Below are 115,343 nucleotides of genomic sequence, written 5' to 3'. Positions count from 1 at the left end.
CAGTGCCGGCTTCTACGGCCCGCGCGATGCGGTCAAGGTGGTCAGCGAGGAGTACGGTATCGACCTGGAAGCGGAGATCGTGGTGATCACCGACGACGTGCCGATGGCGGCCACCCCGGAACAGGCGGCGGGCCACATCCAGCTGGTCGGCCTGGTCAACGATGTGTCGCTGCGCAACCTGATTCCGGGCGAGCTGGCCAAGGGCTTCGGCTTCCTGCAGTCCAAGCCGCGCTCGGCGCTGTCGCCGGTGTTCGTCACCCCCGACGAACTGGGCGCTGCGTGGCAGGACAGCAAGGTGCACCTGCCGCTGCTGACCCACATCAACGGCCAGTGGTTCGGTGCGCCGGAAGCAGGCGTGGACATGCAGTTCAATTTCGCCCAGTTGGTCGCGCATGCGGCCAAGACCCGTCCGTTGGGCGCCGGCACCATCGTCGGCTCGGGCACCATCGCCAATGAAGACACCAGCAAGGGTGCCTCGTGCTTCGCCGAGCAGCGCGTGGTCGAAACCCTGCGCGACGGCAAGCCGAGCACGCCGTTCATGTCCTTCGGCGACGTGGTCCGCATCGAGATGCTCGATGCCGCCGGTAACAGCATTTTCGGTGCGATCGAGCAGCGCATCGAACAGGCCGCCAGGCCCTGAGCATGGAGGCGGCCATGGAGGTTCCGGTCGACGACGGCATCGTGCTGTACACCTACTGGCGATCCAGCGCCGCCTACCGCGTGCGCATCGGCCTGGAGCTGAAGGGCCTGGCCTGGGAGGCCCGGCCGGTGCATCTGGTGCGCGACGGCGGCGAACAACACCTCGACGCCTATCGCAGGCTCAATCCGCAGCAGCTGGTGCCGACGCTGCTGCACGAAGGGCATGCGCTGACCCAGTCGCTGGCGATCGTCGAGTACCTGGACGAGCGCTTCCCGCAGGTGCCGCTGCTGCCGGCCGATGCCGCCGGCCGTGCGCGGGTGCGGGCACTGGCCCAGCTGGTGGCCTGCGACATCCACCCGATCAACAACCTGCGGGTGATGCAGTACCTGGAGCGCGACCTGCAGCTGCCGGCCGACGCCCGTATGCAGTGGACCCTGCACTGGATGGCCGAGGGCTTCGCGGCAATGGAGGCGATGCTGGCCAACAGCCGCGACACCGGCACCTTCTGCCACGGTGACCGCCCCGGGCTGGCCGACCTCTGCCTGCTGCCGCAGCTGTACAACGCCCATCGTTTCGGCCTGGACCTTGCGCCGTACCCGACCCTTCGCCGCATCGAGGCCGCCTGCCAGGCGCTGGACGCCTTCGACCGCGCGCGCCCGGAAAACCAGCCCGACGCAGCCTGAAAGTAGAGGGGACGGAGGGGATCAAGTCGCAAGTGCATTCACGACTTAATCCCCTCCGTCCCCTTTTTGCAGCAGTTGCGCGAGATCATCGCGGAACAGTGCATAGGCCCGTTCGCGGCGCGCGCCATCGCCTTGCCGCAGCACCCACGCCGGGTGCACGGTGGCGTAGCCGCGGGTGCCTTCCTCCAGCGTGTGCCACCGTCCACGGTCGCGCGACAGATTGAAATCACGGCCAAATACCGAGGCTGCCGCGGTTGCGCCCAGGCAGACGATGAGCTGCGGCCGCACGCGCGCAATCTCGCCCATCAGCCACGGCCGGCAGGCCTGGATGTGGCGGCTTTCCGGCCGCTTGTGCAGCCGCACCTTGCCACGCCGCTCATGGTGGAAGTGCTTCACCGCGTTGGTCAGGTACAGCGTGGCGCGATCGATTCCCAGCTCGGCCAATGCGCGGTCCAGCAACTGGCCGGCAGGGCCGGCGAACGGCTGGCCGCGCAGATCCTCGGTATCGCCAGGCTGCTCGCCGATCACCATCACCCGCGCATCGGCCGGCCCCTGGCCGAACACCGTCTGTGTGGCGGTCTCCCACAGCGGGCACTGGCGGCAGGCGCTGGCCTGCTGTCGCAGCGTCTGCAGGCTGGCGGTATCTGGGCGCGCTGCCGCAGCGTCCCCACGCATGGGAATCCTGCGCTGGGGTGCCTGCGCGGGCCGGTCATGCATTTCCTGCACGCGATCGCCCGCATCGCGCACCAGGCGCGGCAGCAGCTGCGCCTCGGGCAGGTGGCGCCAGTATCTGGCCGGCATCTCCTGCATCATCATCCGGGTGTTGAGCCGGGCCGGATTGAAGATGCTGGCGTAATAGGTCTGCCACAGGGCCTCGCGCGCATCCTCGGCCGGGGCGTCCTCGCGGCGTGCGCCGGGGCCGAAGGTCAGCGCCTGTCCATCCCACGCCACGCTGCGCGAAGGAGTGAGGATGGCCCAGCGCATGCCGGTGAAGCGGCGTGCGAAGAACGGCGCGACCCGGTCGACGATGTGGTGCTGTGGCTCGAACCAGGCGATGAACGCATCAGGTTGGCCAGGCACCTCGCGGAAGCGCACGAATGCCTTCATCTTGTGCGTGTCACGGCGGACGGCCTGGGCCAATGTCATCGCACGCAGCACATCGGCATCGGCGGGATTGGTCAGCACCGCGCGTTCGCCATGGGTGATCCGCCACAGCAGCCGGTACAGCAGTGACAGGCGCTGCGGTTCGCCATGGCACAGGCAGGTGTCGGCCAGTTCCAGGAATTCGCGCGGGACGCCGGGAACGCTTGCCTGTGCCGCCACCGGTGCCTGCTGCACCGGCGGCGCATCCAGCAGCGAAGCCTCGCCGCCTTCGAGCCAGTCCAATTGCTCGGGCCGCACGCCCCGCAGCAGCGCATCACGCGCGCCGTCGCGCCAGGCCTGCAGCGACCACGGCGGATCCACCCGCTGCGACCAGCGCGGCGCGTCAGGCTGCCGGCGGTGCATCGAACAGTGATCCCTGGCGCGGCGGCGGGGCCAGTTGTGCTCGCAGCGCGGCCGGGTCATCCAATGCCTTGCGCGGGTGATGGTCGGCCAACAGCACGAACGGTAGCAGTTTGCTCATCGGCGCCTTCAGGCGGGCGATGTCCGCCACGCGCAGGCGCCCGTGCCGGCGCGCCATCAGCACGCGCTCTGCATTGCGCACGCCCAGGCCGGGCACCCGCAGCAGCAATTCCTTCGGTGCACGGTTCAGATCGACCGGGAAGCGTTCGGGATGGCGGATCGCCCAGGCCATCTTCGGATCGATGTCCAGATCGAGCATTCCGCCCTGGGTGGTGTCGGTGATCTCGTCCACGCCGTAGCCATAGAAGCGCAACAGCCAGTCGGCCTGGTACAGCCGGTGCTCGCGTTGCAGGGGTGGGGGCTGCAGCGGCAGCTGCCGGCTGGCATCGGGAATCGGGCTGAACGCGGAGTAGTAGACCCGGCGCATCCGGTAACTGCCGTACAGGCTGTCGGCGCTGGCCAGGATCTGCTGGTCGTTGGCCCCGTCCGCGCCGACGATCATCTGCGTGCTCTGCCCGGCCGGGGCGAAACGGGGAGGGCGCGGGCGTGCGCTGCGGCTGGCCGTCGGCGCCACCGCTGCGGGGGCCTTGCGCGCCTCCTTGGCTTCCTCGATGCGCCAACGCAGTTCGCCCATCGCGCCGCGTATCGAGTGCACCGTCTTCTCCGGCGCCAAGGCACTCAGCCCGGCTTCGGTGGGCAGTTCGACGTTGATCGACAGGCGGTCGGCGTAACGCCCGGCGCTGGCCAGCAGTTCCGGCGAGGCCTCGGGAATGGTCTTGAGGTGGATGTAGCCGGCGTAGCGGTGTTCTTCGCGCAGTTGCCGGGCCACCTCCACCATCTGCTCCATGGTGTAGTCCGCATTGCGGATGATGCCGCTGGAGAGGAACAGGCCCTCGATGTAGTTGCGCTTGTAGAAGTCCAGGGTGAGCGTGACCACCTCGTCCACGCTGAAGCGCGCGCGTGGCACATTGCTGGACACGCGATTGACGCAATAGGCGCAGTCGTAGACGCAGAAGTTGGTCAGCAGGATCTTCAGCAGCGATACGCAGCGGCCATCGGGCGTATAGCTGTGGCAGATGCCCATGCCCTCGGTGCTGCCGATACCGCCGCTGGCGCGCGAATCGCGCTTGCCCGAGCCGCTGGAGGCGCAGGAGGCGTCGTATTTGGCGGCATCGGCCAGAATGGCCAGCTTGCGGATGGTTTCCATTGAGGAAACCTACGGATGAGGGGTCTCATTGGATGAGACGGCCCCTGAATTTTTCAGGAAAAGGGGACGGAGGGGATCAAGTCGTATATGCACTTACGACTTGATCCCCTCCGTCCCCTTTTTCGTGCGGTCAGAAGCCGTGGGTGATGCTGGGTGCGCCGGCCGAGAAATCCGCGTACGGGTCATGCTCGCCGCTGCTGCCTTCGGACAGGCGGAACTTCAGCGCCAGGCCATCGCGCGAGTCGGCCGCGCGCAGCGCTTCCTCCTGTTCGATGGTGCCGGCCTTGGCCAGCCGGAACAGGCACTGGTCGAAACTCTCCATGCCCTCTTCCAGCGATGCTTCCATCGCCGCCTTGATCTCGTGCACCTGGCCGCGACGCAGCAGGTCGCGGATCATCGGCGTGTTGAGCAGTACTTCGGTTGCCGGCAGGCGACGGCCTTCCTTGTTCTTCACCAGGCGCTGGCTGATCACCGCACGCAGGTTCAGCGCCAGGTTCATCAGCACGTTCTTGTGCGCGCTTTCCGGGAAGAAGTTCAGGATGCGCTCGATGGTCTGGTCGGCGTTGTTGGAGTGCAGGGTGGCCAGGCACAGGTGGCCGGTTTCGGCGAAGGCGATCGCCGCCTCCATCGTCTCCGCATCCAGGATTTCACCGATCAGGATCACGTCCGGCGCTTCACGCATCGCGTTCTTCAGCGCGTTGTGGAAGGCATGGGTATCCAGCCCGACCTCGCGCTGGTTGACGATCGACATCTTGTGCTTGTGCAGGTACTCGATCGGATCCTCGATGGTGAGGATGTGACCGGTGGTGGTGCTGTTGCGGTGGTCGATCATCGACGCCAGCGAGGTGGACTTGCCGGAACCGGTGGACCCCACCACCAGCACCAGCCCGCGCGGGGTCATGATGACGTCCTTCAGCACCTGCGGCAGGTTCAGCTCCTCGATGCTCGGAATCCGGCTGCGGATGGCGCGGATGACCATGCCGACCTCGCCCCGCTGCTTGAACACGTTGACGCGGAAGCGACCGGCATCGGGCAGGGCGATGGCCATGTTGAGTTCCAGCTCGCGCTCGAACTGCGGCACCTGGCCTTCGTCCATCAGCGAGTAGGCGATCTTCTTGACCATGCCCGGCGGCAGGCCGGTGTTGCCCAGCGGATAGAGCTTCCCCTCGATCTTGATGTAGACCGGTGCCCCGGTGGTCAGAAACATGTCCGAAGCGTTCTTTTCGGTCATCAGCTTCAGGAAGTAGCCGATATCCATTGCGAATTTTCCCCAACGAAACGGCCGACGCCCGTTGCCAGCACGGTGTCGGCTTGACGACAATGGCCGTGAACCGACAACCGGTACGGCCTCCCCAATGAAACGACTTAGCTTCGCACGAATGCGCCACAGCCTGTATGTGATGGCGTTTGCATTCGCACTGTCTGCCCCCGCTTGGGCGCAGGATGGCGCGATGGAACTGGCCCAGGCCCGGCAGGCGGTCGACAAGGCCACCCAGGCCGATGCCGACCAGTACGCCCCGGACCTGATCGGGCTGGCCCGGCAGGGGCTGGAGCAGGCCCAGCGCGCCGCCGGCGACCGCCGCGAGCGCAAGAATGCCCCGGCCATGGCCCTGCGTGCCGCCGCCGATGCCGACCTGGCCCGCGTGCGCAGCGAGGAAGCCACCGTGACCGCCCAGCTGCAGCTGCGCCGCAACGAGGTCAACCAGCTGCAACGCCAGCTGTCGACCGGGGAGGATCGCCGGTGAAGCCGATGACTGCCGCAACCCTGGCCGCGCTGCTGGCGCTGCCGACCCTGGCCGTGGCCGCCGACAACCCGATGGTGGCGCAGCTGAGCCAGCGCCTGATGGCCATCCAGGCCAACCCGGATACCGCTGAGCTGGGCGCCTTCGAGCGCATGCAGGCCCAGCAGGCCATCGCCACCCTGGACAAGGCCAAGCGCCGCGACCAGGAGCTGGCCACCTACCTGGCCGAGCGCCGGGTGGAGATCGCCGAGACGGCCGTGCGTACCGCGCTGGCCGCCCGCGAGGTCGACCGCCTGGAGCGGACCCGCAGCGACCTGCTGATCGAGGCCAGCCGCCGCGACGCCGCCCGCGCCCGCCAGGAGGCCGAGCAGCTGCGCATGCAGGCACAGATGCAGGCCGAGGAGGCTGAACGCCTGCGCCAGGCCGCCGAGGCCGAGACCCTGGCCCGCCAGGACGCCGAGAACGCCCTGACCAGCGTCGCCGGCAAGCAGCAGCAGCGCCTCAGCGCCGCCCAGCAGAACGCCGCCAAGCTCGCCCGCGAGGAAGCCGAGCTGGTGTCCGGTCAGAAGCTGCCGGGCTCGAAGTTCGATGGCCGCGGCGAGGTCTTCACCTTCCGTGGCGATGCGTTTGCCGCCGGCGCCTCCAGCCTGTCCGGCGGCGCCCGCAACCAGGCCAAGGCGTTGGCCGAATACCTGAACATCGGCAAGAAGGGCCGCCTGCGCATCGAGGCTTACGACAGTGCCAACGGCGTAGGCCAGAAGCGTGCCGAGGCCCTGCGCGATGCCCTGGTTGCGGCGGGTGTCGCGAGCAACCGGATCCAGCTTGCCGGCAAGAAGGCGGCCTCCACCCAGGCACGTTCAGCCGAAGTCATCATCGCCCCGTAATTGCTTGATATTGTTTGTTTTTCGTTGTGATGAGCATTCAGCCTGAACCCCGCCCCGGCGGGGTTCGGTCTTTTTGACGCAGGGGTCTTGTACCCCGCCTTTAGCAGGCGTAGGGTCAATCGTCCGGGACGCAATGCCGCGGACCGGACGATGGGAGGGCCGGGCCGATGCAAGCAGGGCGCGAACCGCAGCAGATCGACGTGCGCAGGCCAGTGCTGCAGGTCGTTGCAGGCGTCCAGGTGGCCATCGACCGGCGCTCCTCCATGAACAACGCCCCGTGCCTTGCGGCCGGGGCGTTCGTGTATCTGTCGAAGGAGGTCCATCATGTTTGAAGATCAGCCCCAGAGCGAGATCGACGCACGTCGCGCGCGTGATCCGGAGTTCAGGGCGCTCCATGACCAGCACCGCAAGTTGAACAAGAAGTGCATGGACGCGGAGTTGGGTGTACTCCCGATCGATGATGTCACCCTGGGTCGCATGAAGCGCGAGAAGCTGCTGGCCAAGCAACGACTTCTGCGAATGTACGAAACACCGCTCCCAACGACGTCCCCCACGCTTTGACGCACCCCGTCACGCCTGGAACGGCGTGACCCGGCCATCGATGGCCCCGCCGGGCGCTCCTGCCCCGGCATCGCGGCACCGCCGATGAGGCGGCCGCGCCAAGGCACCACAGGCGGTGGTGCCTTGGCCTGCAGGCACAACTCACCGATGCGGGCGGTACCGGTCTCCTCGTCGATCCGGGGCCGTCCGCATCTCTTTCTGCGGGCTTGCGGCCCGTCTCCGCGCCGACCTGACATTCATCGCCATCCGACGGATAATCATCGGTCCGGCCCCCTGCGGCGCGAACCGAAAGTCCTCCGAATGCCCATTCATTCTTCCGTCCTCGAACTCATCGGCCAGACCCCGATCGTCAAGGCCCAGCGCCTGGACACCGGCGTCTGCGAGCTCTACCTGAAGCTCGAAAGCGCCAACCCGGGTGGATCGATCAAGGATCGCATCGGCCTGTCGATGATCGAGGCGGCGGAGCAGCGCGGCGACCTGAAGCCGGGTGCGACCCTGGTCGAGGGTACCGCCGGCAACACCGGGCTGGGCCTGGCCCTGGTCGCGCAGCAGAAGGGTTACAAGCTGATCCTGGTCGTTCCCGACAAGATGAGCCGCGAGAAGATCTTCAACCTGAAGGCGATGGGCGCCGAAGTCCGCCTGACCCGCTCGGACGTGGCCAAGGGCCATCCGGAGTACTACCAGGACCTGGCCAAGACCATCGCCGAGCAGACCCCGGGCGCCTACTTCATCAACCAGTTCGGCAACCCGGACAACCCGGCCGCGCATGAATTCGGTACCGGCCCGGAGATCCTGGAGCAGATGGGCGGCGACCTCGACGCCATCGTGTTCGGCTGCGGCAGCTCCGGCACCATGACCGGCCTGTCGCGTGCCTTCGCCAAGCTGTCGCCGAAGACCGAGCTGGTGCTGGCCGATCCGGTCGGCTCGATCCTGGCCGAATACATCAATGACGGCGTGCTCAACGACAAGTCGGGCAGCTGGCTGGTGGAGGGCATCGGCGAGGACTTCCTGCCGTCGATCTCCGACTTCAGCCGCGTCAAGAAGGCTTACGCCATCAGCGATGCCGAGAGCTTCCACACCGCGCGCGAGCTGCTGGGCAAGGAAGGCATCCTCGGCGGTTCGTCCACCGGCACCCTGCTGGCCGCGGCACTGAAGTACTGCAAGGAGCAGACCACGCCGAAGAAGGTGCTGGTGCTGGTCTGCGATACCGGCAACAAGTACCTGTCGAAGATGTACAACGACTACTGGATGCTGGACAACGGCTTCCTGGAGCGCCCGCAGCACGGTGACCTGCGCGACCTGATCCTGCGCCCGTACGGCCAGCGCGACACCGTGGTGATCGGCCCGAACGACCTGCTGACCACCGCCTACCAGCGCATGAAGCTGTACGACGTGTCGCAGCTGCCGGTGATGGACGGTGACCAGCTGGTCGGCATCGTCGACGAAAGCGACGTGCTGCTGCACGTCTATGGTGACGAAGCGCGTTTCCGCGACACCGTCGCCACGGCGATGGTCAGCAAGCTGGACCGGCTGGACGTGAAGTCGCCGATCGAGGCGCTGCTGCCGGTGTTCGACCGCGGCCAGGTGGCGATCGTGATGGACGGCAACGCCTTCCTGGGCCTGATCACCCGTATCGACCTGCTGAACTATCTGCGCCGTCGCGTGCAGTAAGCCGTTGATCGCCGACGTTCGCTGCTGAATCCCGGTTTATCCGCGTCAAAGGTCGTTAAGGCCGCGCTGGTAGACTTCCGCACCTTCGATGGCGCCGCGTGTCGGCGCCCCTCAGGAAAGAACATGTCCAACGCTACTTCCCAGGATCGCGCCCTGGCCCTGGCCACGCTGGCCATCCACGGCGGCCAATCGCCCGACCCCAGCACCGGCGCGGTGATGCCACCGATCTACGCCACCTCGACCTATGCGCAGTCCAGCCCGGGCGAGCACCAGGGCTTCGAGTACTCGCGTACCCACAACCCGACCCGCTTCGCCTACGAGCGCTGCGTAGCGTCGCTGGAAGGTGGCACCCGCGGCTTCGCCTTCGCCTCGGGCATGGCGGCCAGCTCGACCGTGATTGAACTGCTGGACGCCGGCAGCCACGTGGTGGCGATGGACGATATCTATGGCGGCAGCTTCCGCCTGTTCGAGCGTGTGCGTCGCCGCACCGCCGGGCTGGATTTCAGCTTCGTCGACCTGACCGATCTGGCGGCCTTTGAAGCGTCCATCACGCCGAAGACGAAGATGGTGTGGATCGAGACCCCGACCAACCCGATGCTGAAGATCGTGGATATCGCCGCGGTCGCCGCCATCGCCAAGCGCCATGGGCTGATCGTGGTGGTCGACAACACCTTCGCCTCGCCGATGCTGCAGCGTCCGCTGGAGATGGGGGCGGACCTGGTGCTGCATTCGGCCACCAAGTACCTCAACGGCCACTCGGACATGGTCGGTGGCATGGTGGTGGTCGGCGACAACGCCGAACTGGCCGAGCAGATGGCCTTCCTGCAGAACTCGGTGGGTGGCGTGCAGGGTCCGTTCGACAGCTTCCTGGCCCTGCGTGGCCTGAAGACCCTGCCGCTGCGTATGAAGGCGCATTGCGCCAACGCGCTGGCCCTGGCCCAGTGGCTGGAAAAGCACCCGGCGGTGGAGAAGGTGATCTACCCGGGCCTGCCGTCGCACCCGCAGCATGAGCTGGCGGGCAGGCAGATGGCCGGCTACGGCGGCATCGTTTCGATCGTGCTCAAGGGCGGTTTCGAGGCGGCCAAGCGCTTCTGCGAGAAGACCGAGCTGTTCACCCTGGCCGAGTCGCTGGGCGGCGTGGAAAGCCTGGTGAACCATCCGGCGGTGATGACGCATGCCTCGATTCCGGTCGCGCGGCGGGAACAGCTGGGTATCAGCGATGCGCTGGTAAGGCTGAGCGTGGGCGTGGAGGAGCTGGGGGATCTGCAGGTGGATCTGGAGAGGGCGTTGGTGTGAACGAACTTCTTCTGGAAACTGCTACACCCCGTTGTTCCGTTCAAGTCGGCCGCGCGAACCCAATACGAATTCATGACTGACATGCATACCCAATCAGCAGGGCCCGGCGCTCTTCTGGCCTCGTTGGCAAAACACGGTTCGTTGATCTATCAATTGGCCAAGCGTGAAGTCATCGCCCGATATCGTGGTTCTTTGGCTGGAGTTGCGTGGTCGTTCTTCAATCCGCTATTGATGCTCGCGGTCTATACGCTGGTGTTTTCCTCGATATTCAAGGTCCGCTGGGCAGGTGGTGCGGCGCAATCCACGGGTGAGTTTGCCCTGATCCTGTTCGTTGGCTTGATGATTCACGGGTTCTTCGCCGATTGCATCAATCGCGCGCCGTCCCTGATCCTGTCCAATGTCAGCTACGTGAAAAAGGTTGTCTTCCCGCTGGAAATCCTTCCATGGGTTTCCGTTGCCTCGGCGCTTTTCCACCTTGCAATCAGCGTTGTCGTGCTGTTGGTTGTGCAGTTCGCCATGGTCCAGTATCTGCCCTGGACTGCTCTCCTGCTGCCGTTGCTGCTGCTGCCCCTCCTGCTGATGACGGTGGCATTCACCTATCTCTTCGCCGCCATCGGTGTCTATCTTCGGGACATCGGCCAGCTGACGGTGATGATCACTACGGTGCTCTTCTTCCTGTCTCCCATCGTCTACCCCACCTCGAGCCTGCCGGAGCAGTTCCGCGCCTGGATCCGGTTCAGTCCCATCACCTACCCGGTAGAGCAGGCGCGCAAGCTGCTGATTTTCGGTGAAATTCCGGAGCTCTCAGGGTGGTTCATCACGATGGCGGCTGCGTTGGTACTTTTGAGCGTAGCTTTCTATGTCTACCAGAAAACCCGACGAGGATTTGCAGATGTCCTCTGACGCCAATGCAACGGGCAATGTGCAGGTGCCGCAAGAGCGGCCTGTGGCCATCCACGTGGAGTCGCTCTCCAAGCTTTACCAGATCTATGAGCATCCGCGCGATCGACTGAAACAGTTCATCCTTCCGCGTGTCTCGGGACTTATGGGTCGGGCACGACGTGACTATTTCCGCGAATACTGGGCATTGCGGGACGTCAGCTTTGACGTGCGTCGGGGGGAAGCTGTCGGCATCGTCGGCCGCAACGGCGCGGGAAAATCAACGCTTCTGCAGCTCATCTGCGGGACGCTGACGCCGACGACCGGAAGTGCCCATATCCACGGACGCGTAGCAGCACTGCTTGAGCTGGGTGCTGGCTTCAATCCTGAGTTCACCGGCCGCGAAAACGTCTACATGAGTGCCACCCTGCTGGGCCTCACGCGCCAGGAGATCGACGAACGCTACGAGGACATTCTTGCGTTCGCCGATATCGGTGATTTCGTCAACCAGCCGGTGAAGGTGTACTCAAGCGGCATGTATGTGAGGCTTGCCTTTGCGGTAATTGCCCATGTCGATGCCGACATCATGATCGTAGACGAGGCGCTGGCTGTTGGCGACAGCGTGTTCGTGCAGAAATGCATGCGCTTCCTGCGCTCGTTCCGCGAGCGTGGAACCTTGTTGTTTGTGAGCCACGATACCGGATCGGTCCTGAACTTCTGTGACCGCGCCATCTGGCTGGATAAGGGTCACGTGCGCATGCATGCATCGGCGCAGGATGTTGTGACTGAGTACATCGAGTATTGCGCGCAGGAAGTCTATGGCGAAGCAGTAAAGCTGAAGAGCATCAAGGGCGAGCGACCCAAGGAGCAGGTGGTTCCCGAGCGCAGGGAGGCAAGCCAGGTTGAGGAAGAAACCAAGCTCACATTGTTCTCCAACATCCACAATTCCGATGGTTGGACGTCCGAGGCGGCCCGCATCGAATCGGTCGAGCTGCTGGACCGTGGTCTGAGCCCGCTGAACGTATTCCGTGGCGGCGAACAGGTGACGCTGCGGATACGGGCGTCGGCGGTACGTGCACTCGAAAGCACCATTATCGGTTTCTTCGTCAAGGATCGCCTGGGGCAGTCCCTTTTCGGTGAGCACACCTATACATACGTCCCTCAGCCTTGCTCCATGGCCGCAGGAGAAACGCTGGAAGCCGAGTTCGATTTCACCATTCCGCTTCTGCCTGACGGGGACTACTCGATGACGGTCTCGATCGCGGAAGGCAATCCCTGGGACAATGTCCAGCATCATTGGCTGCACGATGCCGTGCTGATAAAGGTCGCATCGACCAAGCTGCGTTATGGCCTGGTTGGCGTCCCGTTCGAGCGTGTGGCCGTCAAGTCGCTGGGCACCAGCGGGGAGTCCGCATGACCGGTTCCCTTATTCCTGAAACGGTGGTTCACGATCCGCGCATCCAGATCGGTCGGTTCACCTATGGCAGCCCGAACTTCCGCATATGGGCCGAGCATGAATCGATCAGCATTGGTGCGTTCTGTTCCATTGCCGACGAGGTTGCGATCTTTGGCGGCGGTGAGCACAACGCGCAGTGGGTCACGACGTTTCCCTTGCGGATCGCGCTTGGCCACCCGGATGCGCATGCCGACGGTCATCCGGCCACGCGCGGCCCGACCCGCATCGGCAACGACGTCTGGATAGGACATGGCGCCACGATCATGTCAGGAGTGACTGTAGGCAATGGCGCCATCATCGGCGCGAGGGCTGTTGTGGCGAAGGACGTGCCGCCTTTCGCTGTAGTGGTGGGCAATCCGGCCCGAGTGGTGCGTTACCGCTTCGACGATGCCCAGATCCAGGCTCTGCAGCGGATCGAGTGGTGGAACTGGCCGCTTGAAAAGATTTCCGAGATGGTCCCATTGCTCTGCGGTGGGTCCGTAGAGCAGTTCATTGCCAGCGCGCAGAGCAAAGAAGAACAGGAGAACGGACGATGATCGAACTGAACAACTCTGCCTTCATCAGGCCGTTGAAGCTGCCGCCGAGCGCCTGGCACGGGCATATTCCCTTCGCTGGCTGGATAGTCGAGGCACTGCGTCCGGCGATGTTCGTTGAGCTGGGTACCCACTATGGCGCGTCCTATCTCAGCTTCTGCCAGACGATCCAGGAGCTGGGCCTTGGCACGCGCGCGTATGCCGTGGACACGTGGGAGGGCGATGAGCACGCTGCGTTCTATGGAAACTCGGTCCATGCAGGGCTGAGTGAATACCATGATGGAAAGTACAACGATTTCTCCAAGCTGCTGCGCTGCACGTTTGATCAGGCACTGGAAAAGTTCGACGACGGCAGTGTCGATCTGCTGCATATTGATGGCCTGCATACCTACGAGGCGGTACGTCACGACTTTGAAAGCTGGATGCCGAAGCTGTCCGACCGTGCCGTGGTCCTGTTCCATGACACGCAGGAGCGGCAGGGCGATTTCGGGGTCTGGCGCCTGTGGGCTGAGCTCTCTTCCCAGTACCCGTCCTTTGAGTTCAGCCACTCTCATGGGCTGGGTGTCCTGGTGGTCGGTGAGAACGCTCCAGAAGGGGTAAAGAGGCTCGGAACGCTTGATGGCGATCAGCGCAACCTCGTTGCCCATCTGTTCGCAGCGCTGGGCCACGCCGTGGCGCTGGCCTACGCGAGGGACTGGTGGCAGAACGAGGTGCATGTGCTTGGCGGCAAGGTGGCCAACCTTGAGGGCGACCTTGCCTATGTGCGCGCGGAGCACGAGCGCAGCATCGTCACGGTGAACGAGAAAAGCCAACAGTTGCATCACGCCAATGAGCAGCTGGTGGCACTGCAGAGCGCCGCCGAGGACTCCCATGGGCGGCATGAACTGGCAACTGCCATCGCCGCACTGGAGGCGGAACTGGAGAGTGCCGAATCAGAGCGGGAGGTGCTGCGGCTGAAGGTAGATGAGATCTCGCATGAACTCGGCAAGGAGCGTGAGCGGACCATCGCCGCTCAGGTCGAGTGTCGCGCAGCGGTGACGGCATTGGCTGCGCTTGAAGCGGAGCAGGTTTCAGCTCGGGCCACCATGGAAGCGGAGATCGCTCACGAGCGTGAATTGCGCGCTGCGATCATCGCCAGCCTTGAGGCGGAGCGCGCTGCCCACCAGCGTTCGATCGCAGTGCACGAAAGCGAGTCGGCCCAGCGCTTGCGGGAGCGCGAGCAGGGGCTGCTGGAAGTGGGCGTTCGCCGTCAGCGGCTGATCGGCGACATCAAAGACCGCGACGATCTTATTGCTGCGCTGACACGGGATCTGTACCAGGCGCAGCAGCGGTCTGAGACGATTGGCGCCAAAGCAGGGCGCGCCTTTGAGCGGATCTACCAGCGTTGGAATGCTCAGGGAGGCTTGCGCGCGCGCGCGCTGAACTGGGGTATCCGCAAGGCTGAGGCGCGTCATGCCCGTGCATTGGGCCGTCAGCAGCGCTCTGCCGAAGGAATTGCATTGACCCGGCCGCAGGCAGGTTTCAATCCTGCACTGCGTGCGGATTGTCAGGATCTGGCCGACTACATCGCTGTGACCGAGTTGTCTCCGCAGGCATTGGCCGAGCAGGCCTCTGCCGCGCAGGCGTTCAGCTACCGCCCGCGGGTGTCGCTGATCATTCCGATCTACAAGGTTCCGCGCCAAGTACTGGAGGAGACACTGCAGAGTGTCGAACTGCAGACCTACGGTGAGTGGGAAACCTGCCTGGCATGGGCCGATGTGGACGACCTGGAAGGATGGGAATGGTTGAAGCAGCGCTGTGTCTCCGACCCGCGGCACAAGGCGATACTCTTGGCCGCCAACGGCGGTATTTCAGAGAACTCCAATGCCGCTCTCGAACACGCAGAGGGCGAGTTCGTGGCGTTGCTCGATCACGACGATACGATTACGCCCTGGGCGCTGTTCGACATGGTAGCGGCGATGCAGGAAGGGGGCGCCGAAGTCGATTTCCTGTACTCGGACAAGGACTCCATCAACGCTGACGGGACGTGCCGGATGAACGCACTGTTCAAGCCGCAGTGGAGTCCGGAGATGCTGCATTCGGTCAACTATCTGACCCATCTGAACCTCATGCGGACCTCGGTGGTCCGCCAGGCAGGTGCATGGAACAAGGAAACCGATGGCGCCCAGGATTGGGACATTTTCTTCCGCGTGACTTCTGCGGCACGCAGGATCCTGCATGTCCCGTCCATTCACTACCATTGGCGCATCCTGCCGACGTCGACCGCATCCGGGCTGCAGACCAAGCCGTACGCGATCATGGGCCAGTTGCGCGCGCAGAAGAACTATTTTGCAAGCCGCGGGCTGCCTGCGCAGGTGAAGCGAACCGATCAGGGGTTGTTCCACATCTCCTGGCCGCCGCTTGCATCGGCTTCCGAGGTGGTTGTCATCCAGACCGGCACCACGCAACAGCTCGTGCATACGCTGAACCTTCTTCTGGTCTCCGACCTTTCCAGCATCAAGCACATTCATGCTGTTCACGTGGGTGAGGCGAGTGCCGAACTGCAGGCATTTGCGAATCTGCCCGACAGCCGGTTCGTGCTCCGCCGGCAGGATGCGTTTAGCTGGTTGGCCGTGGCCGATTGGCTGGATGCTGCATCGGCGGGCGTCGTGATGATTGATGGCCGGGCTGTAGGCTTGTCGGAAGGATTGCTGAATGAACTGCTGGGATGGGTCCACCACCATCCGGATATCGCCTGGACCTCCGCGTTGGCGGTCCGCGAGGACGGTCGAGTGGAAGAGGCTGGGCGGGTTGTCGCCGCTGACGGCAGCAGTGCGCCACTGTTTCACGGCGCACATCCGCACGAGTATGGCTGGTTTGGCGGTGCGCAGTGGTACCGAAACATGCGGGCTGCTTCACCGTTCGCGATTGCGTTTAAGATGACGAAGTTCCAAACTGCGTCACGTTTTCCTTGCGGAGACGTGGAAATGCAGCAGGCATTCACGCGTATCTGCACTGGGAGCATCGAATCGGGCGGCGGAAGAGGCTTGATCGATCCCTTTGCTGTGGTCTACATGCCTTCTGGCGCGCAGGCTGCCTGGTCTAACGACGGCGAAAAGTATCGAGCTGACCCGTACTTCAATCCGGCGTTCCGGCAAGTCAGTCCCCTGAGGCTCAACAAATGAAAAAAAGGATTCTTTCGGCCGTTCGCGCACTCCGTGGTGATCGTGTCGTCCCCGCCAATGCTTCCATCTGGGCGGGCTACACCAGCGATGCATTGGCCCTGGCCCAGATCATCGATCTCGATGTGGCAAGTCTGTCGCAACAGCAGCAGCACCCCGAGCGGGTTGCTGCCGACCCTGCCCAACGGGTCTGTGCCTGGTATCTGCCTTACTTCGACAATCCATTCTATGGCGGGGTGATGACTATTCTCCGCCTGGCCGAGAGTCTGCACCGCAGCTCGGGGATGAAGCAGCGATTCCTGATCTGCGGCCAGGCCGATCCTGTGGCCATGCAGGAAAGCCTGGGCAAGGCATTCCCGGGGCTGGCGAATTCGGAAGTGATCGTGCTCGACAGTGGCGAGAAGATCGCCCAGATACCGCCTTCGGACTATTCTGTGGCGACCCTGTGGACCACCGCCTATGTGCTGGTGGGTGTGGAGAACACCGGGTTGAAGTTCTACATGATGCAGGACTTCGAACCGGCCTTCTATCCGGCGGGCAGCACTTACGCACAGGCTGAATTCACCTACAGCTTCGGTTTCCTGGGCATCTGCAACACGCAGACCCTCAAGGAAATCTACGAGCAGCAGTACGGTGGTTCTGCGGTGCTGCTGCAGCCAAGCGTGGATACGACGGTGTTCCATCCGGGCGCGGGTGAGCGCGACGACCACGCATCAGTGAAGCGCCTGTTCTACTACGCGCGCCCGGGCACGCCCCGCAACGCGTTCGAACTTGCTGCTGCTGCGCTGCGCAAGGTGAAGGCGCGAATGGGCGATCGCGTGCAGATCATCTGTGCGGGTACGGGCTGGGATCCGGCTGAATTCGATCTGGTTGGGGTGGTGGAAAGCGTGGGCCTTCTGCCCTATCGTGAGACCGGTAACCTCTACCGCAGTTGCCATGCGGGCTTCGTCATGATGATGACGAAGCATCCCTCGTATCTGCCGTTCGAGTTGATGGCCTGCGGTACTACCGTGGTTACCAACCACAACGAGGCCAACACGTGGCTGTTGCGCGATGGCAGCAATTGCCTGCTTTCACCGCCCACCGCAAACTGCCTGGCGCAGACGCTGGTCTACGCTCTGGAGAACCATGCGAACCTCGAGGGAATGCGCAGGACTGCCGCGGAAGAAATGAAGGCGCGCTCGGGCTGGGATGAAAGCCTTGCCCGCGTTGCCAGCTTCATGAACGCGCCGGTCTTCGCGCCGCCTGCTGCATCGATCGGTAGTCAGTTCCACGCGTTGGCAAATCGCTGAGTTGATCGATTCAAGTGCTTTCGAAAAACACTATCCAAAGGGGAACAGGTTCGATGAATCAGATTAGGAATGGAGTTGTTGTTCTGGCTATCGCGCTGGGTCTTGCCGCATGCGGCAAGTCTCCGGCTGAGCGTGCGGCCGCCGAAGGCCAGCCGGCCCCAGCTGCGGAAAATCCGGCTGCGGAGCCTGCGCCGGCAGCTGCCAACCCGGTTGCTGAAAAGTACGAGGGCAAGATCGTGCGCCGCCCTGCCAGTGACGGTGGCAAAGAAGATGGTTGGTTCTTCGTTGAGCAGGGCAAGCGTCGGTGGATCAGCAATGGCGCCTGGCTGGCCGAGCACGGCCGTAGTCCGGCCGAAGTAATCGAGATCCCCGCGGCCGAGCTTGCCCAGATTCCAGAGGATCCGAATCCGCTGGGTCAGTAACGGGTCTGCTGCTGTTCTGGGGGCCGGGAGCACGATCTGCTCCCGGCCCCAGCATGCGGTCGTTTGAAAAATCACCGAGGCGGTCGGCCTCGGTTTTTACTATTCGTTTCAGTTCAACAGCGCGGCAGATATGAAGAGTCCATTGACAAAAAACAAGAACGCACTCCGGCTGATCGGGATGACGTTGCTCTTCATTGCGGCTTTCACGCTGTTCTGCCTGCGGAATCTGGACCCCATCACCTATCCATCATTGTATGCCGAGGATGGCACCTGGTTCGGGGATCTGTTGACCCGCGGTTTCTATGACACTGCGTTCGATACCAGAGTCTTTCCGATCGTTGGTTTCATCATATTTCTGCAGATTGCAAGCTGGGTAATCGACGTATTCCTGGGGGGCAATCTCTACTATCTGCCTCTTGTGTTGTTCGTGTTGTCTAACATGTTCAGTGCGGGCATGGTGCTGGTGGCTGTGCGCGTATTCCGCGGCCACCTTCCGTTCTGGGGAGTTGCCGCCATCGTACTTTCAATCGCGCTTCTGCCTGTAGGTGGAGACGCGAATGAGATCTATGGGCGGATCCTCAACCTGGGATTCATGTTCCCCTATCTGCAGACACTGCTGCTGCTGCCATTGTTCCTGCCCGGCAGTCGCCGTCGTGTAGGTATCGCCATAGGCCTCGTATTCTCCTTGATATCGGGACTCACATTCCCGGTGGGGATCGGTGTGGCAGGCGTAGCCTGCGGGTTGCTGTTGCTGAGATTCATGCATGAACGCCGTCGTGGCGATCTGGTCGCGGCCATGCTGGTGGGGCTTACCGCGCTGCTGCCGTTGCTGATGTTGACCAGTCAGACCTTCAGCGATACAGGCGCTGCCTCCATGCCGGTCAAGGTTGAGGCGTGGGTAGAGTTCGCAATGGCCCGATCGCTCCTGTATCCGATTGTTTTCTGGTTCTATTCTTCGCTGACAGATGCCTCCGTATTGCTCATCGTGGTGGCAGTGGTGGTCGCGGTAGCTGCGCAGTTGTGGCGGACGCGCAGGTCTGCAGAGCTGCCAGCAGTTTCAGCGGGTTATCCCTTGTACCTGTTCTGGGGGGCGACGCTGGTCAACCTGGCCGCCATGCTGGTCATGCGATCCGGCTTGTCGGCGATCTTTGATGGTTACAGCAGTACGTTCCCGGACCGCTACTTCACTGGACTGAATCTGCTGTTCTTCACCAGCCTGGTGCTGACGGCCTGTCGCAGCAGGTGGGGGCAGGCGGTCGCAGCTGCATTGGCAGTTCCGTTGCTGGCGACCTCCGCCGGACGGTTCGAATTGAACAGCCCATCCATGCATTGGCACTCCGTTCCAACGTGGACCAAGAGCATCTGCGAAACCGCGATGCGCGATGGTCCCCGCGCCTTCATTCCATTTGCGCCTGAGGGCTTTTCAACCGAAGTGCCGAAGGAAGAACTGACTGCTGCGCTGCTTGCGCGCTGCGCGGCGACGGAAACCAGGGCCTATGCCGACCTTCCGTTGATTTCGGCGGTTGTGTCGGATGATCTTGACAGGCCTCCTTCGGCGGCGGCCATCCGTTACGAAGGCCAGGTGGTGCGCCGTCCGGCGCAGAGTGGCGGCAAGGACGATGGATGGTTCTATGTGTCCGAAGGCAAGCGGCGTTGGATACTGGATGGCAAGTGGCTGGAAACGCAGGGGCTGACAACGGATGATGTTGTGCAGATCAGTGCTGCCGAGCTGGCGACCATTGCGGAGAATCCCAGCCCGATCACCGCCGACACTGGACCCATTGCGACCAACGGTGGAGCCACCCGCACTGCTGATCTCTACGATGGGCAGATCGTGCGCCGGGCCCCGCTGGACGGAAGCCGTCAGGATGGATGGTTCTATGTCAAGAACGGCAAGCGTCGCTGGATCGCGGACGGAGCGTGGTTGAAGGAGGCCGGACTGGAAGCCAAGGACGTCCAGGCGATTCCTGCGGAGACGTTGAGCGCGATTCCGGAGGATCCTGAACCGCTTGGTGTGGATAAGCCCCTGGAGAGCAACTGATGAAACTGCCTTGGCCGGCGTGGCAGGAAGCCCGGCGCGCGCTCGGCTTTGTGCTGTTCTCCGGCTTCGGCTGGTGTTTGGACATGTGCCTGTTCTTTGGACTTGTCCATGCACTGGCCTTGCCGCCTGGGCTGGCCAATCTCGTCAGCGCGACGACGGCGGCGATGGCGGTGTTCGTGGTGTCGAGGGTGCTGCTGTTCGATGGAGCGCGCCGCGGTGTGAAGCCGATTCTGGGTTACTTCTTCTACACTGAGGTGAATATTCTGCTGTCGGCGGCGGCGATTGAGGCGATCGCACTCCATCTCTCCTCCGCGTACACGCTGCAGTCAACGACGGCGGCAATTGCCGCCAAGATACTGGTGACGCCTCTCTCGTTGGCGTGCAATTTTTTTGTTACCCGCTGGATCTCAGGGAAAAAGGCAGATGAGCAATAGGACATTGGTGTTTGTGCCGGCTTACAACTGCGAGCGGCAAGTCCTACGCGTACTGGCACAGCTGGAAGATGGCTGGGTGCGCTCTTGCGTGTCACAGGTGATCGTCGTTGACAATGGCAGTACCGACGCAACACGGCACGTTGTCGCAGAGCATGCGCGTAAGCGCGGCGATGCCTATATTTCCCTGGTGACCAACGATGCCAACTACGGTCTTGGCGGTTCGCACAAGGTTGCTTTCCAGTATGCACTTGAGCACGGCTTCGACTGGGTGGTCGTATTGCATGGGGACGATCAAGGCACCATCGCAGACTTCCGGAGTGTGCTTGAGCGCCCCGATGCACTCGACGTTGACGCGGTCCTCGGAAGCCGTTTCATGGCCGGGTCGCATTCGCCGGGCTATTCACGGTTCCGGATTTTTGGCAACTTCGTCTTCAACGCGATCTATTCCCTGTGCCTGCGCCGACGTATCCACGATCTGGGAGCCGGCCTCAACATGTATCGGGTGAATCGCCTGCGGATCAATGAGGTCTTGCGCTACCCGGATAACCTCACATTCAACTGCGTGATGCTCTGCGCGCAGGTCATTCGCGGGGATCGGATAAGGTTCATGCCTATTTCTTGGCGCGAAGACGACCAGGTCTCCAATGTCAAACTGGTTCGTCAATCTTTCCAGACGCTGGGCATCGCATTGAGAGCGATGATTGCCCGCTCGTCCTTCCCGTCTGCCGAGCATCGGCAGCGGGTGATCTCCCGTTACTCATGGAAGGTGGTGGCCAATGACTGATGCGTGCATGATCATGCCGATGGCCGGCCGTGGTTCACGGTTCGCCCAGCAGGGTGAGCCCTTGCCCAAGCCAATGATCCAGTTGGGCGGCAAGCCGTTCTTCTACTGGGCGACCCGCAGCGTGCTACGCGAGCTTCCGCATGCGCGTTTGGTGTTCGTGGTGCTGCAGGAGCATATCGATGGCTTCGGCATCGACGCGCAGGTCAAGAGATACTTTCCTGACGCACAGGTGCTGGCCATCCCTGAGGTTACCTCCGGGGCCTTGGAAACTGTGCTGAAGGTCGGGGCCCTGGCGGGTGAGGGGCCGGTGCTGGTCAACGACTGCGACCACGCGTTCTCCTACTCGCGCCTGAAGCAGGCGATCACTGCGCTGGAGCGGGGGGCTGATGGCTTCCTTTCCCATTTTCGTTCGACAACTCCGCACTTCTCCTTCGCAGCTTACGATGCGGAGGGGCGACTGCAGCGTACTGCGGAGAAGGTCGCAATCAGTGACCGTGCCATCGCCGGCCTGTATGGTTTCCGCAGCATGCACCTGATCGAAACGGCGGCACGCTCGTATGAGCGCACCTGTCCCTATCCGGAGCTGTTCGTCAGCGGTCTGTACAATGACATCGTGGCATCCGGAGGCGAAGTGCGCGGCTTCGATCTGGACTCTCATATTCCGTTTGGTACGCCGGAAGAGTATCGCGAGGCGCTTCTCCGGAGCGAAGAGCTGCAGCGGCTGGAAGGGCCGCTGGAATGAAACCGGGCTTTTTTGTCGCAGCTGTGTTGCTGTTGCTTTTCTCGCATATTGTCCGAACCATTCGCTGGCGGGTCATCCTTTCCCGGTCCGGGGTGGAAGTGTCCAATACGCGCCCGCTCGCGGCACTCAGCGTTGGCTACCTCATCAATGCATTGCTGCCCCTGCGGCTGGGCGAGCTTGTCAGAACTGGACTGCTGTCCTATACCGTGCGAACGCGGTTTTCCACGGTCCTGGCGACAGTCTTCGTTGAGCGCCTGATCGATCTGGCCATACTCGTTCTGCTTCTCGTGGTGCTGCCCGGCTGGCCGGCTGCCCCGCAGCTGGTGCTGGGTTCGCTGGTCACATTGTTCGCGCTGGGCGCGTTTTTCGTGTTGCTGTTGTGTTCCGCTGCATCACGTCGCGCCCTGTTGATGTTGGCGTCGCTGTTCAACGACAGCCTGAAGAGCGCGATCCTGCATTTCTGCTATCTGGTGACACAGTTGCTGCTGCAGCCGTCACTGCTTGCGCGTGGGCGCTTCTGGGCGTTGACCGTCGCGATGTGGGGAGCGGCGCTTGCGTCGCTGGCGTTGTTCTCCATGGGTGCAGATCAAGACGTTGCCACCACCTTCCTTGCGGTCTACGGAGATACCACTCAAGGCCAGCCGGCATCCCTTGCTGTGTTGAAGAGCCCGTGGTTGCTGGCTTACCTGATTCTGCCGGTGCCGATCATCCTGGTGTACGCCTACCTGTCGGGATTCAATGCGTTGGCAGGTCTGCGTGGTGGCCTGCGCGCGATCAGCAGGCTTGAGGCCTACGGCGGAGGTCAGTTGAGGTCGAGATCGCAGACGTTCAATTCGCTTGGCCAATACAATGCGTTTCTGGATAGGCACTATCGTGGACGCGGCGGCTTGCTTTCCGAGTTCGAGCAGCGCGGAATCGATGACGTTCTCGTGCACCGGATCTTCCACGGTGGATCTGGTGCCGTCACTGCGCTGGTGGAAGTTGCCGGGACGCTGCGTGTCCGCAAGTTCGCGACGGGTGCGCTTGGAGCCAAGCTGCGCATCCAGCGTGAATGGTTGCAGAATTATCGCGGCGATCTTCCGCTGGTGGACATTATCGAAACCCGTGCCGATGGCGAAGACTATTTCTATGACATGGCGTTCATAGGAGGAAGCCGCGACCTGTATGAGGGTATTCACTCCGAGCCGGTCAACATGTCCATGGCCTTGCTGGACGACGTCATCGAGCGGATGTCCAGCTTCCATGCCATCAGCGCCTGCGAACCTGCGTCGGATGCGGTAGTGGCCGATTACATTGCCACCAAGGTGGTGGCGAACTATCGCACCATTCGCGCGGAGTTCCAGGACATACTCGATATGGGCTGGATTGAGCTCAACGGCGAGCCTTTCGACCTGGCCCAGCTGGAAATGATGGAGGACCCCGAAGCGTTCATCGGTCGACTGACGGACCGTCGGCAGTCCAGCATTCATGGCGACCTTACTATCGAGAACATCATGCTCGAGGGCACCGTACTGGAGCCTGGGCGCTGGTTCCTGATCGATCCCAATCCAGTCAATGGCTTCCAGTCTCCGTTGATCGACTTTGCCAAGCTGATGCAGTCCCTGCATCTGGGCTACGAGGCGTTGCACAAAGCACCCCGCGCCAGCCTCGTTGGCAACAGGCTGACAGTTGGGTTGCATCGTTCTTTCCAGTACGAGAGTGTCTATCGCCATGTGGTGGACGGGCTTACCCAGCGCCTCGGAGCCGATGGAATGCAGCAGGTATACCTGCATGAGCTGGTCAACTATCTGCGCTTGATTCCTTATCAGTTGCGCGCGAACCGTGAGGCCGGCCTCGCTTTCTTCGGGGGCCTTTGCCTGTTGGTGCGCGAGTTCCAGATCGCCTATCCGGCGCGCCCGTCATGATCAGGGCCGTCCTCGTCGATCTCGATGGGACCTTGGTCGACACGCATGCCGTCAATCTGGCGGCCTACCGCCTCGCGCTCGACGAAGAGGGGCTGCCCTACGATCACGCCACACTGGAGCGGACCGTGGGTCGCCTGGCGTGGCGGCTCATGCTGCAGTCGGTGCTTCCAGGACATCCTTGCGTGCATGAACGCGTGGCTGAACGCAAACGCCGTCTGTATGCAGGCATGGCGTCGCAGGTTCGTGTCAATGAAGCGCTGGTCGAAACGCTGCGGCTGCTACGACCGCGCGTGAGTATCGCACTGGTGACCGCGGCATCGCCGGGTTCAGTCGGTCCGCTGCTGCAGGCGAAGGGTCTTGACGACCTGTTCTCGGTGGTGGTGACCAGCGCTGACGTTGAGAAGCAGAAGCCGGATCCAGAGCCTTTCCAGCGCGCTGCGCAATTGCTCGGAGTAAGCGCCGACGAGTGCGTGGTGTTCGAGGACTCTGACGTGGGCCTTGCAGCCGCACGTGCGTTTGGCGCCCAGGTGTGGAAGGTCGAATGGGCCACTCGCCCCTGATTGGGAGCGAGTGGCCAAGCGGTTCGCCTACAGTGCCTTTTCCAGCTCCGGCAGGATCGCAAACAGATCCCCCACCAGGCCGATATCCGCAATCTCGAAGATCGGTGCATCGCCGTCCTTGTTGATCGCCACGATCGTGCCGGCATCCTTGATGCCGGTCAGGTGCTGGATGGCACCGCTGATGCCGACAGCCACGTACAGTTCCGGCGCAATGATCTTGCCGGTCTGGCCGACCTGCAGGTCGCTGGGCACATAGCCGGCATCGACGGCGGCGCGCGAGGCACCGACGGCGGCACCAAGCTTGTCCGCCAGCTGGAAGATGACCTTGAAGTTTTCTTCCGAACCGACGCCACGGCCACCGGAGACCACGCGCTTGGCGCTCTGCAGGTCCGGGCGGTCGCTGGCACCGGCGGCCAGGCCGATGAAGCGGGTGTGGGTCGGCAGCGCAGCATCGACGCTGGCCGCTTCAATGGCGGCACTGCCGCCCTGGGCGGCTTCCGGCCACGACGCGGCACGCACGGTGGCGACCACGATCTGGTCGGCCGGGGCTTCCACGGTGATGATCGCGTTGCCGGCGTAGATCGGGCGCTTGAAGGTGTGGCTGCCTTCGACGGTCATCAGGTCGGAGACCTGGTTGACGCCGAGCAGGGCGGCCACGCACGGTATCAGGTCCTTGCCGAAGGTGGTCGACGGGCCGAACACATGGGTATAGCCCTTGGCCAGCTGCGCGATCTGCGGGGCCAGTACCTGGGCGATGGCCTGGGCGTTGGCGGCGTTGGCCACGGTCAGGACCTTGGCAACGCCGGCGATCTTCGCGGCTTCAGCGGCGACGGCGGCCGGATCGGCGGCCAGCACCACCACATCGATGCTGGCACCGCTGATGGCAGCGGCGGCGCTGACGGTCTTGGCGGTGGCGGCGTTGAGCTTGCCGTCGTGGTGTTCGGCGATGACGAGAATCTTGCTCATTACAGCAGCCCCTTCTGCTTGAGTGCGGCAACCAGTTCGGCCGCGTCCTTGACCATCACACCCTTGCTGCGCTTGGACGGCGCGGCGTACTGGGTGGTCTTGAAGGTGTCGGCGGCTTCAACGCCCAGATCGGCCAGCTGCAGGGTCTCCAGCGGCTTGGCCTTGGCCTTCATGATGTCCGGCAGCTTGATGAAGCGCGGTTCGTTCAGGCGCAGGTCGGTGGTGACCACCGCCGGGAGGTCCACTTCCAGCGTTTCCAGGCCGGCGTCGACCTCGCGGGTCACCGTGGCCTTGCCGTCGGCGACCTCGAGCTTGCTGGCGAAGGTCGCCTGCGGGCGGCCCCAGAGCGTGGCCAGCATCTGGCCGGTCTGGTTGGCGTCATCGTCGATGGCCTGCTTGCCGAGGATCACCAGGTCCGGCTGTTCTTTCTCGATCAGCTTGAGCAGGGTGCGTGCGGCGGTGAGTGGCTGGATGGCCTGGTCGGTGACCACATGGACCGCGCGGTTGGCGCCCATGGCCAGGCCGTTGCGCAGGTGCGCCTGGGCATCGGCCGGAGCGATGGTGGCGACCACCACTTCGCTGGCGATGCCCTTGTCGCGCAGGCGCAGGGCTTCTTCCAGCGCGATTTCATCGAAGGGGTTGGGCGACAGCTTGACGCCGTCGGTGACCACGCCGGAACCGTCCGGCTTGACCTGAATGCGGACGTTGTAGTCCACCACGCGCTTGTACGCGACGAGGATTTTCATCTGGTACGGGGTCCTTGTAGCGCCGGCCGCTGGCCGGCTCACATTTGCTGGAGATCATCCGGTCCTGCGACAGCAACCGGTTCGGGGGTGGGACCCTGATTCTAGCTGGCTTGGGGGGACCATGCGAATGCGTATGGAAAATATTGCAATGCAGCACGAAAAGCCGTGATAGCGCGTCCCGCTGACACGTTCACGTCATGCAAGCAGTCGTGAAGGTCCCCTCGATGTATTCTGTGCCGCTATATCGGGCACCGTGGGTGCCTGTGGACGTCAACATTGAACAGGAGATCACGTAGTGCCCACATGGCTTGTCACCGGCGGCGCCGGATTCATTGGCGGTAACTTCGTTCTCGAGGCCGTCGCCCGCGGTATCAAGGTCATCAACCTCGATGTGCTCACCTACGCCGGCAACCTGAAGACGCTGTCCAGCCTGGACGGCAACCCGCACCACGTGTTTGTGCAGGGTGACATCGGTGACAGCGCGCTGGTATCCCGCCTGCTGGCCGAGCACCAACCGGATGCGGTGCTGAATTTCGCCGCTGAAAGCCACGTCGACCGTTCCATCGACGGCCCTGGCGCCTTCATCCAGACCAACGTGGTGGGCACCCTGGGCCTGCTGGAAGCCGTGCGCGACTACTGGAAGGCGCTGCCGGCCGGGCAGGGCGCGGCGTTCCGCTTCCTGCACGTGTCCACCGACGAGGTGTACGGCACCCTGGGTGAGACCGGCAAGTTCAGCGAAACCACCCCGTATGCCCCCAATTCGCCGTACTCGGCGTCCAAGGCGGCCTCGGACCACCTGGTGCGTGCGTTCCATCACACCTACGGGCTGCCGGTGCTGACCACCAACTGCTCGAACAATTACGGCCCGTACCACTTCCCCGAGAAGCTCATTCCGCTGGTGATCGCCAAGGCGCTGGCCGGCGAGCCGCTGCCGGTGTACGGCGATGGCAAGCAGGTGCGTGACTGGCTGTTCGTGTCAGACCACTGCGAGGCGATCCGCACCGTGCTGGCCAAGGGCCAGGTCGGCGAGACCTACAACGTGGGTGGCAATTCGGAAAAGCAGAACATCGAAGTGGTACAGGCAATCTGCGCGCTGCTGGACCAGCGTCGCCCGCGTGAGGATGGGCAGCCGCGCAGCAGCCAGATCACCTATGTGACCGATCGCCCCGGCCACGACCGCCGTTACGCGATCGACGCCTCCAAGCTGAAGAACGACCTGGGTTGGGAACCGGCCTATACCTTCGAGCAGGGCATCACCTTCACCGTCGATTGGTACCTGGACAACCAGGCATGGGTCAACGGCGTGCTGGATGGCAGCTACCGTCTGCAGCGCATCGGCACCACAGTCTGAACAAGGGACACGACATGACCCAACGCAAGGGCATCATCCTCGCCGGTGGTTCCGGCACCCGCTTGTATCCGATCACCAAGGGCGTCAGCAAGCAGCTGCTGCCGGTGTATGACAAGCCGATGATCTACTACCCGCTCAGCGTGCTGATGCTGGCGGGGATCCGTGAAGTGCTGATCATCAACACTCCACATGAACAGGCTCTGTTCCAGCAGCTGCTGGGAGACGGTTCGCAGTGGGGCATGGACATCCAGTACGCCGTGCAGCCCAGCCCCGATGGGCTGGCCCAGGCGTATCTGATCGGCAAGGACTTCGTCGCCGGCAAGCCGAGCTGCCTGGTGCTGGGCGACAACATCTTCCACGGTCATGGCCTTCGCGAAGTGCTCAAGCGGGCCGATGAACGCAAGGAGGGCGCCACCGTGTTCGGATACTGGGTGAACGACCCGGAGCGCTATGGCGTGGCCGAGTTCGACAAGAGTGGCAAGGTAGTCGACCTGGTGGAGAAGCCGGAGATCCCGCGTTCGAACTATGCGGTGACCGGCCTGTACTTCTATGACGGTGACGCCAGCGCGCATGCTGCCGAGCTGAAGCCCTCGCCGCGTGGTGAGCTGGAGATAACCGATCTGAACCGTCGGTACCTGGCCGAGAACACCCTGCATCTGGAGCCGCTGGGCCGTGGCTACGCCTGGCTGGATACGGGTACGCATCAGTCATTGCTGGAAGCGTCCAATTTCATCGAGACCATCCAGACCCGGCAGGGCCTGCAGGTGTCCTGCCCGGAGGAAATCGCCTTCGGCAACGGTTGGATCAATGCTGAGCAGCTGGAGGCGCTGGCCGCCCCGCTGATCAAGAATGGCTATGGCCAATACCTGCACAAACTCGCCCTGCGTGGAGTCGTTCCGTGAAAGTGATTGAAACCAAGTTGCCGGGCTGCGTGGTGATCGAACCGGCCGTGTTCGGCGACGCCCGTGGTTACTTCTTCGAAACCTGGAACGCCGAACGCTTCGCCGCGCTGGGCCTGCCGGACCGTTTCGTGCAGAGCAACGTGTCCACGTCCGCGCAAGGCGTACTGCGTGGCCTGCATTACCAGTGGCCGCGCCCGCAGGGCAAGCTGGTCAGCGTGCTGGAAGGCGAGGTCTACGACGTGGCCGTGGATATCCGTCGTGGCTCGCCGACCTTCGGCCAGTGGGAAGCAGTGGTGCTGAGCGCGGAGAACAAGAAGCAGTTCTGGATTCCGGAAGGCTTCGCGCACGGCTTTGCGGTGCTGTCCGAGCGGGCGGTGTTCAGCTACCTGTGTACCGAGGTCTACCTGAAGGACTTCGACGCCGGCGTGCGCTGGAACGATGCCGATATCGCCGTGGACTGGCCGATCAGTGCGCCGACGCTGTCGGCCAAGGATGAGAACGCGCCGTTCCTGAAGGACATCGCCGAAGACCGCCTGCCGGTCTACGTGCCATGACCGTGCTGGTGTTCGGTGGCAACGGCCAGGTCGGCCAGGAGCTGCTGCGCGTGCTGGCGCCGCTGGGCAAGGTGGTTGCGACCACGCGCAGCGGCAATTTGCCGGATGGCAGCGCCTGCGAAACCGCCGATTTCGGCCAGCCTGACAGCCTGCCGACCCTGCTGAATCGTCTGCAGCCTTCGATCGTGGTCAACGCCGCGGCCTACACTGCGGTCGACCGTGCCGAACAGGAGGTCGATGCGGCCTTTGCGGCCAATGCGCAGGCTCCGGGGGTGATCGCACGATGGTGTGCGGCGCATGGCGTGCCGTTCGTGCATTACTCCACCGACTATGTGTTCGATGGCCAGGGTGCCGCGCCGTACCGCGAAGATGAGCCGACTGCGCCGCTGGGTGTATATGGCACCAGCAAGCGAGATGGTGAGGATGCCGTACGTGCGGCCGGTGGTCGCCACCTGATCTTCCGCACGGCCTGGGTCTATGCCTCGCACGGCGCGAATTTCCTGCGCACCATGCTGCGCGTGGGTGCCGAGCGTGATGCGTTGCGGGTGGTGGCCGACCAGATCGGCACGCCGACCCCGGCCGCGCTGATCGCCGATGTTACCGTGCAGGCGCTGCAGCATTCGGATCAGCTGTCTGGTACCTGGCACCTTACCGCCAATGGCCAGACCAGCTGGCATGGGTTCGCCGAGGCGATCTTCGCCGAAGCGTTGGCCACTGGCGTGCTGGCCAAGGTGCCGACCGTCGAGGCGATTCCCAGTTCCGAGTATCCGACCCCGGCCAAGCGCCCAGCCTGGTCGGTGCTGGACAACCGCAAGCTGCAGCAGGATTTCGGCATCGTGCTGCCGACCTGGCAGGACGGCCTGAAGCGGGTGATGGCGGAGATCGCCTGACCCGGTAGGCGACGTGCCGACCAACGGTCGGCACCCACCAGCGGGCGCTGCGTCAGTTGCGCCCGTACGTATCCTCGAACCGCACGATGTCATCCTCGCCCAGGTAGCTGCCCGACTGCACTTCGATCAGTTCCAGCGGCAGCTTGCCCGGATTGCGCAGGCGATGGGTCACGCCCAGCGGGATGTAGGTGCTCTGGTTCTCGCTGAGCAGGATCACCTCGTTGCCGCGGGTTACTTCCGCGGTGCCGCTGACCACGATCCAGTGCTCGGCGCGGTGGTGATGCATCTGCAGGCTGAGCGTGCCGCCGGGCTTGACCGTGATCCGCTTGACCTGGAAACGCTCGCCGTTGTCGATCGAGTCGTAGGCACCCCAGGGGCGGTACACCTTGCGGTGCCACGTCGCCTCGCTGCGGCCTTGAGCCTTCAGCTTCGCCACCACGGTCTTGACCTCCTGCATGCGGTCGGCCTTGCCGACCAGCACCGCATCGTCGGTCTCGACCACGATCACATCATCCAGCCCGACCAGTGCGACCAGGCGCTGCGCATAGGCGTAGGTGTTGCGGCAATCGATGGCGATCACATCACCCTGGTGGGCATTGCCGTCGCCGTCCTGCTGCGAGACATCGCGCAGTGCGGTCCACGAGCCGACATCGTTCCAGCCAGCATCCAGCGGGATCACCACCGCGTCGGCGGTCTTTTCCATCACCGCGTAGTCGATCGAGTCCGAGGGCACGGCGGTGAAGGCGTCCTTGTCCAGGCGGGTGAAGTCCGCATCGCGGCGAGCCTGCTGCCAGGCCCCGCGGCTGCCGGCCAGCATCGTCGGCTGGAAGCGTTCCAGTTCCTGCAGGTAGCGCGAGGCCTTGAACAGGAACATGCCGCTGTTCCAGTAGTACTGGCCACTGCTGACGTAGCCGGTGGCGGTCTCCAGGTCGGGCTTCTCGACGAAACGCTCGACTGCGCGCACGCCCTGTCCATCAGCGGCTTTGATATAGCCATAACCGGTTTCCGGGCCGGTTGGTACGATGCCGAAGGTCACCAGCTTGCCGGCGTCGGCGGCGCTGGCTGCGGCCTGCACTGCACTGCGGAAGGCCGCTTCGTCGGTGATCACATGGTCGGAGGGCAGCACCAGCAGCAGCGCGTCGGCACCGTCACGGGTGGCCTCCAGCGCGGCCACGGCAATCGCCGGTGCAGTGTTGCGGCCCACTGGTTCCAGGATGATCGCGGCAGGCTCGGCCCCGACCTGCTGCAGCTGCTCGGCAGCGACGAAACGGTGCTCTTCGTTGGCGATCACCAGCGGCCCGCGCGCGGCGATCGGCGCGACACGCTTCCAGGTGGCCTGCAGCATCGTCAGTTCACCCGCCAAGGGCAGGAACTGCTTCGGGTACGCCTCGCGCGAAAGCGGCCACAGGCGGGTACCGGATCCACCGGACAGGATGACGGGCTGGATGCTGCTCATGCGGGCCTCGGTTACTGCTGGATCAGACGGGAAACTTCGTCGGTGCGCGCCTGCATCAACGCAGCGTCACCGCGTGCTTCGACGTTCAGGCGCAGCAGCGGTTCGGTGTTGGAGCTGCGCAGGTTGAAGCGCCAGTTGCCGAAGTCGGCACTGATGCCGTCGGTGTGGTCCAGTGTGGGCGATTGCGCGGCGAAGTGCTCCATCACCCGCGCAACGGCGGCCTTGGCATCGGCGACCTTGAAGTTGATCTCGCCACTGCACGGGTAGGCGGCCATGCGATCTTCAACCCAGTCGGCCAGCGAACGGCCGCTCTCGGAAACCAGCTGGGCGATCAGCAGCCACGGAATCATGCCGGAGTCGGCGTAGGCGAACTCGCGGAAATAGTGGTGCGCGCTCATCTCGCCGCCGTACACCGCGTCTTCGGCACGCATCTTTTCCTTGATGAAGGCATGGCCGCTCTTGCACTGCACCGCGACACCGCCGGCCTGCTCGACCATGTCCACCGTGTTCCAGACCAGGCGCGGGTCATGCACGATCTTGCCGCCGGGATGGCGCGCCAGGATTGCCTTGGCCAGCAGGCCAACCAGGTAATAGCCCTCGATGAAGCGGCCGCTGTGGTCGAAGAAGAAGCAACGGTCGAAGTCACCGTCCCAGGCGATGCCGAAGTCGGCACCGTGTTCGCGCACCGCATTGGCGGTGGCGGCGCGGTTTTCCGGCAGCAGCGGGTTGGGGATGCCGTTGGGGAAGCTGCCGTCCGGCTCGTGGCAGATGCGGATGAACTCGAACGGCAGGTGCGGTGCCAGCAGGTCGACGATGGCGCCTGCGCCGCCGTTGCCGGCATTGACCACCAGCTTCAGCGGCTTCAGCTTGCCGGCATCGACATAGCTCAGCAGGTGTTGGATGTAGGCGCTCTTGTCATTCTGGGCGACCTGGCCGGCACGCGGCGGCTGGGCCTCGGAGGTATCGGCGGCGACCGCGTCGGAAATCGCGAACAGGCCGGTATCGGAGCTGATCGGCCGTGCGTTTTCCTTGACCAGCTTCATGCCGTTGTAATCCATCGGGTTGTGGCTGGCGGTGACCATCACGCCGCCGGCTGCGCCCAGGTGGTCGGTCTGGAAATAGACTTCCTCGGTGCCGCACAGGCCGATGTCGATCACCTCGCGGCCGGTGCCGCGCAGGCCAGCCGCCAGCGCGTCCTGCAGCGCCGGGCTGGTCAGTCGCACGTCGTGGCCGAGGACCACCGGGCCCGGCGCGAGCTGCGCGGCCAGGGCGACGCCGATGCGACGGGCCAGGTCCTCGTTCAGTTCTTCCGGCACACGGCCGCGGATATCGTAGGCCTTGAAAGCGGGCAGGGGCATCGAAGCAGTCCATCCGGATAGAGAAACCTGATTATAGCGGGAGGGTCTGCAAACGGCCGGTGAGCCAGGGGCGCCCGGCCAGTAGCGTTGACTTGGGAGGGGCAGGCCGATTCCCCGTCGATGGGCCATGGCCAGCAGGCAGTTCGCATACAATTGCGCGCTGACGACCGAGGACATGGCCCGCGTGGCCATCGCCGATTGGCCTGCTGTTCCAGAAGGATCGAGGTTTGCTTTGAAATTCACTCACGATCAGAAACGCGTGCTGGTGACCGGTGGCGCGGGCTTCCTTGGGTCGCATCTGTGCGATCGGCTCATCGCGGGCGGCCATGACGTCCTCTGCGTGGACAACTTCTACACCGGCAGCAAGGCGAACGTGGATGGGCTGCTGGGCCACCCGCGGTTCGAGCTCATGCGCCATGACGTGACGTTCCCGCTCTATGTGGAAGTGGACCGGATCTTCAACCTGGCCTGCCCGGCGTCACCGATCCACTACCAGCAGGACCCGGTGCAGACCACCAAGACCAGCGTGCATGGGGCGATCAACATGCTCGGCCTGGCCAAGCGCCTGCGCGCGCGCATCCTGCAGGCCAGCACCAGCGAGGTGTACGGCGATCCGGAAATCCGCCGCAGGTGGAAGGCTACTGGGGCCGGGTCAACCCGATCGGCATCCGCAGCTGCTATGACGAGGGCAAGCGTTGCGCCGAAACGCTGTTCTTCGACTACTGGCGCCAGCACCAGCTGGAGATCAAGGTCATGCGCATCTTCAATACGTATGGCCCGCGCATGCATCCCAATGACGGCCGGGTGGTCAGCAACTTCATCGTGCAGGCGCTGAAGGGCGAGCCAATCACCATCTATGGTGATGGCAGTCAGACGCGCAGCTTCTGCTATGTCGATGACCTGATAGAAGGCATGCTGGGGCTGATGGACTCGCCAGCTGATCTCACCGGTCCGATCAATATCGGAAATCCGTCCGAGTACACCATGCTGGAACTGGCCGAGACCGTGCTCCGTCTCGTCGGCGGCACGTCGAAGATCGAGTACCGCCCGCTGCCGTCGGATGATCCACGCCAGCGCCAGCCGGATATCAGCCTGGCCAAAGCGGATCTGGGCTGGGAGCCCAAGGTCGGCCTGGAGGACGGCCTGAAGGAGACCATCGCCTATTTCCGCCATCGCTTGCAGGCCTGAGGTGGCGACGATGCGCAAGATCGTGGTGATGCCGGTCTACGAGGACCTGGAAGCCTCTTCGAAGCTGTTCGTCGAGCTCGCCCGCACCCAGGGCCTGGACACCTATGTGGTGGCCGTGGACGACGGCTCGGTGCGGCAGCCATTGCCGATCAGCGCCCTGGAGGCCTCCGGGCTGGAGGGCGTGGTGATTCGCCTGCGTCGCAATGTCGGGCATCAGCGTGCGATCGCCATCGGCCTGGGCTATGTGGCCGAACACTTCGATGGCAATGACATTGTCGTGGTGATGGATTCCGATGGCGAGGATACGCCGGAGAGCATCATCGAGCTGGTGGCGGGCCTGGATTCGGCCGATGTCGATGTGGTCGTGGCCAGTCGTCGCAGCCGGGTCGAATCGCTGAAGTTCAAGTCGTTCTACATCGTCTACAAGCTGCTGTTCTCGCTGCTCAGCGGACGCCAGATCAGCTTCGGCAACTTCATGGCGGCGAAGATGCCGGCGGTGCGCCGCCTGGCATCGATGCAGGAGCTGTGGATCCACGTTGCCGCCTGCGTGCTGGGCTCGAAGTTGCGCGTGCAGACCTGTGCGCTGGATCGTGGTCCGCGCTATGCCGGCCGCAGCAAGATGAACTTCGTTGGCCTGGCCCTGCACGGATTCCGTGCACTGATGGTGTTTGCCGAGGACGTGCTGGTACGCGTGGGCATCGCCTGCACCATGGTGGCGGCACTGTCGATCATCGGCGGCATCGTCGCCACCGGGCTGAAGATGCTGGGCTTTGCCTCGCAGGGCTGGTTCTCGCTGGCGTTCGGCATCCTGGTGCTGGTGTTCCTGCAGACCGCGGCATTGACGCTGATCATCCTGATGTTGTCGGGGATGATGCGCGGCGGTGGCGTCATGAGCGTGGGCAGCTATCGCGAGTTCGTCGACGAGGTCCTGCATGCCGGCCGCCGCAGCGGCTAAGGATGCGCTGGGCGGACAGGCTGTCCGCTACGTGATCAATGGCCTGGTCGCCACCGCAGTGCACTATGGAGTGCTGCACTTCAACATCGAGGTGCTGCACATCCCGCTGGCAGCAGTGGCCAATGCGATTGCAGCGGTCTTCGGCATCACCGTGTCGTTCCTCGGCAGTCGCTACTTCGTTTTCCATGGCAGGCAGGGCAGCCTGGCACGGCAGGGCTCGCTGTTCCTGCTGATCTACACGGTGATCGCCGTGCTGCATGCGCTGGTGATGTACGTCTGGGCCGATCGATGGGGTCTGGACTACCGCATCGGATTCGTAATGGCCACGGGGATGCAGATGGCTTTCAGCTTCGTTGCCAACAAATTCCTGGTGTTCAAATGAACAAGTATCTGCGTGCCGCGCTGGCAACCCTGGCGTTCATTGCCACCCTGCTGCTGGTCTACTACGTCCATATGCGCCAGTTCCGCGTTAACGTGGTGCTGTATGCCAGCATCCTCGACGCAGTGATCGCAGTGGTGGTGGTGTTCGCGGGCCTGTACGCGTTGAAGTGGTTCAGGGATTTCAGCCGCCTCGAAATGATCCAGCTGGCCGCCATCTGGCTGCTGGGAGGCTACGTGTTCGCGATTTCGGTCCCGACCGTCATCGATCGTTCGCTGTCCTTCTACATCCTGGAGAAGCTGCAGCAGCGTGGTGGCGGCATCCGCGAGGATGCCTTCCGGCAGGTCTTCATCGAAGAGTACGTCCCCGAGCATCACCTGGTGGAAGTGCGCCTGACCGAGCAGCTGCAGTCTGGAACCGTGCAGATCCATGATGGTTGTGTGCGGTTGACCGCGCGCGGCGAGCGTCTCGCATCGTTCGGCCGCTTCTACCGGCAGAACCTGCTGCCGACCCACCGCCTGCTGATGGGGCAGTACACCGATGCACTCACCGATCCCTTCCGCGACAGCCGGATGCCCTCCGACTACCGTTGCCGATAGCCCGGGCGCTGCTGGCGTATTGATTCTTCCGTTGGTTTCCTGAAACGTTTCATGGATGACATGACCTCCACCTCTCCCCCCCTGCGCACTCCGTGCCGGGACCTGGCGATTGCCGGGATCCTGGTGCTGCTGTTGGCTGCTTCCCTCGTATCGGTCGCCAAGCGATCGGACTATCAGACGTCGTTGCTGCGCCAGGCCTTCGCTGAGGACGCGGGATTCGAGGCATCCGTGCCACGCGAGGTGGTGGATGCACGTGATCTGGTGCGCGCGCAGCCGATCGCTCCCTCGCTGCTTTCACTCGGGCAGGGGCTGAAGGACGACCCATTGATCCAGCAACGCATGTGGGAGGCGCTGTATCCGGTCCGGTTCAGCGATACCGATACCCCGCAGCGCCTGCTGAGGGCCGGTGATCCGCTGGTTGACCAGTGCCACGTCCAGGGGAGGAGCGGAGATGTCGTTCTTGCCGACTGCCGCTGAACCAGGGCGCCGTGCGGCGCTGGCCATGCTGGTCTCTATTCTTCTCTGCTACGGCCTGGCCGCCGTGGGCCTGATGGGCTGGCCGGTACAGGTGGCATTCGGCGCGGTCGTGCTCAGCGCGCTGCTCGCCCTGCCGGCCGTGCGTGAACTGCGTACCGCTCCTCTGGTCCTGGCCGTGCTGGTGCTGGTGTTGATCGCACTGGGAAGCCCCAGCGATGGCTGGGACCCGCGTTCGATCTGGCTCTTCCATGCCAAGCGGATCTACCTGGAGGGCACGTTGTACGCCCAGCTGGATGATTACGCGCCGTGGAGCCACAACGACTATCCCGCGCTGGTTCCGTTGTTGATGGCCTGTGCAGCAGGCCTGGCCGGGCACTGGAACGAACTGCTGCCCAAGGCGGTGGCACCGCTGCTGCTGCTGCCGGCACTGCTGCTGATCGCCCCGAGTTTCCGCTGGCGCTGGTGCGGCGTGCTGTTCGCAGTGCTGCTGCTGCGCCTGGCACGGGACATGCTGATGAACGGCTACATGGACCCGCTGGTGGCGGTCTACGCCGTCGCTGCCGTGGCGACAGCGATGCGTCACCGCGCGCGCGCGGGGCATGGTGGCAGCTGCGAGCTGGTCGCATTCACCTTGCTGGTGGCCGTACTGTCGATGTTGAAGAACGAGGGCGCCGTGCTTGCGGCCTTGTTGACGGCCGTGGTGCTGGGCGAAGGCGTGCTGCGTGAGCGTCGCCTGGGCTGGCGCATCCTCCTGGCTGCGGTTGTGGCCCTGCTGCCACTGCTGGCATGGAAGCTGGCTGTCGGGCAGGCAGGGGTGGGCAATGACCTCGCGGGAAGCGACATGAAGACGCAGCTGTTGGCGCGGCTTGGCAGCGAGGGCGGTACCCTGCCGATCGTCGGGCGCCTGCTGCTGGATATATGGGTGCTGGTGCCGTTGCTGGTGCTGGCGGTGCTCTGGCGCCCGGTGCTGCGGGTTCCGGCGGCATCGGCTGCCGTGCTGACGGCGCTGGCGTACACAGCGGTGCTGTTCCTGGTCTACCTGGGAACACCGCATGACCTGGACTGGCACCTGCGCACCAGTGCCGACCGTGTGCGCATGCCGGTAACACTGCTGCTGGGGTTTGCGGTGCTGCTGGCGCTGGAACATCGCGCCACCGCGAAGACGCCGCGCGCTCGTTGAGCCGGAACGCGCCGTGGCGTCATGCTGCGGCGCATCCCAGCGGTAGGCAGGTGTAGCGCTAGAATGCGCTCATTCTTCCCGTGTGGGGCTGTAGAAATGGAACACGTGACTTCCACCGGCAGGCGCGGCAAGCGCTTTGCCACGGCGGCGCAGGCGCTGGAGGGCGTGGTCGCCGATGGCCAGACCCTGGCTGTCGGAGGCTTCGGCCTGTGCGGCATTCCCGAGGCGCTGATCGCCGCGCTGCGTGACAGCGGGGCCAAGGGCCTGACCGTGATCTCCAACAATGCGGGAGTCGATGGCTTCGGCCTCGGCCAGCTGCTGGAAACGCGGCAGATCAGGAAGATGATTTCGTCCTACGTGGGTGAGAACAAGGAGTTCGAGCGGCAGTTCCTGGCCGGCGAACTGGAGCTCGAATTCAATCCGCAGGGCACCCTTGCCGAGCGCCTGCGCGCCGGTGGCGCCGGCATCCCGGCGTTCTTCACCGCCACCGGCTACGGCACGGTGGTGGCCGAAGGCAAGGAAACCCGCGAGTTCGACGGCAAGCACTACGTGATGGAAACCGCGCTGCGCGCCGACGTGGCGCTGGTCAAGGCGTGGAAGGCCGACGAGGCTGGCAACCTGGTGTTCCGCAAGACCGCGCGCAACTTCAACCCTGCCTGTGCGATGGCCGGCAAGGTCTGCATCGTGGAAGTGGAGGAGGTGGTACCGGTCGGCGCCATTGATCCGGACCAGGTGCATCTGCCGGGCATCTACGTGCACCGCATCGTGCACAACGCGCATCCTGAAAAACGCATCGAACAGCGCACCATCCGCGCGGAGGGCAACTGACATGGCGTGGACCCGTGACGAGATGGCGGCGCGCGCTGCCAAGGAGCTGACCGACGGTGCCTATGTGAACCTGGGTATCGGCCTGCCGACCCTGGTTGCCAACCACATCCCCGAGGGCGTGGACGTGTGGCTGCAGTCGGAAAACGGCCTGCTGGGCATCGGCCCGTTCCCGACCGACGCCGAAGTCGATGCGGACCTGATCAATGCCGGCAAGCAGACCGTCACCGCGCGTGCCGGTGCCAGCTATTTCGGCAGCCATGACAGCTTCGCGATGATCCGTGGCGGCCACGTCAACCTGGCCATCCTCGGCGCCATGCAGGTTACCGACAAGGGCGACCTGGCCAACTGGATGGTGCCCGGCAAGATGGTCAAGGGCATGGGCGGCGCGATGGACCTGGTGGCCGGCGTGCAGCGCGTGGTGGTGCTGATGGAGCACACCGCGAAGAACGGTGAGCACAAGATCCTGGCCGAATGCACGCTGCCGCTGACCGGCGTCGGCGTGGTCGACCGCATCATCACCGACCTGGCCGTATTCGACGTCACCGATGCCGGTCTGGTGCTGGTGGAAGCGGCGCCGGGTGTCGGCGACGAGGAGCTGAAGGAGAAGACCGGCGTGGCGTTTGCGCGCAGCTGAGGCCGCAGCCTCAGCGTCCTCGGGCGTAGGCATATTCCGAGGAGGAAGCACGCGGGGGAGCGCCTTCCACCTCGGAGGTGTCGGCCACAGTGAACCCGGCAGCGGACACCACGGCTCCGGTCGCACGTTCGATGGCATGCGCCAGCGTGCCATCGATCTGCCCGGCTTCGGTGTCGAACATGCTCGGCAGCAGATGGGCATCGAGCAACGGGCGCAGCGCCGGCAGGCGCACCCAGAACATGCTGCCGGACGCGAACTGCCCGTCACCAGGCGCGCTGTCCAGGCCCAGCAATGCCCAGAGCCGCTCCATGCGCAGTGCATTGCCGCCGATGTAGTCTGCCACCTTCAGCAGGTGGCCTGCCGGAGCCATCAGGCCGATGCGGGGATCGGCCTGCAGATGGGCGAGGTTCGCGGCAGCCCGGGCAGTGCCCAGCAGCGCGTCGACCATCTCGCGCCGCCACTGGTCGCCGTTGTCGCGATGGCTGGAGCGTTTGGTATGCAGCTTCAGCACCAGTGATTCATTCTGCTGCAGCAACCGGTCGGCTGCGTGCAGGAACGGCAGGACGTCACGGCCGTGGTTGTCGTAGACCCAGATTTCAGCGGTCAGGCCCTGCGCATCGACGATCGACTGCACCTGTGCCTGACGCTCCCCTGTGGTGGTGATGACCAGGCGTGCCTGTAGCCCGCTGTCCTTCACCGCCTGCAACAGCTCCGGCAGCGCATCCAGGAACCACGCGTGGATGACGATGCAGGGACGCGACGGAGCGGCCTGCGCGGGGACCAGCGCGCGCCGGGTGGCCTGCAGCCAGGCATGGCCGAGACGGGCATCCGGTTCAAGAACAGCGCTTTCCGCCCATTCGTTCCAGGCGTTGATGAACACCAAGCGCTGGGCCTGCGGTACATCGCGCAGCCGCTCGTGCACCGTGTCGTGCAACCAGTCGCTGTAGCCACGCGGCGACGCGTGAAGCAGCACGCGGCCGCGTCCCGGGCGGCGCGCTTCGTTGTCCCAGCCAGGGTTGACGCCTGGATACAACGGATAGTCCGCCAGCGGTGCACGGCGCATCTGCGCCGCCAGCTCACGCCAGTCGCGCACGTCGCCTTCGTAATCTGGATTGAGCAGGAACTGCGTGGTGTTCAGCTGGCGCGGAGCGGCAATGTTCGGTGGGAATTCCACTGCGGCATCGAAGCCGATATCGCGGGGATCCGGGCGTTCGAAACTCTGCACGTAGGCCAGATGGATCTCGCCGATGCCGTTGTCACGGCACCAGCCACGCCAGCGCGCCGCCGTAGCCTTGGGATCGGGCAGCAACTGCGGCCGGTACAGCAAAAGCACCGGTCGTCCCTCGACCTTCAACGCACGCCGGTCGCGCAGGTAATCGGCAACGTGGGCGATGAACGCCAGGTCATCCTCGGCACTGTGCTGTTGGCCGATCAGTACGTCCTGGTTGCGCCCATCCCAGCGCCGGGTCCAGTTCTCGTTGGCCCAGCACAGGCAGAACGGCAGTTCAATCGTGCTGTCGGCCAGCCATTGGCGCAGGGGCTGCTCCATCAGCGTGTGGCCACTGAACCAGTAGAAATAGAAGCAGAACGCGCCGATGCCATGGTCGGTTGCCAACCGTGCCTGCGCGCGCAGCGTCTCGCCAACACGAAGGTCGTAGAAGCCCAGATCACCGGGCAGGCGCGGCTGCACATGCCCCTCGAACTGCGGCAGGGCACGGCTGACGTTGCGCCATTCGGTGAAGCCCTTGCCCCACCAGGCATCGTTCTCTTCGAACGGATGGAACTGCGGCAGGTAGAAGGCCACCAATGTGGCCGGCAGAGCTGCCGGCAGGGACGCCTCTTCCGCGGCGGCGTAGCCGATCGCACGTTCATCGGCGCGCTGCAGTGGACGGATGCCGTCGGCAGCGGCGCCGATGCGACCACGTGGCGGAGGCGGACTCCAGCTGCCAATGCGGTCCAGGCCCCGGTTGCGCAGCCGATCACGCAACGACGCCGGCATCGGCAGGGCACGGAACAGTGCGCGCAGGACCGAGAAGGTGAGCTGCCGGACTCCGGACGCTGCACCGCTCATCGATGAAGCCCGGCAAGGAAAAGAGTGCGCATTGTTCGGGGCCAGCAACGGGACTGCCCTCATTTTCCGGCAATCGCCGCTGCAACGGCAAATCCACCAGGTGCTACTGTGCCGCCATGCTGTTTCCCCACGACCTCCCCGATGCCGACGTCCAGCACCGCCAGGCCTGGCTGTCTCCTGCCGAAGCCGATGCCTTGCAGCGTGATCTGCAGGCCGGCGTGCCGTGGGAGGTCCATCGCATCCGCATGTTCGGCCACTGGGTGGATTCGCCGCGGTTGAGCTGCTGGATAGGTGATCCGCAGGCGCGTTATCGCTACTCGGGGGCGGAATTCGTGCCGCACCCGTGGCCGCCGTCTCTGCAGGGCATGCGCGAGCGCCTGCAGGACGATGGCCTCGGCCGCTTCAACAGCGTACTGCTGAACCGCTATCGCAGCGGCGGCGATTACATGGGCTGGCACAGCGACGACGAACCCGAACTGGGCCCGGCGCCGGTGATCGCCTCGCTGAGCCTGGGCGCGGCACGGCGTTTCCTGCTGCGCCGGCGTGATGATCCAGCGCGCAAGGCGGAATACCTGCTCGGCCATGGAGACCTTCTGGTGATGGCGGGGCAGACCCAGCGTCATTACCAGCACGCGTTGCCGAAGATGGCGCGGCTGCAGGGCGAGCGGATCAACCTGACGTTCCGCTGGATCGCGCCACGTTGATACGGCGCCGCCGGGCATGGCCCGGCGCTACCCGTTTCGCGCGGCGGTAGCGCCGGGCCATGCCCGGCGAGCAAAGCTGGGATGCATCAGCGCTTGGCCGCCACGGTGTCGTTCTGCCCGCTGACCAGCGTCCACCCCACCATGTCCTGCGCCAGCTGCTGCAGGCCGCGCTCGAACGCGGCGGTCACGGCCGGCACATCGGTGCTGCCGACCGGCTGTGCCTGGCGGAAGGTGCGGTCGGCCACCACGCGCTGGTCGGCGACGTGGATCAGCTTGGCGTTGACCTCGATCACCACCGTCGGCGTGGCCTGGCCCTGGTAGTCCGATTCGAAGCGGCGTACGTCGGTGGACAGCTTGTAGTCGGCGCGGATGCCGGCGGTGCTGCGGGCCACGCCGTGGATGCGTCCGGAATCCTCAAAGCCGCGCAGCAGGGTGTCCTCGATCATGTCGGTGGCCGGCTGGGCCCAGCTGGCGCCCTTGTAGATCTCCAGCTGCGATGGGGTCGGCCGCACGTTGATGCGCGGGCTGTCGACCATGCGTGCGGCGCTGGGCTTGGCCAGTACCAGCTGCCAGCTGGCCTGCGGCCACGCCGGATCGGCCTTCACCTGCACGGCGGGCGAGTACAGCGTCACCGCAGTTTTCTCGCTGCTGCCAAGGATGGAGCAGCCGCCCAGCAGGGTGACCAGCGAAGCGGCCAGCAGCAGGCGCGGAAGGGGCATCGGGCTCATTTGGGTTCGAACTCCTTCGGTGCGTCGCGGCCCAGCAGGTAGCGCGCGGGGTTGTTCTCGAGGCGGTCGCTGACCCGGCGCAGGTCGCGGATCAGGCCGCGCAGTTCGGTCAGCGTCGGGCCCAGCTGGCCGAGGCCATCATTGGCGAAGCTGTTGATCGCGGCGCGGTTCTCGCCAAGGATCGAATCGGCGTTGCCGGCGGCCGAGTCGAGCTTGGCCAGGGTGCCGTCCAGCTTGTCGATGATGCCCGGCAGCTGCTGCACCAGGTTCCTGTCCAGGCGCTCGATGGTGCCGTTGGTGGTCTTCAGCGTGGTGTCCAGGCTGCGGGCGGCGTCGCGCGCGCTGAGCAGCAGCGCCTGCGTGCCCTGGTCACGGTCGGCCAGGCCGCCGCTGATCGTCTCCAGGTTGGCCAGCGTCGCGTTGATCGAGGCCACGTTGCGGTCGCTGAGGATCTGGTCCATGCGCTCGACGATGCGGTTGGCGACGTCGGTGATGTTCTGCAGGGCCGACGGCGTGGTCGGGATGATCGGCGCCGGATCCTTGTTGACCGTGGTCAGCGCCGGCGACTGCGGCGTGCCGCCGCTGAGCTGGATGATCGATGGGCCGGTCAGGCTGGTGATCGCCAGCTTGGCGCGGGTATCGGTCTTGACCGGGGTGGTCGAGTTCAGGCGGATGCGTGCGACCACCTGGCGCGGGTCGTCCGGCACCAGGTTCAGTTCGATGATCGAACCGACCGCGATGCCGTTGTACTGCACCGGGCTGCCCACCGACAGGCCGGTCACCGCCTCGCGGAACACCACGCGGTATTCCTGCCAGGTGCGGTCGGAGGAGTACTTGGCCGCCCACAGGCCGAAGGCCAGCAGGGCCAGGCCGGTGATCAGGGTGAACGCGCCGATCAGCACGTAGTTGGCTTTGGTTTCCATGGCTCAGGCACTCTCGATCTGTTCGCCGCGCGCGGCACGCGCACGCGGTCCGTGGAAGTATTCCTGGATCCACGGATGATCCAGTTTCTCGATGTCCGGCAGTGGCGCGTTGGCCACCACTTTGCGGTCGGCGATCACCGCCACCCGGTCGCAGATGGCGTACAGCGTGTCCAGGTCGTGGGTGATCAGGAACACGGTCAGCCCCAGCGCCTCCTGCAGGGTCTTGATCAGGCGGTCGAACGCGGCCGCACCGATCGGGTCGAGGCCTGCGGTCGGTTCATCCAGGAACAGCAGCGGCGGGTCCAGCGCCAGCGCGCGGGCCAGGCCGGCGCGCTTGCGCATGCCACCGGACAACTGCGATGGCAGCTTGTTGATCGCATCGGCGGGAAGGCCGGCCAGCTTCACCTTCAGCAGCGCCAGCTCGTAGTGCCAGCGCTCGGGCAATTCGCGGTGGTGTTCCTTCAAGGGCACCTGCACGTTCTCGCCCACGGTCAGCGATGAGAACAGGGCGCCGTCCTGGAACAGCACGCCGGTATTGCGTTCGATGTGCAGGCGGCTCTCGGCGTCGTCGGCACGCGCATCGCGGCCCAGCACTTCGATCTGGCCGGCGTCGGGCGTGCGCAGGCCCAGGATCGAGCGCATCAGCACCGACTTGCCGGTGCCCGAGCCACCCACCACGCCCAGGATCTCGCCACGGCGCACGTCCAGGTCCAGGTCTTCATGCACGGTCTGGCTGCCGAAGCGGTTGACCAGCCCACGCACGCGGATGGCCAGGGCGTGGCCGTCGCCGTCCTGCATGGGTATTTCTTCGGGAGTCGGATGCGTGCTCATGTCACCAGTCCATGTGCATGAACCACAACGCCGCGAAGGCGTCGATGATGATCACCAGCGAGATCGTCTGCACCACGCTGGAGGTGGTGCGTTCACCGACCGACTGCGCCGTGCCTTCCACCTTCAGCCCTTCCAGGCAGCCGATCAGGCCGATCACCAGCGCAAACACCGGCGCCTTCGACAGGCCGACCAGCATGTGCCGCACTTCCATCGTCTCGTGCATGCGCGCGATGTACATCTGCGGCGGGATGTCGAGGTCGAACGCGCCGACAGTGATGCCGCCGGCCAGGCCCGCGATCATCGCGATGAAGGTCAGCAGGGGCAGGGTGACCAGCAGCGCAAGCAGGCGTGGCAGCACCAGCAGGTCGATCGGATCCAGACCCAGCGTGCGCATCGCGTCGATTTCCTCGCGCGCCTTCATCGCGCCGATCTGCGCGGTGAACGCACTGGCGGTGCGGCCGGCCAGCACGATCGCGGTCAGCAGCACGGCGAACTCGCGCAGGAAGGCAATGTTGACCAGCTCGACCACGTAGATCTCGGCGCCGAAGTCGCGCAGGATGGTCGAGCCGAGGAAGGCGATCACCGCGCCAACCAGGTAGGACAGCAGCGCCACCAGCGGTACTGCGTCCAGCCCGACCTGCTCCATCTGGTGGACGGTGGCGGTCAGGCGGAAGCGACGGGGTTCCTTGACCAGGCGTGCTGCCTTGACCAGGTTTTCGCCGAGGAAACTGCACAGCGCCTTGATGTTGTGGCCAGTGGCATGGACGCTGACACCGAGCCGTTCCAGCGCCGCCAGCACGCCGAAATCGCGCTTGGGCCGGGGCCGGTCGTCAGCCACTTCCTCGATGGTGCAGACCAGCGCCTGGTGGTCCGGCCGGAACTGCAGTGCATCCTCGCCAAGGTCGGCGCGATGCGCCACGCGCAGCACCTGCAGCACGCCGGCCGAATCCATCTTCTCGATGCCGGTGGCATCGATGCCGGTCAGCGTGTCGGGAACGCCGCGCAGGACTTCGGCCGCGGCCAGCGCGGTCTTCAAGGTCCAGGTGCCGGACAGGCGGATCAGGCCCGGGTCATGGGCATCCTGTTCGAGCTGGGGGGCGTGGTTCGGGGTCACTTGGGCCATTCGGATCGCAGCATAACCGTTCTGTCTGGGGCATCGCGTCGAACCCGGATGAATTTATCCAGTGCGGCCCGGCAGTAGGTAATACTACGGCGCATGTCCGCAGACGCTCACACGATCCCCACGCCCCAGGCCACCTACGCGCAGCGCGTGGCCTTTGTTTCCGAGATCGCCGGACGCCTGCACAGCTACGGCACCACGGCCCAGCGCCTGGAAACGGCGGTGGTGGCACTGGCCCGCCAGCTCGATCTGGATTGTGAACCGTGGTCGAATCCCACCGGTATCATCCTCAGTTTCAGCGACCCGGCACAGGCGATCGGCTCCAGCGACATCACCCGCGTGATCCGCCTGGCACCCGGCGAGAACGACCTGCACAAGCTCAGCGTCGCCGACCATATCGCCGAGGAAGTGGCCAACGGGCGGATGAGCATTGCCCAGGGCCACACCGCGCTGCGCCAGCTGGACAAGGATCCGGGCCGGCGCGGCAAGCTGCGCACCATTCTTTCATTCACCCTGGGCGCGGCCGGCGTGGCCGGCATGTGGAAGCTGCCGTGGCTGGACATCGCCACCGCCGGTGTCATCGGCCTGATGATCGGCCTGCTCGGCATGGTCACCGACCGTCGCCCGGCCACCCGCGAAGCGGCCGAGGCGCTGGCGGCGCTGCTGGCCGGCATGGTCGCAACCCTGGTTGCGTCCTTCGTCGGCGCACTCAACCTCAACACGGTGATCATCGCCTCGCTGGTGGTGCTGCTGCCGGGCATGTCGCTGACCAATGCGGTCAATGAACTCGCCAGCCAGCATTGGGTCTCCGGTACCGCGCGCTTCGCCGGCGCGTTGACCACCATCATGAAGCTCAGCGTGGGCGCGATGATCGCGGTGACCCTGGCCGATGTACTCGGCCTGGACCCGGTGATCCGCGCCACGCGGCCGCAGGGGCCGTGGGTGGAGTGGGGTTCGCTGCTGACCGCGGCATTCGCCTTCGCGATGCTGTTCAAGGCCAACCGGCGCGATTACCCGTGGGTGATCGCGGCCTCGGTGGCGGGTTACGCGATCTCCAAGTTCGGCGGGCACGCCTGGGGCGCGCCGGCCGGCATCTTCCTGTCAGCGATGTTGCTGACCGCCGGTGGCAATCTGTTCGGCCGCCTCGTTGGCCGCCCAGGAGCGATCATCCGCCTGCCCGGCATCATCATGATGGTGCCCGGCAGCACCAGCCTGCGCGGCGTGCTGACCCTGGTCCAGCAGCAGGACGTTGGCGCGGGCCAAAGCGTGTTCCTCACCGTGCTCAACGTGGTGATGGCGCTGGTGGCCGGCCTGCTGTTCGGCAACCTGCTGATGCCGGCGCGCAAAACGCTGTAGGTGTGGACCGTTGGCCCGCACACCGAAGAATGAAAAACGCCGGCTTCCGCCGGCGTTTTTCATTGCATCCCGATCCGGCCTCAGGCCTTCTTGATCAGGAAATCTTCCGGCTTCTTGTTGCCCTTGGCGGTCAGCTCGGCCATCCAGCGCGGCTGCTTGCCACGACCGGTCCAGGTTTCCTTGGGGTTGGCCGGGTTGCGGTACTTCGGGGCAACCTTGCCCAGCTTGCGGCCGGCGGTCTTGGACGGTGCCTTGGCTGCCGGGGCGGCTTTGCGCGCGCGCGGTGCCGGGGCGCCGCCGAACAGTTCTTCGATGGTGTAACCCTCGGTCTTGGCCAGCTTGGTCAGCTGGGCCCGGACCTTGGTGATTGGCCGGCGCTTGGCGACGATGGTCTGCTGCTTCTTGGCGGTACGGATCAGGGCGCCCAGCTCGCGTGCCGACAGGCCGGTCAGGTCAATGCTCATTTACGGTTACTCCGGAAACTAAAATGTGGACGGGACGAGCCAGTCCATGGCGTCGCGGGACAGAATAGAGATGAATTAATCACAGCACAAATGCAGGCGGGTCATGGCCTGGCAGCATCCCGGCTGCATTGCGTCGATTTTGACCGGATTATGTCCGCTGCAATATTGCTCAACTGGGCGACAGGCAAAAAAAAGACCGGGGCATGCCCCGGTCTTCTCCTGATCAGCCCTGCAGTCGCTGCAGCAGGGTGGCCTTGTCCAGGCTTTCCGCTTCGCTGGCGCGGCGCGAGCGGTACTCGTAGGTACCGGCGGCCAGGCCGCGCTCGCTCACCACCACGCGGTGCGGAATGCCGATCAGTTCCATGTCGGCGAACATCGCGCCCGGGCGCAGGCCGCGGTCGTCGAGTGCCGCGTCCAGGCCGGCGTCGCGGAGTTCCTGCAGCAGGCTGGCAGCAGCATCGGCCACGGCGGCGTCGCCCTTCGGGTTGATCACGCACACCACCACCTGCCACGGCGCCATCGCGTCCGGCCAAATGATGCCGGCATCGTCATGGTTCTGTTCGATCGCGGCAGCCACCACGCGCGAGATACCGATGCCGTAGCAGCCCATCGCCATCACCGCCGCCTTGCCGTTCTCGTCCAGCACGGTGGCATCCAGCGCTTCGGCATATTTGCGGCCGAGCTGGAACACGTGGCCGACTTCGATGCCACGGGCGATCTTCAGTTCGCCACCGTCCAGCGCGCGGTCACCGGCACGCACGTTGCGGATGTCGGCCACTTCCGGTTCCGGAAGGTCGCGGCCCCAGTTGACCCCGGCCAGGTGGAAACCGACTTCGTTGGCGCCGACGACGAAGTCGGACATCGCGGCCACTTCGCGGTCGGCGACCACGCGGATGGCCTTGGCCGGGGCGACCGGGCCGAGGAAGCCCGGCACGCTGCCCAGGTACTCGGCGATTTCCGCCTCGCTGGCGAAGCGCTGTTCGTCCAGGCCGGCGACCTTGGCCAGCTTGATCTCGTTGACCTCATGGTCGCCGCGCACCAGCACCAGCACGAACTGCTGTGCTTCGCCTTCACCGGCGATCAGCGCCACCGACTTCACCGTGCGCTGCAGCTCGATGCCGAGCAGCGCCGCGACGTCCTCGCAGGTTTTCTGGGTAGGGGTGTCGACCTTGCGCATAGCTTCACTGGCAGCCGCACGCGGTGCCGGATCGGCGGCGATCGCCGCTTCCATGTTCGCGGCGTAGTCCGAACCGGTGGAGAACACCAGCGCGTCTTCGCCGGAATCGGCGATCACGTGGAATTCCTGCGAGGCATCGCCACCGATCGCGCCGGAGTCGGCCTGCACCATGCGGAAGTCCAGGCCGAGGCGGGTGAAGATGCGGCTGTAGGCCGACTTCATGTTCTCGTACTCGCGCACCAGGCACTCATCGTGCAGGTGGAACGAATAGGCGTCCTTCATCAGGAACTCACGCGAACGCATCACGCCGAAGCGCGGGCGGATCTCGTCGCGGAACTTGGTCTGCACCTGGTAGAAGTTCACCGGCAGCTGCTTGTAGCTGGACAGCTCGCTGCGCGCGAAGTCGCAGGCGGCTTCTTCGGCGGTCGGGCTGTAGCAGAACACCTGGTCCTTGCGGTCCTTGATCTTCAGCAGCTGCGGGCCGAACTTCTGCCAGCGCCCGGTCTGCTCCCACAGTTCCTTCGGCTGGATGGTTGGGATCTGGAATTCCACGGCACCGGCGCGGTCCATTTCCTCGCGCACGATGCGTTCAACCTTGCGCAGCACGCGCAGGCCCAGCGGCGACCAGGTGTACAGGCCCGATGCCAGCTTGCGGATCATGCCCGCGCGCAGCATCAGCCGGTGGCTGGTGAGCTCGGCGTCGCTGGGGGTTTCCTTGGTGGTGTGCAGGTGGAACTGGGAGAGGCGCATCGTCGGCTTCGGATAACGGCAGAGACGCCTATTCTGCCAGCCCGGCCGGGGAGAGGGGTATCGGCAGGGCTGCGCCCTGCACCCGCGGTAGTGCCGGCCGCTGGCCGGCAACCTCAGAAGCAACTGCCGAAGCAACAGCGGGCTTCCCGTGGGATGGCGGGGTGGGTCCGGTTGCGGGAGACGCCGTAAACCCATCCCTGGGGGCTTGGCCGCGGCATCCATGCCGCGGACACTCCCGCAACCGGACCCACCCCGCCATTGACAGGCCCCGCGATCTGTTGGACATGCGGATGGGGTCAGATCCGTTTTCCGCAGGAAAACGGATCTGACCCCGGATTCAATTCGAGATCTGACAGATTTCATCCACGCATGGCGTGGATCTACCACCGTCACCAGGAACCTGTCGGGGGTGGGGCGGTGTGGGTTGGCAGGACCGTTGGCGCCATGGATGGCGCCATCGAGCCCCCAGGGATGGGTTTACGGCGTGTCCTGCCAGCCCACACCGCCCCGCCAAACCAGTAGAAAACCAGAGCCGCTTTGGCATTTGACGTTGCCGTTGCTTGAAGCAGGTGCAGGGCTGCAAGCCCTGCCGATAACCCTCACTCTGCCGGGCAGTAAGCCTTGATGGCGGCCTCCGCCAATCCCTTCTGCGCGCTGCGCTGTTCCGCGGTCAACGCGGTATCGGCCTTCCCGTCGCCATTGGTGTCCTGCATCACCTGGCCGGAGCCTTCCAGCAGGGCCAGGTTGGCACGGGCGGTGCTGCACTGCTCCGGCACCGGCGCGGCCGGGGTCTCGGCGCTGGCCGCGGCCTGCGGGGTGCGGGCCTGTTCGCGGGTCTCGAACTTCTTGCCCGCCGGCGGGGTCTCCGAATACTGGGTCACGCCATGGGCGTCCTTCCATTTATAGACCGGGCCGGCCACGGCGTTGGCACTGGCCAACAGCAGCAGGCATCCAAGGCAGGACAGGGCACGCATGGCAAACTCCGCGGAATGGGCGTAGAACGCCGATTGCAGCATTGGCGCCGAGCACTGGCAAGTCGATTAAACTGGATTCCATGGACCCGATCACACCGCCGCCGCGTTCGCGCACGATTTACCTGCTGCCCAACCTGTTCACCACCGCCGGCCTGTTCGCCGGCTTCTACGCGATCATCGCCGCGGCCAACGGGGATTTCGTCAATGCCAGCATCGCCGTGTTCGTGGCGGCGGTGATGGATGGCCTGGACGGGCGCGTGGCGCGCCTGACCGGTACCAGCAGCGAGTTCGGCGTCCAGTACGACTCGCTGGCCGACCTGGTCAGCTTCGGCATGGCCCCGGCGCTGGTGATGTACCACTGGTCGCTGTCGTGGCTGAAGTTCGATGACCCGCTGCTCGGCCGCGTCGGCTGGGCCGTGGCCTTCCTGTATGCCGCCTGCGCGGCGCTGCGCCTGGCCCGCTTCAACACCCAGGTCGCGGTGGTCGACAAACGCTGGTTCGTCGGCCTGGCCAGCCCGGCCGCGGCCGGGCTGATGATGTCCTTCGTCTGGGCCTTCGCCGATGGCAACCTGGGCTGGGACGGCAACCAGCTGCGCTACGTGGCGTTGGCGGTGACGATCGTCGCGGCGCTGTTGATGGTCAGCCGTATCCGTTTCTGGAGCTTCAAGGGTGGCGGCGCCAAGGGCACCCGTTCCGACCGCGTGCCGTTCCTGGTGCTGGCCCTGGTGCCGGTCGCCATCGCCATCGCGGTCATTGATCTGCCGCGCGTGCTGTTCGCGGTCGGCATCCTGTACGCCTTGTCCGGCCCGGTGATGTGGGCCGTGCAGCGCCTGCGCAAGAAGCCCGAGGCCGCGTGAGCCAGGAACTGCCCGTGCTGTGGTCACCCGCCCAGCAGGCCTGGCTGCAGGCCATGGGCTACACCGTCTATCACGACGGCCAGTTGGCTGCGGAGCTGGATGCCGCGCTGCAGTTGAGCGTGGCCGAAGCCGATGCGGCTGCCGCGGCTTCGGCGGAACAAGTGCGGGCGGGTTCGGCCTCCATGCGGGAACACCCTGCCGAAGCCGCACCCGCTCCTCACCAGGAACGCCCGGCACCTACGCGTCGCGAGACCCCCGTCACCGCACCGGATACCGCACCGGCAACGGCCCGCCCGCTACCGGGTGGCAATGCGCGGCAGCCGGTGGTGCGGCTCCCGGATCGCCTGCAGATCGCATTGCTGCGTGCCTCCGGCTGTAATCCCAACGACCCTGCCACGCAGGCGCTGATGGACAGCTGGCCGCTGGACCAGCTGCGTCAGGACCCGGCCGCCAAGCGCGCGTTGTGGCCGCAGCTGCGCGCCCTGCGCAAGCGGGGCGCACCATGAGTGCGGTCAGCCAGCCCGGCCCGGTCAGCCTGCGCGCATTGCGCGAGAGCGACCTCAATGCGGTGATGGCGATTGAAGTGCGTGGGTATCCATTCCCATGGACCCGCGGCATCTTCGTTGATTGCCTGCGTGCCGGTTATCCCGGCCTGGCGATGGAGCGCGATGGCCAGTTGATCGGCTACGGCGTGCTCAGCATTGCCGCCGATGAGGCACATGTATTGAACATCTGCATCGATCCGCTGGCGCAGTCGCGTGGGCTGGGTCGCCAACTGCTGCGCGCACTGGTGCAGCTGGCAGGCAACCGCGGTGCGCAGCGTGTGTTCCTGGAAGTGCGTCCGTCCAACACGCCGGCGCTGGCGCTGTACCACAGCGAAGGCTTCAACGAGATCGGCCGTCGTCCGCGCTACTATCCGGCCGCACAGGGCCGCGAAGACGCGGTGGTGATGGCGATCGAACTGGTCGACGGCGACCTGCAGACGATGCCGCCGCTGTAACGGAGAAGGGTTGCCGGCCAGCGGCCGGCACTACCGGTGGATCTCCGCTGTCATCGACACGTCACCTGCCGTGGTAGGTGCCAACCTTGGTTGGCACGCTTTTCTCACGCCAGCCGCAGTGCCAACACACCGCCGACGATCAGCGCGGCCGCCAGCCAGCGCGCACGCGGAATCCGCTCGCGCAGCACGAACACCGAGATCAGCAACGCGAACAGGATCGAGGATTCACGCAGCGCCGAGACCATCGCCACCGGCGCCTGGGTCATGGCCCACAACGCCATCGCATAGGAGGCGGTGGTGCCGACGCCACCGGCCAGTCCCAGCGGCCAGTGCTGGCGCGCATAGTCCAGCACCGCGCCGCCGCGGGTGTACAACGCCCACAGCGGTAGTGGGATGCCTGACAGCAGGAACAGCCACAGCGTGTAACTGAGCGCGCTGCCGGACTGGCGCGCGCCCTGCGCATCGACCAAGGTGTAGGTGGCGATCATCGCCGCGGTCAGCAGCGGCAGCCGCAGCTGGCCGCCACGTGTGCCCAGTGCCATGCACAGGATGCCGCTGCTCACCAGCACCACGCCCAGCCACGCCGCCGGGGGCAGTTGCTCGCCCAGCAGGGTGCCGGCCAGCGCAACCAGGATCGGCGCGCTGCCACGCATCAGCGGATAGGCCAGGCTCATGTCGACCTGCTGGTAGCAGCGTGCCACCAGTCCGTAGTAGGTCACCTGCAGCAGCACGGATGCAGCCAGCCAGGGCCAGCTGTGCGCGGCCGGGAACGGCAGGAAGGGCAAGGCGGCCGCCGACAGCAGCGCGGCGCTGCCGGTGACCAGCACGGTGCCGAGGAATTTGTCCGGCCCGCGTTTGACGATCGCATTCCAGCTGGCATGCAGGGCCGCAGCCGCGAGGACCAGCAGGAAAATGGAAAGAGGCATCGGGCGATGATGCCATGCGGGGCAAATGTTCCGGGTTTGGTGGGTGCCAACCTTGGTTGGCACATCGCTCAGTGCGGACCAAGGTCCGCACCCACCAGAGCGAGGCAGGGCAGGTGCCAACCCCGGTTGGCACGCACCAGAGCGCGGCGCTTACAGCTTCGCGCGCTGCTCGCGCAGGCCGGCCAGCTGGGTGTTCCAGTCGGCCAGTCGCACGCGCTCCTGCTCGACCACGGCCGGCGGCACCTTGTCGGTGAACTTGGCCAGCTTGGTCTCGCTCTTTTCCTTCTCCGCTTCGACGCGGGCGATTTCCTTGTCCAGGCGCACGCGCTCGGCATCGAGATCGACCAGGCCTTCCAGCGGCACCAGCAGCTTCAGCTCGCCCACGATCGCGGCGGCGGCCGGCGGTGCGCTTTCGCCTTCGGCCAGCCACTGGATGCTGTCCAGCTTCAGCAGGAACGACAGCGAGGCGCTGAAGCGTTCGATGCGCACGCGGTCCTGCTCCAGCCCGGCCTGCAGGCGCAGCGGCACCAGCTTGGACGGCGCGACGTTCAGCTCACTGCGCACGCGGCGCACGGCACTGATCACCGCCTTCAGCCATTCCACGTCGGCCTCGGCCTGGGCGAAATCGCCTTCGAACTCGGCGGCGGTCGGGTACGGGCGCAGCGACAGCGTGGTTTCGGTCAGGCCCAGGCGCGGGGCCAGCTGCTGCCACAGCTGTTCGGTGATGAACGGCGTGAGCGGGTGCAGCAGGCGCAGCAGCGCTTCCAGCACGTACAGCAGGGTGTGGCGGGTGCTTTCGGCGTCGGCGGCGTCTGCACCGTTCAGTGCCGGCTTGCTCAGTTCCAGGAACCAGTCGCAGAACGCGTTCCAGGCGAACTCATACAGGCACTGCGCCAGCAGGTCGAAGCGGTAGGCGGCGAAATGGCCCTGCGCTTCGGCGGTGGTGGCGGCCAGGCGCGCGAGGATCCAGCGCTCGGCATCGGTACGCGGCCTGGGCACGCCGGTGAACGCCGCGCCCTCGGTGTTCATCAGCGCGAAGCGGCTGGCGTTCCACAGCTTGTTGCAGAAGTTCTTGTAGCCCTCGGCGCGGTTCATGTCGAACTTGATGTCGCGGCCGTGGGTGGCCAGTGCCGCGATGGTGAAGCGCAGCGCATCGGCACCGTGGGCGGCGATGCCGTCCGGGAATTCCTTGCGGGTGGCCTTCTCGATCTTCTCAACCATCTTCGGCTGCATCAGGCCGCCGGTGCGCTTGGCGACCAGGTCGTCGATGGTGATGCCGTCGATGATGTCCAGCGGGTCGAGCACGTTGCCCTTGCTCTTGGACATCTTCTGGCCCTGGCCGTCGCGGATCAGGCCGGTGAAGTAGACGTCCTTGAACGGGATCTTCCCGACCAGGTTGTCGGTGGCCATGATCATGCGCGCCACCCAGAAGAAGATGATGTCGAAGCCGGTGATCAGCACCGACGACGGCAGGTAGCGGTCGAAGCCGCGCTCGGCCATGGCCTGCTCGTTGGGCCAGCCCAGGGTGGAGAACGGCCACAGCTGCGAGGAGAACCAGGTCTCCAGCACGTCGCTTTCCTGGTTCAGCACCACGTCGCTGCCGAGGTTGTTCTTTGCCCGCACTTCCTCTTCGCTGCGACCGACGTAGCAGCTGCCGGTGGCTTCGTCGAACCACGCCGGGATGCGGTGGCCCCACCACAGCTGGCGGCTGATGCACCAGTCCTGGATGTTGTTCATCCAGTGGCGGTAGGTGTTGATCCAGTTCGGCGGCACGAAGGCGATGGTTCCGTCTTCGACCAGTTCCAGGCCACGCTTGGCCAGGTCGTCCATCTTCACGAACCACTGGTCGGTCAGGTACGGCTCGATCACCTGGCCGGTACGGTCGCCGCGCGGCACCTGCAGCTTGTGCGCCTTGGTCTCGACCAGGATGCCCAGGTCTTCCAGTTCGGCCAGCACCGCCTTGCGCGCGGCGTAGCGGTCCAGGCCCTGGAAACGCTCCGGTGCGTTTTCATTCAGCGCCGCCACCGGGGTGAACAGGTTGATCATCGGCAGGCTGTGGCGCACGCCCACTTCATAGTCGTTGAAATCGTGCGCCGGGGTGACCTTGACCACGCCGGTGCCGAACGCACGGTCCACGTAGTCGTCGGCGATCACCGGCACGCGGCGGCCGGTCAGCGGCAGCACCACGCTCTTGCCGATCAGGTGGGCATAGCGCTCATCTTCCGGGTGCACCATCACCGCGGTATCGCCCAGCAGGGTTTCCGGGCGCGTGGTGGCGACCACCAGGTAGTCGCGGGTTTCGCGCAGGGTTTCCACGCCGTCGGCATCGCGCTCGACGTGCTCGTAGCTCAGGCCCTCATCCAGCGTGTAGGCGATCGACCACAGGAAGCCGTCTTCCTCGGCGCTCTCCACTTCCAGGTCGGAAATGGCGGTCTTCAGCACCGGGTCCCAGTTGACCAGGCGCTGGCCGCGGTAGATCAGGCCCTGCTCGTACCAGCGCACGAAGGCTTCGTTCACTGCCGCCGACGGCTGCGGGTCCATGGTGAAGGTGCTGCGCGACCAGTCGGCGGAGGTGCCGAGGCGGCGCATCTGGCGCTCGATGGTATCGCCGGACTGCTGCTTCCACTCCCAGACCTTGCCGATGAAGCCTTCGCGGCCCAGCGAATCACGGGTCTCGCCCTTGCCTTCCAGCGCCAGGTTGCGGCTGACCACCATTTCGGTGGCGATGCCGGCGTGGTCGGTACCGACCTGCCACAGCGTGTCGTAGCCGCGCATGCGGTGGTAGCGCACCAGCGCGTCCATCAGGGTCTGCTGGAACGCATGGCCCATGTGCAGCGTGCCGGTCACGTTCGGCGGCGGCAGCAGGATGGTGTACGGCTCGCCCGTGCCGGACGGCTTGAAGTGGCCGGCCTTCTCCCAGGCCTCGTAGAGGTCGGTCTCGAAGGACTTCGGGTCGTAGCTGGAGGCGAGTTGGGTCATGCGGGGGAACCAGGAGGTAATCGTTGAAGGATCAGGGCGCGGCGGCGGCCCATCAAGGGGGCCGGGGCGCGCTTACATGTCGTGCTTGTTCAGCTCGTAACCGGCGGCCTTGTACTGGCGCCAGCGTTCGCGCAGCGGTTCGCGCGCTTCCGGATCGGCCGGGACCACTTCCAGCACGCGTTCGCACTGGCCCAGCCAGGGTTCATCGCGCAGGTTGATCACCAGCGGGCGTGCCGGCGCGTCGGTGCCGGGTACGGCGATCAGCACCAGGGCCTCTTCCTCGTCCATGTCTTCGCCGGCGATCTGGTGCGGGATGTAGGCGTCGTTGTCGAACGCCCACAGCAGCTCGTCCAGCTCCTCGGCCTGGGCCTGGTCGCGGGCCAGCACCAGGGTGAACAACCCGGCGTCGTTGGCCTTGCGCGCCAGTTCGCAGACCAGGCGCAGCGGCTCGGTCAGGAAGCGGGGCTTGGCGATCAGGTAGAAGTCGGCGCGGGGCATGGCAGGATCCGGGTCAGGCAGGGGCCCGGCGATGCCGGGCGAGGCCCTTGCCAGCGGGGGCCGGCCAGGGTCGGGTACGGCATCAGGCGCGGGCGGCCTGGTCCAGCAGCCACTGGCTCAGCAGGCCGACCGGGCGGCCGGTGGCCATGCCACGCTTGCCTTCATCGCTGGCCACGCCGGCGATGTCCAGATGGGCCCAGCGCTGGCCTTCGGTGAAGCGCGACAGGAAGCAGCCCGCAGTGATCGCGCCGGCCCAGCGGCCGCCGATGTTGTAGACGTCGGCGAAGGTCGAATCCAGCATCGGCTGGTACTCGTCCCACAACGGCAGGCGCCAGGCGCGGTCGAACACATGCTCGCCGGCGGCCAGCAGTTCATTGGCCAGGTCGTCGTGCTTGCTCATCAGGCCGGCGGTCTGGTGGCCCAGGGCGACCATGCAGGCACCGGTCAGGGTGGCGACGTCGACCAGCGCGGCCGGTTCGAAGCGCTGCGCATAGGTCAGCGCATCGCACAGGATCAGGCGGCCTTCGGCGTCGGTGTTGCCCACTTCGATGGTCTTGCCCGACATCGAGGTGATCACGTCGGACGGGCGGTAGGCGTTGCCGTCGATGGCGTTTTCCACCGCCGGCACCACCACCACCAGGTTCAGCGGCAGCTTGGCCTTGACCGCGGCGACGAAGGTGCCGATGACGTTGGCGCCACCGCACATGTCGTACTTCATCTCTTCGATGCCGCCCTGGGTCTTCAGGTTGACGCCACCGGTATCGAAGGTGATGCCCTTGCCGACCAGCACGTACGGCTTGGCGTCGCCGCCGCCGGTCCACTTCAGCACCACCAGGCGCGGGCGGTTGGCCGAACCACGGGCCACGGCCAGCAGCGAGCCCATGCCCAGCGCTTCCATCTGGTGCTCATCGAGAATCTCGGCCTCGGCACCGTCATGCTCACCGGCGAACTTCACGCCCACCTCGGCCAGGTAGGCCGGGGTGCAGTAGTTCGGCGGCAGGTTGCCCAGCTCGCGGGCGAACTCGACACCGGCGGCGATGGCCTGGCCCTGGGCCAGGGCCTGGGCGTCGTCACCGGCGATGGCCAGCTGGGCCAGGCCGGCGTCGTCGGCCTTCTTCTTGCCCAGAGTGGCGGTGTAGCGGTAGGCAGCGTGATCGGCGGCGATCACCGCCTGGCGGATCGCCCAGGCCGCGTCGCGGTCCTTGATGGCCACTTCGGACAGGGTGAACAGTGCGCTGCGGGTAGCGCCCGCCTTCAGCGCGCGCACGGCGTCGCCAACGGCCTTCAGGTACTGCGGTACATCGAAGCGGGCGGCGTCGCCGAGACCGACCACCAGCACGCGCGGGGCGGACACGCCCGGCAGGTCGTGCAGCAGGGTGGTGGCGCCGGTCTTGCCGGACAGGTCGCCGCGCTGGGCCAGCGAGGCCAGGCGGCCGCCGCTGGCGGCGTCCAGGGCCTGTGCGGCGGGGGTCAGGGTATGGTCGGCATACGCGCCGACCACCAGGCAATCAACGGCGGCGGCGGCCGGAGCAACGTGGTTCAGGGTGAATTCGAGGGCCATTGAGCAGATTCCATTGGCGAGTCCGTACAATCGCAGGCCGTTTACGCCCAGACAGTAGACTGGGCGGCACCGCGAACGAACCCCAGAGTTTAAACCACCGCCCCATGCTGAAGCTCGACCGATACCTGCTGGGCGATTTCGTCCAGAGTTTCCTGGCTACCCTGATCGTCCTGCTGGTGGTCAGCGTGGGCGGCGTGCTGGTGGACATCCTCGGCAACATCGCCGACGGGCGCCTGCCGGCCAAGCTGCTGTTCTCCCAACTGGGCCTGCAGTTCATCGCCTACCTGCCACTGATCCTGCCGCTGGCGTTGATGCTGGGCCTGCTGCTGGCGGTGGCCCGTCTCTACCGCGACTCGGAAATGGCCGTCATCACTGCCATTGGCGTGGGCCCCAAACGCCTGCTGCGGCCGCTGCTGATGCTGGTGGTGCCGGTGGTGGCGCTGGTCGGCGCCTGCTCCTTGTGGCTGGGCCCGTGGGCCGGCCGGGTGGCCGAGCAGATGATCATCGAGGCCAATCGAAGCGTGCTGATGGCGGGCCTGGAGCCGGGCCGCTTCACCCAGCTGCCCAATGGTGGCGTGGTCTACCTGTCCTCGATCTCGCCCGATGGTACCCAGCTGGGCCGGGTCTTCCTGCAGCGGCAGAAGGACGATCGTCTGGAAGTGGTGTCCGCCGCAGGGGGGCGCATGTTCTTCGAAGGCGCTCGCCAGCGCTTCCTGGAGCTGGATGATGGCCACCAGGTGGAAGGACCGGTGGCCGGGGGGCTGGATTACCGTCTGGCCACCTTCGCCCGCAACGATGTGGCCCTGCCCGACGGTGCGCAGACCCGTACCGGCGATGATCCGGAACTGATGCCGACCACGCAGCTGTTCGGCGATGACCGGCCCGAGGCGCAGGCACAGCTGCATCGCCGCCTTGCCCCGCCGTTGATCGCGCTGGCGTTTGCGCTGCTGACCGTGCCGCTGGGCCGCAGCTCGCCGCGCCAGCAGCGCTACGGGCGGATGATGCTGGCGCTGATGGCCTACATGGTGGGCACCAACCTGATGTTCATCGGCAGTGGCTGGATCGCCAATGGCAAGATTCCGCCTGCGCTTGGCCTGTGGTGGCTGACCCTGCCGCTGCTGGCGCTGGCGATCTGGATGTATGCACGTGATGGCCGCCTGGGCCGCCCGAAGGGAGCCCGCGCATGAGACTGCGCCCGATGCGTTTCGACCTGTATCTCGGCCAGTCGGTGTTCACCACGGTGCTGCTGACCTGGGCCGTACTGGTGGGCCTGGACGTGGTGATGGCGTTTTCCGGCGAGTTCAAGGACATCGGCAAGAACGGCTACACCCTGGGGCATGCGGCCGCCTGGGTGCTGTATACGGTGCCACGCCGTGCCTACACCATGTTCCCCACGGCTGCGGTGATCGGTGCGCTGATGGGCCTGGGCCAGCTGGCCGCGACCTCCGAGCTGACCGCGCTGCGTGCGCTGGGCCTGTCGCGCAAGCGCCTGAGCGTATCGGTGGCCATCGCCCTGTCGTTGCTTACCGCAGTGATGGTGCTCAGCGCCGAGACGCTGGGCCCCTGGGGCCAGGACCGTGCCGATGCGCTGAAGTCCAGTGCCAAATGGGGGCGGGACATCTCCACCACCCGCTATTCCGGCCTGTGGGCGCGCGAGGGCGATACCTTCCTCAGCGCCGCCGGTGGCGAAGAGCAGCTGGTGGGCGACAAGGGCACGCGGCTGATCCTGCGTGACGTGCGCCTGTATCGCATCGCCGAGGATGGTCGGATCGCCTCGCTGACCCATGCGGACACGGCCGAGCACGACCGTGACGGCTGGGTGCTGACCGGCGTGCGCCGCGATACCTTCGGTGAACGTTCGGCCACGCGCGAGGAAGTGGCGCGCGAGCCGTGGAACTCCAAGCTGGACGCCGGCGCGCTGGCCACCGGCATCGCCAAGCCGCGCAACCTCAGTGTGGCCGAGCTGCGTACCAGCATCGAATACCGCGAGCGCAACGGTCTGGACGCGCGCGACTACGAGGATGTGTACTGGAGCCGCTGGTTCTACCCGGTGAACGTGCTGGCGCTGTGCCTGGCGGCGGTGCCGTTCGCGTTCGGCTCGCTGCGCAGTGGTGGCATGGGCAAGCGCCTGTTCCTCGGCATCCTGTTCGCGCTGGGCTTCTGGCTGCTGCAGCTGTTCTTCGGCCGCATGGCCGGCGCGTTGAAGTTCGATTACCGCATTGCCTATGCGTTGCCGCCGATCGTGATGCTGGCGATATCGGGACTGCTGTTCCGGCGCAAGTCGGGTTGATCATCGTTGTTGTAGAGCCGAAGGTAGCGGCAGGAGCCGCTGCCAACGTCGCTGGCGACGGCCTGAAGGGTGCCGGCCGGGACGGCAGGCATAGCCCACGCTCGGCTGCTTTGCGCGCACCGCCCGCCAACCGAGCTTCGGCTCGACTCTACACAAGCGCCGCGTAGGATCGGATTGAAAGGTGATGCGTTACCGCTTCGGCATGCGCAGCAGGCGGGTGCCGCTGGCGCGGTCGTGCCAGGTCAGCCGCTGGCGGTCAGCCCATGCCCACCAGAATCCCAGGCCGCCCAGCAGCAGCGACAGCGTGCCCACCACGAAGCGCAGCCAAAGCTGCGTGCGTCGCAGGGGCGCGCCATCACTCGATTCCAGCTTCAAGCGCCACGGCCGCATGCCCAGCGTCTGCCCACCACGGCGCCAGCTGGCCGTGGCATACCACCCCGTGACCAGCCAGCACACCGCCCACAGCAGCCACTGCCAGACGCTGAACGGTGCGATGTTCTCGCGCTGGGCGTGGCCGCTGAAGGTGTAGGCAAGGGTGAACAGGGTGCCGGCCAACATCCACAGCGCCAGCACCGGAAGCGCGTCGTAGACCATCGCCAGCACGCGCCACAGCAGCAATGCACGCGGGCGGGGCAGCTCGGTAGTGGCCGCAGGGGCCGTATCAATGGCGGGGCGGGACATGCGCCGAGCATACGCAATGCTGGCCGCATCCGCAGTGGCCCTCGTATCCTGCACGCATGGCCCTTGTTTCCACCCCCGCCGAACGCCGCCAGCTGGTCCAGCAACTGCCCGAACTGCGCGCCGACGACAGCATGCGCATCCAGCGCTTCCTCGATGCGATCTGGGCCGAGAACGGTCTGGCCCGCGCCACCCTCGACAGCTACCGGCGCGACCTGGAAGGGCTGGCGCGCTGGATGGATGGGCGCGATGGTGGCCTGGCCGGCATCGAGCGCCCCGGGTTGTTCGACTACTTGGCCTGGCGCACCCGTCATGGCTGGTCGCCGCGCAGCAATGCGCGGTTGCTGTCGGCGCTGCGGGCGTTCTTCGCCGATGGCGTGCGCCGTGGCGAACGCGGCGAGGACCCCAGCGCGCTGCTGGATCCGCCCAAGCTGCCACGATTGCTGCCCAAGGCGCTGGCCGAAAGCCAGATCGACGCGCTGTTGGCAGCGCCGGATATCGACAGCCCGCTGGGCCTGCGCGACCGCGCCATGCTGGAGTTGATGTACGCCGCCGGCCTGCGCGTGAGCGAGCTGGTGCTGCTGCCGGCCACCGCGGTCAACCTGCGCCAGGGCGTGCTGCGGGTCACCGGCAAGGGCAGCAAGGAACGGCTGGTGCCGCTGGGTGAGGAATCGCAGCACTGGCTGGAGCGCTATCTACAGGCATCGCGCCCGCTGCTGGTCGGCAAGGGCAAGGTGCAGGCGCTGGCCGATGGGCAGACCCCATTGTTTGTCGAACCGACGCTGCATGCGCTGACCCGGCAGGCGTTCTGGCACCTGGTCAAGCGCCACGCGCAGGTGGCCGGCATCGACCCGGCGCGGATCAGCCCGCACGGCCTGCGCCACAGCTTCGCCACCCATCTGCTCAACCGCGGTGCCGACCTGCGCGCGCTGCAGATGCTGCTTGGCCACAGCTCGTTGTCGACCACCCAGATCTACACCCTGGTGGCGCGCGAGCACCTGCAGAAACTGCACGCCCGGCATCATCCGCGCGGCTGAGCCGTGTCCTGAACCCCGGCCCCGGGCGGTGCGCGGCGTCGCGGCCCGGTGCCGGTGGCTGTGTCAGAATCCGGGGTCTTCTTCTGTCGCGGACTGCTCCATGCTCCGATTTGCCATCGCCGCCGTGTTCGGTGCGCTCAGCCTGACTGCCTGCGCCCAGCCGGCCCCGCCAGCCGCCAAGGCGCCTGCCGCTGCTGCCAAGCCCGGCCCGGCCGCCAACGCGCCAGCCGACCAGGCCGTGCGCGCCGCGTTGACTGCCCTGAACCCCGGTTTCAAGGTGGACTACATCGGTGCCGCGCCGTTCCCCGGCTTCCGCGAGGTGGTCGTTTCCGGCCAGCTGCTGTACGTGTCCGACGACGGTCGCTACCTGTTCCAGTCGCAGCCTTACGACACCCGTGCCAAGGGCCCGGCCAACAGCGAAGGCCTGCTCGGCTACCGCCGCGATCTGCTGGCCAAGGCCAACCATGGCGACCGCATCGTGTTCGCCGCGCCGAATGCCAAGTACACCATCAGCGTGTTCACCGACATCGAGTGCGGCTATTGCCGCAAGCTGCACCAGGACATCGCCGAGCTCAACCGCAACGGTATCTCCGTCGAGTATCTGGCATTCCCGCGCATGGGCCTCGGCAGCAAGGACTACACCGACATGATCTCGGTCTGGTGTGCGGCCGATCGCCGCCAGGCACTGACCAACGCCAAGCGCGGTGGCAACGTGCCGGCAAAGAACTGCACCAACCCGGTGGCGATGCAGTACGCACTGGGCCAGCAGCTGGGCGTGAACGGCACGCCGGCGATCTTCGCGCCGGACGGCACCCAGCTGGGGGGCTACCTGCCGCCGGCGCAGCTGCGCGCGGCGCTGGAAAAACTGTCGGCCAAGCGCTGATCGGCGCCGACCTTTTCCTGTAGAGCCGGGGATGCGTGTCGCATCCCCGGCTTTTTTCTTACTTCAGGCCATCACTGACCGCCTTGGTCAGCGTGCCCTGCGCATCATCACCACTGAACTCCCAGACGAACGCGCCGCCCAGGCCCTGGGTCTTCACGTAACCCATCTTGCGGGTGATGTTGGCCGGGGTGTCGAAGCTCCACAGCGTGCTGCCGTTGTAGATCCAGGTGGCACCGGCGGTGTTGTCGGTGTAGCCCGGCCACGCCAGGTTCTTCAGCACCTTCCAGTCCTCGATGCCGGCTTCATACGTGCCCGGGGCAGCGCCGGTCGCGGTCTGGTACAGGCCGTTGTTGGCGTTGGCCACACCGGTCCAGCCACGCCCGTAGTAGCCGATGCCCAGGTTGAGCTTGGCGGCAGGCACGCCACGGCTGATGAAGGCCTCGATGGCGTCGTTGCTGTTGTACAGCTTCTGGTCGCCGGTGGACGGATCATTCGGCGAATCAAACAGCGCCGACTGGTGATTGGTCTTCGCATCCCACGCGCCGTGGAAGTCGTAGGTCATCACGTTGATGTAGTCCAGGTACGGGTGGTACGCGGCCGGGTCGGTGACGCGGATCTTGTCGATGCCGGCACCCACCGCCACCGTCAGCAGCAGGCCCGGACGCACTGCATCGAGCTGGCGGCGGAACTCGGCCATCAGCGCGGTGAAGTTGGCGTTGTCTTCCGGCTTGCCGCATTCGATGCCGCACGCCACCGGGTATTCCCAGTCGATGTCGATGCCGTCGAACACGCCCAGCGCGGCACCGGCACCACCGGCACCGTCGGTTACCGGCAGGTTGCCCTTGATGTAGGCATCGATGCACGAGGCGACGAAGGCCTGGCGGTTTTCCGGGCGCGCCGCGCTGGAGAAGCCGCGCGACCAGGTCCAGCCACCCAGCGAGATCAGCACCTTCATGCCGGGGTACTTGGCCTTGAGCTGCTTGAGCTGGTTCCAGTTGCCGCGCAGCGGCTGGTCCCAGGTATCGGCGCTGCCGCTGACACTCTCGGCGGCACTGAAGGCCTTGGTGTAGTCGGCGAAGGCATCACCACCGGCACCGCTGTTCGGATCCGACGGCTGGGTGACGCCCACTTCGCAGCGGTTGTTGCGCACGTTGCCGAAGGCGTAGTTGATGTGGGTCAGGCGCGCGGCCGAACCGCTGCTGTCGATGTTCTTGACCCGGTAGTTGCGGCCGTAGATGCCCCACTGGGTGAAGTAACCGATGACCCGCTTGCCGGTGGTGCCACCGTCACCGGCCAGCGTGGTGGCGCTGATCTCGGTGCCCTGTGCCGACGCATTGCCGGCGTTGTCGCGGGCACGTACGCGGTAGCGGTAGGTGGTCGACGCGGTCAGCCCGCCATCCACATAGCTGGCACTGGACGGCGAACCGACCAGGCTGCCATTGCGGTACACGTCATAGCCGGCCACGCCGCTGCCACCGGTGTTGTCGGTGGACGGGCTCCAGCTGAGGGCGATGCTGTTGGCGGTACGCGTTCCGGCCGCCAGCCCACCCGGCACGCTCGGCGCAGTGGTATCGCCACCGGCGGCGTTGACGGTGATGGTGATGGTCGGGGTGCTGGTGGTGGCGTTGTTGTTGTCGGTGGCTACCGCGCGCAGGGTGTGGCTGCCGGCGCTGGCGTTGGCCCAGCTGGCCGCATACGGCGCACTGGTGGCCACGCCGAGCGTACTGCCATCGCGGAAGAATTCGACCTTGGCGACGCTGCCGTCCGGATCACTGGCGGTGGCGGTTACGTTGACCGTGCTGCCGGCGCTGAAGGTGGCGCCGTTGGCCGGCGAGGTCAGGCTGACCACCGGCGGCTGGTTGGCGCCGCTGCCATCGCAGGCACCGAGGTTGGTGTAGTAGGGCGCACCGGCCGGATGGTCCGGCGGCGCGTTCCAGATGTCCTGGTTCGCCCGATAGAGGACGCCTCCTTTCTGCAGGGTATCGCCGGCCCGGTAGATCTTGGCCTGGTCCCACTGGGCCACGCCGGCACAGCTGGCGGCCTGCGCCAGGCCGGGCAGGGCAGCGGCACCGGCGGCCACGGCGAGCAGCCAGGCCAGGCGGCGGGGACGACAGCTTCGGGTCGCACGTTCGGCACTGCGCACAATCGGGTCGTACATGGGTAAGTCTCCGATCAAAGGGCGCGCGGGCCCCGATGGCGCCGCGCGTGACGCAGGTCCGGGCGTCGCCCGGGAAGGCGACGGGTGGGGCCGGACGGAGGTACCTGGGAGGCCGGGGAGAGAGTCCGGCGCCAGGTGGGGACAACGTTGTCATCAATCGCGTGGTCAATCCGTGAGCAAGCGCATGGTTCCGGGATCCGGATGGAGAGCGGCGCTGCGCGCGGTCGGCGGCCATCGGCGGAGCCCCTCGTGGCTGGTCGGGCGCGAATTCATGGGTTTGGCCGGGTGGGTGGGGTCAGGCGGGGACGCCGTGAACCCGTCCCTGGGGGCTTGGCCGCGGCATCCATGCCGCGGACACCCCGCCTGCCCCCACCCACCCGGCCTCTGACAGGTTCCTGCGCGGTCAGCCACGAAAGGCAGAACAAAAAATCAAAAGCAGAAGCCGGTCGCTGCGCTCTTAAATGCCTGACTTCCGACGTTCCCTTATTGCCGGCCAGCGGCCGGCACTACCGGGGAGCATCCACGCATGGCGTGGATCTACCGCAGATCGCGGAAATCTGTCGGAGGCGGGGTGGGTCCGGTGGCGGGCGGCCAGATCAGTCCGCGGCATGGATGCCGCGGCCAAGCCCCCAGGGGCGGGTTTACGGCGTCCCCCGCCACCGGACCCACCCCGCCATCCCACGGGAACCCCGCTTTTGCTTTGGCCGTTGCTGTTGCTGTTGCCCTGGCCTCGGCGGGTGCCGGGCGCCGCCCGGCCAAAGCCCTTCCCCCGCTTCCGGTACAATGTCGGGCCCGTTTCCCAACTACGGTTCCCCGGACATGATGGTCCTCGAGGGCGCGCCCGCCCTGTCGCCGTTCCGCCGCGAACGTCTTGAATCCCGCCTGCAGTCCATCGCTCCCTCCCTGCGCATCAGCGGTGCCTGGCACGTCTACTTCGTGCAGCCCGAAGGCAGCGCCGCTCCCGACCTCGCCACCCTGTGCCGCATCCTCGAAGCTGCGCCGCAGGCGGAAGCCGTGGCCGACGGCGCGGTCAGCCGCATCGTGGTGCCGCGCCTGGGTACGCTGTCGCCGTGGTCGAGCAAGGCCACCGAACTGGTGCGCGGTGCCGGCCAGCCGGTAAGCCGGGTCGAGCGGGGCCTGCGCATCGACGTGCAGGGCTGGCCGGCCGATGCCGACGTGCAGCAGGCGCTGGTCAAGGCACTGCACGACCCGATGACGCAGTCAGTGCTGGAGACCGTGAAGCAGGGCCAGGCGCTGTTCTCGGCGCCCGCCCGCGGCGAACTGGAACGCGTGCCGGTGGACCAGCTGGAGGCCGCCAACGAGCGCCTCGGACTGGCCATGGCCCAGGACGAGATCGATTACCTGCGCGAACGCTTCACCGCGCTGGGCCGCTCGCCGTCGGACGTCGAACTGATGATGTTCGCGCAGGCCAATTCCGAGCACTGCCGCCACAAGATCTTCAACGCCAGCTGGACCATCGACGGCCAGGAGCAGGACCGCTCGCTGTTCCGGATGATCAAGAACACCCACCAGCAGACCCCGCAGCACACGCTCAGCGCGTACAGCGACAACGCCGCGGTGATCGAAGGCCATCCGGCGTCGCGCTACCGCCCGGATCCGGCCAGCGGCGAGTACCGTCGTGAACCGCAGGTGCCCAGCGCGTTCCAGATCAAGGTGGAGACCCACAACCACCCGACCGCCATCGCACCGTTCCCGGGCGCCTCGACCGGCGCCGGTGGTGAAATCCGCGACGAAGGCGCGACCGGCCGCGGCGGCAAGCCGAAGGCCGGCCTGACCGGTTTCTCGGTCTCGCACCTGCGCATTCCCGAGCTGCCGCAGCCGTGGGAAGCGCCGCGCGCGCTGAACCCGCGCATGGCGCCCGCGCTGGAAATCATGACCGATGGTCCGCTCGGTGGCGCCGCGTTCAACAACGAGTTCGGCCGCCCGAACCTGCTCGGCTACTTCCGCAGCTTCGAGCTGCCTGAAGGCGCCGACCTGGTGCGCGCCTACGACAAGCCGATCATGCTGGCCGGCGGCCTCGGCGCCATCGACCGTATCCAGGTCGACAAGATCCAGCTGCAGGCGGGTGATGCGGTCATCGTGCTCGGTGGCCCGGCAATGCTGATCGGCCTGGGTGGCGGTGCCGCCAGTTCGGTGGCCTCCGGCGAAAGCGCCGAGGACCTGGATTTCGCCAGCGTGCAGCGCGACAACCCGGAGATGGAGCGCCGCTGCCAAGAGGTCATCGACCGCTGCGTGGCGATGGGCAGCAACAACCCGATCAAGTTCTTCCACGACGTCGGTGCCGGTGGCCTGTCCAATGCCATCCCCGAGCTGCTGCACGACTCCAAGGTCGGTGGCGTGATCGATCTGGGCAAGGTGCCCACCGATGATCCGTCGCTGTCGCCGATGCAGCTGTGGTGCAACGAATCGCAGGAACGCTACGTGCTCGGCGTCGCCCAGGAGCGCCTGGCCGAGTTCGCCGCGCTGTGCGCCCGCGAGCGCTGCCCGTTCGCTGCGGTCGGCGTGGCCACCGCCGAGGAACACCTGGTGGTGGCCTATGGCGCCGTGCCGGGCCACACCCCGGCCGATGCGCCGATCGACCTGCCGATGGACGTGCTGTTCGGCAAGCCGCCGAAGATGCACCGCGATACCGCACACCCGCCGGCACCGCGCTGGCCGGCGCTGAAGACCGCGGGCCTGGACCTGCAGGAAGCGGGCCTGCGCGTGCTTGCGCACCCGACGGTGGCCTCGAAGAACTTCCTGGTCACCATCGGTGACCGCAGCGTCGGTGGTCTGACCGCACGCGAACAGATGGTCGGCCCGTGGCAGCTGCCGGTGGCCGATGTGGCCATCACCGTGGCCGACTTCGACGGCGTGGCCGGCGAGGCGATGTCGATCGGCGAGCGCACCCCGCTGGCCCTGCTCGATGCGGCGGCTTCGGCACGTATGGCCGTGGGCGAAGCGTTGACCAACCTGTGCGCGGCCCCGGTCGATGCGCTGGATGAGATCAAACTGTCGGCGAACTGGATGGCCGCGGCCGGCCACCCCGGCGAAGACGCGCTGCTGTACGACGCGGTGAAGGCCGTGGGCATGGAACTGTGCCCGCAGCTGGACATCAGCATTCCGGTGGGCAAGGACTCGCTGTCGATGCAGGCGCAGTGGCACGACCAGGGCCAAGCGCACAAGAGCGTGTCGCCGGTGTCGCTGGTGATCTCTGCGTTCGCACCGGTCGCCGATGTGCGCCAGCAGCTGACCCCGCTGCTCGACCGCGACGTGGAAAGCGAGCTGTGGCTGATCGGCCTTGGCGCCGGCAAGCAGCGCCTGGGCGGTTCCATCCTGGCCCAGGTGCATGCCGACCACGGTGACCTGCCGGCGTTCGCCGGTGCCGCCCCGGATCTGGACGACCCGCAGCGCCTGCGTGGCTTCTTCGAGCTGATCCGCGATGCGCGCCAGGCCGGCCTGCTGCTGGCCTACCACGACCGCAGCGACGGCGGTGCCTTCGCCGCGCTGTGCGAAATGGCCTTCACGTCGCGCCTGGGGCTGGACATCACCCTCGATGCCTGGGGCGACGATCCATTCCGCAGCCTGTTCAACGAAGAGCTGGGCGCGGTGGTGCAGATCGCACGCGAAGACCGCGCAGCGTTCGCCGACCTGGTCGAGCGCCATGCACTGACCGAGTGCGCGCAGCGCATCGCCAAGCCGACCACCGCACCGGTGGTGCGCGTGTCGCTGGCTGGCGAGAACCTGGCTGAATGGCGCTGGGAGTCGCTGTTCGACGCATGGTGGTCGGTCACCCACGCGATGCAGAAGCGCCGCGACAACCCGGCCAACGCCGACGCCGAGCGTGAGATCGCCCGTGCCTTCAACGCACCGGGCCTGAAGCCCAAGCTCAGCTTCGACATCAATGAAGACGTGGCCGCCCCGTTCATCAGCACCGGTGCGCGTCCGCGCGTGGCCGTGCTGCGCGAGCAGGGCGTCAACGGCCAGATCGAAATGGCGAACATCTTCGAACGTGCCGGCTTCCGGCCCTTCGATGTGCACATGAGCGACCTGATCGAAGGCCGCGTCGCCCTGCAGGACTTCAACGGCCTGGTCGCCTGCGGCGGCTTCAGTTACGGCGACGTGCTTGGCGCTGGCCGTGGCTGGGCCACCTCGATCCTGGAGCGCAGCGCGCTGCGTGATGCCTTCGCCGCGTTCTTCGCGCGCGAGGACAGCTTCGCCCTGGGCGTGTGCAACGGCTGCCAGATGATGAGCCAGCTGAAGGACATCATTCCCGGTGCCGAACACTGGCCGCAGTTCCGCCGCAATGCCAGCGAGCAGTTCGAAGCCCGTACCGCGCTGCTGGAAGTGGTGGAATCTCCGTCGATCCTGCTGCGTGGCATGGCCGGTTCGCGCCTGCAGGTGGCAGTGGCGCATGGCGAAGGCCAGGCGGTGTTCGACAACGCGGTCGACCAGGCCGCGGCCCGTGTTTCGCTGCGCTACATCGATGGCCACGGCAACGTCGCCAGCCAGTACCCGCTGAATCCGAACGGTTCGCCGGACGGCATCACCGGCCTGACCAGCAGCGACGGCCGCGTGACCATCATGATGCCGCACCCGGAACGCACCCCGCGCGCGCTCAACATGAGCTGGGCCCCGGCCGAGTGGCAGGGTGATTCGCCGTGGATGCGCATGTTCCGCAACGCGCGGGTGTGGTGCGGCTGATCGCACCACACCGCGCAGGCTTCAATGCCGTTGCGTATGGAAAAACCCGCCGTTGATCGGCGGGTTTTTTCTTTGCGCGTGTGAAAATCCTGATGTACCCGCGAGTTACATGGATTTTCAGGCGACAGGGTTACGTCACGCGTCGCTAACAAAATCCTTTCATAAACAGGGAAAAGAGTGAACTGCTTCACGGCAATAGGATTTGTCGTGTCAAAGTCTTGACGATCTGCAAAGTTGCCGTTAACACTTGAACCCCGTTTCAGAATCATTCATTTCGCAGTAACCGGTTGGCGCACGCGCTCGGTTTTCTGTCGCTGCGCGCCGTTCGGCAATACCCCGCAGTAAATCACGCGAATAAACGCCCCCAGGGGACGTTGGGCCGGAAAGCCCAGCGGTGGCGTTGCTTTGCCCAAAACCAGTCCAATCAGGAGCCGTACCGATGAATCGGATTTATCGCAAGGTCTGGAACAAAGCATTGGGTCAGTTGGTGGTGGCCTCGGAACTGGCTTCCTCCGACAGCAGCAGCGGTGGGGTCGTCGACCAGCGCCGCGGTGCGACACAGGCCACGCCCGCACTGCTGGCGGTGGCACTGGGCCTGGTATTGGGATTGGGCATGAGTGGCTCTGCCACCGCACAGTCGGTGCAGATCGGCGGTAGCGCCACCTGCGTGGCATTCAGCGGCAAGCTGCTCGAAAAGTGCCTGATCGAAGGCTCGGCCACGGCCAAGGGCAGCAATGCGGTGGCGATCGGCAGCAACAGCAGTGCCAGTGCGGCCAACAGCGTGGCGCTGGGTGCCGGCTCCAAAGCCACGCGTGCCAACACCGTCTCCGTCGGCGATGCCGGCAAGGAACGGCAGGTCACCAATGTCGCCGCAGGCACGCAGGCGACCGACGCAGTGAACAAGGCGCAACTGGACGCGCAGGCGCGCGCCACGCAGGCCGCGCTGGCCGACGTGGCCGCCGACGGCAACCGGTACTTCAAGGCCGACGGCGCAGGCGATGACAGCGACGCGGCGAAGATCGAGGGCGAGGGCGCACTGGCCGCCGGTGCCGGTGCGCAGTCGCTGGCCAACGCCACCACTGCCATCGGTACCCAGGCCATTGCTGCAGGCATCGGCGCCAGCGCATTCGGCCAGGGCGCGCTGGCGATCGGCGATGCCAGCGTGGTGGTCGGGCAAAGCGCAGCAGCGTTCGGCCTTGGCGATACCGCCGTCGGTGCCAGCGCCTACGCCGCCAGCGAAAACGGTGCAGCAACGGCACTGGGTGCACTGTCCGAAGCCACCGCCGATGGCGCGACCGCCGTCGGTGGCGGTGCCGTAGCGATGGGCCCCGGCAGTACCGCATTGGGCCGCGGCGCCACGGCTGCCAACGAAGCCTCGATTGCAGTCGGTGCGTTCAGCACGGCCGTCGGTGAATACAGCACCGCGCTGGGCTCCAATTCGGCCGCGGTCGCTACCGGCAGCGTGGCGTTGGGCGCCGGTTCGCTGGCTGATCGTGTCGATACCGTGTCCGTCGGTGCCGCCGAATATGGCCTGACCCGCCAGATCACCAGCGTTGCCGCCGGCACCGAAGATACCGATGCGGTCAACGTTGGCCAGTTGAAGGATGTTGCCGCAGTGGCCGATGCCACCGCCAAGCGCTTCCAGGCCATCGGCAGCAGCAACAGCGATGCCGGTGCGCTGGCTGAAGGTGACGACGCGCTGGCCGCAGGCGAGGCCGCCAATGCCATCGGCACTGGCACCACGGCGGTCGGTGCCGGTGCCACTGCCGTTGCGCAGAACGCGACTGCGGTGGGCAACAACGCGCTGGCCTCGGGCCAGAACAGCGCAGCATTCGGCAACAACGCGCAGGCCAACGGACCGGGCAGCGTGGCCGTCGGTGGCGCTGCGGTGGATGCCAACGGCAACCCGCTGATCACCAGTGGTGGCGTGCCGGTGGTCACCGGCGCCACCAGTGCCGGCGTGGGTGGCACGGCCGTCGGCGCCAGTGCCGATGCCAGCGGTTTTGCCGCGTCGTCCTATGGCGTGGGGGCCTATGCGTCCGGCGCGCAGGCGTCGGCGTTCGGTGCGGTCTCCAATGCCATCGGTGATTACTCCACGGCATTGGGTACGCAGAGCAATGCCACGGGCACCAGCAGCGTCGCCATTGGAGGCCCGGCCGACCTGATTCCCGGCCTGGGCTTCTTCGTACAGACACAGGCCAGTGGTGAAGCCGCGACCGCGGTGGGTGCCGGCGCCATCGCCAGCGGCGACCGTGCCGTGGCCAACGGCAGCCTCAGCGAAGCCTCCGGCGCCGAAGCCACCGCGGTGGGCTACTTCGCCTATGCGCCGGGCGAGAACGCCAGCGCGCTTGGCGCGCAGACCTGGGCCAGTGGTGCGCAGAGCACCGCAGTGGGCTACTACGCTACGGCACGCGGCGCCAACAGCGTCGCGCTGGGCGCGAACTCCGAAGCGGTGCGTGCCAACAGCGTGGCCGTCGGCAGTGCCGGCAACGAGCGGCAGATCACCAGCGTTGCAGCCGGCAGTGAAGCCACCGATGCGGTGAACAAGGCGCAGCTGGATGCGGTGGCCAGCACTGCCGACAGCACCGCGCGCTTCTTCCAGGCACAGCCTGAAGCTGGCAGTGATGCCGGTGCGCTGGCGGAAGGCGAGGGTGCCATCGCGGCCGGTTCGTCGAGCAATGCGATCGGTGCCGGCGCGGTTGCACATGGCGCGGCCGCGTCGGCCATCGGCGATGACAGCGTGGCGGTGGGCCGCAACAGCACGGCCACCGGCAATGGCGGTGTCGCCATTGGTGGCCTGGGCCAGGCCTACGACGAGTTCAACCAGCCGATCATCGGTGCCGACGGCAAGGCGCAGCAGGTGGGTACCACGGCCGTGGCCGATGCCACGGCAGTCGGCAGCGCTGCGCAGGCCACCGGTGCTGCCAGCAGCGCCTTCGGCAATGCGGCCAAGGCCAGCGGTGACAACAGCTTCGCCGCCGGCGGCAAGTCGCGCGCAACCGGCGCGTATGCGGTGGCGGTGGGTGACAGTGCGTTCGCCAGCAGCGATGACAGCACCGCGGTGGGCGGCTACAGCTGGGCCACCGCCAGCGGCGCCAGCGCCTTTGGTTCCGGTGCGTGGGCGACCGCCACCAACGCCTCGGCGTTCGGCAATGCAGCATGGGCCAGCGGCGCTGGCGCCACGTCGATCGGCTACAACAGCTGGGCCAACGGCACCAGCGCCACCGCGGTCGGCCGTGGTGCCTTCGGCTATGGCGACAACAGCGTGGCGCTGGGCTTCCAGGCGCTGGGCAACAGCATCAACAGCATCGCCATCGGCACCAACACGGTGGCCGGCGGCGAAAGTGCGATCGCGCTGGGTGCGGGCAGCAATGCCAGTGCCAGCAACGCCGTCGCACTCGGCGCGGGCTCGGTCGCCAACCGCGCACGCACGGTGTCGGTGGGCAGCAGCGGCAACGAGCGCCAGGTCACCAACGTTGCCGCCGGTACCCAGGCCACCGATGCGGTGAACAAGGCACAGCTGGACGCGGTGGCAAGCACCGCCACGACCACCAGCCGCTTCTTCCAGGCCAGCGGTAACGGCGACGATGTGGCGGGTGCGCTGGTGGAGGGCGACAACGCGCTGGCCGCAGGTGATGCGGCCAACGCCATCGGCAATGGCGCCACCGCGCTCGGCAGCGGTGCCAATGCGCTGGCCGGCAACGCGCAGGCGATCGGCTTCAACGCGCTGGCGACCGCCGCCAATGCCAGTGCCGTAGGCGCCAATGCACAGGCCACCGGCGAATACGCCACCGCGCAGGGTGCGGAAAGCGAAGCCAGCGGTGAGCAGAGTGCGGCGTTCGGCGCGGCCAGCATCGCCAGCGGCGCGGGCAGCACCGCCAGCGGAGCCTTGTCCGAAGCCTCCGGCGAAGAAGCCGTAGCCGTGGGCTACTTCAGCAACGCCAGTGGTAGTGGTGCCACCGCGGTCGGCAGCGAGAGCGTGGCCAGCGGCACGGCTGCGGCAGCGTTCGGTATCGGCGCCGAAGCCACCGGTGGTTACAGCACCGCCATCGGCGGCTATGCACAGGCTTCGGCCTTCAATGCCACCGCCTTTGGCAACTTCGCCAACGCCTCGGGTTCCAACAGCGTGGCGCTGGGCGGTGATTCGCAAGCGTCCGGTGCCTACAGCACCGCCACCGGCCAGGGCAGCCTGGCCACCGGTACCAACAGCGTCGCCATCGGCGGCTCGCTGTTCGGCACGCTGGCCACCGAAGCCTCGGGCAACTACTCCACCGCGGTGGGCGGTGGCGCCTGGTCGGGAGGCATCAACAGCACCGCGCTGGGCAATGCGGCGGAATCGCGCGCGGCCAACAGCGTGGCGCTCGGTGCGGATTCGATTGCGGACCGCGACAACACCGTGTCGGTGGGCGGCGGCGGCAACACCCGCCAGATCACCAACGTGGCCGATGGCACGCAGGGCAACGATGCGGTCAACAAGAACCAGCTCGATGCCGTAGCCGCCGCCGCGGAAAAGACCAGCAGGCAGTTCCAGGCCAGCGGCAATGCCGATGGTGAAACCGGAGCGCTGGTGGAGGGCGACAATGCGCTGGCCGCCGGTGATGCGGCCAACGCCATCGGCAACGGCGCTACCGCGCTGGGCAGTGGTGCCAATGCGCTGGCCGCCAACGCCACCGCAGTCGGCATCGATGCGCTGGCGACCGGCAACAACGCAGCGGCACTGGGCAGCACGGCACAGGCCACCGGCGAGGACAGCCTGGCCCTGGGCAGCGGCGCCAGCGCCAGCGAAGTGGGGACAAGCGCAGTGGGCGCGCGTGCACAGGCAAGCGGTGTCTACAGCACCGCCAACGGTACTGAATCCAACGCCAGTGGCGCACAGTCCCTTGCCAGCGGCTTCCGCAGTGCGGCCTCCGCCGATGGCACCACAGCGGTGGGTGGCTATGCCGAAGCAACCGGTCGCCTTGGCACCGCACTCGGCTACGGCTCGGCTGCCAGCGGTGCCAACACCACGGCGGTGGGCTTCGGGGCCGCGGCGGCGGGCACCGGCGCGGTTGCGGTGGGTCAGTCGAGTGAAGCCAGCGGTGCGGAAAGCGTGGCGATCGGCGGCAGCACCTTCTTCGGCCTGATTCCGTCGCGCGCCAGTGGCACCGGTGCGGCAGCATTCGGTGCCGGTGCATGGGCCACCGAGGATTACGCTACCGCCATCGGCTGGAATGCCTGGTCGGCAGGCGCCAACGCCACGGCGCTCGGTGCCAATGCCACCGCCAATGGCAGCAACAGCGTTGCGCTCGGTGCCGGTTCCAAGGCTGACCGTGACAACACGGTGGCCGTTGGCAAGGCCGGCAGCGAACGCCAGGTCACGAACGTTGCAGCCGGTACCGAAGCCACCGATGCGGTGAACAAGGGCCAGCTCGACGCCGTTGCCAGCGTGGCCGACAAGACCAGCCGCCAGTTCCAGGCCAGCGGCAATGCCGATGGCGAGGCCGGTGCACTGGTCGATGGTGAAAATGCGCTGGCGGCAGGCAATGCGGCCAATGCGATCGGCAACGGTGCGACTGCGCTGGGCAGCGGCGCCAACGCCATGGCCGCCAACGCCACCGCGGTCGGCTTCGATGCACTGGCCACCGGCAACAACGCTGCCGCACTGGGCAATGCTGCGCAGGCCAGCGGTGTCGACAGCGTTGCGCTGGGCAGCGGCGCCAGCGCCAGCGAAACCGGCGCCAGCGCCACTGGCGCCGGGGCCCAGGCCAAGGGGCCCTACAGCACGGCCAACGGTGCGCAGTCCACGGCTACCGGCACGCAGTCGCAGGCCAGTGGTTTCCGCGCCAGTGCCTCGGCCGATGGCGCTTCGGCGCTGGGCAGCTATGCCGAAGCCAGCGGCCGCCTGGGTACTGCGGTCGGTTACGGCAGCAAGGCCACCGGTTTGAATGCCACGGCGGTGGGTGTCAGTGCCAACGCTTCGGCTGCCGGCAGTGTCGCACTGGGTGGAGGCTCGGTGGCCGATCGTGCCAATACCGTGTCCGTCGGCAGTGCCGTCAACAACCGGCAGGTCACCAATGTCGCCAACGGTACCGAAATCAATGACGCAGTGAATCGCGGGCAGCTGGACGCCGTTGCGTTCACCGCCAACACCACCAACCGATATTTCCGCGCCAATGGCACGGGAACCGCGAACGCCATCGGTACCGATTCGGTAGCGATGGGCTCGGTGGCCAATGCGGCGGGCGCACGCAGCATCGCGCTGGGTGCCAATGCCACGGTGTCTGCCTCCGGTGCACTGGCCGTTGGCGCCGGTGCGGGAGCGGTCGGCGTCAACTCGGTTGCAATCGGTGCTGGAGCGCGTGCGCTGGATGCCAATGTTGTGTCGGTGGGCAGTGGCAACCCCACCGATGGCCCGGCCACCCGGCGCATCGTCAACGTGGCCGATGGCCGCATCGCTGCCGGCAGCAGTGACGCAGTGACCGGCTCCCAGCTCAATGTCACCAACCAGCGCGTGGGCGCAGTGGAAACCCGCGTCGGTGATTTCGATTCGCGCATCGCCACGGTGGAGACCACGGCGGCCAGTGCGGTCGGCTACGACGACGCCAGCCGTGACCGCCTGACCCTGTCCGGCTTCCAGGGCACCACCATAGACAACGTCGGTGCCGGCAGCATCGCCGCCGGCAGCCGCCAGGCGATCAATGGCGGCCAGCTGTTCCAGTCGCTCAGCGATGCCGCCAGCTTCCTCGGCGGCGGTGCCAGCGTCGGCATGCAGGGCGTATTCGTGGCACCGAACTATGTGATCCAGGGCGCCACCTACAGCAACGTCGGCGATGCATTGGGTGCGCTGGACCGCAAGGTCAGTGAGATTGACCGCCGTACTGCAGGTGGCACGCGTGCAGGTGCTGCCAGCCTGCGCGCAATGAGTGCCTCCCTGGATGAAAGCGCACTGGCCAGCGTTGCCGAAGCACCGGCTGCGGCCGATGCAGCACCGGCCAGCAGCGCACGCGTGCAGGGCACGCCGACCGCTGCGGCGGCGGGCGCGGGCATCCCGGTGGGCACCCCGGCATCGGGCCTCAACGCGGTCGCCATGGGCGACGGCGCAGTGGCCAGCGGCGCCTCGTCCACCGCCATCGGCCAGGGTGCCAATGCCACCGCTGCGAACGCGGTGGCGCTGGGCCAGGGCTCGGTCGCTGATCGTGCCAACACGGTCTCGGTGGGCAGCGAAGGCAACGAACGCCAGGTCACCAACGTGGCAGCCGGTACCACCGCCACCGATGCGGTCAACAAGGGCCAGCTCGATCGTGGCATGGCTACCGCCAACAGCTACACCGACAGCCGCGTCCAGGCCGTCGCCGACAGCTTCGATGTGTTCAAGGGCGAGATCGACGGACGCCTGCGCCACATGGATCGCCGCATCGACCGCCAGGGCGCGATGAGCGCGGCGATGCTCAACATGGCCACCAGTGCTGCCGGCATCCGTACCCAGAACCGGGTCGGCGTCGGCATCGGCTTCCAGGGCGGTGAATCGGCACTGTCGCTGGGTTACCAGCGCGCGATCAGCGATCGCGCCACGGTGACGTTCGGCGGCGCCTTCAGCAGCGACGACAGCTCGGTCGGCGTCGGTGCCGGCTTCGGCTGGTAAGCCACTCCATCGCGCCGGCGGCCACCCACGCCGGCGCAGCACCTGCAACGAGGGCCTGGGGGGAGGTCACGGCAATCCCGGCTGGGCCGGCCGGGAGTCGTCAAGGAATGATGGCCGCAGTGTTGGTTCGATCCATGACCCAGAAGAGGAATTCGACGTGATCAAGAAGCAGAACCTTCGCATCAATGTGTTGGCAGCCGCCGTGCTGTCGCTGACCGGTGTTGGCCTGGCACAGGCCGTCGACCTGAAAGCAAATGCGCCGTTGTCCGGCCCGAAGACGCAGCAGGTGGATGGCATCATCGTGAAGTACCGCGCTGGCAGCGCCGCAGCTGCCGATGCGAACGCCAAGCTGGCCGTGGTCAACTCGGCCATCGCCCGCGCCGTGCCGGCAGGTACCAACGCGGCTGCGCGCAGTGCCGCGCTGCGCCCGCAGGTGGCCCGCAAGCTGGGCATCGGTGCCGATCTGATCCGCCTGCAGGGAGGGATCGCGCGCGCCGAACTGGACAAGGTGCTGGGCGAACTGAAGGCTGACCCGACCGTCGAATATGCGGTGGCCGACGCCATCATGTATCCGATCGATGCCGCGTCGTCGCCGCGTGCGGACGCCGTCGCGAAGTCCGATGCGTCGCCCAGCTTCGTGCCCAACGATCCGTACTACCAGAGCCACAACTGGCACTTCCACAACCCGGTCGGTGGCGTGAACGCACCGGCCGCATGGGACGTCTCGCAGGGCGAGGGCATCGTGGTGGCCGTGCTCGATACCGGCATCCTGCCCGAGCACCCGGATTTCGCCGCCGGCACCCTGCTGGAGGGCTACGACTTCATCAGCCAGGCCAGCCGCTCGCGTCGTGCCGCCGATGGCCGCGTGCCGGGTGCACTCGACTACGGTGACTGGATGCCCACCGCCAATGCCTGCTACGACGGTTCGCCGGTACGCGACAGCAGCTGGCACGGTACCCATGTGACCGGCACCATCGCCGAGGCCACCAACAACGGCCTGCATACCGCCGGCCTGGCCTACAAGGCCAAGGTGTTGCCGGTGCGCGTGCTCGGCTACTGCGGTGGCACCCTGTCGGACATCACCGACGCCATCACCTGGGCCTCGGGCGGTACCGTGGCCGGCATCCCTGCCAACCAGAATCCGGCCGAGATCATCAACATGAGCCTGGGCGGCTCCGGCAGCTGCGATCCGGCCTACCAGGCGGCCATCACCGGTGCCACCAACCGCGGTACCCTGGTGGTGGTGGCAGCCGGCAACGACTCGATGAATGTCGCCAACGCCCGCCCGGCCAACTGCGATGGCGTGGTCTCGGTCGGCGCGACCGGCATCACCGGCGCCATGGCCTACTACTCCAACTTCGGTACCCGCATCGATCTGTCCGGCCCGGGCGGTGGCGTCACCGACGGCAATCCGAACGGCTATGTCTGGCAGGCGGTGTCCAGCAGCAAGACGTCGCCGCCGGCAGCCGGTTCCACCGAGGGTTACACCCTTGGCGGCAAGGCCGGCACGTCGATGGCGGCACCGCATGTGGCTGCCGTCGCCGCGCTGGTGCAGAGCGCGCTGATCGCCGCCAACCGCGACCCGCTCGCGCCGGCGGGCATGCGTACCCTGCTGAAGGAAACGGCACGTCCGTTCCCGGTCAGCATTCCGTCCGCCACCCCGATCGGTACCGGCATCGTCGATGCCAAGGCCGCGCTGGACAAGGCCCTGGAAGAGCCGTGCACCGAGAACTGCGGGCCGGTGGCCAAGCCGCTGACCAACAAGGTGGCCATCGGCGGGTTGAGTGGTGCCGCCGGCAGCAGCGTGCTTTACAGCTTCGAAGCCGCGGCAGGCAAGCAGCTCAGCATCATCACCTATGGTGGCACCGGCAACGTGTCGGTCTACCTGGCCAAGGGCCGCGAGCCGAGTGCCACCGACAACGATGCGCGCTCGACCCGTCCGGGCACCTCGGAAACGGTGCGGGTGACGGCACCGACTGCCGGCACCTACTACATCAAGGTGGTGGGCGAGGCGGCTTACAGCGGTGTGAGCATTCTCGCCACGCAGTAAGCGCGCAGTGCGGTAGTTGAATGGCCGAAGCCCGTCACCCGCATGTGACGGGCTTCGTCTTTTTACGAAAGCGGGCGGCGGGGCGACGGAAATCACGACGTAACTGCTAAAGTCGAGCCGATTGACAGGAGAGTCACGTGAACGCCCTTGCTGCAACCGCTGCCGACGACGCTGAAGGCCGCATCCTGGATGCGTTGTTGGCGCGTGGCCGCCTCAAGGAGAGCGATCTTGCACGGGCACGGCCGCTGCACGCGGAGGCCGGCGGCAGCCTGCTTGGCCTGCTGGTGCGGCTGGGGCTGGTGTCCGAACGTGACCAGGCGCAGGCCAGCGCCGAGGTGCTGGGCCTGCCGCTGCTGGATGGCAAGCAGCTGCCGGATTCACCGCCCCAGGGTCTGGCCGAGGGCCTGCCGCTGTCCCTGCGTTTCCTCAAACAGTTCCATGTATGCCCGCTGGCGCTGGATGAACAGGGTGTACGGCTGTGGCTGGCCGATGCCCACGATCCCTATCCGCAGCAGGCTGTGCAGCTGGCACTTGGCGTACCGGTGACCCCGGTGCTGGGCATGCGTGCGGAGATCGATGATCTGGTCGAGCGCTGGTTCGGCCAGGGCCGCAGCGCGATGGGCGCGATTGTTGAAACCGCAGACGGCGAGGGCGGCGCGGTCGACGATATCGAGCACCTGCGCGACCTGGCCTCGGAAGCGCCGGTGATCCGCCTGGTCAACCTGGTGATCCAGCGTGCGGTGGAACTGCGCGCTTCGGACATCCACGTCGAGCCGTTCGAAAGCCGGCTGAAGGTGCGTTACCGCGTCGACGGCGTGCTGGTGGAAGGCGAAAGCCCGCCGGCCAACCTCACCGCAGCGGTGATCAGCCGCATCAAGATCATGGCCCGCCTCAACATCGCCGAGCGCCGCCTGCCGCAGGACGGCCGCATCATGCTGCGCGTGCAGGGCAAGGAGCTGGACCTGCGCGTGAGCACGGTGCCGACCGCGCACGGCGAAAGCGTGGTGATGCGCCTGCTCGACCGCGAAACGGTGGTGTTCGATTTCCATCGTCTCGGCTTCACCGATGCGTTCCTGCCGCAGTTCCGCAAAGTGCTGGAACAACCGCACGGCATCCTGCTGGTCACAGGCCCGACCGGTTCGGGCAAGACCACCACGCTGTACACCGCGCTGAGCCAGCTCAACACCGCCGACGTCAAGATCATCACGGTGGAAGATCCGGTCGAGTACCAGATCGAGGGCATCAACCAGATCCAGGCCAAGCCGCAGATCGGCCTGGACTTCGCCAACGCACTGCGCAGCATCGTGCGCCAGGACCCGGACATCATCATGATCGGCGAAATGCGCGACCTGGAAACCGCGCGCATCGCGATCCAGTCGGCGCTGACCGGCCACCTGGTGCTGTCCACCCTGCACACCAACAATGCGGCCGGCGGCATCACCCGCCTGCTTGACATGGGCGTGGAGGACTATCTGCTCACGTCCACCATCAACGGCATCCTGGCCCAGCGCCTGGTGCGTCGGCTGGAGCCGACCCACGCCGAGCGCTATGAAGCCTCGCCGGAGGAGATCGAGCGTTTCGAGCTGCGCCGCCTGCAGCCGGAAGGGCCGATCCATCTATACCGCCCGAAGCCCTCGGCACTGGCGCCGACTGGTTACCTGGGCCGCACCACCATCATGGAATTCCTGGTGATGAACGACGCGCTGCGGCGTGCGGTGATGCGCCGCGATGGCATGGGCGAGATCGAACGCATCGCCCGTGAAGCCGGCATGCGCACCATGTACGAGGATGGCCTGGCCAAAGCTCTCAGCGGCCAGACCACCATCGAGGAAGTGCTGCGCGTGACCGAGGAAAGCTGATGCGCGCAGGACGCCGGGGCTGACATGCCGAACTACCGCTACAAAGCGCTCAATTCGCACGGCGAGATCTTCGACGGGCAGATGGAAGCCGCCAGCGAGGCCGAACTGGTCGCGCGCCTGCAGGATCAGGGCCACCTGCCGATGGAGACCCAGCTGGCCGACGGCGGCGTGGTCGGCGGCAGCAGCTGGCGCACGCTGCTGCGCCAGCGCCCGTTGCAGGGCGCGGGGCTGCTGCAGTTCACCCAGCAGCTGGCGACCCTGCTTGGTGCCGGCCAGCCGCTGGACCGTGCACTGTCGATCCTGCTCGGTCTTCCGGAAGACGAACGCTCGCGGCGTGCGATCACCGACATCCGCGACGTGGTGCGCGGCGGTGCGCCGCTGTCGACCGCGCTGGAGCGCCAGCACGGCCTGTTCTCGCGCCTGTACGTGAACATGGTGCGTGCCGGCGAGGCGGGTGGCAGCCTGCACGAGACCCTGCAGCGGCTGGCCGACTACCTCGAACGCAGCCGCGCGCTGCAGGGCAAGGTGATCAACGCACTGGTCTATCCGGCCATCCTGCTGGTGGTGGTGGGCGGTGCGCTGCTGTTCCTGCTCGGTTACGTGGTGCCACAGTTCGCGCAGATGTACGAAAGCCTGGACGTGGCGCTGCCGTGGTTCACCAATGCGGTGCTGCAGCTGGGCCTGTTCGTGCGCGACTGGTGGGTGCTGCTGCTGGTAGTGCCCGCACTGCTGGCATTGTTCTTCGAACGCAAGGTACGGCAACCGGCGTTCCGGCTGGCGCTGGATGGATGGCTGCTGCAGCGTCGCGGCATCGGCCGCCTGCTGGGCGAACTGGAAACCGCGCGGCTGGCGCGCACGCTGGGCACCCTGCTGCGCAATGGCGTGCCGCTGCTCGGGGCGCTGGGCATCGCACGCAACGTGCTGGGCAACCGCGCGCTGGCCGCTGATGTGGAAGCGGCCGCCGACGAAGTGAAGAACGGTGCCGGCCTGTCGCTGGCACTGTCACGCGGCAAGCGTTTCCCACGCCTGGCCCTGCAGATGATCCAGGTCGGCGAGGAATCCGGTGCCCTCGATACCATGCTGCTGAAAGCTGCCGACACGTTTGAACAGGACAGCGCCCGTCGCATCGACCGCCTGTTGGCCGCGATGGTACCAGCGATCACCCTGGTGCTGGCCTCGGTGGTCGGTGCGGTGATCGTCGCCGTGCTGGTGCCGTTGTACGACCTGACCAATGCCATCGGCTGATGATGGCTCCCTACGCAACCCCGACACTCCGCAACTGAAAGGACCGACCATGATTGCTTCCCGTCGACCGATCCGCCTTTCCTTCACTGCCGCGCGCAACCAGTCGGGCATGAGCCTGCTGGAGATCATCATCGTCATCGTGCTGATCGGCGCGGTGCTGACCCTGGTCGCCAGCCGCGTGCTGGGCGGTGCCGATCGTGGCAAGGCGAACATCGCCAAGGCCCAGGTGCAGACCGTTGCCTCCAAGGTCGACAACTACCAGATCGATACCGGCAAGCTGCCTGGCTCGCTCAACGATCTGGTGACCGCACCGGCAGGTGTCGGCGGCTGGCTGGGCCCGTACGCCAAGCCGGCCGACCTGAATGACCCGTGGGGCCACGCGCTGGAGTACCGCGCGCCGGGCGAAGGCCAGCCGTATGAACTGATCAGCCTGGGCAAGGACGGCAAGGCCGGCGGCAGCAGCGTCGACGCTGACATCCGCTACCAGCCGTAACCGGGCATGACGCATTTCCTGCCGCGCCGGCTGCCTCGCCCGCGCCTGCACGGCAGGCGCGCAGCGGGCCTGTCGCTGCTGGAAATGCTGCTGGTGATCGCGCTGATCGCCGCGATCGGCCTGATCACCGCTGCGGGTCTGTCGCGCGGCTTTGCCGGCATGCAGCTGCGCAGCGCCGGCAAGGACATCGCCAACCAGCTGCGCATGGTGCGCGCCCAGGCCATCGCGCGCGGTGAGCCGCAGCGCTTCGTGATCGAACCGGCGCGTCGCCGTTGGCAGGGGGCCAACCAGCGGCAGGGCGATGTGCCGACGCAGCTGCAGGTGCAGTTCGAAGGTGCCGCGCAGCTGGCCACCGCGCCGGGGCAGGGCGTGATCGAGTTCCATCCCGATGGTGGCTCCAGTGGTGGCCGCATCCGCCTGCAACGTGAGGGCGCCGAATGGCGCATCGATGTCGGCTGGCTGACCGGCGAGGTCCGCTCCGGCCCGTGGCAGGCGCCATGAAGCGGCAGGCGCGTGGTTTCACGTTGCTGGAAGTGATCATCGCCTTCGCCTTGCTGGGCCTGGCGCTGACGCTGCTGCTGGGCAGCCTGTCAGGTGGCGCGAAACAGGTCCGGGAGGCCGAGCTGCGCACGCGTGCGGTGCTGCATGCGCAGTCATTGCTGGCCGAAGCCGGTGTCGCCGCGCCATTGCAGGTGGGCAGCCAGCAGGGCGACTGGGAACAGGGCCGATACCATTGGGAGCTGCAGGTACAGCCATGGGTCGAGCCGCGTGCCGCCAAGGCGGTACAGGCACAGGCGCAATCGCCGGGGGCTCCCTGGCTGGCCGAGCTGCAGCTTCAGGTGCGCTGGGGCGAAGGCGAACGCGAACAACTGCGCTGGCGCAGCCTGCGCCTGCTGCCGCCGGACCTGGAGAGCGCGCGATGAAGCGACGCGCCGCAGGATTTACCCTGGTGGAAGTGATGTTGGCCACGGTGCTGTTGGCCGGTGGCCTGGCGTTGGCCTTTGCCAGCGTGCGCTCGGCGATGGCGGTGAGCCAGCGTGGCGAGCAGATTGCCGCCGAGAGCGAACGCATGCGTGCGGTCGAGGCTCTGCTGCGGCGGCAGCTGGCCGGTGCGCTGCGCACGCCGCTGGAAGTGCCCGATCCCACCCGCGAACCGATCTTCTTCCAGGGCGAAGAGCAACGCATGCTGTTCGCGGCCGATCTACCGGGCTATCTGGGCCGTGGCGGTGCCTACCTGCACGCACTGCAGGTGGATGGCCGCAGCGGCCAGCAACGCCTCCTGCTCGACCTGGTGCTGCTGCAGGAGGGCGAGCGCATCGCCGAAACTCCGCCGCGCCCACCGGAGGTGCTGGTGGAGAACCTCAAGTCGGTGCAACTACGCTATCGCGGCATCGATGCCAGCACCGGGCAGGTGACTGATTGGACGCCGCGCTGGGATGACACCCGGCGCCTGCCGATGCTGGTGGAGATCCAGATCGTGCCCGCCAAGGGCGCTCCCTGGCCTGCACTGGTGGTCGCTCCGCGCGCGGGCGGCAGTGGAGGAGCGCGATGAGCCGGGCGCACGGCGCGGCGCTGGTACTGGTCCTGTGGCTGATCGCCCTGATGACGGCGCTGGTGGGCGCGTTCGCGTTGAGCGCGCGGGTCGAGCACCTGCAGCAGCGGGTGCTGGATGATGATGCGCGAGGCCAGGAGCGTGCACGGGCGGGACTTGAGTACGCGCTGACGCGCCTGTCCGCCGATCCGCAGCGGGCGCCCTGGCGCGCCGATGGCCGTGTCTATCGCTGGCAGTTCGATGACGCCAGCATCGAGATCAAGGTGCTGGACGAGAACGGCAAGATCAACCTGAACCTGGCCGACGTGGCTCTGCTGAGCGCCTTCCTCAAGGCGCTGGGTGAAGACGAAGCGCAGGCCCGCCAGCTGGCCGGCGCGATCGTCGACTGGCGCGACGAGGACAGCCTGCTGCAGCCCGGCGGCGGTGCCGAAGCGCCCGACTATGCCGCGGCAGGCCTGCCCTATGGCCCCCGCAACAAGCGTTTCGAGACGCTGGGCGAGCTGCAGCGGGTACTCGGCATGCGCGGCCCGCTGTACCAGGCCATGCTGCCGCACCTGACCCTGTACAGCCGCCAGGCGCGCCCGGATCCCCAGTTTGCCAGCGCGCCGGTGCTGACCGCACTGGGCCTGGATGCGGATACCGTGCTGGCGCAGCGCGCACAGCAGGAGCGTGACGCAGATACCGCTGGCGGTGCGACAACGCTTGCCAGCAGCAGCGGCACCTATAGTATCGAGTCTCGTGCAACCGACGGCAGTGGACGCCGGTCGGTGTTGCAGGCAGTGGTACGCAATGGCTCGGGCGGGGTTCCCGGGCGGTCCTACACAGTGCTTCGCTGGGAGCAGGGAATGACAGCAAGATGACGGCATGGCAGGACAGTGTGCGGCAGGTACAGGGCCGGATCGGCCCTGGCGCCGGCCGTTTCCTGCGCTGGTGGCGGCAATCGCTGCTGGCCTGGGTGCCGGCACGTTGGCAGTGGGCACTGGGCTGGGCACAGGCGCGCCTGCTGCTGCAGCGCGAAGGCGACCACCTTCAGGTCTGGCGTGAGGCGGGGGAGCGCCGCGAACCGGTCGTACGGCTGCCGTGGCCGCTGTCCCCGGCCGAACTGGATCGCGTGCTGGAAGCCCGCCTGCGCAGCTTGCCGCGGGTGTGGCTGCTGCCGGCAAGCGATGTGCTGCGCCGGCAGCTGCGCCTGCCGGCGGCGGCGGCGGACCGTCTGCGTGCGGTGGTCGGTTTCGAGATCGACCGGCAGACGCCTTTCGAATCCAGCCAGGTCAGCTATGACGTGCGTGAACGTGGCGCGGCGGGCGAGGGCCAGCTGCAGGTCGAACTGGTGGCCTGGCCGTTGCGGCAGCTCGAGGCTTGGCGCAGCAACGTGGGCCAATGGGCCGATGCACTGTCCGGTGTCGATGCCATTGATGCGCAGGGCAACATTCTGCAGGTGAACCTGCTGCCGCCCGCGCAGCGTCAGCTGCAGGCCGACCCGATGCGGCGCTGGAACCTTCTGCTGGCCGTGGCCGCGGTGGTGATGCTGGTGCTGTCTGGCCTGCAGGTGCTGGACAATCGCCGCGCGGCAGCCGACGAACTGCGTGCCCAGGTGGAGCGCAGCGCGCGCAGTGCGCGTGGCGTGGCCAGCGAACGTGCCCAGCTGCAGGCGCTGATCGACGGTGCCGCGTTCCTTGAAAAGCAGCGCGGCCAGCGCGCGGGTACGGTGGAGATCTGGAACGAACTGACCCGGCGCCTGCCGGAGGGAACGTACCTGGAAAAACTGGCCATCGAGAACAACAACCTGCAGCTGATTGGCCTGAGCCGCGAGGCCTCGCAGCTGGTGCAGCTGCTGCAGGATGCGCCGCAGTGGCGCAAGGTCAACCTGACCGGCGTACTGCAGGCCGATGGCGCCGCCAGTGGCCGCGACCGCTTCACCATGACCGCTGAACTGCAGCCGTTGCCGGCGGCAGCCCCGAACCGGGAGGCGGCCGATGCCGATGCCAAGCGCACGCCGTGACCGCTGGCTGGCACTGGCACTGTTGCTGGCAGTGCTGGGCCTGGCCTACCTGCTGCTGGTGCACCCCTGGTTCACCCAGCCGCTGCGCGAAATCGATGCTGATGTCGCCGCCCTGCGCGAGCGCGAGCAGCGCGTGCAGGCGCAGCTGCAGCAGCAGCCGCAGATCGAACAGCGCCTGCGTGCCACCCGCGAGGCACTGCAGCAGCGGCCGGGCTTCCTGCGCGAGGCCACCGCCGAGGCTGCAGCCGCTGCGCTCGGCGCGAAGCTGCAGGATGCGGTGGCGATGGCCAGCCCGGGCAACCGCAGCTGCACCATCAGCAACCGCACGCCGCTCACCGACAACCGCCGCGACGCCGAGTTCGTGCGCGTCGCCATGCAGGTGCGCCTGCGCTGTGGCGTGGCCGAACTGGCCACGGTGCTGCACAGCCTGGAGACCGGCAGCCCGCGCCTGTTCGTCGACAACCTCAACCTGATCGCGCAGCGCTTCCAGCAGTCGCCGAATGAATCCGGGCTTGGCCTGGATGTGTCATTCGAACTGGCCGGTTACCTGCTGCCCGGTGCAGCAGCCGATGGCAGTGCGCCGACGCCTGCCGCCGAACCGGTGTCCGCGCCGCAGCCGCCTTCAGCGCCACCCGCCCCCGCACCGGCGGCGCCGGTCGAGGGACAGGAGGTCGCTGATGAAACTTGAGCAGATCAGCCTGCGCACCGGTTTCCTGCTGGCCCTGGCCGGTTGGGCTGCGGCGGTCTGGCTGGCCACCGGCTTCGGTCTGGGTAGCCAGTTGCCAGGTGCGGATGGCGATGCCGATGCGGTGCCTTCGCTGCCGGTGCTGCCGCCGTTGGCCGCAGAACGCATGCCCAGCGCCGACAGCTACAGCGCGATCGGCGAGCGACCGCTTTTCGCCGAGGACCGCAGGCCGAAGCCCTACCTGCTCGGTGGCAGCGAGCCGGCCGCCAGCGCCGCGCTGCGCCTGACCGGCGTGCTGTTGACCGGCGACTTCGGCATGGCCACCTTCACCACCGAACAGAACCGTTCGCTGCGGCTGCGCCTCAACGGCGAAGCGGTGGACGGTTGGCAACTTGTGGGGCTTGCGCCGCGCCAGGCCACGGTGATCGGCCCAAGCGGCAGCCAGGTGCTGGAACTGGCCGTGTTCAATGGCCAGGGCGGCGAGCCGCCCACCGTACTGCGGGGTGCCAATGGCGCGCCGCCGGCGGGTGCGGTCGTTGTGCCACCGCCGGCGGGTGCACCGCCGATGCCATCCCCACCTCCGGCTGCTGCAACCGCAACCGCGCAGCCGCAGCCCGCCAGCAGCGTGCCATCAGCCGCCGCCGCGGCACCTCCTGCCAACACCAATGGCCCCAGCGAAGCGCAGATGCAGGCCATCCGCGAACGCATCCAGGCCCGTCGCCGCCAGCTGCAGCAACAACAGCAGCAACAACCGTCGCCGCCCCCGGGCGATGGCACCAACCGATAGAGTGAATGCATGAGCCTGCGTTTTCTTCCCTGGTCCTTTGCCCTCGCGCTGCTGGTCGGCTGCAGCACCGTGTCCGCGCCGCATGTGCAGCGCAAGGGCAATCTGTCGCCCACTGCCGAGGCCGGCCAGGCAGCTGATGTCGCAGCAGATGCTGCCCGTGACGCCCAGGGCGCTCCGCAGGCGGTGATCCGCCGTGGCACCGGCACCATGATCAACCGCGAAGCAGCACGTGCACCGGCACCGGCGCTGCATGGCGCCAGCACCGGTGAAGCAACCTTCAATTTCGAAGGCGAGTCGGTGCACGCGGTGGTCAAGGCCATCCTGGGTGACATGCTGGGCCAGAACTACGTGATCGCACCGGGCGTGCAGGGCACGGTCACCCTGGCCACGCCCAAGCCGGTGTCGCCAGCGCAGGCGTTGAACCTGCTGGAGATGGTGCTGGGCTGGAACAATGCCCGCATGGTCTACAGCGGTGGCCGCTACAACATCGTCGCTGCCGACCAGGCGCTGGCCGGTACGGTTGCGCCGAGCACGGCGCCTGCAGCCAGTGCGCGTGGCTTCGAGGTACGGGTGATCCCGCTGCAGTTCATCTCCGCCACCGAGATGAAGAAGGTGCTGGAGCCGTATGCGCGGCCCAATGCCATCGTCAACGTCGACAGCGGCCGCAACGTGATCACCCTCGGTGGCACCCGCGCCGAGCTGGAAAACTACATGCGCACCGTCGAGATCTTCGACGTTGACTGGCTCTCGGGCATGTCGGTGGGCGTGTTCCCGATCCAGTCGGGCAAGGCCGAGCAGGTCGCTGCCGATCTGGAGAAGGTGTTCGGCGAGGAGAGCAAGACCCCCAGCGCCGGCATGTTCCGTTTCCTGCCGCTGGAAAACGCCAACGCCGTGCTGGTGATCACCCCGCAGGTGCGTTACCTGGACCAGATCCAGCAGTGGCTGGACCGTATCGATACCGCCGGTGGCAGCGCCCGTCTGTTCTCCTACGAGCTGCGCTACATCAAGGCGCGCGACCTGGCCGAGCGGCTGAGTGAAGCCTTCGCCAGCAGCGGCAACCGCGGCGGCTCCAGCCCGGCATCGCTGGCACCCGGCGCGATTCCATCGCAGCTGGGCAGCGACGGCGAGCGCGGCATGGACAGCAACAACAGCAGCAGTTTCGGTTCGACCCCGGGCAGCGGTTCCAGCGGTGCCGGCAACGGCAGCATGAACCTGCCGCAGCGCCAGTCCGGCAACGTCAGCGTCAGCCTGGAAGTGGAAGGCGATCGCGTGGGCGTCTCGGCGGTGGAGGAGACCAATACCCTGCTGGTGCGTTCGAGCCCGCAGGCCTGGCGCTCGATCCGCGAGGTGATCGAGAAGCTGGACGTGATGCCGCTGCAGGTGCACATCGAAGCCCAGGTGGCCGAGGTGTCGCTGGATGGTGACCTGAAGTACGGCGTGAACTGGTTCTTCGACAATGCCGTGGCCGGGCGTGCCCTGACGGGAGCATTGGGCGGCGTGACCCTGCCGGCAGCAGCGGGTGGCTCCTGGAGCAGCTTCGCCGGTGCCGCAACCGGGGGGGAAGGCCTGGGCTGGGCATTCACCGGCCACAATGGTGCGGCGGTGGTGAGCGCGCTGGACAAGGTCACCGATGTACGCCTGCTGCAGACCCCCTCGGTGTTCGTGCGCAACAACGCCGAGGCCACGCTCAACGTGGGCGACAAGGTGCCGATCAACACCACCACGGTCAACACCGGTATCGGCACCGGCACCTACAGTTCGGTGCAGTACATCGACACCGGCGTGATCCTGAAGGTGCGCCCGCGCGTAACCCGCGATGGCACGGTGTTCCTCGATATCGTGCAGGAAGTGAGCAGCGCCTCGAACGTGCCCGACAACTGCAATCCGACCGAGCGCAACTGCAACCCGCGGATTTCCACCAAGAAGCTGTCGACCGAAGCGGCGGTGCAGAGCGGCGACACCATCATGCTGGCCGGCCTGATCACCGATTCGGCCACCGATGGCAGCAGCGGCATTCCCGGCCTGAGCCGGATTCCGGTGGTCGGCGCGCTGTTCGGGCAGAAGAGCCGCACCAGCCGCCGTTCGGAGGTGATCGTGCTGCTGACCCCGAGCATCGTGCGCAACGGGCAGGAAGCGCGGAATCTGACCGATGAGTACAGCCAGCGCTTCCGCGCGATGGAGCCGCTGAACCAGCCGCGCGCAAAGAAGTAAGGGGTTTGCGGCCGGGCTGCGCCCGGCACCCGCAGAGGCCGGAGCCAGAGCCAGAGCCGGAGCCGGAGCAACGGCAACAGCGGGTTTACTGAGGGGTGGCGGGGCTGTGTGGGTTGGCAGGACACGCCGTAAACCCGTCCCTGGGGGCTCGATGGCGCCATCCATGGCGCCAACGGTCCTGCCAACCCACACCGCCCCACCGTCTGACAGATCCCCGCGGCTGTTGGTAGGTGTCGACCTTGGTCGACACGATCCACGCCATGCGTGGATGACTCTCCATCGAAATCGAATATTTCGAAATCTGTGAGATCTGAGCCGAGCATGGCTCGGCTCTACAGAAGAGCAGGCAGATCGCGGAAAACTGTCGAAGGCGGGGTGGGTCCGGTTGCGGGGGCGTGAGCCGCATGGATGCGGCGACCGAGCTTACATGGGTGAGGGCGCTTTGCTTGCGAAGCACTGCTTCGCAAGCGCCCGAACGCACAGCCGCCAGCGGCTGGGCCGGGCCCCGGAAGGGGGACTTGCAGCGTCCCCCGCAACCGGACCCACCCCGCCATCCCACGGATAGCCGGCTTCTGCTGTTGCTTCGGCTTCGGCTCTGGCCTGAAGCGGGTGCCGGGTGCAACCCGGCCGATACCCTCCCAGTGCTAGGCTGTGGCCACCGACAACCACGGAGGCGGGATGGGGGCGATCGTGTTGTTGCCGCTGTGCGTGGACGATGCTGCGCTCGATCGCTGCCTGGCCGCACTGGATGCCGGCACCGCGCCGGGCACCGCAGTCTGGTTGGCCGACGATGCGCAGACCGGTCCGCGTGCGCAGGCGGTGGTGGAACACTGGCTGGCGCATACGCCGCTGCAGGCCGAATACACCCGCCGCGCGCGGCCGCTGGGTGAAGTGGCGCATCTGGACGAGATGCTGCGCGCCTGCGACGGCCTGGACGTGGCCGTGCTGGCTCCAGACAGCGTGCCGGCACCCGGTTGGCTGCAGCGGCTGCAGGACGCCTTCGCCCGCGATGCCGCCATCGCGACGGCAACCCCGTGGTGCAATGCCGGCGAAACCGCAGCGTGGCCACGGTTGGGCGAGATCAATCCCGAGCCCGAGGATGCGGCGCTGCTGGCACAGACCTGCGCTGCCTTGCCGACGCTGCACCCGGAACTGCCATCGGCGGTCACCCATGCAGTGCTGGTGCGTGGCAATGCGCGCCGTCGCGCCGGTGGCCTGGATGTGGCCAGCTACGCCGGCTGGAACGCCGCGCTGGTCGACCTCAGCCTGCGCATGGCCGGCCTGGGCTGGCGCAACGTGTTGTGCGAGACCGCCTTCGTCAGCCGGGCGGGCGAGGCGGTCAGCCGTGACGGCGATCTTGAGGCGCTGGCCGCGCGCTGGCCGGGCTGGGTGCCGCGCCTGGCCGATTTCCTGATGCACGATCCATTGCATGGGCTGCGCGCCGACCTGCAGCAGCGCATGCGGCAGGCGATAATGCCGAAGGAACAGGGCGACCTGTTCGTTCCTTCCGCGCCGGAGTCACCCGCTTGAATGTTGCCATCGCCGCCATCGTCGTCACTTACCAGAGTGGCAGCACCATCGATGCCTGCCTCTCGCGCCTGCGCCAGGCGCAGGACGTGGCCGAGATCCGGGTGATCGACAACGGCTCGCTGGATGGCACGCTGGACATCGTGCAACGGCATGCCAGCCACGATCCCCGTGTGCGTTTTGTCGGCAATCCTGACAATCCCGGCTTTGCCGCTGCCAACAACCAGGGGGTGGCCGATTCGCACAGCCCGTGGCTGGCCTTCATCAACCCGGACCTGATGGTGGAGCCCGATACCCTGGCTGAGCTGCGCAGCCGTGCCGAAGGGTTGGGTGATTGCCTGCTGGGTGTCGAGCAGCTGGACGAGCATGGCCATGCCGACGAGGCGGTGCGCCGTCGTGATCCGGATTTCCTGTTGATGCTGCGTTCGCCGGGTAGAGGCTCGAAGCTGGCGGTCCCGCGCGACCCCCAGCAGCCGCTGCAGCGGGTGCCGGCACTGTCCGGTGCGCTGCTGATGATGCCGCGTGCGCTGTTCGACCGCATCGGTGGCTGGGACGCTGGCTACCGCCTGCACGCCGAAGACCTGGACCTGTGCCGGCGCGCACGTGAGGCTGGCGCGGTGGTGGCGATCGCCAACGACCTGCAGGTCACCCATGTGCGTGGTGTCTCCAGCCGCTCACGACCGTTCTTCGTTGAATGGCACAAACACAAGGGCCTGTGGCGCTATTTCCAGAAGTTCGAAGCGAAGCAGCGTTCGCTGCCGGTGCGGGTGGCGGTGTGGGGCGCGATCTGGGCCCACGCTGTGATGCTGGTGCCGCGCCTGTTGCGCCGGTCCCTGTAGAGCCGAGCCCGCGCTCGGCTGCATGGATAGGGGCATCCATGCAGGGTGTGGATCCACGGGCGGCGCCCCCGGTTCACTCCGCCGGGCGCATAATCCGCCCCATGCCTATCATCCAGTCCCTGCTCGACACCGACCTGTACAAGTTCACCATGATGCAGGCGGTGCTCCACCAGCACCCCGGCGCCCAGGTGCAGTACCGGTTCAAGTGCCGCACCCCCGGCATCGACCTGGCCCGCTACATCGACCAGATCGACGAAGAGATCGACCACCTGTGCAGCCTGCGTTTCAGCAGCGCGGAACTGGACTACATGCGTGGGCTGCGCTTCGTGAAGCCGGACTTCGCCGATTTCCTCGGCCTGTTCCACCTGGACCGCAAGTACATCCAGTTGCGTGCGTCGAAAACCGTGCCCGGCGAGATCGAACTGGACATCACCGGTCCCTGGCTGCACACCATCCTGTTCGAAGTGCCGCTGCTGGCGATCATCAACGAAGTCTGGTTCCGCAACACCACCACGCCTGACTTCGCCGAAGGCGAGCGCCGCCTGCAGGCCAAGGCCGCGCTGCTGCGCGATACCCCCGGTTTCGAACAGTGCCGCATTGCCGACTACGGCAGCCGCCGCCGCTACTCGCGCGACTGGCACGCGCGCCTGCTGCCGTTGCTGCGCGATGCACTGGGCCCGCAGCTGGTGGGCACCAGCAACGTGCACTTCGCCCGCCTCTATGGCATGACCCCGCACGGCACGATGGCGCACGAGTACCTGCAGGCGTTCCAGGCGCTGGGCCCACGACTGCGCGATTCGCAGGTGGCGGCACTGGAATCGTGGGCGCGCGAGTACCGCGGCGACCTGGGTATCGCGCTGTCCGACGTGGTTGGCCTGGACGCGTTCCTGCGCGATTTCGACATGTACTTCTGCAAGCTGTTCGACGGTGTCCGCCATGACTCCGGCGATCCGTTCGACTGGGGCGACCGCATGCTGGCGCACTTCCAGCAGCGCCGGGTCGACCCGCGCAGCAAGGTGCTGGTGTTCAGCGATGGGCTCGACATCGCCAAGGTCATGCGCCTGTACGACTACTTCCGTGGTCGCTGCCAGGTCGCGTTCGGCGTCGGCACCCACCTGACCAATGATCTGGGTCCGACGCCGCTCAACATCGTCATCAAGATGGTCCGCTGCAACGGCCAGCCGGTGGCCAAGCTCAGCGATTCGCCGGGCAAGAGCATGTGCGACGACCCGGGTTACCTGGCTTACCTGCGCCAGGTCTTCGAGCTGCCGCAGCCGGCGTAACCGCGCCGGCCTTCAGTACTGCTTACAGGTAGTCGACAACGACCAGGTAGGCGCCCTGCAGCGGCTGCTGCTTCGAGGCCTGCACGCTGTAGCGCTCGGAGAAGGCGATATCGCCGGCGCGCATCGCGCTGGCCGACACCGACAGCTTCTGCCCCTGACGCTTGCCATCGCGCAGCGTTGCGGCCTGGCCATCGGCCAGCGCCGTCACAGCCACCGTCGAGCCCTTGGCCGACGGCGGGCAGGCCGCCAGGCTCAGCTCGCCCTGGGACAGGTTGGTCGTGCAGCCCGGTTCGACGATGCGGCCGCTGAAGCGGATGCTGCCGCTGCTGGCCTGGGCCACGGCACTGATGGACATCAGGGCCACGCACAGCAGAAGGGAGGTTCTCATGACACGTTCTCTGGTTCGGTGTGTCCTAGTTAGCGACAGCTTCGATCAGCCTTTAATAGGACGATTCCGAATCTGCTAGGCCCATCACCAAGAAAGAGTGATGCGCATCAAAGAAGCCGATTTCCACCTGAGAAAGGCCTGTTTCCGTGCATGCCGAACGCGCCACCTGAAGCGTCATCCAAGGTCGTTTCCGACCTGATCCGGCGACCGCCAAATCCCCGCACCTTTGAGGCCATCATTTCGCCTAGCACGTCACATTTATAGCGTCAATGAATTGGCGTTCAGAAAAATAATGAGACTTTCATCACACTTGTGCATATACTTGCGTCACGGATTCAGGGGAACGTATGTCCGAATCCGGCCACAGGTGAGACGCAAGGATGGGTCTTGTTCGCCCGGCAGTGCTCCTTGCTTCCTCCTCTACTTCCATCTCTTCAGTAGGGTTAGGTAAAAGCGAATGCACAAGATCAACCTCATCGCCGCTCTGATGCTGGCCGCCGCTCCGCTGGCCGCCAACGCCGCCGACGGCACCATCACCTTCACCGGCAAGGTGACCGACAAGACCTGCACCATCTCGACCCCGGGCGGCAAGGACTTCGCCGTCAACCTGCCGACCGTGTCGAAGAACACGCTGGCCGCCGCCGGCAACGTTGCGGGCCGTACCCCGTTCGCGATCAACCTGACCAAGTGCAGCGCCGGCAACGTCGCTACCTACTTCGAGCCGGGTTCGACCGTTGACTTCAACACCGGCCGCCTGCTGAACCAGGCCTCGGCCAACGCTGCCACCAACGTGCAGCTGCAGCTGCTGGGCTCGAACAACCAGGTCCTGCCGATCAAGGCTGCAGGCGCTGGCCAGGCCCAGACCAACTCGCAGTGGGTCACCGTCGGCACCGACGGCTCGGCCGACCTGAACTACTACGCCGAGTACTACGCCACTGCCGCCGCCACCCCGGGCGACGTCACCAGCAGCGTCAAGTACACGATCATCTACAACTGATCGCAGCCGTACCCGCATTGGCCGGCGTACGCGCCGGCCAGTGCCTCGCGGCCTCTGGCCCCATACCTCGAGCGTAGTACTTCCGATGAAAGCATTCTTTCCCCGGGCGCTGCTGCTGGCAGCGTTCACGCTGCCCTTCTGCCAGAACGCTCTGGCCGGCGTGGTGGTCAATGGCACGCGGGTGATCTACCCGGCGCAGGCGCGCGAAGTCACCGTGCAGGTCGACAACGTCGGCGACTCGCCCGCCCTGGTCCAGGCCTGGATCGACAGTGGCGACGCCAACCAGACCGCCGATACCAGCGACGCCCCGTTCGTACTGACGCCGCCGATCGCGCGCGTCGAACCGGGCCGCAGCCAGGCGCTGCGCGTGATCTTCTCCGGCGCGCAGCTGCCGACCGACCGCGAGTCGGTGTTCTGGCTCAACGTGCTGGACGTGCCGCCGTCGCCGGACAACGCCGACAGTGGCGACCAGAACTACCTGCAGGTCGCGTTCCGTTCGCGCCTGAAGCTTTTCTACCGGCCGCAGGGCCTGAAGGGCGTCGCCAACGACGCGCCGGCAGCGCTGCGCTGGACCCGTTCGGGCGACCGTCTGCGGGTGGAAAACCCAAGCCCCTTCCACGTCACCCTGGCCGAAGTGCATGCCGTGACCGGCAGCACTGAAAAGGCTGTCGAGGACAAGGGCGCAATGGTCGCGCCGAAGCAGAGCCTGGAGTTCGCCGCACCGGCGGGCACCGACCAGGTCCGCTTCATCACCATCAACGACTACGGCGGCCGGGTGGAACACACGATCCGCCTCGGCAGCACCGGGGGCTGAACGCGCCGCGCTGGCCCACGGCCCGCGCATCCCGCCACCGCCGCCGTGCGGCGAACTGAAGGAATGTCAGTGTGATCGGAAACAGATTGACATTGTCGATCCATCAGGCGCTTTGCCTGCTGGTTGCTGGCGTGGCCTGCCCAGGATGGGCGCTGGCTGCTCCGGCCAATCTCGGCGAACAGGCGCTGATGGCGCAGAGTGGTGCGGCCAATGCGCGTGCCCCGGAATCGGCCCAGTTCAACTCCAGCTTCCTGTCTGGCCAGGCCAAGCAGGTCGATCTGGCGGCCTTCAGCAACGGCAACCCGATGGTGGCCGGCAACTACCGTGTCGACGTCTACGTCAACGGAGCCTGGCAGGGCCGCCGCGACCTGCAGTTCAAGGCCGATGCGCAGGGCCGCGTAGACGCCTGCCTGCCGCTGCCGATGCTGGAAGAAATGGGCGTGGACAGCGAGGCCGTGCTGTTGCAGCAGGACCCGTCCGTGCCGACCGACAAGACCAGCTGCGTGCCGGTCCAGCAGCGCATGGCCAATGCCTATGGTGTCTACGACAGCGGCAACCTGCGCTACGACCTCAGCATCCCGCAGGTGTTCCTGCGCCGCGAGGCGCGTGGCTACGTCAACCCGGCACTGTGGGACCGTGGCATCAATGCCGGCTTCGTCGGCTACAGCTTCAATGCCATCGACAGCGACAGCCGCGTCGAAGGCGGCCAGCGCAACCGCAGTGCCTACCTGGGCCTCAACGCGGGCCTCAACCTGGGCGGGTGGCAGTTCCGCCACGATTCGAACCTGACCTGGTCCGAGGGCGACGGCCGTCATTGGCAGAGCATCGCGACCTACGCCCAGCGCGGCATCCCGCAGGTGCGCGGCATGCTCACCATCGGTGAGGCCTACACCACCGGCGAGCTGTTCGATTCGATCGGTTACCGCGGTGCCAGCCTGGCCAGCGACGACCGCATGCTGCCCGATTCGCTGCGCGGTTACGCGCCGGTCGTGCGCGGCATCGCCGAGACCAACGCGCGCATCGAAGTGCGCCAGAACCAGCAGCTGATCTATTCCTCGACCGTATCGCCGGGCAGCTTCGTCATCGACGATCTTTATCCGACCGGCTATGGCGGCGACCTGGAAGTAAGCGTGATCGAGGCCGATGGCCGTCGCCGCGAGTTCAAGGTGCCGTTCGGTTCGGTGCCGCAGATGCTGCGCGAAGGCGTGTCGCGTTACTCGCTGACCGCCGGCCAGGTGCGCAACAAGCTGCTGGCCGATGAGCCGTGGCTGGTGCAGGGCACCTACCAGCGCGGTATCGGCAACCAGCTGACCCTTTACGGCGGCAGTGCACTGAGTGATGGCTACCTGTCGCTGCTGTACGGCGTCGGCCTGTCCACGCCGGTCGGCGCGTTCGCCGCCGACGTCACCCATGCGCGTACCTCGTTCGACCACTACGGCAACCACACCGGTGCCAGTGTGCGCCTGAGCTACAGCAACATGATCGGCGAGACCGGGACCAACCTGACCCTGGCCGCCTACCGTTACTCGACCGAGGGCTTCTACAGCCTGCAGGACGCACTGTACGGTCGTGATTCGGACAAGCGTGGCATCGATCCGACCACCCGCGGCCGCCAGCGCAGCCAGTTCCAGGTGACGCTGAACCAGCCCCTGGGTCGTCGCGGCGGCGCGCTGTACCTGACCGGTTCGGTGCGCGACTTCTACGATCGCCCCGGCACCTCCAAGCAGTACCAGGTCGGCTACAACAATGCCTGGCGCTCGGTGAACTATGGCTTCTCGGCGCTGCGCACCGAAGAGGGCGTACTGGGCCGTTCCGATACCCAGTACCTGCTGTCGATGAGCGTGCCGCTGGGCCGTGGCACCCACCCGGTGTCGTTCAGCGCCGACCTCGGCGTGCGCGACCGCGGTGGCTACGACAACAGCCGCGTCGGCATCACCGGTTCGGCAGGCGTCGACAACAACTTCAGCTATGGCGCAGCCCTGTCCGACTCGCGCGAGGGTGGCACCACCGCGGTCGGCAACGTCGAATACCGCAGCCGCTACTCCGCGTTGAACGCCACCTACAGCCACTCGCGTGATTTCCGCCAGGCCTCGGTCGGTGCCAACGGCAGCGTGGTCGTGCATCCAGGCGGCTTCACCTTCACCCCGCAACGTGGCGACACCATGGTGCTGGTGGAAGCGCCGGGTGCACGCGATGCCATCGTCAGCAACGCCCCCGGCCTGCGTGTCGATGGCCGCGGCTACGCGGTGGTCCCGTACGTGTCGCCGTACCGCCTCAACACCGTCACCCTCGACCCGCAGGGCATGGCCCACGACGTCGAACTGGAGAGCACCAGCCAGGCGATCGCGCCGTTCGCCGGTGCCATCAGCTACCTGCGCTTCGATACCCGCAAGGGCAACGCGCTGCTGATCCAGGTACGCAACCCTGATGGCCGCACCATGCCGTTCGGTGCACAGGTCAAGGACGAGCAGGGCCAGCCGGTGGGCATGGTCAGCCAGGGCGGCCGCCTGTACGTGCGCAGTGAAAAGAACCAGGGCCGCCTGCTGGTGGAGTGGGGCGCAGGTGCCGACCAGCGCTGCACCGTCGATTACCAGGTTCCGGCGGACGCCGATGCGTCCAAGACCGGCTTCATCCCGCTGGAGGCAGCATGCCGATGATTTCTTCCCGTGGTCGCAAAGTGCTGGCCGCAATGGCACTGCTGGGCAGTGTGTTGATGGCGCAGCAGGCCAGCGCGGCCTGCCGCATCCAGATCAACGGTTTCGTTGCCCAGGATGTGCAGATGGACATGGGCCAGATCGTGATTCTGCCCAGCACCCCGGTGGGGGGCGTGATCAAGGAAATCAGCGTGCCGATCAACCAGCAGAACAGCGTCGCCCGCTGCGACTATTGGTATGGCGGCAGCTCGACCGGCGAGTATGTCAATGCCCCGCAGAAGCGGCCAGTGGCCGGCTTTGCCAACGTCTACGAGACCGGTGTTGCAGGCGTGGGTATCCGACTGTTCCGCGACTCCGGCGCGATCCAGACGTACTACCCGCATTCCATCAACTTCGGTGCCAACTCCACCATCTCGCTGATCGGTGGCCAGTTCCGCATCCAGCTGATCAAGACCGCCGCGCAGACCGGTTCGGGGGTGATCGCACCCAATGGCCGCTTCACTACCTATTACTTCGATGGGGATGGTCCCAGCCGCCCGGTACTGACCTCGACCTTCAGGGGCTCGGGCACCACCGTGGTCAGCCCGACCTGCGAAGTGCAGGCCGGCAGCCGCAACATCGCGGTCGATTTCGGCAGCGTGGCCAACACCACCTTCACCGGCGTCGGCTCGCGCGCGGTCGACCGTGACTTCGAGATCCGCCTGAACTGCCAGGGCAGCAACGTGGCCGCCTACCAGAGCAAGATCGGCATCCGCCTGGATGCCGATCAGGACAGCTCGAACATGCCCGGCGTGCTGAAGCTGAGCGCAGCCACCAACAGCGCCACCCGCATCGGCATCCAGATGGTCCAGCGCGACGGCAGCACCGAACGCGAGGTGCGCTTCGGCCAGACCATCAGTGTCGGCACGACCACTACCGGTACCAGTGTCATGAGCCTGCCGCTGCGGGCCCGCTATGTGCAGACCCAGGCCGGCACCGTCGGTGCCGGCACCGCCAACGGGCAGGCGACGTTCACGATCCAGTACGAGTAGTACGCGCTTTCCATTGCTGAGTTTCGAGCCTCACGTCGCCCGTTCCGCGGGCGGCGTTGACTGCGTCTTGATCCCGCAGACGTGAAGATCAGGGCTATCATTGCCGTACAGAAACATGAATGTGATGTACGTCATGAAAGTGACCTCCTTTTCACCGCAGCGCCTCCACTGCCGGGCTTTCCGCCCGGTTGAGGGGCAATGAAAGGATCCGGCGTGCCTGCGACCCACCTTGCCATTGCCGGATTGCCCGCCGAGTTCGTCGAGATGCGCAGCGGAGGCCTGTACTGGGTGGTGGCTGCCGGCAGCGCGCCGACGGACCTGCTCGGCGCCGGCGTGCTGGCAACGGCCGAGGCACTGGACGAGGCCGTGCTGGTCACGCTGGGGCGGGGGGCCGAATCGATGCTGGCGCTGCTGCCTGCCGACCAGGGGCCGGCCCGCCTGCGGCTGTTCCAGCGCTCGCACCACGGCATGCAGCAGGCGTTGCGCGGGCTGACCGGCGATCTGCCGCGCACCGCCTCGGCGCGCACCCGGCTCAGCCTGGTGCAGTTCCCGGTGGCGGCGCTGGACGGCTGGGATGATGCCCGGCTGGCGCGCTGGTGCCAGCAGCTGCAGGAATGGGCCGGACAGGCGCAGCAGGTGCTGCTGTTGCTGTGCCACGGCGAAGTGGCGACCCTGGCCCCGCGCCTGTTGTCACTGAGCCGGAACTGCGCCGGTGTGGCCCAGCTGCATCCGCATCGTGGCGCTCTGCAGCTGCTGCTGCATTACTGGTCCAACAGCCATGGCGTGGTGGCCCAGCGATCATTCGGCGTCGAGCAGGAAAGCCGCGGGCTGCGCCACCTGGCCGAGGCCGATGCCGCCGACACTGGGATCGATGCGACCAGTGGCAGCGACCGCGATGTCTTCCTGGCCCAGGCCGAAGTACTGGAAGGTGCGCCGCCGTTGTCGGCGGCCTGGCGCCTGTATGACGGTTGGGCCGGATTGCTGCCGGCCGCGCTGCAGGCGCGCGAGGCCACCGTGGTGCTGGCCATCGACGAGAATGCCAAGGTGGATGCACTGGCCCGCCTGCTGCACCGCCTGCGCCGCGAACGTGGCAATGCGCTGAAGCTGGTGGTGCGCGAGCTGCAGCCCTGCCTGCGCTACGCCGATGAGCGGCTGCTGATGCAGTGCGGTTGCAGCCTGGTGGTGCCGTCAGCGACGCCTTTGCCGCGACTGCTGACCCTGCTGGAAACCGTGCAGCGGCAGCGTTGGCAGGGCCAGCTGGCGGAAGAACCAGAGCCGCTGATCCGTTCGCATCGACCGCCATCGGTGAGTGGCCTGGTCAACGCCGCACGCTTCCGCCAGATCGCAGGTGATCGCATCGACCAGGACGGTAGTGCGGTGGAAAGCGCCGTGCTGGCGCTGCAGCCGGTGGCCGGCCTGCGTGCCGAGCAGACCCTGCAGCAGCTGCGCATCCGCCGCCAGGGCGATCTGGCCTGTGTCTACCGCGGGCAGGTACGCCTGTTCCTGTTTGGTTGCCGGCGTGATGCGGTCGAGCAGGCCCTGGGCAATCTGTTCCGCCTGCCCTGGCGCGAGCTGTTCGATGGCTACCAGCGCTTGGCCGAGTACGACATTGCAGCGATGAACGCCCACGGCAGCGATCCGGAGGCCGAGGTACTGCCCGAAGCACCTGCGGCCCTGCCGGCTGTGGCCCCGGCGCTCGAGGCGCCTGTTTTCACCGCCCCGAAGCCGCTGCGGCTGGGAGATCGCGCATGACCACCGACCAGCAACTCTGGACCCTGATCGTCGCCTGCGCGCTGGTGATGATTCCCTTTGGAGCCATGCTCGGCACGCTGTGGCGCGGGCTGCGCCGCCGTGTCGCGCGCTGGCTGCCACCCCGCCATCTGCGCCGCGCCGGTGTACGCCAGCGTGCGCCGCGGAGGGCTGCATGAGTCCGCAGATGGCACCCGCATCTCCCTTCGCCTGGGCCGACCTGCGTGGCTGGAACCTGTACTTCCTGTCCAAGGTGGTACTGGCCTGGATGGGCGCGCTGGATCTGAAGATCCTGCCCAACCTGCTGTTCCTGGGCGCGCTGCTGATTCCGCTGCGCTGGCGCTGGGCACGCATCGCGCGCACCGTCGTCGCGGTACCGGTGGGCGTCGCGCTGTACTACCAGGACACCTGGTGGCCACCGTTCCGGCGCCTGCTGGTGCAGCCGGGCGTGCTGGACTTCTCGGCCGACTATTGGCTTGAACTGGCCCAGCGCTTCATCAACTGGCAGATGGTGGCGGTGCTGGTGATGCTGGTGCTGGCCTACATGCTGCTCAAGCCGTGGCTGCGCATCACTACCCTGAGCGTGCTGGGCATGCTTGGCCTGGCCGTGATGGCGATACCGATGCCGGCGGGCTGGAACTGGGGGCAGGGTACCGCCACCGCGGCCACCGCGGCCACCGCCAGCACCGGAGGCACCTCAGGTGGCGGCCTGCCGCCGGCCAACAACGAGACGCTCAATGCATGGCTGGCCAGCTTCTACCAGCAGCAGGCCAGCCTCAAGACCAGCTTCCCCGCACCGGGCAGCGGCGCGCCGTTCGACGTCATCATCCTCAACATCTGCTCGCTGGCATGGAGCGATCTGGATGAAGTGGGGCTGCGCCAGAACAACCTGCTCGACCACATGGACGTGGTGTTCGACGACTTCAACTCGGCAACCGCCTACAGCGGCCCAGCAGCGATCCGCCTGCTGCGCGCCAGTTGTGGCCAGACCTCGCACACCGCGCTGTTCGATCCGGTGCCGGCCGAGTGCCAGCTGTTCTCGAACCTGCAGCATCTGGGCTTCCAGAGCGAGCTGGCGATGAACCATGACGGCCACTTCGACGATTTCATCGGCGAACTGCACCAGTACGGTGGGCTGCAGGCGCAGCCGATGGACATCAGCGCGTTTCCTAAAGCGCTGGTGGCGTTCGACAAGTCACCGCTGCGCCGCGATGGTGATGTGCTGATGGCGTGGTGGAAACAGCGGCTGGCCGGGACCAGCCAGCAGGTGGCGCTGTTCTACAACACGATCTCGCTGCACGATGGCAACCGCATCGTCGGCGCCGATGGCCGTTCGAATGCCGCCGACTACAAGGCACGTGCGGAAATGGTGCTGGGTGACATGGCCGGTTTCGTCGATGCGGTGGAGAAGAGTGGCCGCCGCGCGATGATCGTGGTGGTGCCCGAGCATGGCGCGGCCCTGCATGGCGACCGCATGCAGATTCCGGGCATGCGTGAGATTCCCAGTCCATCGATCACTCACGTGCCGGTGGGCGTGAAGCTGATCGGCATGGGCGCGCCGGCGGCCGGCGGCCCACGTCATGTGCCCGAACCGAGCAGCTACCTGGCGGTGTCCGAGCTGGTGTCGCGTGTGTACGCGCTCAATGCCCAGTCGCCGCCGAGCGAGCGTAACTGGGACAGCCTGCTGAAGGGGCTGCCGCAGACACCGTCGGTATCGGAGAACGAAGGCGCCAAGGTCATCGAGTACGCCGGCAAGCCCTGGCTGCAGCTGCAGGGCAGCCAGACCTGGAGCCCCTACCCGGAGGAGGCGCGCTGATGCCTGCCGACATTCTTGCCGTGCCGGTCACATTGTCCGTGGAAGAGGACGACATCGACCTGCTGCGCCGCAGTCTGGACATGCCAGGGTTGCCCTACGTGGACTTCTCGGCCCAGCAGGAACGTGCACGGGCGCTGGCGCGCTGGCCGTTGCTGGCCGAACTGGAGCCACGCCGATGAGCACCGTGTTGTCGCTGCAGGGCATCCATGGCGGAACCGGCGTCACTACGGTGCTTGCCGCGTTGGGCCAGGGCCTGCACGCCCAGGGCCAGCGTGTGCTGCTGGTCGAATGCAGCCCGGACCAGATGCTCGGCCTGCACCTGGGCCTGCCGGCCGATGTCGACAACGGCTGGGCGCGCGCGCAGCTGGACGGCACGGATTGGCGCGATGCCGCCTATGCCATCGCAGCGGGGCTGGCGGTGCTGCCCTACGGTCGTGTCGATGCCGGGGCCGCGATGCGCATCGAACAGCAGCTGCAGCAGGCGCCGGCCACCTGGGCCGAACGCATTCCGCTGCTGGAGACCCAGTTCGACTGGATCCTGTTCGACCTGCCGCAGCGCCTGCCGGCGCACGCTGCGGCCATCAACCAGCACGCGCGCTGCACGCTGCCGCTGCGCCTGGCCTGTGTCGATCCGGTCAGCCATGTGTTCCTGCAACGCCAGCCGGATGACACCCGCCTGCTGCTGGCCAACCGCTATGACCCGGTCATTCCGGTGCAGCGCGATCTGATGCAGCTGTGGCTGCACGCGCACGGGGCGCGGCTGGTGCCGCAGCCGCTGCACGAGGATGCGCGGGTGCCGTCCGCATTGGCCAGCAAGCAGCCACTGGGCCGCTATGCGACCGATTCGCTGGCTGCTGCCGATGTGGATGGCTTGGTGCTGTGGTGCCTGGCGGAGGCCACACGGCGCCAGGCCGCGGCGAGAGGACGCTGATGGGTGCCCGCGTCTATTACCTGGACTGGGGACGCCTGCGTGAGCGGGTGCATGCGTCCTGGCCGACGCGGGCAATGCTGTGGCTGCTGCAATGCGTGGGCTGGGCGTTCCTGCGCCTGGAAGGGCCGGCATGGCAGGCGCAGGCGCCGCGCCTGCGCTACGCCTTCCCGCAGATACAGGGCGACCGTCGCTGGCGCCCAGGTGATCCCCTGCGATTGCTGATCCAGGCCATGTGGCTATCGGTGGTGCGGTTGGTACCGCAGCCCTCGCTGAGGCGGCAACGGTTGGCCCAGGCCCGGCGCGAACGCATTGCCGAACTGCGTGGTGCGGCCGGTCGTGGCCGCCTGCGCTATCTGCGCGCGATGCGCGATGCGCCCAGTGAATTCTGGAACAGCCGCGTGGCGGCCTGGTTCGGCCGTAAGATGGGCAGCCTGTCGCCACGTTCGCGGCACCTGCTGACCCTGCTGGTCGGGTTGGCCACGCTGGGGCTGGCGGCGCTGTGCATCACCCAGCCGTTCACCTATCTCGCACAGTTCGTGTTCGTTGCACTGCTGTGGGCCATCGCGCTGCTGGTGCGGCGCATGCAGGGGCGCTATGCGACGCTGGTGCTGGTCGTGCTGTCGATCACCGTGTCCTGCCGCTACCTGTGGTGGCGCTACACCGCCACGCTGAACTGGAACAGTACCTTCGACCTGGTCTGTGGCGTGGTGCTGCTGGCGGCGGAAACCTATTCGTGGCTGGTGCTGATGCTGGGCTACGTGCAGGTGGCCTGGCCGCTGCGTCGCCGCCCGGCGCCGTTGCCGGCCGACATCCGCCAGTGGCCGACGGTGGATGTGCTGATTCCCACCTACAACGAAGACCTGGCGCTGGTGCGGCACACCGTGTACGCAGCAATGGGCCTGGACTGGCCGGCCGACAAGCTGCGCATCCATATCCTCGATGATGGCAAGCGCGAAGAATTCCGCGCATTCGCCGAGCGTGCCGGGGTCAACTACATCACCCGCTCGAACAACCATCACGCCAAGGCCGGCAATCTCAACCATGCGTTGACCCTGATCGATGGTGAGCTGGTGGCCATCTTCGACAGCGACCACCTGCCGGTGCGTTCGTTCCTGCAGATCACCTGCGGCTGGTTCCTGCGCGACCCGAAACTGGCGCTGGTGCAGACCCCGCACCACTTCTTCTCGGCCGATCCGTTCGAACGCAACCTGCAGGTGTTCCGCAGCGACCCCAATGAAGGCGAGCTGTTCTACGGCCTGGTGCAGGACGGCAACGACCTGTGGAACGCGGCGTTCTTCTGCGGCTCCTGCGCGGTACTGCGGCGCGAGGCCATCGATGCCATCGGCGGGTTTGCCACCGAGACCGTCACCGAAGATGCGCACACCGCGCTGCGCCTGCATCGCAACGGCTGGAACTCGGCCTACCTGCGCATTCCGCAGGCGGCCGGCCTGGCCACCGACAGCCTCGGCGCGCACGTCAACCAGCGCATCCGCTGGGCACGCGGCATGGTGCAGATCTTCCGCATCGACAACCCGCTGCTGGGCAAGGGCCTGAGCCTGTTCCAGCGCTTCTGCTACGCCAATGCGATGCTGCATTTCCTGGCCGGTATTCCGCGCCTGGTGTTCCTCACCGCGCCGCTGGCGTTCCTGCTGCTGCACGTCTACATCATCTATGCGCCGGCGCTGGCCATCCTGCTTTTCGTGGTGCCGCACATGGCCCACGCAAGCCTTACCAACGCACGCATCCAGGGCAAGTACCGGCGGCCGTTCTGGGGTGAGGTGTACGAAACGGTGCTGGCCTGGTACATCGCACGGCCCACCACCGTGGCACTGTTCAGCCCGGGTCGTGGCAAGTTCAACGTCACCGACAAGGGCGGCACCCAGGCCGGCGATCGATTCGACTGGCGCGTGGCGCAGCCCTACCTGGTGCTGGCGCTGCTGAACGTGCTGGGCCTGTGCTTTGCCGTGTGGCGCTTCATGCACGGGCCGCTCGATGAACGCGGCACGGTGGTCGTCAGTTCGCTGTGGGTGCTGTACAACCTGCTGATCATCGGCGGTGCGCTGGCGGTGGCCGCTGAAGTGCAGCAGGTGCGGCGCACGCACCGCGTCACCACCCACCTGCCGATGGCGCTGCAGGTGCCCGATGGCCGCCGCCTGCGCGGCGTGCTGCAGGACTACTCCAACGATGGCGTAGGCGTTGAACTCGGCGAAGACGCACAGCTGGCCGAGGGCCAGCGCGTGCAGGTGCTGCTGGGGCGAGGGCGCCGCGAGTTCGCGTTCCCGGCGCGGGTGCAGCGCACGGTCGGCCAGCGACTGGGTCTGCTGCTGCTGTTCGAGAACGAACGCCAGCGCGTCGAGTTCGCCCAGTGCACCTTTGCCCGCGCCGATGCCTGGCTCGACTGGCACGCCGGTTACCAACCCAAGAGCCTGCCGCGCAGCCTGTGGAGCGTGCTGGTCCTGGGCTGGCGCGGCTATCGGCGGATGGGCGATTTCGCACCGTTCGACCTTGACCGCCCGGCACACTGGAACCGTCGCCTGCTGCGATGGCTGGCCAGCTTTGCTCCGCAACGTCCGCTTCTTTCCCACCCGGCTGACCCAGCCGCTGATCCAGGGCTTCGTCCATGACCCTTCCGTCCTCTCTGCGTTGGCTGCTGCTGCCCCTGCTGGCCCTGCCCGTGGCGTCAGGCAACAGCGCGCCTGCTCCGGCACCGGTCGCCCCTTCCACCACAGCGCCTGCCGCGCCGCCGGTGCCGAGCGTGCCGGCCGCACCCGCCACCACTCCCGCCGCCGGTACCGAGCCCGCGCTGGCGCAGACCTGGACGGGCAGCGCCTGGCCCTGGCAGCGGCAGAACACCTTCGCGCAGCTGGGGCGCCGCCAGGACACGCTGCTGTCGGGGGTGCGCAATGCCACCACCTTCGAGTTCCAGGTCCGCCGTGACCGCCTGGTCCGTGATGCGGAACTGGATCTGAGCTTCACGCCGTCACCGTCGCTGCTGCCGACCCTGTCGCACCTGCGGGTCTACCTCAACGACGCGATGATGGGCGTGGTGCCGATCAGCAACGACCAGCTGGGCCGCCCGGTGCAGGCCAAGCTGCCGCTGGACGCACGCCTGATCGCTGATTTCAACCAGGTCCGCCTGGAGTTCGTCGGCCACTACACCGACATCTGCGAAGAGCCGACGCACAGCTCGCTGTGGGTCAACCTGTCCAGCAACAGCACGTTGCGCCTGGGAGGCCAGCCGCTGGCGATGCAGGACGACCTGGCCAACTTCCCGCTGCCGTTCTTCGATCCGCGCGATACCGCACGGCTGGAACTGCCGGTGGTGTTCGCCGCCGCACCGAGCCTGGCGCAGCAGCGCGCGGCAGCGGTGATGTCCTCGTACTTCGGCAGCCTGTCCGGCTGGTGGCGCCAGGCGCGCTTCCCGGTCAGCTTCGGCACGCTGCCGGACAAGGGCCACGCGGTGGTGCTGGCGGTCAACGGCAGGTTCCCGCCGGTGATCGCCAACCATGCCCCGGTGAAGGGCCCGATGATCGAACTGATGTCGCTGCCGGAGGATCCGCAGCGCAAGCTGCTGCTGGTGCTGGGCCGCAACGATGACGACCTGCAGAAGGCGGTGGCCGCGATGGCGGCCGGCAACGTGCTGTTCCGCGGCCGCCAGGTCAGCGTCGACGAGATCAAGCCACTGGCCCCGCGCAAGCCGTACGACGCGCCGAACTGGGTACGTACCGACCGCGCCGTCCGCCTGGCCGAACTGCTCGACTACCCGCAGCAGTTGCACGCCAACGGCGTGTCGCCGCAGCCGATCACGGTCAACCTCAACCTGCCGCCGGACCTGTTCATCTGGCGCAACCAGGGCATTCCGCTGAACCTGCGCTACCGCTACACGCCGCCGTTCGGCAGCGATGAGTCGCGGCTGGGCGTTGCAATCAACGACCAGTTCATCTCCAGCTTCCCGCTGGTGCGTCGCAACGGCAAGCAGGGCCTGGAGGAAATCCGCCTGCCGGTGCTGGCCGGCGATGCCGGTGCCGATGACGGGCGCCTGTTGATTCCGGCGCTCAAGCTGGGCGACCGCAACCAGCTGCGCTTTGATTTCAACTTCGCCAGCGTGATGGGAAGTGCACAGCGCGATCATTGCCAGACCGTGCTGCCGCCCAACCTGCAGGCAGCCATCGAGGAAGACTCCACCATCGACTTCTCCGGGTTCCATCACTACATGGGCCTGCCGGACCTGTCCGCGTTCGCACTCAGCGGTTTCCCCTTCACCCGCATGGCCGATCTGTCCGAGACGGTCGTGCTGGTGCCGCCCGGCGCCAGCGAAGCACAGGTCAGCCTGCTGTTGAACCTGATCGGTGGGCTGGGCGTGCAGAGCGGCTACCCGGCCTATGGCCTGCGCCTGTCCGATGACTGGAAGCAGGCCAGCGCGCTGGATGCGGACCTGCTGATGCTGGGCGCCCTGCCTGCCGAACTGCGCGGCAGCCAGCAGCTGTCGCTGCTGATCGACGACCAGCGCACGCGTCTGCTCGACGGCCAGTCGCCGTCGCCGCAGCAGGCGATGGAACAGGCGCGCCGTGGCAGCCGCGATGGCGACCCGGCGGTGACCGAAGTGGCAGTGAGCGCGCAGGCGCCGTTCGCCGCGATCATCGGCATGCAGTCGCCGAAGCATGCGCAGCGCAGCATCGTTTCGCTGGCCGCCAGCAATGCCGCCGACTACGGCCTGCTCGACGATGCACTCAGCGATACCGGCAAGCGCGAAGCCATCGCAGGTTCGGTGGCGATCCTGCGTACCTCGGGCATCCACAGCCAGTTCGTCGGCGATCACTACTACGTTGGCGCGCTGCCGTGGTGGCTGCTGCTGTGGTACCACCTGGCCGACCACCCGGCACTGCTGGCGGTGCTGGCGACGCTGGTGGTGCTGATGGTCGCCTTCCTGCTGTGGCGCACGCTGCGCTGGGTCGCGGCCAAGCGCCTGGACCCGGGGCACTGATGGCACGTACGCGGCATCCGCTGGTCACCGCTTCCGGCCTGGTCCTGTTGGGACTGGCCGGTGCCGGGCCCTGCGCGGCGCAGGCCCTGCCCGATACACCGGGCGGAACCGTCGCCGAGCAGCGCCAGTGGCTGCTTCAGCAGGTGCGCATCGGAGAGGCCACCGGTCGCCAGAGCCTGATCGAAGACGCGCTGGCGCGGCTGCGCATGCTGGCGCCGGATGATCGCGGCACGCTGGTGGCGATCCTGGAAGTGCAGCTGTCGCAGCAGAAGCTGCAGGATGCCGAGGCGACCCTGAAGCGCCTGCGCGAGATCGGCGCGGGTACCCGTGAACTGGCCGCCGGCGAACGCCTCTGGCAGGCCTACCGTGGTGACCTGCAGCAGGACCTGCAGCAGGCGCGTCTGTTCGCTGCCGGTGGTCGCAGCGCCGAAGCGCTGGCGATCTACCGGCGCCTGTTCAACGATGACCCGCCCGGCCTGCAGCTGGGCCTGGAGTACTGGCGCCTGCGCGGCGCCCAGGCGGATGGGCGTACACAGGCGATCCGTGCGCTGAGCGAACTGGACCGCAGCTATCCGGGCAATGTGCCGTTGCTGCAGGCGCTGTCGCAGATGCTGTTCGCGGCCGGCCGCGATGCCGAGGCGCTGGCCGTGCTGCAGCGCATGGGGCGCAATCCGGAAGCGCGCGGCATGGCGGCGGACGCCGAGTGGGCCTACCTGAAGGATCAGCCGGCCGATGACCGCAGCGTACGCAGGCTGCAGGACTTCATCACCCGCAACCCGACGTTCGCCGACATCGCGTTGGTGCGCGACCGCTACACCGACCAGCACAAGCGGGTCAGCGACCCGGCGTGGCGCGCCGGTCTGCGTGGTCAGCAGTTGCTCGATGCAGGCCGCAATGAAGAGGCCGAGCGCGCCTTCCTGCGGGCCCTGCGCGATTATCCTCGCGAGCCCGACCTGCTGGGGGGGCTGGGCATGGCGCTGATGCGCCAGGGCCGCCGCGAGCAGGCCATCAACTATTTCCAGCGTGCGGTGCAGGCCACCCCGGCCGGTGACAGCAACGACAAGTGGCGTGATCTGATCGCCAGCACCCGCTACTGGCTGCAGCTGGACCAGGCCGACGCGGCGCTGGCGGCCGGCCGGCTGGACGAAGCCGAGCGCCTGTATGCGCAGGCGCGCCGCCAGCAGCCCCGCGACGTCAATGCTGCACTGGGCCTGGTCGACGTGGCCGTGGCCCGTGGTGATGACGCCGCGGCCGAACGCCAGTTGCAGGTTGCCCGGCGGATGGCGCCCAACGATGCCAACGTGATCCGCAAGCTGGTGCAGCTGTACGGCCGCACCGATCCTCAGCGGCTGGAAGCCTTCATCAACGCATTGCCCGCTGCCCAGCGCAGGTTGTATGCCGAAGACCTGCGCCAGCTGCAGATCAGTCGCTTGCGTGAGCGTCGCGAGCAGGCGCTGGCTGCCGGGGATGCAGGCACTGCGATCACGCTGGGACAGCAGCTGCGCGGCGAACTGCCGGGCGATGCATGGCTGGCCTATGCGCTGGGCAACGAGCTGCGCGCCGCCGGCCGGCAGGACGAAGCCGACGCGGTGGTGGCCGACATGGCCACGCACAACGACAGTGCCGAAGCGCGCTACGCGCAGGCGCTCTATCTGTCGGGATCCGATCGGCTGCCGCAGGCGCTGGCGGTGCTCGATGCGCTGCCGCAGGCGCAGTGGGACGATGACATCCGCGCGCTGTCGGCGCGCCTGCAGCGGCAGCAGCTGGTCGATCATCTGTGGGATCTGCGTGCGCAGGGCAGGGAGGCCGAAGCCATCGCGCTGCTGCAGCAGCAACCGCCCAGCACCGACAACGATCTGCTGATGGCCGAATGGGCGCGCCTGCGCGGCGACCACGCGCAGGCGCTGCACTACTACCAGCGCGTGCTTGCTGCACAGCCGGAGAATGTGGATGCGCAGCTGGGCCAGGTGCAGGCCTGGATCGGCACCGGCGATCTGGCCAGCGCACGCCGCCAGATGCACGACGCACCGCCGGCAGTGGACGATACCGAAATCGGCCAGCAGCGCCAGCTCGCCACCATCTGGACCGACCTGCGCGAGGACAGGAAGGCCCTGGCGATCCTGCGCGCGCTGCTGGCGCGCAAGACCGGGCCCGATGCACAGTCCTGGCGTGACGCGGCACGACTGGTGCGCCGCGATGATCCACAGCAGGCGCTGGACATGTACGCGCAGGCGATGGCCGACAACGGCCTGTTGGCTTCCAGCCAGGCCACGCCGCGCGACAACCGCGCGCTGACCCTGGCCAGCCGCGAGACGGCCGGCGATGACTGGTTGCGGCGCAGCCTGCGCAGTGACGTGGAAACCCTGTACCAGCAGGAGAATCCCACCCTGACGGTGATGCAGGACACCGGCCGCCGCAGTGATGGAACCCCGGGCATTTCGCGGCTGTCGCGTGATACCCGCATCGCGCATCTCGACGCACCGTTCGCCGGTGGCCTGGGCTGGGCGCGCATCGAGCAGGTGAGCTTCGATGCGGGCCGCTTCCAGACCGACGGAAACGGCGCCTACGACGAGGATTTCGGCAGCTGCGACCTGGATCTGCTGCAGGCCGACAACAGCCGCCTGCGCGCACCGGGTTGCACCCGTTTCGTGCATCAGCGGCGGACGTCCGGCGCTGGCTTTGCTGTCGGCTGGCGCACCTTGGATGACCGCTGGAACTTCGATATCGGCCACACCCCGTCCAACTACGTGGTCGGCAACTGGCTCGGCGGTGTCACCCTCAATGGTGACCTCGGGCGCTTCGGCTGGGGCGCCACGCTGTCGCGGCGGCCGATGACCAATTCGCTGCTGTCGCAGGCCGGTGCGGTTGATCCGCGCAGCGGCATCAGCTGGGGCGGCGTCACCGCCAACGGCGTGACCTTCAGCCTCGGCTACGACCAGGGCGGCCGCGATGGCGTGTGGTCGAACTGGAGCTGGCATCGGCTGACCGGGCACAACGTGGTCGACAACACCCGCGCACGCGCGATGGTGGGCTGGTACCACAAGCTGATCCAGCGCCCCGACATGCGGCTGGATGTGGGTACCACCGCGATGTACTGGCGCTACCAGAAGGACCTGGGCGGCTACTCGCTGGGCCAGGGCGGCTACTACAGCCCGCAGCGCTATGCATCGCTGAGCCTGCCGGTCAGCTTTGCCTGGCGCAACGACGTGTGGTCGGTGCGCCTGGATGGCTCGGTCAGTGTGTCCAGTGCGCGTACCTCGTCGATCAGCCGTTTCCCCGACCAGGCCTTGATCGAGCGCGTGATTGCACAGCTTGAGCCGCAGTACGGCCCGCTGCGGCTGGACGAGGCCGGCCTGTACACCGGTGACAGCAGCAGCACGGGCACCGGGTACCGCCTGTACGGCGCGGTGGAACGCCGCCTCGGCGACCACTTCGTGCTGGGCGCTGCTGGCACCCTCCAGCGCAGCCGCGATTTCTCGCCGAATTCGCTCCAGCTCTACCTGCGCTACACCTTCAAGCCCTGGCAGGGAAACCTGCCGCTGCCCGTATCACCACTGGTGCCGTATGGCGAATTCCGCTGACCTGCGGCGACGGCGCCTGCTGCAGGCGGTCGCCACGCTGCCGCTGCTCGGCGTGTGCCGTGTGCAGGCCGCGCCCGCCCCGCGCTGGCCGGCGTGGCAGGTACTGCTCGACAGCAGCCTGAGCCGCGACGGGCGCATGATCGATCGCAGCCAGGACGATCAGCGCAGCACCTCCGAAGGCCAGTCCTATGCCTTGTTCTTCGCCCTGGTCGACAACAACCAGGCGCTGTTCGACCGCATCCTGGGCTGGACCCAGGACAACCTTGCCGGTGGCGACATGGGCAAGCGCCTGCCGGCCTGGCTGTGGGGACGCGATGACGCCGGCGCCTGGCGGGTTCTGGACGACAACCCGGCCTCGGACTCCGATCTCTGGCTGGCCTACGCGCTGCTGGAAGGCGCGCGGCTGTGGCGCCGTCCGGCGCTGAAGGCCATCGCGGAGGGCATGCTGGTGCAGGTGCGGGCGCGCGAGATCGTGGATCTGCCCGGGCTCGGCCCAATGCTGTTGCCAGGCCCACAGGGGTTCATTGAAGGGGACGCCACGCGGGTCAACCCCAGCTATCTGCCACTGCCGCTGCTGCGCCGCTTTGCGGCGGAGGATCGCAGCGGGCCGTGGCAGGCGCTGGCGCGCAACAGCGTGCAGTTGCTGCAGCAGAGCAGCCCGCACGGGTTCGCACCGGACTGGGCGGCGTGGAAAGGCGATCGCTTCGTCGTCGATCCGGTGCGCGGTGCGGTCGGCGGCTACGACGCCATCCGCTGCTACACCTGGGCAGGCATGACCGCATCGCGCGATCCGTTGTTCCGCGCGCAGCTGGCGGCGCTGTCCGGACCGCTGCAGCGCCTGCGCAGTGGTGCACCGATGTGGGAAAAGATCGACACCCGCAGTGGCCAGGGGCAGGGCGAAGGCAACTACGGATTCCGCGCGGCCCTGCTGCCCTATCTGATCGCGCAGGGCGAAGCGGAGCGCGCGCAGTCGCTGCGGGCCAGCCTGCCCAGCGCCGAGCAGCAACGCGCCGATGCACCGGCCTATTACTCGCAGATGCTGGCCCTGTTCGGCGTGGGTTGGGCCGAAGGACGCTGGCGCTTCGCCGCCGACGGCCGCCTGCAGCCGCGCTGGTAGCTGCAGTGCTGCGGGGTCGGATCCCATTGCATCGCAATGGGCTCTGGCCCCACACAACGGTCATTCCAGCGCGTAGCGCAGGGTGAACAGCACCGCCACCAGCCACACCGCCGGATGCACTTCGCGCCAGCGGCCGGTGCCCGCCTTCAGCGCGGCATAGGCGATGAAGCCGAAGGCCAGGCCGTTGGCAATGGAGTAGGTGAACGGCATTGCCAGCGCACACAGCGCGGCCGGCACCGATTCGGTCAGGTCGCTCCAGTCCACCTCCACCAGTTCGCGCAGCATCAGGCCGGCCACGAACAGCAGCGCCGGCGCGGTGGCATAGCTGGGCACCATCGACGCCAGCGGCGAGAACAGCAGCGCGGCCAGGAACAGTGCCGACACCACCAATGCGGTCAGGCCGGTGCGGCCGCCCACCTGCACGCCCGAGGCGCTTTCGGCAAAGGCCGTGGTGCTGCTGGTGCCGAGCACCGAACCGGCCACGATGGCGGTGCTGTCGGCCAGCAGCGCGCGGCCGAAACGCTTCTGCGCGCCCGGTAGTTTCAGCAGGCCGGCGCGGCCGACCACGCCATAAAGCGTGCCGGTGGCATCGAACACTTCCACCAGCACGAACACCAGTACCACCTGCAGCAATACGGCGATCGGCGCACCACCGTCGTGGTGCAGCAGGCCCGGCAGGTCCAGCTGCAGGAAGGTCGGCGCCAGGCTCGGCGGCAGCGAAACCAGGCCCTGGTACTGCACATCGCCCAATGCCCAGCCGGCGCCGGTCACCGCCAGGATGCCGATCAGGATCGCACCACGCACGCGGCGCGCTTCCAGCACCGCGATCAGCAGGAAGCCGGCCAGTGCCAGCAGCGGCGGCGCCGTGTTCAACGGGCCCAGTGCCACCAGCGTATCTTCATTGCCGACAATCACGCCGGATTTCTGCAGCGCGATGATCGCCAGGAACAGGCCGATGCCGGCCACGATGGCCGAGCGCAGCGATGAGGGAATACCCGATACCAGCCACGCGCGTACTCCGGTCAGCGACAGCACCAGGAACACCAGGCCTGAGATGAACACCGCACCCAGTGCCTGCTGCCACGGCAGGCCGGCGGCGCCGACCACGGTGAAGGCGAAGAACGCGTTCAGGCCCATGCCCGGCGCCATGCCCACCGGGAAGTTGGCGGCCAGCGCCATTACCGCCGAACCCAGCGCTGCGGCCAGGCAGGTGGCCACGAACACCGCGCCGGCATCCATGCCGGTGGTGCCGAGGATCTCGGGGTTCACGAAGACGATGTAGGACATCGTCAGGAAGGTGGTGACACCGGCCAGCAGTTCGGTGCGCACGGTGGTGCCGTGCTGCTGCAGCTGGAACAGGCGCTCGAACAGGGACATGGGGTCGCTCATGGGTAGATGCCGGCCGCTGGCCGGCATGCATGGTCGGTACACATTGCAAAAAGGAGAAAGGCCGCGCGAGCGCGGCCTTTCCGGTTGCCTTACTTCAGCGCCTTGAAGCGCAGGCGCTTCGGCGCGGCGTCGTCGCCCATGCGGCGGCGCT

The 115,343-nt window shown here is 66.6% G+C and carries 93 protein-coding genes and 1 pseudogene (2 of these 94 running past the window's edge); 70 read left to right on the top strand and 24 right to left on the bottom strand.

The window, feature by feature from the left end; translation table 11 throughout:
* Both AC5P68_RS03740 and maiA read left to right on the top strand, forming a co-directional pair.
* Positions 1–640 carry the 3' portion of a fumarylacetoacetate hydrolase family protein gene (locus tag AC5P68_RS03740; RefSeq protein ID WP_049430901.1) on the top strand. It extends 350 nt beyond the left edge of the window, so only the last 640 of its 990 coding nucleotides appear in the window; its start codon lies beyond the left edge, outside the window; the stop codon is at positions 638–640.
* A 14-nt stretch (positions 641–654) separates the two neighbouring features.
* Positions 655–1,323, top strand: coding sequence for a maleylacetoacetate isomerase (gene maiA / locus AC5P68_RS03735; protein WP_111188257.1), 669 nt, complete (start codon positions 655–657; stop codon positions 1,321–1,323).
* Between the two features lie 45 nt (positions 1,324–1,368).
* Here the strand turns inward: maiA and AC5P68_RS03730 are convergent, their stop codons facing one another.
* The 3 genes from AC5P68_RS03730 to AC5P68_RS03720 form a co-directional block, all read right to left on the bottom strand.
* Positions 1,369–2,829, bottom strand: coding sequence for a UdgX family uracil-DNA binding protein (locus tag AC5P68_RS03730; protein ID WP_059036186.1), 1,461 nt, complete (start codon positions 2,827–2,829; stop codon positions 1,369–1,371).
* On the bottom strand, positions 2,810–4,093 hold the full coding sequence (locus tag AC5P68_RS03725; RefSeq protein WP_184013749.1) for a putative DNA modification/repair radical SAM protein: 1,284 nt from the start codon (positions 4,091–4,093) through the stop codon (positions 2,810–2,812). Before AC5P68_RS03725 ends, AC5P68_RS03730 begins: the two co-directional genes overlap by 20 nt.
* Before the next feature lie 130 nt (positions 4,094–4,223).
* Positions 4,224–5,351, bottom strand: a complete 1,128-nt coding sequence (locus AC5P68_RS03720; protein ID WP_004141526.1) for a PilT/PilU family type 4a pilus ATPase — start codon at positions 5,349–5,351, stop codon at positions 4,224–4,226.
* Between the two features lie 121 nt (positions 5,352–5,472).
* Here AC5P68_RS03720 and AC5P68_RS03715 point away from each other — a divergent pair, with 121 nt between their 5' ends.
* From AC5P68_RS03715 to AC5P68_RS03635, 17 genes are all read left to right on the top strand, one after another.
* Positions 5,473–5,838, top strand: coding sequence for a DUF4398 domain-containing protein (locus AC5P68_RS03715; RefSeq protein WP_005407961.1), 366 nt, complete (start codon positions 5,473–5,475; stop codon positions 5,836–5,838).
* Entirely contained in the window at positions 5,835–6,719 is an 885-nt protein-coding gene (locus AC5P68_RS03710; protein ID WP_005407962.1) for an OmpA family protein, read from the top strand. The genes AC5P68_RS03715 and AC5P68_RS03710 overlap by 4 nt, the downstream gene beginning before the upstream one ends.
* A gap of 324 nt (positions 6,720–7,043) precedes the next feature.
* A complete protein-coding gene (locus AC5P68_RS03705; protein WP_005407964.1) occupies positions 7,044–7,280 on the top strand; it encodes an HP1242/YdcH family protein in 237 nt (78 codons plus the stop codon).
* 300 nt (positions 7,281–7,580) lie between these two features.
* A complete protein-coding gene (locus tag AC5P68_RS03700) occupies positions 7,581–8,951 on the top strand; it encodes a pyridoxal-phosphate dependent enzyme (RefSeq protein WP_005407965.1) in 1,371 nt (456 codons plus the stop codon).
* A 123-nt stretch (positions 8,952–9,074) separates the two neighbouring features.
* Positions 9,075–10,247 (top strand): cystathionine gamma-synthase, encoded by a 1,173-nt coding sequence (locus tag AC5P68_RS03695; protein ID WP_231522893.1) that lies wholly within the window; start codon positions 9,075–9,077, stop codon positions 10,245–10,247.
* Positions 10,248–10,319: 72 nt separating this feature from the next.
* Positions 10,320–11,150: an ABC transporter permease gene (locus tag AC5P68_RS03690; protein ID WP_080240930.1), complete on the top strand. Its 831-nt coding sequence runs from the start codon at positions 10,320–10,322 to the stop codon at positions 11,148–11,150.
* A complete protein-coding gene (locus tag AC5P68_RS03685) occupies positions 11,140–12,543 on the top strand; it encodes an ABC transporter ATP-binding protein (RefSeq protein ID WP_049397550.1) in 1,404 nt (467 codons plus the stop codon). The genes AC5P68_RS03690 and AC5P68_RS03685 overlap by 11 nt, the downstream gene beginning before the upstream one ends.
* Complete coding sequence (locus AC5P68_RS03680; RefSeq protein WP_033835933.1) at positions 12,540–13,118, top strand: CatB-related O-acetyltransferase; 579 nt, start codon at positions 12,540–12,542, stop codon at positions 13,116–13,118. Before AC5P68_RS03685 ends, AC5P68_RS03680 begins: the two co-directional genes overlap by 4 nt.
* Positions 13,115–16,279 carry a class I SAM-dependent methyltransferase gene (locus AC5P68_RS03675; RefSeq protein WP_053091559.1) on the top strand — a complete coding sequence of 1,055 codons (3,165 nt, stop codon included), beginning with the start codon at positions 13,115–13,117 and terminating at the stop codon, positions 16,277–16,279. Before AC5P68_RS03680 ends, AC5P68_RS03675 begins: the two co-directional genes overlap by 4 nt.
* Positions 16,276–17,568 carry a glycosyltransferase family 4 protein gene (locus tag AC5P68_RS03670; protein ID WP_152905570.1) on the top strand — a complete coding sequence of 431 codons (1,293 nt, stop codon included), beginning with the start codon at positions 16,276–16,278 and terminating at the stop codon, positions 17,566–17,568. The genes AC5P68_RS03675 and AC5P68_RS03670 overlap by 4 nt, the downstream gene beginning before the upstream one ends.
* Before the next feature lie 53 nt (positions 17,569–17,621).
* Positions 17,622–17,990, top strand: a complete 369-nt coding sequence (locus AC5P68_RS03665) for a hypothetical protein (protein WP_051188019.1) — start codon at positions 17,622–17,624, stop codon at positions 17,988–17,990.
* A gap of 178 nt (positions 17,991–18,168) precedes the next feature.
* Positions 18,169–20,031, top strand: a complete 1,863-nt coding sequence (locus AC5P68_RS03660) for a hypothetical protein (protein ID WP_152905571.1) — start codon at positions 18,169–18,171, stop codon at positions 20,029–20,031.
* Positions 20,031–20,465, top strand: a complete 435-nt coding sequence (locus AC5P68_RS03655; protein ID WP_033835587.1) for a GtrA family protein — start codon at positions 20,031–20,033, stop codon at positions 20,463–20,465. Before AC5P68_RS03660 ends, AC5P68_RS03655 begins: the two co-directional genes overlap by 1 nt.
* A complete protein-coding gene (locus tag AC5P68_RS03650; RefSeq protein ID WP_033835588.1) occupies positions 20,455–21,249 on the top strand; it encodes a glycosyltransferase family 2 protein in 795 nt (264 codons plus the stop codon). Before AC5P68_RS03655 ends, AC5P68_RS03650 begins: the two co-directional genes overlap by 11 nt.
* 7 nt (positions 21,250–21,256) lie before the next feature.
* Positions 21,257–21,991 carry a glycosyltransferase family protein gene (locus AC5P68_RS03645; protein ID WP_049402806.1) on the top strand — a complete coding sequence of 245 codons (735 nt, stop codon included), beginning with the start codon at positions 21,257–21,259 and terminating at the stop codon, positions 21,989–21,991.
* On the top strand, positions 21,988–23,895 hold the full coding sequence (locus AC5P68_RS03640) for a lysylphosphatidylglycerol synthase transmembrane domain-containing protein (RefSeq protein WP_033835590.1): 1,908 nt from the start codon (positions 21,988–21,990) through the stop codon (positions 23,893–23,895). The genes AC5P68_RS03645 and AC5P68_RS03640 overlap by 4 nt, the downstream gene beginning before the upstream one ends.
* The gene (locus AC5P68_RS03635) at positions 23,892–24,455 is read left to right on the top strand and encodes an HAD family hydrolase (RefSeq protein ID WP_049397552.1); all 564 of its coding nucleotides are present in this window, start codon (positions 23,892–23,894) and stop codon (positions 24,453–24,455) included. The genes AC5P68_RS03640 and AC5P68_RS03635 overlap by 4 nt, the downstream gene beginning before the upstream one ends.
* A 27-nt stretch (positions 24,456–24,482) precedes the next feature.
* On the opposite strand, the gene AC5P68_RS03630 is transcribed toward AC5P68_RS03635, so the two are convergent.
* Together AC5P68_RS03630 and AC5P68_RS03625 are read right to left on the bottom strand one after the other, a co-directional pair.
* The gene (locus AC5P68_RS03630) at positions 24,483–25,421 is read right to left on the bottom strand and encodes an electron transfer flavoprotein subunit alpha/FixB family protein (RefSeq protein ID WP_033835592.1); all 939 of its coding nucleotides are present in this window, start codon (positions 25,419–25,421) and stop codon (positions 24,483–24,485) included.
* Positions 25,421–26,167 (bottom strand): electron transfer flavoprotein subunit beta/FixA family protein, encoded by a 747-nt coding sequence (locus AC5P68_RS03625; RefSeq protein ID WP_033835593.1) that lies wholly within the window; start codon positions 26,165–26,167, stop codon positions 25,421–25,423. Before AC5P68_RS03625 ends, AC5P68_RS03630 begins: the two co-directional genes overlap by 1 nt.
* Before the next feature lie 295 nt (positions 26,168–26,462).
* Between AC5P68_RS03625 and rfbB the strand changes: the two genes are divergently transcribed.
* The 4 genes from rfbB to rfbD are packed head-to-tail and all read left to right on the top strand — an operon-like array spanning position 26,463 to position 29,864.
* On the top strand, positions 26,463–27,518 hold the full coding sequence (rfbB, locus tag AC5P68_RS03620) for a dTDP-glucose 4,6-dehydratase (RefSeq protein ID WP_033835594.1): 1,056 nt from the start codon (positions 26,463–26,465) through the stop codon (positions 27,516–27,518).
* Between the two features lie 14 nt (positions 27,519–27,532).
* Positions 27,533–28,420, top strand: a complete 888-nt coding sequence (gene rfbA, locus AC5P68_RS03615; protein ID WP_033835935.1) for a glucose-1-phosphate thymidylyltransferase RfbA — start codon at positions 27,533–27,535, stop codon at positions 28,418–28,420.
* Complete coding sequence (gene rfbC / locus AC5P68_RS03610) at positions 28,417–28,974, top strand: dTDP-4-dehydrorhamnose 3,5-epimerase (RefSeq protein WP_033835936.1); 558 nt, start codon at positions 28,417–28,419, stop codon at positions 28,972–28,974. Before rfbA ends, rfbC begins: the two co-directional genes overlap by 4 nt.
* Complete coding sequence (gene rfbD / locus AC5P68_RS03605) at positions 28,971–29,864, top strand: dTDP-4-dehydrorhamnose reductase (protein ID WP_049402804.1); 894 nt, start codon at positions 28,971–28,973, stop codon at positions 29,862–29,864. The genes rfbC and rfbD overlap by 4 nt, the downstream gene beginning before the upstream one ends.
* 52 nt (positions 29,865–29,916) lie before the next feature.
* Here the strand turns inward: rfbD and AC5P68_RS03600 are convergent, their stop codons facing one another.
* Positions 29,917–31,320: a mannose-1-phosphate guanylyltransferase/mannose-6-phosphate isomerase gene (locus AC5P68_RS03600; protein WP_033835477.1), complete on the bottom strand. Its 1,404-nt coding sequence runs from the start codon at positions 31,318–31,320 to the stop codon at positions 29,917–29,919.
* Between the two features lie 11 nt (positions 31,321–31,331).
* The gene (locus AC5P68_RS03595; RefSeq protein WP_495216777.1) at positions 31,332–32,678 is read right to left on the bottom strand and encodes a phosphohexomutase domain-containing protein; all 1,347 of its coding nucleotides are present in this window, start codon (positions 32,676–32,678) and stop codon (positions 31,332–31,334) included.
* Positions 32,679–32,805: 127 nt separating this feature from the next.
* On the opposite strand from AC5P68_RS03595, the pseudogene AC5P68_RS03590 reads away from it, so the two are divergent.
* From AC5P68_RS03590 to AC5P68_RS03555, 8 genes and pseudogenes are all read left to right on the top strand, one after another.
* Positions 32,806–33,866 (top strand): annotated as a pseudogene (locus tag AC5P68_RS03590) (UDP-glucuronic acid decarboxylase family protein).
* 10 nt (positions 33,867–33,876) lie between these two features.
* Positions 33,877–34,821, top strand: a complete 945-nt coding sequence (locus AC5P68_RS03585; protein WP_033835480.1) for a glycosyltransferase — start codon at positions 33,877–33,879, stop codon at positions 34,819–34,821.
* On the top strand, positions 34,799–35,203 hold the full coding sequence (locus AC5P68_RS03580; RefSeq protein ID WP_049430921.1) for a GtrA family protein: 405 nt from the start codon (positions 34,799–34,801) through the stop codon (positions 35,201–35,203). Before AC5P68_RS03585 ends, AC5P68_RS03580 begins: the two co-directional genes overlap by 23 nt.
* Positions 35,200–35,799: a hypothetical protein gene (locus tag AC5P68_RS03575; RefSeq protein ID WP_049397559.1), complete on the top strand. Its 600-nt coding sequence runs from the start codon at positions 35,200–35,202 to the stop codon at positions 35,797–35,799. The genes AC5P68_RS03580 and AC5P68_RS03575 overlap by 4 nt, the downstream gene beginning before the upstream one ends.
* 51 nt (positions 35,800–35,850) lie before the next feature.
* The gene (locus AC5P68_RS03570; protein WP_231522891.1) at positions 35,851–36,276 is read left to right on the top strand and encodes a hypothetical protein; all 426 of its coding nucleotides are present in this window, start codon (positions 35,851–35,853) and stop codon (positions 36,274–36,276) included.
* The gene (locus AC5P68_RS03565; RefSeq protein WP_231522890.1) at positions 36,251–37,456 is read left to right on the top strand and encodes a hypothetical protein; all 1,206 of its coding nucleotides are present in this window, start codon (positions 36,251–36,253) and stop codon (positions 37,454–37,456) included. Before AC5P68_RS03570 ends, AC5P68_RS03565 begins: the two co-directional genes overlap by 26 nt.
* A gap of 96 nt (positions 37,457–37,552) precedes the next feature.
* Positions 37,553–38,284 (top strand): CoA transferase subunit A, encoded by a 732-nt coding sequence (locus AC5P68_RS03560; RefSeq protein ID WP_033835484.1) that lies wholly within the window; start codon positions 37,553–37,555, stop codon positions 38,282–38,284.
* A 1-nt stretch (position 38,285) separates the two neighbouring features.
* Complete coding sequence (locus tag AC5P68_RS03555; RefSeq protein ID WP_033835485.1) at positions 38,286–38,918, top strand: CoA transferase subunit B; 633 nt, start codon at positions 38,286–38,288, stop codon at positions 38,916–38,918.
* Positions 38,919–38,928: 10 nt separating this feature from the next.
* On the opposite strand, the gene AC5P68_RS03550 is transcribed toward AC5P68_RS03555, so the two are convergent.
* Positions 38,929–40,989 (bottom strand): glycoside hydrolase family 99-like domain-containing protein, encoded by a 2,061-nt coding sequence (locus AC5P68_RS03550; RefSeq protein WP_033835486.1) that lies wholly within the window; start codon positions 40,987–40,989, stop codon positions 38,929–38,931.
* 116 nt (positions 40,990–41,105) lie between these two features.
* Between AC5P68_RS03550 and AC5P68_RS03545 the strand changes: the two genes are divergently transcribed.
* Entirely contained in the window at positions 41,106–41,693 is a 588-nt protein-coding gene (locus tag AC5P68_RS03545) for an alpha-ketoglutarate-dependent dioxygenase AlkB family protein (RefSeq protein ID WP_049397562.1), read from the top strand.
* An 86-nt stretch (positions 41,694–41,779) separates the two neighbouring features.
* On the opposite strand, the gene AC5P68_RS03540 is transcribed toward AC5P68_RS03545, so the two are convergent.
* The 4 genes from AC5P68_RS03540 to AC5P68_RS03525 are packed head-to-tail and all read right to left on the bottom strand — an operon-like array spanning position 41,780 to position 45,298.
* Entirely contained in the window at positions 41,780–42,421 is a 642-nt protein-coding gene (locus tag AC5P68_RS03540) for an ABC-type transport auxiliary lipoprotein family protein (protein ID WP_329772151.1), read from the bottom strand.
* Entirely contained in the window at positions 42,418–43,344 is a 927-nt protein-coding gene (locus tag AC5P68_RS03535) for an MlaD family protein (RefSeq protein ID WP_005408000.1), read from the bottom strand. The genes AC5P68_RS03540 and AC5P68_RS03535 overlap by 4 nt, the downstream gene beginning before the upstream one ends.
* Positions 43,345–43,347: 3 nt before the next feature.
* Positions 43,348–44,175 carry an ABC transporter ATP-binding protein gene (locus tag AC5P68_RS03530; RefSeq protein WP_235643612.1) on the bottom strand — a complete coding sequence of 276 codons (828 nt, stop codon included), beginning with the start codon at positions 44,173–44,175 and terminating at the stop codon, positions 43,348–43,350.
* A 1-nt stretch (position 44,176) separates the two neighbouring features.
* A complete protein-coding gene (locus AC5P68_RS03525) occupies positions 44,177–45,298 on the bottom strand; it encodes an ABC transporter permease (RefSeq protein WP_005408002.1) in 1,122 nt (373 codons plus the stop codon).
* A 93-nt stretch (positions 45,299–45,391) separates the two neighbouring features.
* Between AC5P68_RS03525 and AC5P68_RS03520 the strand changes: the two genes are divergently transcribed.
* Positions 45,392–46,651: a threonine/serine exporter family protein gene (locus AC5P68_RS03520; RefSeq protein ID WP_005408003.1), complete on the top strand. Its 1,260-nt coding sequence runs from the start codon at positions 45,392–45,394 to the stop codon at positions 46,649–46,651.
* Between the two features lie 80 nt (positions 46,652–46,731).
* Here AC5P68_RS03520 and AC5P68_RS03515 read toward each other — a convergent pair whose 3' ends face one another.
* The 3 genes from AC5P68_RS03515 to AC5P68_RS03505 form a co-directional block, all read right to left on the bottom strand.
* Entirely contained in the window at positions 46,732–47,115 is a 384-nt protein-coding gene (locus AC5P68_RS03515) for an H-NS histone family protein (RefSeq protein WP_005408004.1), read from the bottom strand.
* Between the two features lie 223 nt (positions 47,116–47,338).
* Complete coding sequence (locus AC5P68_RS03510) at positions 47,339–49,042, bottom strand: proline--tRNA ligase (protein WP_024957331.1); 1,704 nt, start codon at positions 49,040–49,042, stop codon at positions 47,339–47,341.
* A gap of 599 nt (positions 49,043–49,641) precedes the next feature.
* Positions 49,642–50,016, bottom strand: coding sequence for a DUF4124 domain-containing protein (locus tag AC5P68_RS03505; protein ID WP_005408006.1), 375 nt, complete (start codon positions 50,014–50,016; stop codon positions 49,642–49,644).
* Positions 50,017–50,096: 80 nt separating this feature from the next.
* Here AC5P68_RS03505 and pssA point away from each other — a divergent pair, with 80 nt between their 5' ends.
* The 3 genes from pssA to rimI are packed head-to-tail and all read left to right on the top strand — an operon-like array spanning position 50,097 to position 51,873.
* Entirely contained in the window at positions 50,097–50,873 is a 777-nt protein-coding gene (gene pssA / locus AC5P68_RS03500) for a CDP-diacylglycerol--serine O-phosphatidyltransferase (RefSeq protein ID WP_005408007.1), read from the top strand.
* Positions 50,870–51,379, top strand: a complete 510-nt coding sequence (locus tag AC5P68_RS03495; protein ID WP_049454429.1) for a hypothetical protein — start codon at positions 50,870–50,872, stop codon at positions 51,377–51,379. The genes pssA and AC5P68_RS03495 overlap by 4 nt, the downstream gene beginning before the upstream one ends.
* Entirely contained in the window at positions 51,376–51,873 is a 498-nt protein-coding gene (gene rimI, locus AC5P68_RS03490) for a ribosomal protein S18-alanine N-acetyltransferase (RefSeq protein WP_032964690.1), read from the top strand. Before AC5P68_RS03495 ends, rimI begins: the two co-directional genes overlap by 4 nt.
* Positions 51,874–51,977: 104 nt before the next feature.
* Here rimI and AC5P68_RS03485 read toward each other — a convergent pair whose 3' ends face one another.
* From AC5P68_RS03485 to AC5P68_RS03470, 4 genes are all read right to left on the bottom strand, one after another.
* Entirely contained in the window at positions 51,978–52,799 is an 822-nt protein-coding gene (locus AC5P68_RS03485; RefSeq protein ID WP_184013767.1) for an EamA family transporter, read from the bottom strand.
* 150 nt (positions 52,800–52,949) lie between these two features.
* Positions 52,950–55,778 carry a valine--tRNA ligase gene (locus AC5P68_RS03480; RefSeq protein WP_033834369.1) on the bottom strand — a complete coding sequence of 943 codons (2,829 nt, stop codon included), beginning with the start codon at positions 55,776–55,778 and terminating at the stop codon, positions 52,950–52,952.
* A gap of 72 nt (positions 55,779–55,850) precedes the next feature.
* Positions 55,851–56,276 carry a DNA polymerase III subunit chi gene (locus AC5P68_RS03475; protein ID WP_005408012.1) on the bottom strand — a complete coding sequence of 142 codons (426 nt, stop codon included), beginning with the start codon at positions 56,274–56,276 and terminating at the stop codon, positions 55,851–55,853.
* A gap of 82 nt (positions 56,277–56,358) precedes the next feature.
* The gene (locus tag AC5P68_RS03470) at positions 56,359–57,837 is read right to left on the bottom strand and encodes a leucyl aminopeptidase (protein ID WP_288418103.1); all 1,479 of its coding nucleotides are present in this window, start codon (positions 57,835–57,837) and stop codon (positions 56,359–56,361) included.
* Between the two features lie 104 nt (positions 57,838–57,941).
* Between AC5P68_RS03470 and lptF the strand changes: the two genes are divergently transcribed.
* Both lptF and lptG read left to right on the top strand, forming a co-directional pair.
* Entirely contained in the window at positions 57,942–59,024 is a 1,083-nt protein-coding gene (lptF, locus tag AC5P68_RS03465) for an LPS export ABC transporter permease LptF (RefSeq protein ID WP_005408014.1), read from the top strand.
* A complete protein-coding gene (gene lptG / locus AC5P68_RS03460; RefSeq protein ID WP_005408015.1) occupies positions 59,021–60,127 on the top strand; it encodes an LPS export ABC transporter permease LptG in 1,107 nt (368 codons plus the stop codon). The genes lptF and lptG overlap by 4 nt, the downstream gene beginning before the upstream one ends.
* A 189-nt stretch (positions 60,128–60,316) precedes the next feature.
* On the opposite strand, the gene AC5P68_RS03455 is transcribed toward lptG, so the two are convergent.
* Positions 60,317–60,808, bottom strand: coding sequence for an RDD family protein (locus AC5P68_RS03455; RefSeq protein WP_049402248.1), 492 nt, complete (start codon positions 60,806–60,808; stop codon positions 60,317–60,319).
* Between the two features lie 56 nt (positions 60,809–60,864).
* On the opposite strand from AC5P68_RS03455, the gene xerD reads away from it, so the two are divergent.
* Entirely contained in the window at positions 60,865–61,842 is a 978-nt protein-coding gene (xerD, locus tag AC5P68_RS03450; RefSeq protein WP_024958537.1) for a site-specific tyrosine recombinase XerD, read from the top strand.
* A gap of 100 nt (positions 61,843–61,942) precedes the next feature.
* Positions 61,943–62,725, top strand: coding sequence for a DsbC family protein (locus AC5P68_RS03445; RefSeq protein ID WP_005408019.1), 783 nt, complete (start codon positions 61,943–61,945; stop codon positions 62,723–62,725).
* 58 nt (positions 62,726–62,783) lie between these two features.
* On the opposite strand, the gene AC5P68_RS03440 is transcribed toward AC5P68_RS03445, so the two are convergent.
* Complete coding sequence (locus tag AC5P68_RS03440) at positions 62,784–64,883, bottom strand: glycosyl hydrolase family 18 protein (RefSeq protein ID WP_288418098.1); 2,100 nt, start codon at positions 64,881–64,883, stop codon at positions 62,784–62,786.
* An 819-nt stretch (positions 64,884–65,702) separates the two neighbouring features.
* Between AC5P68_RS03440 and purL the strand changes: the two genes are divergently transcribed.
* From purL to pncB, 17 genes are all read left to right on the top strand, one after another.
* Positions 65,703–69,587, top strand: a complete 3,885-nt coding sequence (purL, locus tag AC5P68_RS03435) for a phosphoribosylformylglycinamidine synthase (RefSeq protein ID WP_181453440.1) — start codon at positions 65,703–65,705, stop codon at positions 69,585–69,587.
* Positions 69,588–70,026: 439 nt separating this feature from the next.
* Positions 70,027–77,208 (top strand): ESPR-type extended signal peptide-containing protein, encoded by a 7,182-nt coding sequence (locus AC5P68_RS03430; RefSeq protein WP_414498137.1) that lies wholly within the window; start codon positions 70,027–70,029, stop codon positions 77,206–77,208.
* 157 nt (positions 77,209–77,365) lie between these two features.
* Positions 77,366–79,258, top strand: a complete 1,893-nt coding sequence (locus AC5P68_RS03425) for a S8 family serine peptidase (RefSeq protein WP_231523010.1) — start codon at positions 77,366–77,368, stop codon at positions 79,256–79,258.
* A 137-nt stretch (positions 79,259–79,395) separates the two neighbouring features.
* Positions 79,396–81,117, top strand: coding sequence for a type II secretion system ATPase GspE (gspE, locus tag AC5P68_RS03420; protein WP_005408024.1), 1,722 nt, complete (start codon positions 79,396–79,398; stop codon positions 81,115–81,117).
* A gap of 24 nt (positions 81,118–81,141) precedes the next feature.
* Positions 81,142–82,362, top strand: a complete 1,221-nt coding sequence (gene xpsF, locus AC5P68_RS03415) for a type II secretion system protein XpsF (RefSeq protein WP_099498152.1) — start codon at positions 81,142–81,144, stop codon at positions 82,360–82,362.
* A 49-nt stretch (positions 82,363–82,411) separates the two neighbouring features.
* The gene (gene gspG / locus AC5P68_RS03410; RefSeq protein WP_004142831.1) at positions 82,412–82,855 is read left to right on the top strand and encodes a type II secretion system major pseudopilin GspG; all 444 of its coding nucleotides are present in this window, start codon (positions 82,412–82,414) and stop codon (positions 82,853–82,855) included.
* Between the two features lie 6 nt (positions 82,856–82,861).
* Positions 82,862–83,356: a type II secretion system protein XpsH gene (gene xpsH / locus AC5P68_RS03405; RefSeq protein WP_005412202.1), complete on the top strand. Its 495-nt coding sequence runs from the start codon at positions 82,862–82,864 to the stop codon at positions 83,354–83,356.
* Complete coding sequence (gene xpsI, locus AC5P68_RS03400) at positions 83,353–83,778, top strand: type II secretion system protein XpsI (protein ID WP_164208900.1); 426 nt, start codon at positions 83,353–83,355, stop codon at positions 83,776–83,778. The genes xpsH and xpsI overlap by 4 nt, the downstream gene beginning before the upstream one ends.
* Positions 83,775–84,407 (top strand): type II secretion system protein J, encoded by a 633-nt coding sequence (locus AC5P68_RS03395; RefSeq protein ID WP_005412204.1) that lies wholly within the window; start codon positions 83,775–83,777, stop codon positions 84,405–84,407. Before xpsI ends, AC5P68_RS03395 begins: the two co-directional genes overlap by 4 nt.
* Positions 84,404–85,267, top strand: coding sequence for a type II secretion system minor pseudopilin (locus tag AC5P68_RS03390; protein WP_005408029.1), 864 nt, complete (start codon positions 84,404–84,406; stop codon positions 85,265–85,267). The genes AC5P68_RS03395 and AC5P68_RS03390 overlap by 4 nt, the downstream gene beginning before the upstream one ends.
* On the top strand, positions 85,264–86,409 hold the full coding sequence (locus AC5P68_RS03385; RefSeq protein ID WP_012479115.1) for a PilN domain-containing protein: 1,146 nt from the start codon (positions 85,264–85,266) through the stop codon (positions 86,407–86,409). The genes AC5P68_RS03390 and AC5P68_RS03385 overlap by 4 nt, the downstream gene beginning before the upstream one ends.
* The gene (gene gspM / locus AC5P68_RS03380) at positions 86,384–87,097 is read left to right on the top strand and encodes a type II secretion system protein GspM (RefSeq protein ID WP_005408031.1); all 714 of its coding nucleotides are present in this window, start codon (positions 86,384–86,386) and stop codon (positions 87,095–87,097) included. The genes AC5P68_RS03385 and gspM overlap by 26 nt, the downstream gene beginning before the upstream one ends.
* The gene (locus AC5P68_RS03375; RefSeq protein WP_005408032.1) at positions 87,087–87,881 is read left to right on the top strand and encodes a type II secretion system protein, XpsN-like; all 795 of its coding nucleotides are present in this window, start codon (positions 87,087–87,089) and stop codon (positions 87,879–87,881) included. Before gspM ends, AC5P68_RS03375 begins: the two co-directional genes overlap by 11 nt.
* A gap of 9 nt (positions 87,882–87,890) precedes the next feature.
* A complete protein-coding gene (gspD, locus tag AC5P68_RS03370) occupies positions 87,891–90,092 on the top strand; it encodes a type II secretion system secretin GspD (RefSeq protein ID WP_033834384.1) in 2,202 nt (733 codons plus the stop codon).
* A gap of 678 nt (positions 90,093–90,770) precedes the next feature.
* Positions 90,771–91,622 (top strand): glycosyltransferase family 2 protein, encoded by an 852-nt coding sequence (locus AC5P68_RS03365; protein ID WP_049402412.1) that lies wholly within the window; start codon positions 90,771–90,773, stop codon positions 91,620–91,622.
* Complete coding sequence (locus tag AC5P68_RS03360) at positions 91,619–92,458, top strand: glycosyltransferase family 2 protein (protein WP_164133640.1); 840 nt, start codon at positions 91,619–91,621, stop codon at positions 92,456–92,458. The genes AC5P68_RS03365 and AC5P68_RS03360 overlap by 4 nt, the downstream gene beginning before the upstream one ends.
* A gap of 101 nt (positions 92,459–92,559) precedes the next feature.
* Positions 92,560–93,741: a nicotinate phosphoribosyltransferase gene (pncB, locus tag AC5P68_RS03355; protein ID WP_049402409.1), complete on the top strand. Its 1,182-nt coding sequence runs from the start codon at positions 92,560–92,562 to the stop codon at positions 93,739–93,741.
* A gap of 22 nt (positions 93,742–93,763) precedes the next feature.
* On the opposite strand, the gene AC5P68_RS03350 is transcribed toward pncB, so the two are convergent.
* Positions 93,764–94,129, bottom strand: a complete 366-nt coding sequence (locus AC5P68_RS03350; RefSeq protein ID WP_033834854.1) for a hypothetical protein — start codon at positions 94,127–94,129, stop codon at positions 93,764–93,766.
* Between the two features lie 457 nt (positions 94,130–94,586).
* Here AC5P68_RS03350 and AC5P68_RS03345 point away from each other — a divergent pair, with 457 nt between their 5' ends.
* The 13 genes from AC5P68_RS03345 (at position 94,587) to bcsZ (ending at position 113,803) form a co-directional block, all read left to right on the top strand.
* Positions 94,587–95,126: a fimbrial protein gene (locus AC5P68_RS03345; protein WP_033834853.1), complete on the top strand. Its 540-nt coding sequence runs from the start codon at positions 94,587–94,589 to the stop codon at positions 95,124–95,126.
* An 85-nt stretch (positions 95,127–95,211) separates the two neighbouring features.
* Positions 95,212–95,940: a fimbrial biogenesis chaperone gene (locus tag AC5P68_RS03340; RefSeq protein ID WP_049402407.1), complete on the top strand. Its 729-nt coding sequence runs from the start codon at positions 95,212–95,214 to the stop codon at positions 95,938–95,940.
* A 92-nt stretch (positions 95,941–96,032) separates the two neighbouring features.
* Entirely contained in the window at positions 96,033–98,597 is a 2,565-nt protein-coding gene (locus tag AC5P68_RS03335) for a fimbria/pilus outer membrane usher protein (RefSeq protein WP_184013788.1), read from the top strand.
* Entirely contained in the window at positions 98,588–99,625 is a 1,038-nt protein-coding gene (locus AC5P68_RS03330) for a fimbrial protein (protein ID WP_049402403.1), read from the top strand. The genes AC5P68_RS03335 and AC5P68_RS03330 overlap by 10 nt, the downstream gene beginning before the upstream one ends.
* 213 nt (positions 99,626–99,838) lie before the next feature.
* A complete protein-coding gene (locus tag AC5P68_RS03325) occupies positions 99,839–101,377 on the top strand; it encodes a BcsE family c-di-GMP-binding protein (protein ID WP_049430314.1) in 1,539 nt (512 codons plus the stop codon).
* Complete coding sequence (gene bcsF / locus AC5P68_RS03320; protein ID WP_033836073.1) at positions 101,374–101,553, top strand: cellulose biosynthesis protein BcsF; 180 nt, start codon at positions 101,374–101,376, stop codon at positions 101,551–101,553. The genes AC5P68_RS03325 and bcsF overlap by 4 nt, the downstream gene beginning before the upstream one ends.
* The gene (gene bcsG, locus AC5P68_RS03315) at positions 101,550–103,190 is read left to right on the top strand and encodes a cellulose biosynthesis protein BcsG (RefSeq protein WP_231522717.1); all 1,641 of its coding nucleotides are present in this window, start codon (positions 101,550–101,552) and stop codon (positions 103,188–103,190) included. The genes bcsF and bcsG overlap by 4 nt, the downstream gene beginning before the upstream one ends.
* Positions 103,190–103,369, top strand: coding sequence for a cellulose biosynthesis protein BcsR (bcsR, locus tag AC5P68_RS03310; RefSeq protein WP_049402398.1), 180 nt, complete (start codon positions 103,190–103,192; stop codon positions 103,367–103,369). Before bcsG ends, bcsR begins: the two co-directional genes overlap by 1 nt.
* Positions 103,366–104,121 carry a cellulose biosynthesis protein BcsQ gene (gene bcsQ / locus AC5P68_RS03305; protein ID WP_033836076.1) on the top strand — a complete coding sequence of 252 codons (756 nt, stop codon included), beginning with the start codon at positions 103,366–103,368 and terminating at the stop codon, positions 104,119–104,121. The genes bcsR and bcsQ overlap by 4 nt, the downstream gene beginning before the upstream one ends.
* Complete coding sequence (gene bcsA, locus AC5P68_RS03300; RefSeq protein ID WP_184013773.1) at positions 104,121–106,745, top strand: UDP-forming cellulose synthase catalytic subunit; 2,625 nt, start codon at positions 104,121–104,123, stop codon at positions 106,743–106,745. Before bcsQ ends, bcsA begins: the two co-directional genes overlap by 1 nt.
* On the top strand, positions 106,742–109,105 hold the full coding sequence (bcsB, locus tag AC5P68_RS03295) for a cellulose biosynthesis cyclic di-GMP-binding regulatory protein BcsB (RefSeq protein WP_288417581.1): 2,364 nt from the start codon (positions 106,742–106,744) through the stop codon (positions 109,103–109,105). The genes bcsA and bcsB overlap by 4 nt, the downstream gene beginning before the upstream one ends.
* On the top strand, positions 109,105–112,686 hold the full coding sequence (bcsC, locus tag AC5P68_RS03290; protein WP_288417584.1) for a cellulose synthase complex outer membrane protein BcsC: 3,582 nt from the start codon (positions 109,105–109,107) through the stop codon (positions 112,684–112,686). The genes bcsB and bcsC overlap by 1 nt, the downstream gene beginning before the upstream one ends.
* Positions 112,670–113,803, top strand: a complete 1,134-nt coding sequence (bcsZ, locus tag AC5P68_RS03285) for a cellulose synthase complex periplasmic endoglucanase BcsZ (RefSeq protein WP_184013776.1) — start codon at positions 112,670–112,672, stop codon at positions 113,801–113,803. Before bcsC ends, bcsZ begins: the two co-directional genes overlap by 17 nt.
* Before the next feature lie 60 nt (positions 113,804–113,863).
* On the opposite strand, the gene AC5P68_RS03280 is transcribed toward bcsZ, so the two are convergent.
* Positions 113,864–115,180: an NCS2 family permease gene (locus tag AC5P68_RS03280; protein WP_184013777.1), complete on the bottom strand. Its 1,317-nt coding sequence runs from the start codon at positions 115,178–115,180 to the stop codon at positions 113,864–113,866.
* 101 nt (positions 115,181–115,281) lie between these two features.
* Positions 115,282–115,343 carry the 3' portion of an energy-dependent translational throttle protein EttA gene (ettA, locus tag AC5P68_RS03275; protein ID WP_184013778.1) on the bottom strand. 1,603 nt of this gene lie beyond the right edge of the window, so the window shows 62 of its 1,665 coding nt (coding positions 1,604–1,665); its start codon lies off the right edge, out of view; the stop codon is at positions 115,282–115,284.

This window comes from Stenotrophomonas sp. YJH_SMC_58, from assembly GCF_059369635.1.
Note: the sequence above shows the minus strand (reverse complement) of the source record. Positions and strands in the feature narration are given on the sequence as shown.

Excerpts from the sequence above, each read along its gene's own strand:
- AC5P68_RS03655 (WP_033835587.1), top strand. The coding sequence starts at position 20,031 with ATGAAACTGCCTTGGCCGGCGTGGCAGGAAGCCCGGCGCGCGCTCGGC.
- AC5P68_RS03515 (WP_005408004.1), bottom strand. The coding sequence starts at position 47,115 with ATGAGCATTGACCTGACCGGCCTGTCGGCACGCGAGCTGGGCGCCCTG.
- AC5P68_RS03675 (WP_053091559.1), top strand. The coding sequence starts at position 13,115 with ATGATCGAACTGAACAACTCTGCCTTCATCAGGCCGTTGAAGCTGCCG.
- AC5P68_RS03390 (WP_005408029.1), top strand. The coding sequence starts at position 84,404 with ATGAGCCGGGCGCACGGCGCGGCGCTGGTACTGGTCCTGTGGCTGATC.
- maiA (WP_111188257.1), top strand. The coding sequence starts at position 655 with ATGGAGGTTCCGGTCGACGACGGCATCGTGCTGTACACCTACTGGCGA.
- bcsG (WP_231522717.1), top strand. The coding sequence starts at position 101,550 with ATGAGTCCGCAGATGGCACCCGCATCTCCCTTCGCCTGGGCCGACCTG.
- xpsH (WP_005412202.1), top strand. The coding sequence starts at position 82,862 with ATGACGCATTTCCTGCCGCGCCGGCTGCCTCGCCCGCGCCTGCACGGC.
- lptF (WP_005408014.1), top strand. The coding sequence starts at position 57,942 with ATGCTGAAGCTCGACCGATACCTGCTGGGCGATTTCGTCCAGAGTTTC.
- bcsZ (WP_184013776.1), top strand. The coding sequence starts at position 112,670 with ATGGCGAATTCCGCTGACCTGCGGCGACGGCGCCTGCTGCAGGCGGTC.
- AC5P68_RS03700 (WP_005407965.1), top strand. The coding sequence starts at position 7,581 with ATGCCCATTCATTCTTCCGTCCTCGAACTCATCGGCCAGACCCCGATC.
- AC5P68_RS03520 (WP_005408003.1), top strand. The coding sequence starts at position 45,392 with ATGTCCGCAGACGCTCACACGATCCCCACGCCCCAGGCCACCTACGCG.
- AC5P68_RS03540 (WP_329772151.1), bottom strand. The coding sequence starts at position 42,421 with ATGAGCCCGATGCCCCTTCCGCGCCTGCTGCTGGCCGCTTCGCTGGTC.
- AC5P68_RS03485 (WP_184013767.1), bottom strand. The coding sequence starts at position 52,799 with ATGCCTCTTTCCATTTTCCTGCTGGTCCTCGCGGCTGCGGCCCTGCAT.
- AC5P68_RS03575 (WP_049397559.1), top strand. The coding sequence starts at position 35,200 with ATGAACAAGTATCTGCGTGCCGCGCTGGCAACCCTGGCGTTCATTGCC.
- AC5P68_RS03535 (WP_005408000.1), bottom strand. The coding sequence starts at position 43,344 with ATGGAAACCAAAGCCAACTACGTGCTGATCGGCGCGTTCACCCTGATC.
- AC5P68_RS03690 (WP_080240930.1), top strand. The coding sequence starts at position 10,320 with ATGACTGACATGCATACCCAATCAGCAGGGCCCGGCGCTCTTCTGGCC.
- bcsR (WP_049402398.1), top strand. The coding sequence starts at position 103,190 with ATGCCTGCCGACATTCTTGCCGTGCCGGTCACATTGTCCGTGGAAGAG.
- purL (WP_181453440.1), top strand. The coding sequence starts at position 65,703 with ATGATGGTCCTCGAGGGCGCGCCCGCCCTGTCGCCGTTCCGCCGCGAA.
- AC5P68_RS03530 (WP_235643612.1), bottom strand. The coding sequence starts at position 44,175 with ATGAGCACGCATCCGACTCCCGAAGAAATACCCATGCAGGACGGCGAC.
- lptG (WP_005408015.1), top strand. The coding sequence starts at position 59,021 with ATGAGACTGCGCCCGATGCGTTTCGACCTGTATCTCGGCCAGTCGGTG.
- AC5P68_RS03640 (WP_033835590.1), top strand. The coding sequence starts at position 21,988 with ATGAAACCGGGCTTTTTTGTCGCAGCTGTGTTGCTGTTGCTTTTCTCG.
- AC5P68_RS03445 (WP_005408019.1), top strand. The coding sequence starts at position 61,943 with ATGCTCCGATTTGCCATCGCCGCCGTGTTCGGTGCGCTCAGCCTGACT.
- AC5P68_RS03510 (WP_024957331.1), bottom strand. The coding sequence starts at position 49,042 with ATGCGCCTCTCCCAGTTCCACCTGCACACCACCAAGGAAACCCCCAGC.
- AC5P68_RS03375 (WP_005408032.1), top strand. The coding sequence starts at position 87,087 with ATGAAACTTGAGCAGATCAGCCTGCGCACCGGTTTCCTGCTGGCCCTG.
- xpsF (WP_099498152.1), top strand. The coding sequence starts at position 81,142 with ATGCCGAACTACCGCTACAAAGCGCTCAATTCGCACGGCGAGATCTTC.
- gspM (WP_005408031.1), top strand. The coding sequence starts at position 86,384 with ATGCCGATGCCAAGCGCACGCCGTGACCGCTGGCTGGCACTGGCACTG.
- AC5P68_RS03635 (WP_049397552.1), top strand. The coding sequence starts at position 23,892 with ATGATCAGGGCCGTCCTCGTCGATCTCGATGGGACCTTGGTCGACACG.
- AC5P68_RS03340 (WP_049402407.1), top strand. The coding sequence starts at position 95,212 with ATGAAAGCATTCTTTCCCCGGGCGCTGCTGCTGGCAGCGTTCACGCTG.
- AC5P68_RS03595 (WP_495216777.1), bottom strand. The coding sequence starts at position 32,678 with ATGCCCCTGCCCGCTTTCAAGGCCTACGATATCCGCGGCCGTGTGCCG.
- pssA (WP_005408007.1), top strand. The coding sequence starts at position 50,097 with ATGGACCCGATCACACCGCCGCCGCGTTCGCGCACGATTTACCTGCTG.
- AC5P68_RS03670 (WP_152905570.1), top strand. The coding sequence starts at position 16,276 with ATGAAAAAAAGGATTCTTTCGGCCGTTCGCGCACTCCGTGGTGATCGT.
- AC5P68_RS03695 (WP_231522893.1), top strand. The coding sequence starts at position 9,075 with ATGTCCAACGCTACTTCCCAGGATCGCGCCCTGGCCCTGGCCACGCTG.
- gspD (WP_033834384.1), top strand. The coding sequence starts at position 87,891 with ATGAGCCTGCGTTTTCTTCCCTGGTCCTTTGCCCTCGCGCTGCTGGTC.
- AC5P68_RS03330 (WP_049402403.1), top strand. The coding sequence starts at position 98,588 with ATGCCGATGATTTCTTCCCGTGGTCGCAAAGTGCTGGCCGCAATGGCA.
- rfbA (WP_033835935.1), top strand. The coding sequence starts at position 27,533 with ATGACCCAACGCAAGGGCATCATCCTCGCCGGTGGTTCCGGCACCCGC.
- AC5P68_RS03555 (WP_033835485.1), top strand. The coding sequence starts at position 38,286 with ATGGCGTGGACCCGTGACGAGATGGCGGCGCGCGCTGCCAAGGAGCTG.
- AC5P68_RS03365 (WP_049402412.1), top strand. The coding sequence starts at position 90,771 with ATGGGGGCGATCGTGTTGTTGCCGCTGTGCGTGGACGATGCTGCGCTC.
- xpsI (WP_164208900.1), top strand. The coding sequence starts at position 83,353 with ATGAAGCGGCAGGCGCGTGGTTTCACGTTGCTGGAAGTGATCATCGCC.
- AC5P68_RS03440 (WP_288418098.1), bottom strand. The coding sequence starts at position 64,883 with ATGTACGACCCGATTGTGCGCAGTGCCGAACGTGCGACCCGAAGCTGT.
- AC5P68_RS03730 (WP_059036186.1), bottom strand. The coding sequence starts at position 2,829 with ATGCACCGCCGGCAGCCTGACGCGCCGCGCTGGTCGCAGCGGGTGGAT.
- AC5P68_RS03565 (WP_231522890.1), top strand. The coding sequence starts at position 36,251 with ATGTCGTTCTTGCCGACTGCCGCTGAACCAGGGCGCCGTGCGGCGCTG.
- AC5P68_RS03560 (WP_033835484.1), top strand. The coding sequence starts at position 37,553 with ATGGAACACGTGACTTCCACCGGCAGGCGCGGCAAGCGCTTTGCCACG.
- AC5P68_RS03580 (WP_049430921.1), top strand. The coding sequence starts at position 34,799 with ATGCCGGCCGCCGCAGCGGCTAAGGATGCGCTGGGCGGACAGGCTGTC.
- AC5P68_RS03585 (WP_033835480.1), top strand. The coding sequence starts at position 33,877 with ATGCGCAAGATCGTGGTGATGCCGGTCTACGAGGACCTGGAAGCCTCT.
- AC5P68_RS03600 (WP_033835477.1), bottom strand. The coding sequence starts at position 31,320 with ATGAGCAGCATCCAGCCCGTCATCCTGTCCGGTGGATCCGGTACCCGC.
- AC5P68_RS03660 (WP_152905571.1), top strand. The coding sequence starts at position 18,169 with ATGACGTTGCTCTTCATTGCGGCTTTCACGCTGTTCTGCCTGCGGAAT.
- bcsC (WP_288417584.1), top strand. The coding sequence starts at position 109,105 with ATGGCACGTACGCGGCATCCGCTGGTCACCGCTTCCGGCCTGGTCCTG.
- AC5P68_RS03715 (WP_005407961.1), top strand. The coding sequence starts at position 5,473 with ATGCGCCACAGCCTGTATGTGATGGCGTTTGCATTCGCACTGTCTGCC.
- AC5P68_RS03430 (WP_414498137.1), top strand. The coding sequence starts at position 70,027 with ATGAATCGGATTTATCGCAAGGTCTGGAACAAAGCATTGGGTCAGTTG.
- rfbD (WP_049402804.1), top strand. The coding sequence starts at position 28,971 with ATGACCGTGCTGGTGTTCGGTGGCAACGGCCAGGTCGGCCAGGAGCTG.
- AC5P68_RS03345 (WP_033834853.1), top strand. The coding sequence starts at position 94,587 with ATGCACAAGATCAACCTCATCGCCGCTCTGATGCTGGCCGCCGCTCCG.
- AC5P68_RS03685 (WP_049397550.1), top strand. The coding sequence starts at position 11,140 with ATGTCCTCTGACGCCAATGCAACGGGCAATGTGCAGGTGCCGCAAGAG.
- AC5P68_RS03680 (WP_033835933.1), top strand. The coding sequence starts at position 12,540 with ATGACCGGTTCCCTTATTCCTGAAACGGTGGTTCACGATCCGCGCATC.
- AC5P68_RS03725 (WP_184013749.1), bottom strand. The coding sequence starts at position 4,093 with ATGGAAACCATCCGCAAGCTGGCCATTCTGGCCGATGCCGCCAAATAC.
- AC5P68_RS03550 (WP_033835486.1), bottom strand. The coding sequence starts at position 40,989 with ATGAGCGGTGCAGCGTCCGGAGTCCGGCAGCTCACCTTCTCGGTCCTG.
- AC5P68_RS03720 (WP_004141526.1), bottom strand. The coding sequence starts at position 5,351 with ATGGATATCGGCTACTTCCTGAAGCTGATGACCGAAAAGAACGCTTCG.
- AC5P68_RS03625 (WP_033835593.1), bottom strand. The coding sequence starts at position 26,167 with ATGAAAATCCTCGTCGCGTACAAGCGCGTGGTGGACTACAACGTCCGC.
- bcsF (WP_033836073.1), top strand. The coding sequence starts at position 101,374 with ATGACCACCGACCAGCAACTCTGGACCCTGATCGTCGCCTGCGCGCTG.
- AC5P68_RS03350 (WP_033834854.1), bottom strand. The coding sequence starts at position 94,129 with ATGAGAACCTCCCTTCTGCTGTGCGTGGCCCTGATGTCCATCAGTGCC.
- AC5P68_RS03545 (WP_049397562.1), top strand. The coding sequence starts at position 41,106 with ATGCTGTTTCCCCACGACCTCCCCGATGCCGACGTCCAGCACCGCCAG.
- AC5P68_RS03525 (WP_005408002.1), bottom strand. The coding sequence starts at position 45,298 with ATGGCCCAAGTGACCCCGAACCACGCCCCCCAGCTCGAACAGGATGCC.
- AC5P68_RS03395 (WP_005412204.1), top strand. The coding sequence starts at position 83,775 with ATGAAGCGACGCGCCGCAGGATTTACCCTGGTGGAAGTGATGTTGGCC.
- AC5P68_RS03665 (WP_051188019.1), top strand. The coding sequence starts at position 17,622 with ATGAATCAGATTAGGAATGGAGTTGTTGTTCTGGCTATCGCGCTGGGT.
- rimI (WP_032964690.1), top strand. The coding sequence starts at position 51,376 with ATGAGTGCGGTCAGCCAGCCCGGCCCGGTCAGCCTGCGCGCATTGCGC.
- AC5P68_RS03650 (WP_033835588.1), top strand. The coding sequence starts at position 20,455 with ATGAGCAATAGGACATTGGTGTTTGTGCCGGCTTACAACTGCGAGCGG.
- xerD (WP_024958537.1), top strand. The coding sequence starts at position 60,865 with ATGGCCCTTGTTTCCACCCCCGCCGAACGCCGCCAGCTGGTCCAGCAA.
- bcsB (WP_288417581.1), top strand. The coding sequence starts at position 106,742 with ATGACCCTTCCGTCCTCTCTGCGTTGGCTGCTGCTGCCCCTGCTGGCC.
- AC5P68_RS03645 (WP_049402806.1), top strand. The coding sequence starts at position 21,257 with ATGATCATGCCGATGGCCGGCCGTGGTTCACGGTTCGCCCAGCAGGGT.
- AC5P68_RS03280 (WP_184013777.1), bottom strand. The coding sequence starts at position 115,180 with ATGTCCCTGTTCGAGCGCCTGTTCCAGCTGCAGCAGCACGGCACCACC.
- AC5P68_RS03505 (WP_005408006.1), bottom strand. The coding sequence starts at position 50,016 with ATGCGTGCCCTGTCCTGCCTTGGATGCCTGCTGCTGTTGGCCAGTGCC.
- AC5P68_RS03480 (WP_033834369.1), bottom strand. The coding sequence starts at position 55,778 with ATGACCCAACTCGCCTCCAGCTACGACCCGAAGTCCTTCGAGACCGAC.
- AC5P68_RS03470 (WP_288418103.1), bottom strand. The coding sequence starts at position 57,837 with ATGGCCCTCGAATTCACCCTGAACCACGTTGCTCCGGCCGCCGCCGCC.
- AC5P68_RS03385 (WP_012479115.1), top strand. The coding sequence starts at position 85,264 with ATGACGGCATGGCAGGACAGTGTGCGGCAGGTACAGGGCCGGATCGGC.
- AC5P68_RS03705 (WP_005407964.1), top strand. The coding sequence starts at position 7,044 with ATGTTTGAAGATCAGCCCCAGAGCGAGATCGACGCACGTCGCGCGCGT.
- pncB (WP_049402409.1), top strand. The coding sequence starts at position 92,560 with ATGCCTATCATCCAGTCCCTGCTCGACACCGACCTGTACAAGTTCACC.
- gspG (WP_004142831.1), top strand. The coding sequence starts at position 82,412 with ATGATTGCTTCCCGTCGACCGATCCGCCTTTCCTTCACTGCCGCGCGC.
- AC5P68_RS03455 (WP_049402248.1), bottom strand. The coding sequence starts at position 60,808 with ATGTCCCGCCCCGCCATTGATACGGCCCCTGCGGCCACTACCGAGCTG.
- AC5P68_RS03475 (WP_005408012.1), bottom strand. The coding sequence starts at position 56,276 with ATGCCCCGCGCCGACTTCTACCTGATCGCCAAGCCCCGCTTCCTGACC.
- bcsA (WP_184013773.1), top strand. The coding sequence starts at position 104,121 with ATGGGTGCCCGCGTCTATTACCTGGACTGGGGACGCCTGCGTGAGCGG.
- AC5P68_RS03630 (WP_033835592.1), bottom strand. The coding sequence starts at position 25,421 with ATGAGCAAGATTCTCGTCATCGCCGAACACCACGACGGCAAGCTCAAC.
- AC5P68_RS03570 (WP_231522891.1), top strand. The coding sequence starts at position 35,851 with ATGGATGACATGACCTCCACCTCTCCCCCCCTGCGCACTCCGTGCCGG.
- bcsQ (WP_033836076.1), top strand. The coding sequence starts at position 103,366 with ATGAGCACCGTGTTGTCGCTGCAGGGCATCCATGGCGGAACCGGCGTC.